This window comes from Ectothiorhodospira variabilis (genome assembly GCF_022227625.1).
GTDB classification, from domain to species: Bacteria; Pseudomonadota; Gammaproteobacteria; order Ectothiorhodospirales; family Ectothiorhodospiraceae; genus Ectothiorhodospira; species Ectothiorhodospira haloalkaliphila.
The window spans coordinates 55,956-171,298 of record NZ_JAJNAO010000005.1 but is presented as its reverse complement, the minus strand read 5'-3'; the positions used below and the strand labels follow the sequence as shown (position 1 = coordinate 171,298).

At 63.5% G+C, this 115,343-nt stretch carries 97 protein-coding genes and 3 pseudogenes (2 of these 100 cut by a window edge); 58 read left to right on the top strand and 42 right to left on the bottom strand.

Features of this window, described 5'->3' with window-relative positions; translation table 11 throughout:
* On the top strand, positions 1-234 hold the end of the coding sequence (locus tag LPW30_RS07955) for a transposase (RefSeq protein ID WP_239680554.1). 720 nt of this gene lie to the left of the window's left edge; 234 of the gene's 954 nt are visible here — the last part of the coding sequence; its start codon lies beyond the left edge, outside the window; it ends in the stop codon at positions 232-234.
* A gap of 239 nt (positions 235-473) precedes the next feature.
* Here the strand turns inward: LPW30_RS07955 and LPW30_RS07950 are convergent, their stop codons facing one another.
* From LPW30_RS07950 to LPW30_RS07935, 4 genes and pseudogenes are all read right to left on the bottom strand, one after another.
* Positions 474-1,730, bottom strand: coding sequence for a glycosyltransferase (locus LPW30_RS07950; protein ID WP_239680553.1), 1,257 nt, complete (start codon positions 1,728-1,730; stop codon positions 474-476).
* Positions 1,731-2,845: 1,115 nt separating this feature from the next.
* Positions 2,846-3,718 (bottom strand): annotated as a pseudogene (locus LPW30_RS16125) (ThiF family adenylyltransferase); the annotation flags it as partial.
* 24 nt (positions 3,719-3,742) lie between these two features.
* The gene (locus LPW30_RS07940; protein ID WP_239680551.1) at positions 3,743-4,576 is read right to left on the bottom strand and encodes a PEP-CTERM/exosortase system-associated acyltransferase; all 834 of its coding nucleotides are present in this window, start codon (positions 4,574-4,576) and stop codon (positions 3,743-3,745) included.
* 326 nt (positions 4,577-4,902) lie between these two features.
* The gene (locus tag LPW30_RS07935; RefSeq protein WP_239680565.1) at positions 4,903-5,082 is read right to left on the bottom strand and encodes a hypothetical protein; all 180 of its coding nucleotides are present in this window, start codon (positions 5,080-5,082) and stop codon (positions 4,903-4,905) included.
* Here LPW30_RS07935 and LPW30_RS07930 point away from each other — a divergent pair.
* From LPW30_RS07930 to LPW30_RS07915, 4 genes and pseudogenes are all read left to right on the top strand, one after another.
* Positions 5,014-5,808, top strand: coding sequence for a GNAT family N-acyltransferase (locus tag LPW30_RS07930; RefSeq protein ID WP_239680564.1), 795 nt, complete (start codon positions 5,014-5,016; stop codon positions 5,806-5,808). The two genes, LPW30_RS07935 and LPW30_RS07930, sit on opposite strands and share 69 nt — an antisense overlap.
* A 160-nt stretch (positions 5,809-5,968) precedes the next feature.
* Positions 5,969-6,211 (top strand): annotated as a pseudogene (locus LPW30_RS16205) (transposase); the annotation flags it as partial.
* Between the two features lie 176 nt (positions 6,212-6,387).
* Positions 6,388-6,579 (top strand): hypothetical protein, encoded by a 192-nt coding sequence (locus LPW30_RS07920; protein WP_239680550.1) that lies wholly within the window; start codon positions 6,388-6,390, stop codon positions 6,577-6,579.
* Between the two features lie 81 nt (positions 6,580-6,660).
* A complete protein-coding gene (locus LPW30_RS07915) occupies positions 6,661-6,837 on the top strand; it encodes an RNA-dependent RNA polymerase family protein (RefSeq protein ID WP_239680549.1) in 177 nt (58 codons plus the stop codon).
* A 266-nt stretch (positions 6,838-7,103) separates the two neighbouring features.
* Here the strand turns inward: LPW30_RS07915 and LPW30_RS07910 are convergent, their stop codons facing one another.
* Genes LPW30_RS07910 through LPW30_RS07895 form a run of 4 tightly spaced genes read right to left on the bottom strand, consistent with a single transcriptional unit; the run spans position 7,104 to position 9,462 of the window.
* Positions 7,104-7,316 carry a hypothetical protein gene (locus tag LPW30_RS07910; protein ID WP_239680548.1) on the bottom strand — a complete coding sequence of 71 codons (213 nt, stop codon included), beginning with the start codon at positions 7,314-7,316 and terminating at the stop codon, positions 7,104-7,106.
* Positions 7,313-8,107, bottom strand: a complete 795-nt coding sequence (locus LPW30_RS07905; protein ID WP_239680547.1) for an ExeA family protein — start codon at positions 8,105-8,107, stop codon at positions 7,313-7,315. The genes LPW30_RS07910 and LPW30_RS07905 overlap by 4 nt, the downstream gene beginning before the upstream one ends.
* A 5-nt stretch (positions 8,108-8,112) precedes the next feature.
* Positions 8,113-8,310, bottom strand: a complete 198-nt coding sequence (locus LPW30_RS07900; protein ID WP_239680546.1) for a hypothetical protein — start codon at positions 8,308-8,310, stop codon at positions 8,113-8,115.
* The gene (locus LPW30_RS07895; protein ID WP_239680545.1) at positions 8,311-9,462 is read right to left on the bottom strand and encodes a DDE-type integrase/transposase/recombinase; all 1,152 of its coding nucleotides are present in this window, start codon (positions 9,460-9,462) and stop codon (positions 8,311-8,313) included.
* 110 nt (positions 9,463-9,572) lie between these two features.
* Here LPW30_RS07895 and LPW30_RS07890 point away from each other — a divergent pair.
* The 4 genes and pseudogenes from LPW30_RS07890 to LPW30_RS07875 form a co-directional block, all read left to right on the top strand.
* Positions 9,573-9,704: pseudogene (locus LPW30_RS07890) on the top strand (IS3 family transposase); the annotation flags it as partial.
* A 236-nt stretch (positions 9,705-9,940) separates the two neighbouring features.
* Positions 9,941-12,742 carry an XrtA/PEP-CTERM system TPR-repeat protein PrsT gene (gene prsT, locus LPW30_RS07885; RefSeq protein WP_239680544.1) on the top strand — a complete coding sequence of 934 codons (2,802 nt, stop codon included), beginning with the start codon at positions 9,941-9,943 and terminating at the stop codon, positions 12,740-12,742.
* Positions 12,743-12,787: 45 nt separating this feature from the next.
* Complete coding sequence (locus tag LPW30_RS07880) at positions 12,788-14,068, top strand: sulfotransferase family protein (protein ID WP_239680543.1); 1,281 nt, start codon at positions 12,788-12,790, stop codon at positions 14,066-14,068.
* A 3-nt stretch (positions 14,069-14,071) separates the two neighbouring features.
* The gene (locus tag LPW30_RS07875) at positions 14,072-14,680 is read left to right on the top strand and encodes a hypothetical protein (protein ID WP_239680542.1); all 609 of its coding nucleotides are present in this window, start codon (positions 14,072-14,074) and stop codon (positions 14,678-14,680) included.
* Between the two features lie 76 nt (positions 14,681-14,756).
* On the opposite strand, the gene LPW30_RS07870 is transcribed toward LPW30_RS07875, so the two are convergent.
* The 3 genes from LPW30_RS07870 to LPW30_RS07860 all read right to left on the bottom strand — a co-directional run bounded on the left by LPW30_RS07870 (position 14,757) and on the right by LPW30_RS07860 (position 20,782).
* Complete coding sequence (locus LPW30_RS07870; protein WP_239680541.1) at positions 14,757-15,755, bottom strand: EDSAP-1 family PEP-CTERM protein; 999 nt, start codon at positions 15,753-15,755, stop codon at positions 14,757-14,759.
* Between the two features lie 437 nt (positions 15,756-16,192).
* A complete protein-coding gene (locus LPW30_RS07865; protein WP_239680540.1) occupies positions 16,193-19,723 on the bottom strand; it encodes an efflux RND transporter permease subunit in 3,531 nt (1,176 codons plus the stop codon).
* Between the two features lie 12 nt (positions 19,724-19,735).
* Positions 19,736-20,782 (bottom strand): efflux RND transporter periplasmic adaptor subunit, encoded by a 1,047-nt coding sequence (locus LPW30_RS07860; protein ID WP_239680539.1) that lies wholly within the window; start codon positions 20,780-20,782, stop codon positions 19,736-19,738.
* A 217-nt stretch (positions 20,783-20,999) separates the two neighbouring features.
* On the opposite strand from LPW30_RS07860, the gene rfbB reads away from it, so the two are divergent.
* The 6 genes from rfbB (at position 21,000) to parS (ending at position 27,959) form a co-directional block, all read left to right on the top strand.
* Entirely contained in the window at positions 21,000-22,052 is a 1,053-nt protein-coding gene (rfbB, locus tag LPW30_RS07855) for a dTDP-glucose 4,6-dehydratase (protein ID WP_239680538.1), read from the top strand.
* A gap of 56 nt (positions 22,053-22,108) precedes the next feature.
* Entirely contained in the window at positions 22,109-23,023 is a 915-nt protein-coding gene (gene rfbA / locus LPW30_RS07850) for a glucose-1-phosphate thymidylyltransferase RfbA (protein WP_239680537.1), read from the top strand.
* On the top strand, positions 23,023-23,568 hold the full coding sequence (gene rfbC / locus LPW30_RS07845; protein WP_239680536.1) for a dTDP-4-dehydrorhamnose 3,5-epimerase: 546 nt from the start codon (positions 23,023-23,025) through the stop codon (positions 23,566-23,568). Before rfbA ends, rfbC begins: the two co-directional genes overlap by 1 nt.
* Positions 23,565-24,443: a dTDP-4-dehydrorhamnose reductase gene (rfbD, locus tag LPW30_RS07840; RefSeq protein WP_239680535.1), complete on the top strand. Its 879-nt coding sequence runs from the start codon at positions 23,565-23,567 to the stop codon at positions 24,441-24,443. The genes rfbC and rfbD overlap by 4 nt, the downstream gene beginning before the upstream one ends.
* A 265-nt stretch (positions 24,444-24,708) precedes the next feature.
* Positions 24,709-27,507, top strand: coding sequence for an XrtA/PEP-CTERM system TPR-repeat protein PrsT (prsT, locus tag LPW30_RS07835; protein WP_239680534.1), 2,799 nt, complete (start codon positions 24,709-24,711; stop codon positions 27,505-27,507).
* 47 nt (positions 27,508-27,554) lie between these two features.
* Positions 27,555-27,959, top strand: a complete 405-nt coding sequence (gene parS, locus LPW30_RS07830; RefSeq protein ID WP_238624395.1) for a type II RES/Xre toxin-antitoxin system antitoxin — start codon at positions 27,555-27,557, stop codon at positions 27,957-27,959.
* Positions 27,960-28,001: 42 nt separating this feature from the next.
* Here parS and fis read toward each other — a convergent pair whose 3' ends face one another.
* The 14 genes from fis to LPW30_RS07760 all read right to left on the bottom strand — a co-directional run bounded on the left by fis (position 28,002) and on the right by LPW30_RS07760 (position 40,039).
* A complete protein-coding gene (gene fis / locus LPW30_RS07825) occupies positions 28,002-28,262 on the bottom strand; it encodes a DNA-binding transcriptional regulator Fis (protein ID WP_239680533.1) in 261 nt (86 codons plus the stop codon).
* Positions 28,259-29,245 carry a tRNA dihydrouridine synthase DusB gene (gene dusB, locus LPW30_RS07820; RefSeq protein WP_239680532.1) on the bottom strand — a complete coding sequence of 329 codons (987 nt, stop codon included), beginning with the start codon at positions 29,243-29,245 and terminating at the stop codon, positions 28,259-28,261. Before dusB ends, fis begins: the two co-directional genes overlap by 4 nt.
* Before the next feature lie 81 nt (positions 29,246-29,326).
* Positions 29,327-30,049: a DUF3426 domain-containing protein gene (locus LPW30_RS07815; RefSeq protein WP_239680531.1), complete on the bottom strand. Its 723-nt coding sequence runs from the start codon at positions 30,047-30,049 to the stop codon at positions 29,327-29,329.
* A 104-nt stretch (positions 30,050-30,153) separates the two neighbouring features.
* On the bottom strand, positions 30,154-31,032 hold the full coding sequence (gene prmA, locus LPW30_RS07810; protein WP_239680530.1) for a 50S ribosomal protein L11 methyltransferase: 879 nt from the start codon (positions 31,030-31,032) through the stop codon (positions 30,154-30,156).
* Positions 31,033-31,063: 31 nt separating this feature from the next.
* Entirely contained in the window at positions 31,064-32,404 is a 1,341-nt protein-coding gene (gene accC / locus LPW30_RS07805) for an acetyl-CoA carboxylase biotin carboxylase subunit (RefSeq protein ID WP_025281485.1), read from the bottom strand.
* 13 nt (positions 32,405-32,417) lie between these two features.
* Positions 32,418-32,897, bottom strand: coding sequence for an acetyl-CoA carboxylase biotin carboxyl carrier protein (gene accB, locus LPW30_RS07800; RefSeq protein ID WP_239680529.1), 480 nt, complete (start codon positions 32,895-32,897; stop codon positions 32,418-32,420).
* Between the two features lie 5 nt (positions 32,898-32,902).
* Complete coding sequence (aroQ, locus tag LPW30_RS07795) at positions 32,903-33,346, bottom strand: type II 3-dehydroquinate dehydratase (protein ID WP_239680528.1); 444 nt, start codon at positions 33,344-33,346, stop codon at positions 32,903-32,905.
* A 267-nt stretch (positions 33,347-33,613) separates the two neighbouring features.
* A complete protein-coding gene (locus tag LPW30_RS07790) occupies positions 33,614-34,162 on the bottom strand; it encodes a TlpA family protein disulfide reductase (protein WP_239680527.1) in 549 nt (182 codons plus the stop codon).
* Positions 34,163-34,239: 77 nt separating this feature from the next.
* On the bottom strand, positions 34,240-36,054 hold the full coding sequence (locus tag LPW30_RS07785; protein ID WP_239680526.1) for a protein-disulfide reductase DsbD: 1,815 nt from the start codon (positions 36,052-36,054) through the stop codon (positions 34,240-34,242).
* Positions 36,051-36,371, bottom strand: coding sequence for a divalent-cation tolerance protein CutA (gene cutA, locus LPW30_RS07780; protein WP_025281480.1), 321 nt, complete (start codon positions 36,369-36,371; stop codon positions 36,051-36,053). The genes LPW30_RS07785 and cutA overlap by 4 nt, the downstream gene beginning before the upstream one ends.
* A gap of 51 nt (positions 36,372-36,422) precedes the next feature.
* Positions 36,423-37,289, bottom strand: a complete 867-nt coding sequence (locus LPW30_RS07775) for an efflux RND transporter periplasmic adaptor subunit (protein WP_239680525.1) — start codon at positions 37,287-37,289, stop codon at positions 36,423-36,425.
* A 111-nt stretch (positions 37,290-37,400) separates the two neighbouring features.
* Complete coding sequence (locus LPW30_RS07770) at positions 37,401-38,705, bottom strand: TolC family protein (RefSeq protein ID WP_239680524.1); 1,305 nt, start codon at positions 38,703-38,705, stop codon at positions 37,401-37,403.
* A gap of 20 nt (positions 38,706-38,725) precedes the next feature.
* A complete protein-coding gene (locus LPW30_RS07765) occupies positions 38,726-39,307 on the bottom strand; it encodes a thioredoxin family protein (protein ID WP_239680523.1) in 582 nt (193 codons plus the stop codon).
* A gap of 192 nt (positions 39,308-39,499) precedes the next feature.
* The gene (locus LPW30_RS07760) at positions 39,500-40,039 is read right to left on the bottom strand and encodes an FxsA family protein (protein ID WP_025281476.1); all 540 of its coding nucleotides are present in this window, start codon (positions 40,037-40,039) and stop codon (positions 39,500-39,502) included.
* Between the two features lie 250 nt (positions 40,040-40,289).
* Here LPW30_RS07760 and groES point away from each other — a divergent pair, with 250 nt between their 5' ends.
* The 4 genes from groES (at position 40,290) to LPW30_RS07740 (ending at position 45,770) form a co-directional block, all read left to right on the top strand.
* Positions 40,290-40,580, top strand: coding sequence for a co-chaperone GroES (groES, locus tag LPW30_RS07755; RefSeq protein ID WP_025281475.1), 291 nt, complete (start codon positions 40,290-40,292; stop codon positions 40,578-40,580).
* 52 nt (positions 40,581-40,632) lie between these two features.
* A complete protein-coding gene (groL, locus tag LPW30_RS07750) occupies positions 40,633-42,282 on the top strand; it encodes a chaperonin GroEL (protein WP_238624383.1) in 1,650 nt (549 codons plus the stop codon).
* Between the two features lie 160 nt (positions 42,283-42,442).
* The gene (locus tag LPW30_RS07745; RefSeq protein WP_239680522.1) at positions 42,443-43,072 is read left to right on the top strand and encodes an OmpA family protein; all 630 of its coding nucleotides are present in this window, start codon (positions 42,443-42,445) and stop codon (positions 43,070-43,072) included.
* A gap of 163 nt (positions 43,073-43,235) precedes the next feature.
* Positions 43,236-45,770, top strand: coding sequence for a heavy metal translocating P-type ATPase (locus LPW30_RS07740; RefSeq protein WP_274521652.1), 2,535 nt, complete (start codon positions 43,236-43,238; stop codon positions 45,768-45,770).
* A gap of 133 nt (positions 45,771-45,903) precedes the next feature.
* Here LPW30_RS07740 and LPW30_RS07735 read toward each other — a convergent pair whose 3' ends face one another.
* Together LPW30_RS07735 and rep are read right to left on the bottom strand one after the other, a co-directional pair.
* Complete coding sequence (locus tag LPW30_RS07735; RefSeq protein WP_025281471.1) at positions 45,904-47,628, bottom strand: potassium/proton antiporter; 1,725 nt, start codon at positions 47,626-47,628, stop codon at positions 45,904-45,906.
* 47 nt (positions 47,629-47,675) lie between these two features.
* Complete coding sequence (gene rep, locus LPW30_RS07730; protein WP_025281470.1) at positions 47,676-49,676, bottom strand: DNA helicase Rep; 2,001 nt, start codon at positions 49,674-49,676, stop codon at positions 47,676-47,678.
* A 133-nt stretch (positions 49,677-49,809) separates the two neighbouring features.
* On the opposite strand from rep, the gene ampD reads away from it, so the two are divergent.
* From ampD to LPW30_RS07710, 4 genes are all read left to right on the top strand, one after another.
* Positions 49,810-50,373 (top strand): 1,6-anhydro-N-acetylmuramyl-L-alanine amidase AmpD, encoded by a 564-nt coding sequence (gene ampD / locus LPW30_RS07725; protein WP_239680521.1) that lies wholly within the window; start codon positions 49,810-49,812, stop codon positions 50,371-50,373.
* A 158-nt stretch (positions 50,374-50,531) separates the two neighbouring features.
* On the top strand, positions 50,532-51,479 hold the full coding sequence (ampE, locus tag LPW30_RS07720) for a regulatory signaling modulator protein AmpE (protein WP_239680520.1): 948 nt from the start codon (positions 50,532-50,534) through the stop codon (positions 51,477-51,479).
* 10 nt (positions 51,480-51,489) lie between these two features.
* The gene (locus tag LPW30_RS07715) at positions 51,490-52,095 is read left to right on the top strand and encodes a histidine phosphatase family protein (protein WP_029762395.1); all 606 of its coding nucleotides are present in this window, start codon (positions 51,490-51,492) and stop codon (positions 52,093-52,095) included.
* Positions 52,096-52,155: 60 nt separating this feature from the next.
* Complete coding sequence (locus LPW30_RS07710) at positions 52,156-52,926, top strand: inositol monophosphatase family protein (RefSeq protein ID WP_239680519.1); 771 nt, start codon at positions 52,156-52,158, stop codon at positions 52,924-52,926.
* A gap of 36 nt (positions 52,927-52,962) precedes the next feature.
* Here LPW30_RS07710 and LPW30_RS07705 read toward each other — a convergent pair whose 3' ends face one another.
* Positions 52,963-53,670 (bottom strand): arginyltransferase, encoded by a 708-nt coding sequence (locus tag LPW30_RS07705; RefSeq protein ID WP_239680518.1) that lies wholly within the window; start codon positions 53,668-53,670, stop codon positions 52,963-52,965.
* 289 nt (positions 53,671-53,959) lie between these two features.
* On the opposite strand from LPW30_RS07705, the gene metH reads away from it, so the two are divergent.
* Positions 53,960-57,721 carry a methionine synthase gene (gene metH / locus LPW30_RS07700; protein ID WP_239680517.1) on the top strand — a complete coding sequence of 1,254 codons (3,762 nt, stop codon included), beginning with the start codon at positions 53,960-53,962 and terminating at the stop codon, positions 57,719-57,721.
* A 179-nt stretch (positions 57,722-57,900) separates the two neighbouring features.
* Positions 57,901-59,442: a bifunctional GNAT family N-acetyltransferase/carbon-nitrogen hydrolase family protein gene (locus LPW30_RS07695; protein WP_025281463.1), complete on the top strand. Its 1,542-nt coding sequence runs from the start codon at positions 57,901-57,903 to the stop codon at positions 59,440-59,442.
* A gap of 324 nt (positions 59,443-59,766) precedes the next feature.
* On the opposite strand, the gene LPW30_RS07690 is transcribed toward LPW30_RS07695, so the two are convergent.
* Together LPW30_RS07690 and LPW30_RS07685 are read right to left on the bottom strand one after the other, a co-directional pair.
* On the bottom strand, positions 59,767-60,354 hold the full coding sequence (locus LPW30_RS07690) for an FKBP-type peptidyl-prolyl cis-trans isomerase (RefSeq protein ID WP_239680516.1): 588 nt from the start codon (positions 60,352-60,354) through the stop codon (positions 59,767-59,769).
* Between the two features lie 17 nt (positions 60,355-60,371).
* The gene (locus LPW30_RS07685) at positions 60,372-61,067 is read right to left on the bottom strand and encodes an SDR family oxidoreductase (protein WP_025281461.1); all 696 of its coding nucleotides are present in this window, start codon (positions 61,065-61,067) and stop codon (positions 60,372-60,374) included.
* Between the two features lie 190 nt (positions 61,068-61,257).
* On the opposite strand from LPW30_RS07685, the gene LPW30_RS16015 reads away from it, so the two are divergent.
* The 4 genes from LPW30_RS16015 (at position 61,258) to LPW30_RS07665 (ending at position 65,287) form a co-directional block, all read left to right on the top strand.
* Positions 61,258-62,817: a response regulator gene (locus LPW30_RS16015; RefSeq protein ID WP_274521651.1), complete on the top strand. Its 1,560-nt coding sequence runs from the start codon at positions 61,258-61,260 to the stop codon at positions 62,815-62,817.
* Positions 62,818-62,959: 142 nt separating this feature from the next.
* Positions 62,960-63,817 carry an HDOD domain-containing protein gene (locus LPW30_RS07675; RefSeq protein WP_239680515.1) on the top strand — a complete coding sequence of 286 codons (858 nt, stop codon included), beginning with the start codon at positions 62,960-62,962 and terminating at the stop codon, positions 63,815-63,817.
* Positions 63,810-64,346 (top strand): Slp family lipoprotein, encoded by a 537-nt coding sequence (locus LPW30_RS07670; protein ID WP_239680514.1) that lies wholly within the window; start codon positions 63,810-63,812, stop codon positions 64,344-64,346. The genes LPW30_RS07675 and LPW30_RS07670 overlap by 8 nt, the downstream gene beginning before the upstream one ends.
* A 20-nt stretch (positions 64,347-64,366) precedes the next feature.
* The gene (locus LPW30_RS07665; RefSeq protein WP_239680513.1) at positions 64,367-65,287 is read left to right on the top strand and encodes a pentapeptide repeat-containing protein; all 921 of its coding nucleotides are present in this window, start codon (positions 64,367-64,369) and stop codon (positions 65,285-65,287) included.
* Here LPW30_RS07665 and LPW30_RS07660 read toward each other — a convergent pair.
* Positions 65,279-66,217 carry a hydrogen peroxide-inducible genes activator gene (locus LPW30_RS07660; protein ID WP_239680512.1) on the bottom strand — a complete coding sequence of 313 codons (939 nt, stop codon included), beginning with the start codon at positions 66,215-66,217 and terminating at the stop codon, positions 65,279-65,281. The genes LPW30_RS07665 and LPW30_RS07660 overlap by 9 nt on opposite strands.
* A gap of 176 nt (positions 66,218-66,393) precedes the next feature.
* Here LPW30_RS07660 and LPW30_RS07655 point away from each other — a divergent pair, with 176 nt between their 5' ends.
* The 3 genes from LPW30_RS07655 (at position 66,394) to LPW30_RS07645 (ending at position 70,318) form a co-directional block, all read left to right on the top strand.
* A complete protein-coding gene (locus tag LPW30_RS07655; RefSeq protein WP_239680511.1) occupies positions 66,394-67,869 on the top strand; it encodes an adenylate/guanylate cyclase domain-containing protein in 1,476 nt (491 codons plus the stop codon).
* On the top strand, positions 67,866-69,032 hold the full coding sequence (locus LPW30_RS07650; protein WP_239680510.1) for a coiled-coil domain-containing protein: 1,167 nt from the start codon (positions 67,866-67,868) through the stop codon (positions 69,030-69,032). The genes LPW30_RS07655 and LPW30_RS07650 overlap by 4 nt, the downstream gene beginning before the upstream one ends.
* A gap of 71 nt (positions 69,033-69,103) precedes the next feature.
* Positions 69,104-70,318 carry a TraB/GumN family protein gene (locus LPW30_RS07645; RefSeq protein ID WP_239680509.1) on the top strand — a complete coding sequence of 405 codons (1,215 nt, stop codon included), beginning with the start codon at positions 69,104-69,106 and terminating at the stop codon, positions 70,316-70,318.
* Between the two features lie 24 nt (positions 70,319-70,342).
* Here the strand turns inward: LPW30_RS07645 and LPW30_RS07640 are convergent, their stop codons facing one another.
* Positions 70,343-71,290, bottom strand: coding sequence for a GGDEF domain-containing protein (locus LPW30_RS07640; RefSeq protein ID WP_239680508.1), 948 nt, complete (start codon positions 71,288-71,290; stop codon positions 70,343-70,345).
* A gap of 195 nt (positions 71,291-71,485) precedes the next feature.
* Between LPW30_RS07640 and LPW30_RS07635 the strand changes: the two genes are divergently transcribed.
* Positions 71,486-73,384 (top strand): ATP-binding cassette domain-containing protein, encoded by a 1,899-nt coding sequence (locus tag LPW30_RS07635; protein WP_239680507.1) that lies wholly within the window; start codon positions 71,486-71,488, stop codon positions 73,382-73,384.
* 190 nt (positions 73,385-73,574) lie between these two features.
* Here the strand turns inward: LPW30_RS07635 and LPW30_RS07630 are convergent, their stop codons facing one another.
* From LPW30_RS07630 to LPW30_RS07620, 3 genes are read right to left on the bottom strand one after another with little or no spacing between them, the layout of a single operon-like run.
* Complete coding sequence (locus LPW30_RS07630) at positions 73,575-75,746, bottom strand: HAD-IIB family hydrolase (protein ID WP_239680506.1); 2,172 nt, start codon at positions 75,744-75,746, stop codon at positions 73,575-73,577.
* Entirely contained in the window at positions 75,743-77,116 is a 1,374-nt protein-coding gene (locus LPW30_RS07625) for a glycoside hydrolase 100 family protein (RefSeq protein WP_026623645.1), read from the bottom strand. Before LPW30_RS07625 ends, LPW30_RS07630 begins: the two co-directional genes overlap by 4 nt.
* Positions 77,117-77,155: 39 nt before the next feature.
* Positions 77,156-78,229, bottom strand: coding sequence for an EAL domain-containing protein (locus tag LPW30_RS07620; protein ID WP_239680505.1), 1,074 nt, complete (start codon positions 78,227-78,229; stop codon positions 77,156-77,158).
* A gap of 164 nt (positions 78,230-78,393) precedes the next feature.
* Here LPW30_RS07620 and msrB point away from each other — a divergent pair, with 164 nt between their 5' ends.
* Positions 78,394-78,822, top strand: a complete 429-nt coding sequence (gene msrB, locus LPW30_RS07615; protein WP_239680504.1) for a peptide-methionine (R)-S-oxide reductase MsrB — start codon at positions 78,394-78,396, stop codon at positions 78,820-78,822.
* On the opposite strand, the gene LPW30_RS07610 is transcribed toward msrB, so the two are convergent.
* On the bottom strand, positions 78,755-79,741 hold the full coding sequence (locus LPW30_RS07610; protein WP_025281447.1) for a glutathione S-transferase family protein: 987 nt from the start codon (positions 79,739-79,741) through the stop codon (positions 78,755-78,757). The genes msrB and LPW30_RS07610 overlap by 68 nt on opposite strands.
* Before the next feature lie 160 nt (positions 79,742-79,901).
* On the opposite strand from LPW30_RS07610, the gene LPW30_RS07605 reads away from it, so the two are divergent.
* Entirely contained in the window at positions 79,902-82,445 is a 2,544-nt protein-coding gene (locus LPW30_RS07605) for a protein kinase domain-containing protein (RefSeq protein WP_239680503.1), read from the top strand.
* Positions 82,446-82,447: 2 nt separating this feature from the next.
* Here the strand turns inward: LPW30_RS07605 and LPW30_RS07600 are convergent, their stop codons facing one another.
* From LPW30_RS07600 to LPW30_RS07590, 3 genes are read right to left on the bottom strand one after another with little or no spacing between them, the layout of a single operon-like run.
* Positions 82,448-83,638: an efflux RND transporter periplasmic adaptor subunit gene (locus LPW30_RS07600; protein ID WP_239680502.1), complete on the bottom strand. Its 1,191-nt coding sequence runs from the start codon at positions 83,636-83,638 to the stop codon at positions 82,448-82,450.
* 28 nt (positions 83,639-83,666) lie between these two features.
* Positions 83,667-86,030, bottom strand: coding sequence for an ABC transporter permease (locus LPW30_RS07595; RefSeq protein ID WP_239680501.1), 2,364 nt, complete (start codon positions 86,028-86,030; stop codon positions 83,667-83,669).
* Positions 86,030-86,689, bottom strand: coding sequence for an ABC transporter ATP-binding protein (locus tag LPW30_RS07590; RefSeq protein ID WP_128572013.1), 660 nt, complete (start codon positions 86,687-86,689; stop codon positions 86,030-86,032). The genes LPW30_RS07595 and LPW30_RS07590 overlap by 1 nt, the downstream gene beginning before the upstream one ends.
* Before the next feature lie 203 nt (positions 86,690-86,892).
* Between LPW30_RS07590 and kaiC the strand changes: the two genes are divergently transcribed.
* Positions 86,893-88,566, top strand: a complete 1,674-nt coding sequence (gene kaiC / locus LPW30_RS07585) for a circadian clock protein KaiC (RefSeq protein WP_051582678.1) — start codon at positions 86,893-86,895, stop codon at positions 88,564-88,566.
* Positions 88,563-88,844, top strand: a complete 282-nt coding sequence (locus tag LPW30_RS07580; protein WP_025281441.1) for a circadian clock KaiB family protein — start codon at positions 88,563-88,565, stop codon at positions 88,842-88,844. Before kaiC ends, LPW30_RS07580 begins: the two co-directional genes overlap by 4 nt.
* 55 nt (positions 88,845-88,899) lie before the next feature.
* On the opposite strand, the gene gshA is transcribed toward LPW30_RS07580, so the two are convergent.
* Complete coding sequence (gene gshA / locus LPW30_RS07575; RefSeq protein ID WP_239680500.1) at positions 88,900-90,471, bottom strand: glutamate--cysteine ligase; 1,572 nt, start codon at positions 90,469-90,471, stop codon at positions 88,900-88,902.
* Positions 90,472-90,622: 151 nt separating this feature from the next.
* On the opposite strand from gshA, the gene LPW30_RS07570 reads away from it, so the two are divergent.
* The 5 genes from LPW30_RS07570 (at position 90,623) to LPW30_RS07550 (ending at position 94,523) form a co-directional block, all read left to right on the top strand.
* A complete protein-coding gene (locus tag LPW30_RS07570) occupies positions 90,623-91,408 on the top strand; it encodes a M90 family metallopeptidase (RefSeq protein ID WP_239680499.1) in 786 nt (261 codons plus the stop codon).
* Positions 91,405-92,004, top strand: coding sequence for a DUF2058 family protein (locus LPW30_RS07565; RefSeq protein WP_025281438.1), 600 nt, complete (start codon positions 91,405-91,407; stop codon positions 92,002-92,004). Before LPW30_RS07570 ends, LPW30_RS07565 begins: the two co-directional genes overlap by 4 nt.
* A gap of 42 nt (positions 92,005-92,046) precedes the next feature.
* The gene (locus tag LPW30_RS07560) at positions 92,047-92,454 is read left to right on the top strand and encodes a flagellar basal body-associated FliL family protein (protein WP_239680498.1); all 408 of its coding nucleotides are present in this window, start codon (positions 92,047-92,049) and stop codon (positions 92,452-92,454) included.
* A gap of 117 nt (positions 92,455-92,571) precedes the next feature.
* A complete protein-coding gene (locus LPW30_RS07555) occupies positions 92,572-93,450 on the top strand; it encodes a DUF2914 domain-containing protein (RefSeq protein WP_239680562.1) in 879 nt (292 codons plus the stop codon).
* Complete coding sequence (locus LPW30_RS07550) at positions 93,447-94,523, top strand: CobW family GTP-binding protein (protein ID WP_239680497.1); 1,077 nt, start codon at positions 93,447-93,449, stop codon at positions 94,521-94,523. Before LPW30_RS07555 ends, LPW30_RS07550 begins: the two co-directional genes overlap by 4 nt.
* A 2-nt stretch (positions 94,524-94,525) precedes the next feature.
* Here the strand turns inward: LPW30_RS07550 and LPW30_RS07545 are convergent, their stop codons facing one another.
* Positions 94,526-94,828, bottom strand: coding sequence for a BolA family protein (locus LPW30_RS07545; protein ID WP_239680496.1), 303 nt, complete (start codon positions 94,826-94,828; stop codon positions 94,526-94,528).
* A gap of 213 nt (positions 94,829-95,041) precedes the next feature.
* On the opposite strand from LPW30_RS07545, the gene pepN reads away from it, so the two are divergent.
* Complete coding sequence (pepN, locus tag LPW30_RS07540; protein WP_239680495.1) at positions 95,042-97,672, top strand: aminopeptidase N; 2,631 nt, start codon at positions 95,042-95,044, stop codon at positions 97,670-97,672.
* 13 nt (positions 97,673-97,685) lie between these two features.
* Positions 97,686-99,518: a DNA helicase RecQ gene (gene recQ / locus LPW30_RS07535; RefSeq protein ID WP_239680494.1), complete on the top strand. Its 1,833-nt coding sequence runs from the start codon at positions 97,686-97,688 to the stop codon at positions 99,516-99,518.
* Between the two features lie 5 nt (positions 99,519-99,523).
* On the opposite strand, the gene crp is transcribed toward recQ, so the two are convergent.
* The gene (gene crp / locus LPW30_RS07530) at positions 99,524-100,162 is read right to left on the bottom strand and encodes a cAMP-activated global transcriptional regulator CRP (RefSeq protein ID WP_025281432.1); all 639 of its coding nucleotides are present in this window, start codon (positions 100,160-100,162) and stop codon (positions 99,524-99,526) included.
* 191 nt (positions 100,163-100,353) lie between these two features.
* On the opposite strand from crp, the gene LPW30_RS07525 reads away from it, so the two are divergent.
* The 14 genes from LPW30_RS07525 to LPW30_RS07460 all read left to right on the top strand — a co-directional run.
* Positions 100,354-100,770 carry an OsmC family protein gene (locus LPW30_RS07525; RefSeq protein ID WP_025281431.1) on the top strand — a complete coding sequence of 139 codons (417 nt, stop codon included), beginning with the start codon at positions 100,354-100,356 and terminating at the stop codon, positions 100,768-100,770.
* A 279-nt stretch (positions 100,771-101,049) separates the two neighbouring features.
* Complete coding sequence (locus tag LPW30_RS07520; RefSeq protein WP_025281430.1) at positions 101,050-101,673, top strand: XrtA/PEP-CTERM system exopolysaccharide export protein; 624 nt, start codon at positions 101,050-101,052, stop codon at positions 101,671-101,673.
* 84 nt (positions 101,674-101,757) lie between these two features.
* Positions 101,758-103,320, top strand: a complete 1,563-nt coding sequence (locus LPW30_RS07515; protein ID WP_239680493.1) for an XrtA system polysaccharide chain length determinant — start codon at positions 101,758-101,760, stop codon at positions 103,318-103,320.
* Positions 103,317-104,390 carry an XrtA-associated tyrosine autokinase gene (locus LPW30_RS07510; protein ID WP_239680492.1) on the top strand — a complete coding sequence of 358 codons (1,074 nt, stop codon included), beginning with the start codon at positions 103,317-103,319 and terminating at the stop codon, positions 104,388-104,390. Before LPW30_RS07515 ends, LPW30_RS07510 begins: the two co-directional genes overlap by 4 nt.
* The gene (locus tag LPW30_RS07505; RefSeq protein ID WP_239680491.1) at positions 104,387-105,751 is read left to right on the top strand and encodes a TIGR03016 family PEP-CTERM system-associated outer membrane protein; all 1,365 of its coding nucleotides are present in this window, start codon (positions 104,387-104,389) and stop codon (positions 105,749-105,751) included. The genes LPW30_RS07510 and LPW30_RS07505 overlap by 4 nt, the downstream gene beginning before the upstream one ends.
* Positions 105,752-105,759: 8 nt before the next feature.
* On the top strand, positions 105,760-106,794 hold the full coding sequence (locus LPW30_RS07500) for an XrtA/PEP-CTERM system-associated ATPase (protein WP_239680490.1): 1,035 nt from the start codon (positions 105,760-105,762) through the stop codon (positions 106,792-106,794).
* A 38-nt stretch (positions 106,795-106,832) separates the two neighbouring features.
* A complete protein-coding gene (locus tag LPW30_RS07495) occupies positions 106,833-107,660 on the top strand; it encodes an XrtA system polysaccharide deacetylase (RefSeq protein WP_239680561.1) in 828 nt (275 codons plus the stop codon).
* A complete protein-coding gene (locus LPW30_RS07490) occupies positions 107,657-108,721 on the top strand; it encodes a FemAB family XrtA/PEP-CTERM system-associated protein (protein ID WP_420797714.1) in 1,065 nt (354 codons plus the stop codon). The genes LPW30_RS07495 and LPW30_RS07490 overlap by 4 nt, the downstream gene beginning before the upstream one ends.
* A gap of 127 nt (positions 108,722-108,848) precedes the next feature.
* On the top strand, positions 108,849-110,072 hold the full coding sequence (locus LPW30_RS07485; protein WP_239680489.1) for a TIGR03087 family PEP-CTERM/XrtA system glycosyltransferase: 1,224 nt from the start codon (positions 108,849-108,851) through the stop codon (positions 110,070-110,072).
* Positions 110,069-111,682 (top strand): exosortase A, encoded by a 1,614-nt coding sequence (xrtA, locus tag LPW30_RS07480; RefSeq protein WP_239680488.1) that lies wholly within the window; start codon positions 110,069-110,071, stop codon positions 111,680-111,682. Before LPW30_RS07485 ends, xrtA begins: the two co-directional genes overlap by 4 nt.
* The gene (locus LPW30_RS07475) at positions 111,675-112,907 is read left to right on the top strand and encodes a TIGR03088 family PEP-CTERM/XrtA system glycosyltransferase (RefSeq protein WP_239680487.1); all 1,233 of its coding nucleotides are present in this window, start codon (positions 111,675-111,677) and stop codon (positions 112,905-112,907) included. The genes xrtA and LPW30_RS07475 overlap by 8 nt, the downstream gene beginning before the upstream one ends.
* A 16-nt stretch (positions 112,908-112,923) precedes the next feature.
* Positions 112,924-114,822, top strand: a complete 1,899-nt coding sequence (locus tag LPW30_RS07470) for an XrtA/PEP-CTERM system amidotransferase (protein WP_239680486.1) — start codon at positions 112,924-112,926, stop codon at positions 114,820-114,822.
* Positions 114,823-114,890: 68 nt separating this feature from the next.
* Entirely contained in the window at positions 114,891-115,169 is a 279-nt protein-coding gene (locus LPW30_RS07465) for a type II toxin-antitoxin system RelE/ParE family toxin (RefSeq protein WP_239680559.1), read from the top strand.
* Positions 115,079-115,343, top strand: partial view of a HigA family addiction module antitoxin gene (locus tag LPW30_RS07460; RefSeq protein ID WP_239680485.1) — the 5' portion only. The gene runs 119 nt beyond the window's last position; 265 of the gene's 384 nt are visible here — the first part of the coding sequence; it begins with the start codon at positions 115,079-115,081; its stop codon lies beyond the right edge, outside the window. Before LPW30_RS07465 ends, LPW30_RS07460 begins: the two co-directional genes overlap by 91 nt.

Below are 115,343 nucleotides of genomic sequence, written 5' to 3'. Positions count from 1 at the left end.
TTTGAAGGTGCATTCGCGGACCGCGAGCAGCCCGGCATCCCGTTCGCCCTCGAGGACTATCTGTCCCTGGTGGACTACACGGGGCGGGCCATCGACCCGAGAAAGAAGGGCGCCATTGCCGACACCCAGCCCCCGATACTGCAGCGGCTGGGACTCACGTCGGATCAATGGCTGGCCCAGAGTGCGCGGTTTGAGGCTATGTATCGGCCGAAGCGGCGACGATCAGCGGCCTGACGGCACCTCCTCCATTGATCTCTCCGTGCTGCGGTGATGCGCCGAGAATGGCTCTTGCCTGTTTTTCGTGTGCCGGAGCCAGATGTTGGGGGGAGTCAGCTGCTGACGGTGGTTTTCGGGCCCGGGGCCTTGAGGAAAAGTGGAAGAGGGCAGTCTGGCGGGGCGGTAGTCGGCGGGTAGCTGAATAAAAGGGTCGAGAGTGCCTGTCCCTTCCCGTCCTTCCTCCATCGGGGGCAAATCTACCGCAAGGATCCTGCTATCCCCCGCTTACCCAAGGAAAGCCACTCCGGTACCCGGGAAGCAAACCATGCCGCCGAATCCCGCGAATTCACCACCGGAGCCCAGTTGGCGGCCCTTTCGCGGTAACCGCCTTCCGTCAAGATGGTCGACACGGCCTCATGCACCCGGTCTGCCGTAGCCTGCCCGGCCCGTAACCTGATACCGACACCCTCGCGTTCCATGCACAACATGTTCAGGTGCTGGTCCATGTTGTCCGCGATGCCCAGCACAGGAACACCAGCGGCCAGCGCCTGCTGGGTCGATAGGCTGCCACCATTGCAGATGACCAGCGATGCCTTGGCCGCTGCCTCCGTGCCGGGCAGAAAGTCTGCCACGTATGCATTGTCGGGGACGTTAGCCAATCGAGAACCCGCCGTGGCCGCCATCACCGTGACCGGTAGCCTGGTCAGGGCCTCCAGCACGCGAGGAAGAATCTGCTGGTTCTGCCCGGAACTGCCAAGGGCGACATACACAATCGGCTGATGTTCCGGAAGCTGCTCCCACCAATCGGGCTTGGCACCCTCCGGTGACCAAAGAATGGGACCCAGCCACTGGTGGTTTTCAGGCAAAGGTGCCGTGGGGATGAACTCAGGAATGTCCGCGTACAGCGTGACATCGGCATCGCTGTAGGCGGTTCTCAGATCGTGCCCCAAGGACGGCAGGCCATATTCACGGCGCACGCGATTCATGGGGCGTGCGTGCATGGCAAAAATCATCGGTTGCAAGCGCTGGAAGAATAACTCTGCCGGCCGGACACCAATCACCCGTGTGAGCGGGTGCTCCGGCAAGGGAAATCCCAATCGGGAATAGGGGGACCAGTACGCGTTGGTAATGGTGGCGTAAGGTATCCCAGCAAGTCTCGCGCTCACCCCCAGGGAAATACGAAAGTCACCCACCACCAAATCGGGCTGAACCGTGTCAAGAAGTTCACGATCGGCCTCAACGTAGCGGCGCAGCGTGGGCGCATCGTAAACCGGCCGGCCCTTGGCCAGATTCTCAATGAAATCCTGGGAACTCACCGTTTCCAGCGGATGCAACTCCTGTGGGACGGCATCAAAGAGTCCCAGATAACGCTCGTCGCAGGCAAACGAGATCTGGTAGTCGTCGGGGGCCAATGATCGGCAAAGCACCATGGGGCGAACGATGTGGGCGAGGGTTACGGCCTCGCCCACAAAGAGGATACGTGGCCTGGGAGTGTCTGAAGTGCTGGCAGGCATCCGTGTCAACGCCCCTGGCCTGAAGGTTTCAGCAGACGTGCAAGCGGTAGTCGTATTGATCGCGCCGCCGGTGTCGGCCCATAGCCCACCCGACCCATGAACACACCCTGCTCCACGGTCTGTTCACCCAGCAGTCCTTGCAGATCCCGGGAGAGCCGAATGGCCCGCTGGATCGAGCGCTGTTCATCACTGAAATCCACCTGCTCACGGACATAGGACGCAAAGATCAGTGGCGTCATTTCCGGCTGGAATTGCAGGCCCAGCTTCGTGCTGGTGAGCCAGAAGCGCTGCATGGCCCGACCGCCCGCCACGTAGTCATCCAGCGTCTTCAAAGGCTTGTTGGCAACAATCACGAAATGCCCGGCGCAGTTCAGCGCGGGAAGCAGGTCCATCTGTAGCCGTGGCAGCAGCGTTCCGCCCAGGTATTTGTTCAGAAACTTCACCCGCTGCCAACTGCCCAATGCCCAGCGCATCATCTTGAGTCCGAGCGGATCCATGCCCAGGGCCTGGTCCGGGATGCGCTCCATACTGTATTGCGCATCCCAGTCGATGATACTGCTGTGCACCGGGTAGGCTTCCGGGGTCGTGAGCCTTATCTGCGCGTTGTCCCAGAGCAAACGCGCCATGCGCCGTCGTTGGGCCGGCTGCTCCACCCAGACCACGTGGTAGTCTGGGCCCACCGAAGCGTTGAGGGCATCGCGGTGCGTGTCGAGCAGTGGGCGACGTTTCATGGGACGTCGCTGGGTAGTGCGGGCAGGGATGAAGGGAGCCAGTGGATCCGGTTCCACCCTGGCTTTAATGACACGAACATCGAAGGTGGGGTGATTGTCCGGCATGCCCGAGCGGCGCTGAATATCGCATGCCATGCCCTGGGCGCTGGCCGCAATCTCCAGGGTTTCGAGAAGGCCGCCCAGGGCGATCTGGCTGGCGTGACCGCGCAGGTCATAGATGACATGGTCGCGAGTGTCGTGTCCATGAATGGTGAAATGCTTCTCGTCGTGGATCTCGAACCGCCATGGCTGAGTGTTGTCCCCGCTGGGAGCCCATCGGGCCTGGTCGATAATCTGATGGATCGGCGTGGACGGCACGGTTGTATCTGCTTCCGGGGGCGGCGTCTCCGCCAGCATGCGATCCACTTGGCGATAACCCAGCCGGCATTTGAGGGATTGCAGCGGCCCCCGATTGCCCCAGAACAGCCGCCCCCGCCGATAGCGCATCCCATAGGCGTCGAACAGATGGTAGTAAGGGGCCGGATACACAGGTCCACGCTGCAGGAGTATCTTGAGGGCCTCCGTGCCGGTTACCCCGGCGCAGAGTTGACAGGCCATCATGGTGGAAGGGCCGCGACGCTCGCCCAGGCTGAGGCGGGAAGGGTCTACCAGATAGCGCCGATGGGGCGCTGATGGGGTCAGGCCCACCAAAAAGTTCACGTACTGGTACTTTTCCGGCAGCCCCGACATCCGGAAGTAGTCCTCGAAGCTCATGCCGTCGGGCGTGAAGATCAGGTAGGCGGTTCCCATCCCGATGGGGCCGGCTGTGATGGCGGGGATGCCCAGGTCGTGGCAACGGGCGAAGACCCGGGCCCGAATCTCCGGCGCGAAGAAATCCAGGCCGTCCACGAAGAGATCCACATCCTTCAGGAAAGCATCCAGGTTGTCTGCATGGATGCCCTCGCCGAATACGGTTAGGTCAAGCGAGGGGTTGATATCCCGTGCCATTTCGGCGAGCACCTCCGCCTTGGGGCGTTCAACCGTACTCAGCATGGCGCCAGCCTGCCGGTTGAAGTTAGGCTGCTCGAATGTATCCAGGTCCGCTAGGTTGAAGGCGCCGACACCCAGCCTGGTCAGAGTGAGAAGATGCGTGCCGCCGACGCCGCCCATGCCGGCAATGGCGATGCGCTTGTTCCTGAGCAGGATTTGTTCGCCCTCGGTCACCCACCCCAGATTGCGCGAAAAGGCGTGCGTGTAATCGAAATCTTGTGTGCTCATCATCCTGCCAGTCCCAAGTCGCTCTTATGAGTTTTCCTTCATCTCCCGTCCCATGGGGTGATCTCCGGCGCGAATCATGGCGCCCAAGTCGTCGCGCGCCAGGTTATTCCGCAGCGTGGCCTCCACTCGATCGTATAACTGACGCATGTCCTGGTTGAATCCTTCCACAATGCCCTCCGCCCGGATGTAGTAGGCGGTGCGGGTGCCGTGATAATCGGTGGGCTCGCCGATCTGCTCAAGGGGGATGCCCATACGTTTGAGCAGCCGCGCGAGCCAGGTCTCCACCATGATGAACATGTTAGGTCGGCCCACCAGCAGTGCGACGGCAGGGGATGCGCATATCATGGCCATGCTCACCAGTGGGTAGGTGCGCATCTCCTCTTCAGAGGGCAGTTCGATCTTGTCCGGCAACGCACCGATCCGGGTTTCATCTTCCCTTGGCCGCCTGCGAAACTCGGGGTGTGCTGCCAGCCGGGAGATCTCGCAGAGGGAATCTCTGGCGGTGCGCTGAGGGTGTTTCGGGTTGTCCGGCTCAAGACTCTCCTGACAGTACGTTTCCAGGGGCATCAGGCCATCTGGATCCTTGAGGGTGGGCAGCACCACCCGTACACACCCGGCTACGGTGTCCCCATCCGCGTGTTGCTTTGCCCTGTTGTCCCCAAGGTATACCGCCATGCAATGCAGCGACTGGGGGTCGAAGCTGTCACGCTCCAGCCCATCGGGACAGTCGGCGGGGTTCTCGAAGCCGAATTCGCGTACGTAAACGTCGTACCGTGCCCTTTGCACCGCCCGGAGCTGGTCCGGGGTGCGGGCAAAGTCCAGCTTGAAGTACTTGAAGAAATGGTCGATGGCAAGCATGTGGCGGTTTCTTGGTTAGGCATGCAGGGAGCAGGGGTGCGATTCCTCCCCCATCGTCAGCCCTCGCGCGGCTTGCATGAGTATATACCCCGCACTGCTGATGCGTCTCCCCACAGCCCCTTTCCATCCGAATGGGGCCGGTTAGAGATTTGTTCGCGATCTGTGTCAAGTGGGTCGGTTTGTCGACGCTTACCGTCGCCCATGGTGATCTGCTGAGAAAAGTAAGGAAATACGTCACGGAACAGCGCAATTGCATGGGTGCAATTCCCATAATGTGACCTGCGTTCAGCGATCGGTGCTATCGAGTGATTAGACTCGACTGGCCTTCAAACCACGCTAAGTTGACCAAAATGATCGAGAATGACTACGAAGTTGTCGTGGCCGACACTAGGGAAACGCGTCGTATCCATCATCAAATCCGCTACCAGGTCTACTGCCTGGAGACTGGGTACGAAGATCCGCATGCCCATCCGGATGGGTTGGAGCGCGACGAGTGGGATGCCCATGCGATCCCTTTCCTGGTGCGTCATGGCCCTTCGGGGCAGTGGGTTGGTGCCATGCGGCTGGTTCCCTCCGTTGGGGGACGGCTGCCGTTGTACGATCTGGTGGGCGCAGATGGCGACCAGTTCAAGACTGAACGGGCCTGGGAGATCTCCCGGGTCTGCATTCCTTCAGCCTACCGACGCAGCAGCGCCCCTCGTCCTGGCGCTGACTCGAGGCCAGGCAACAAGAAGTCATCGGATGTCTGTGACGAGGGTTTTCGTTCGTTGTTGAGCAACGCGGGTGCAATTCGAGGCATGACAATGCGCCCCCATTATTCCTGGTCGGCAGGCATCGATAGTGGCGAGTGCATGGATGTCCGGGCTCGGCGGGCTCCGCAAGGTCAGCGATTCCGTCACTACTCGGAGCAACGCCAGATCCATAGCCAGATCGACTCGAGTGCCCCTATCAGGGTTGATGGCAATGCCGTGATTGCGACACTCTTTCGGGCGGCAGTCACCGCTGCCAGTCAGCGAGGAGGCGAGGCGTTGTATTTTCTCGTCCGGCCCTCCCTGGCGCGCTTATTACACCGTTTACGGTTTCCCGTTGAGCGCGCGGGTCAGGCGTGTGAGCATCGCGGGGTGCGGTTTCCGTATCGTGCTGAACTGGGTACCATTAACGCTTTGGGCGGATCGGCTAGACCTGTCCTGTACCCACAAGTGTCGCACACTAGGCATTTTTGCCGACCATGATCATTCGATTTTGTCCCGCAATGCATAGGCAAAGCTCATGCTGGCGAGTCTGGTGTAGCCTAGTACTACAGCCGTAAGTGAATAAGTTACACTGTATGTGATTGATTTCCCAGCGATCACAAGGTGAAGAATGCAAGCATAGGATCTTTCTGTCTCAGGATTGTTCGATAGTCTGGCGAAACGTTTAGGTCCGCTTTTCCCCCGCTCGGAAACGCGTGATCGCGCACTATGTTATGTTCAGGGCCTGCTCAGTCAATGCGAACGAAAGAATGGCTGGCACTTGGCCGAATGGCTCGGAGATAAATCCCCGGATGGGGTGCAGTACCTTTTGGATCGTGCCCGCTGGGATGCGGATGCGGCGCGTGATGTCCTCCGCCAGTGGGTCATCGATTCACCGGCCGGGTGGGCGCGAAGACCGCACAACGCAAACTACCACCAAGCGAAGGCAACGAAGCGCGGTGGGACGGCGGGTCAGCAATCGGAGTCGGCTGATAGTACTGATGACGGTGGGGAACTCACCCGAGAGGACCCATCCGAGGGAAGCGGCCGATCGGTCTAAATACACGTCTGGAGGGATAGGTGACGCGAGCATTGGATCGCGAGACCATCTCAACGCGACAACAGGCGATCGCGGAATTGGCGAGAAAGGCACCGGAGAGGGCACTGCTGACACTGGCACACCACATTGATCTGCGGTGGCTGGAAGAAGCTTATCGTCGCACGCGCAAGGATGGCGCGGTGGGTGTGGACGGCGTGACCGCCGAGGCGTAGGAACAGAGACTGCATGAGCACCTGAGCGATCTGCTCGAACGGTTCAAGAGCGGCCGCTACCGTGCGCCACCAGTGCGGCGCGTGCATATTCCCAAGGCGGGAACGAAGGACAAGACCCGGCCCATCGGCATCCCCACTCTGGAGGACAAAGTACTTCAGCGGGCGGTGCTCATGGTGCTGGAACCGGTGTACGAGCAGGATTTTCTGGGTTGCTCGAATGGCTTCCGACCGGGCCCGCAGTGCCCACCAAGCGGTTGAAGCGCTATGGCAGGGGCTGATGGGCATCGGCGGAGGCTGGGTGATTGACCTCGATATCCGGTCGTTCTTCGACACTATGGAACGTAGTCATCTCAACGCCTTTCTCGACCAAAGGGTACGTGACGGCGTGGTTCGCCGCGCCCTGGTGTTACGTCCCGCCCTCTCAGAGGTCTTCCATCCCACCCTCTCTGCGGCGAGACGAAGAGGCCGTCCCGGACTGAGCGCGGAAGGTAACGCCTCCGCGCGCAGCCTGGGACGGCTGTCAGTCAGAAGGGTGGCTCATCTCCCGGTAGCGGGCAAGCCCGGTGGTGGTTGACCGGGGCATGGTCGGGGGGTGTTTCATCCGTCTCATGCAGCTGCGCGAAGTACACGGACTCCAGGTGGTCCACCAGGTTGAGCAAGACGGTGTGCAGGGCGCGCACCGCGTCGGGATCCAGGTTCGCGGGCAGGATCGGGGGTTCGATGTCATGGATGTTCATCGCAAGGCCTCGATGGCTTCCTGAAGCAGATCGTCGGGGAGGTGGTTCAGTCCCTTGGGCACGGCGAGTTTCATGGCGGTACACAGGATCTGGCTGGTGGTTCGGGGGCGTCCGCGGCTGGCCATGAGCAGCAGGTGCAGGCCGGAGTCGGATATCAGTTGCTGCTGCACACCGGCCTGCTGGAGTCCATATCTGACCAGGGCGGCGAACTGCTCGGGGTCGTCGATGGGTGGCAGTTGGATGTGACACTGCAGTCGGCTGGCCAAGGCCTCATAGGGAGCACGTTGCAGAGTCTGGGCGAGGTTGGGGTGTCCCACCAGCCACAGGGTCATCAGATCCTGGGAGTCGAAGACGAAGTTGATGAAGGCCGGCAGGTCGCGGAAGAACTCGTTGGGCAGGTTCTGGGCTTCGTCGATGATCCATAGGGGCAGCAGGTGTTTTTGCTCGGCCATGTCCCGCAGTCGGGCCTTGATTTCCCGCCACAGGGCGGCGCGGCGATGCGGGGGTTCCAGGCCCAGTGCCAGAGCCAGGGACCGATACAGGTCCAGGCGCCCGAAGTCGGTCTCGGCCAGGTAGATGACCTCGTAGCGATGCGGGTTGAGGGGGTGCGTCAGTTGGCGTAAGGCGGCGGTCTTGCCGACCCCCGGGGGGCCGGTGAGCAGGCCCACGCCGGGGTGTTCGAGCAACCAGTCGAAGCGTTGTTTGAGTAAGCGCAGCGGCTCGGTATCGAACAGCGCGCGGCTTTGCTTGCCCAGGGGATCCTGGGTGAGACCGAAGTGTTCACGGTACATGGGGTTCAGGCCTCCGCGTCCGAGTCGGTCTCAAGCGCCCAGTCGACCTGCTGGCGTTGCAGGGCCAGCTCGATGGCGTTGGGTCCGGTTTGGGCCATGGGGGACGGACCGGGGATGATGGGCTGCTGACGTCGACGTTTGAGGTTGGCGCGGGCATCCAGGGGCGTGGCCTTGCCCACGGGCTGCTCCTGGTCGGACACCACCTAGCGTTGATGGGGATCCTCGACCAGGATGACGCTCTGGCCAACGAGTTCGAAGGGCACCTCCAGGCACTGCCCGTGCAGGGACACCGTGCCATCCTTGCGCACCTTGCGGGTGTGATAGTGATGGAACAGGGCGTCGAGTTCGGTGGCCAAGGGCCCCAGGGGGCGGATGTTGACCAGGTCCTGTTGATACCGGGCCAGCGGGGTGAGACCATTGAGGCCGGCATGGGGCGTGACATGGTAGTCTTGGTCCAGCCAGGCCCACAGACGCGCGTTGAGATCCTCCAGCCCCTGGATCCGCTGCAGATCCAGCTCGCCGAGGAAGTGTTCCCGTACTCGGCGGTGCCAGCGCTCGATCTTACCCTTCCCTTCAGGCTGGTAAGGCATACAGTAGGCGATCTGGATCTTCAGCCGCGCGCAGATGGCCTGCAAGTGGGCGCTGCGGTAGGCCGCCCCCTGATCCAGCATCAGCCGTGACGGCAGGCCGCGCTTGAGCAGGGCCTGCTTGAGGACCCCCTGGATGGCCAGGGCTCCCTCATCGGTACAGAAGGCGCTGTGGGTGATAAGTCGCGAGGCATCATCCATGAGCGAGACCAGATAGACCTTACGCAGCCGCCCCTTCACCGGGATCTTCGGGCCATGCATGACATCCCCTTGCCACAGATCCCCGGCGTGATGGGCCTCGAAGGGTCGCCGTTCCCGGGGTTGACTGGGGGATCCTGCGATGCGGGAGAGCCCATGGCGCCGCAGCAGACGGTGGACGCTGGAACGGGACAGGGTACCCCGGGCCACCCGACCCTCCTTTTCCAGCAGCCGGATCAGGGCGTTGAGGGAACGCTGTGGGTTGTCCTGCTTGGCCTGCAGCACGGCCTGTTGCAGCGCCGGGTCGATCTTTGAGGCGCCTTGGTCCGAGCGGGGGCGCGGTGCCAGGGCATCGATATCACCGCGCTTGTAGGCGTAATACCAGCGCTCGATGGTTTTCTCCGCCAGACGCACCGGCCGCCCGGTGGTGGGATCCACGTACTCCCGGGTGGCCAGAGTTTGCAGGTGTTGCTTGAGCTCACCCCGGTTCAATGATGGACAGGCCGCCAGAGGTCCAAGCACGCTCAGACGGAACAGGGCCATGGGATGGATGGGTTTGCTGAGTTTCATGGGCAGGCCTCTTGGGGCCGGACAGGGAGCACCCAGCAAAACCCAGCGCCCCGCCCAGCCCAAGGGGCAGACTGTGTGGAGTCGTGAGAACATGGCTGAACCCCTGTCCCGCCCGGCAGGACATCGTTCAGTACATCGAGATGGAGTACAACAGCGACCGGCTCCACTCGTCCCTGAGGTACATCACCCCACAGCAACATTTTCTAGCGCTTGCTGCTTATTACGTGTCCGCTGCGACTTGACCAGAACACTCGTGCCGGGGCCGCTACGCGGTAAAGCGGCCAGAAAATCTCGCTACCGCAGTCTCTGCTCACCTTGCATACCATGTTTGGACAGTGTAAGAATTCTGGAACGACTCTAGGTCATTGCCGTGATTACCTTGGCTTGTTCGGCGTGTGCTCTAAAAAGTCCAGCCTGAACTAATTACCGCAACCCTTTTGGGTGCGGCCCTTTTGTATTTATATACAGGTGCCTTGTTATGTTCAGACCTCTTTGGGCAAAAGTTGGCGTTTTGCCAGGTGTTTTGTTGATGATGACGATTCTTTCTACGGTGGCACTAAGTGGTTGTGGTCAGGGTGCTTACTCTGCCGAAGAGTACGTTGATCGAGGGCTAAAGCACGAGAACAGGGGCGATATTTTGGCAGCCTCTATTGAGTATCGTAACGCGCTTTTGCAGGATCCTTCTAATGCTAAGGCGCGATATTTGCTGGGTCTGACGTTCTTGGGTCTTGGAGATTTGAGGGGCGCCGAGTCTGAGTTGATTAGAGCCAGAAATCTTGAGTTTGACCCTGATGAAATTCGCGTTCCGCTTTTACAAGTGTGGATGCGCCAGGAGCGGTTCGGAAAGGTCTTGGATGAGATATCTTACATCGAAGAACTACCTGATGATCAGTTTGTGGAGGTAGAGGTGATCAGGGGGTTCGCCTTGCTAGGTATTGGAAACCCCAATGCTGCAGCGGAGGCGTTCGAGGCAGTGCTTGAAACTGATCGCGACTCGCCAAATGCTCATGTGGGCTTGGCCTATGTTTCGCTGTCTAAGGGGGTCGGTGCGGACGCGGCTTTAGCTCGTTTAGCCAAGGCCCTTGATGTTGATGAAACCGCATGGCGAGCTTGGAGCCTTAGGGGGGATTTGCTTCAAGGTTTGGAAAAGTGGAAAGAGGCTATCGCTTCTTATGATCGGGCTATCGAGCATGAGGAATATGTCACCCTGGATCGTGTAAAACGAGCACTTTTGAAGATTCGGCTTGGGGACTATGCTGCGGCACGCGACGATCTTCATGCGATGCGTGAAATTCGTCTCGGGGGGCATCCCTACGTCTCATATGCAATGGGAGTGTTGAGTTTTAGCGAAGAGAGTTATGCGCAAGCTGCCGATCTGTTCGAAACAACTTTTCAGTCTGCGCCGGATTTTGTGGCGAATCGAGTTTACTTGGCGACTACTAGGTTAGCACTAGGTCAGTTCGAGCGCGCGAGGCAGCACGCGGACTGGCTTTATTCTAATTTTCCGGATTCCGATGCGGTCGGAACCCTCTTTGGGGCCTCCCGCATCACTGGGAGCCACGTATCGGAAGCCTTGGAGCTGCTAGAAAAGTTGGTGGATGCTCATCCCAATAGCAGAGCGCTACTTGGAGCGCTTAGTGTGTCCTATTTGCTGGAGGGTAAGGTCGACTCAGGTGTAAAGACTGCTCAGAAGCTAGCCGATTTGGACAGAGATAACCCGGCGGTACAGAACTTTCTTGCACTGGCGAAACTAATGGCTGGCGACTCACTGGGTGAGCCTGATACCTTCACTGAAGGGGTGAGGACCTCTTACCAGCAGAAATTGCTTCACGCGCTTGAGGCGCTTCGCGATGGACGTTTCTTGGATGCACGCGGTATTGCTGAGGAGCTCAGGCAGGAGTCTCCACGCGACCCTCAACCAGTGAACATCCTAGCGGCTTCATATCTAGCAGCCGGTGACTGGCATACCGCGAAAAGTTTCCTGGAAGAAGTTATTGCGTTAAGGCCGTCCGATTTGACGGCCTTGCTGAACCTGGCAAAGGTGGAAATTGCGGTTGGTGATTCGAGGGGAGCTCTCGAGCTTCTCGAAGAAGTGGTTGCGGGCCGGCCTCACGATGAGGATGTCGTCTTGCTTCTAGCGGATTTACGTGGCCAAGTGCACGGTCGTGGCGCGATGCTGGAAACATTGCAGAAGAATGTGTCTGAGAACCCTTCTTCGTTGACAGTGATGAAACGGCTCTTGGTAGAGTACCTCCGAGATCGCAGACTAGATGATGTTTCGGCATGGGCTGAACGGCTGACTTCGAACGAGATTGCCAGGCAGCCAGGTTTGTTGGAACCGATAGGGCGTGCTCAGATGCTCGCTGGGAGGCCGGAAGCTGCGGAGGAGGCCTTCAGGAAATGGATAGAGTTAGAAAGTAAGGCTACGGAAGCATACGTTCTTTTGGCGGACAGTATGGCTCGTGTTGGCGAGAATCAGGCGGCCCTGCAAAAAATTGAGCAGGCCCTTGCGATAAACCCTGAGCATGTGATGGCGCGCTCCAGCCAGATTAAATTGCTCGTAAGAGTGGGGGAGGCTGATCTTGCGCACCAGAAGCTTGAAGTGCTAGTTGAGCAGTTCAGGGATCATTCCGAGGTTCTGGATGTGCAGGGATGGTTTGCCTTCGGTAATGCAAACTACGCTGAGGCGGAGCGTGCTTATCGTGCCCTCTTGGAGCGTGACCCTAATTCCGCGCGGGCAATCTTGCTTGTTCGTGCTCTGTGGGCTCACGGTAAACAAGATGAATCTCTCCGTCTGATGCATGAGTGGACCGAAAAAAATCCAGATGATATTCAAGTTTGGTTGCACCTTGCCGGCGCGTACCTGTCTCTTGATGACCAAGAAGCGGCATTGTCAGCGTACGAAAATGTGCTCTCCCTTAATCCAAATCACTTGGCCGCGTTGAATAATATTGCTTGGCTTAGTCGTGGGACGGATACAGAGTTAGCTTATTCCTACGCTCAACGCGCGCATGATCTCGCTCCAAACGATGCGTACGTGCTAAGCACACTCAGCGCGATCAAAGTCAAGCGAGGGAAAATAGAAGAGGCGCTGGAGTTGTCCCGTGAAGCTGCACGCAGGTCTCCAGACGTGGATATCCACTTTCAATTGGTAGAAGTTCTCTCCAAGGCTGGTCAGTATAGTGAGGCTAGGGATATTCTGGATAGAGTGATAAGTCAGATGCCCAATACGCCTGAGGCGGCTCGGGCAAGCGAGCTTCGCGACGAGCTGCTCGATTGAAATGGCCGGCTTGTACTGGGTGTTGAAGTTAATAGGAGCGAATTGATGGTTGAAAAGGTTCCTTTGAATTGGGAGCGGAGCGTCGATGTCCTCTCCTATCAATGCGGTTTTGTCAGAGCATGGAACATTGTCGCGCATCTGCGGAACTCTCGTGCTGATGGCGTGTACAGGGGGATAGCGCTAAACGAGGTGCTGGGTGATGGGTCAATTGGGATCGATCGCGGGGATGAGTTTAAGGAATCAGGCTATGGCCGCGGCCTAACTCAGCTGGTCCGCTCAATTAACGAATCTTCCAAGCTTCATCCGTTCGGCCGGTACTATGTGACCGCGATGTTAAAAGGGCTGTTGCAGCAGCGGGCGGAACTCGAGAGCCTTTGGATTCGAGAGCCGGGTATCTTGACTCAGGAGAAGGTCGCGCGGCCTATTGTTATTTTAGGGTTGCCCCGCTCAGGCACTTCATTTTTGTTTAACTTGCTAGCACAAGAACCCGCTCACCGGTTTTTACGGAATTGGGAAACGACGGTTTCGCAAGTTCCCAGAGAGCGTGCATTTTTCCATGGAGACCGCAGGAGACAGGCGGGGCGTTACTTGATGTGGTTCCAGAATCAAATCGCCCCCCGGTTGAAAGATATTCACGAGTTCAATCTTGATGGTCCAGAGGAATGCACTCCGTTACTTATGCAGGGGTTTTCAACGCAAGCCTTTGCAGGCTTCTTCGACGCGCCTTCGTATTCCACTTGGCTAGATACGGCTGATCACTTGGAAGTGTATGAGCACCACAAAAAGATTATTCAAACACTGCAGTGGCAGCTGAAGAGGGATCGTTGGGTCCTGAAATCTCCAGATCATATTGCAGGTGTTGAAGCGATCCTTAAAGTATATCCAGATGCCTGCTTGGTGCACCTGCACCGTGACCCTGTTCAATCTGTGGTCTCGTGGGCGAGTTTGAATTCAGTGTTTCGTGGGATACATTCCGCTGAGGTGGACCCAGAAAGACTTGGAGCTCAGGTGTTAGAGCGACTTGGCAACGATATGGATCGGTATATGAGCGCTCGCGCGAGGCTTGATGCTCGACGATTCCTGGATGTTTCGTACGATGCTCTGATAAATGACCCGCTCAACACCATTGGAGGTATCTATGATTACTTTGGTCTGGAATGGTCTGGTTCATCTAAGGCGGCGATGACTGACTTCGTTAGGAGGGATCGAAAAAAATCAAGGAGTCATCGTTATGCTGCGGGGGAGTACGGGTTGTCCGCTTGTCAGATTCGAGAGCGATTCAATCAATATATTGAACGTTTTGATGTTGTATCAGCCAGGACGTGAAAGATGAACGATTCAGGAGTAACAACTCCCCTTGATAAGGTCGGCTGGCTATGGTGGGGTTTGGCGTGTTCCATTCCTTTGGTTATTTTATTGTTTGTTCGTGCGGACGAATATGGGATGGTTTGGGGCGTTTCGTGTGCTTGGTGGATTGCGATTACGGTCCTGTTTCTTATTCATGCATACCGGCTTCTGCAGGTGCTTGAGATTAGATCGACCTCTGTGAAAGCCCGATATCTAGGCCTGCACCTGATCGCGCATGCGGTGCCGATCGTTTATCTAGGGTTTGGTGGAGAATCGCTCTTCAAGGAGGTGTCCCAGGTTTGGCTGGATTTAGCTTGGGTTATTGTGCTGTTGCCCTTCTTTTATAGTGGGCGCTTGATTTGGTCAGAGCTCTCTAGAAACTTTGGTGTCTTTCCGTACGGTCTATTTTTTCGTGGTAACACGTCGGTATTGTTTATGCTTCCTGCGCTCTATGCGGCGGGTCTTATATTAAATAACACTGGGCTCGTGCATCATCTTCTATTCGTTTACTTTGTCGTCCACTTCGCGTTGGTCGGGTTCACGGTCGTGAGATTAAGGAGGGATATTCAAAATCTAGTGACATGTGCTTAAAGAGCGAGCCGGACCATATGTCCGGCTCTGAATTACCCTAGCCATCTGGTTGCGCGCTTGTTGCGAGCTCAGGGGCTTACCACTTCGTACCTCTACGTCTAATGCCCGCAAGACCCAAGCCAAGGAGGCCTCCGCCCATGAGCAAAAGGGTTCCGGGAGCAGGGACCTCAGTTGCGTTTGTCAGTGTTACGCCCGCGAGAGTCAAGGAATAGCTGCCCGCATTAAGTCCGCTGGCATGTAATCGGAAGGCACTGGCGGGGCCACCGAAATTATGAAGCGCCTCTCCATCACCGGGACCCTGTCCCAAGGTTAAATTCAGATCGAGATCGTTTAGCACGTTGTCACAGCTAAGTCCTCCAGCGCAAATAGCATTATTTCCGCCACTGCCATCAGGGCTCCAAGTCAGGAACTCAGATCCTCCATCGGTCCGGCGCAGGTTGAAACTGAATTCAACGGAAGTCTGGGCAAAGCCTTGACCATCTGAGTCCACCAATGCTCTGAGTTGTGGCAGTGCGTCGAAGTTGAGTTCAAGGCGGGCTGGACCCTGCCCCACAAGCGTGAAGTCCATGGTGAAGGTGGAATTCGACTGAATGTTGGTGGAAGACTGTGCTGCACCATTTCCGTCCACGAACGATTCAGCCACTTGCCGTGAGCTGGTGGGGCCGGTCGGGTCTATCAGCTGGGCAGTGGTGATTTCGACGTTTGAGTTGGCGTAATCTCCGGTACCAGGGCCGAAGAGGCTGTAATTGTTGTTCGCGCGAGTCACTGCACTACCCGGAGCATTAGCTGCAGGCGCGCCAAGCACTGGCGATGTGGTGCTGCAGTTGCCAGCGATGCTGCTACAACTACGAGCCCAGGCCTGGGTCTCTCCGTTTAACGTCGCCGAATTTTCAACATTAAAAGTGTAGCCGGGATTCAGGTCGGTGATCTGCTGGCCGGTGTCTTGGTCGAAGAAGTCGATCAATAGATTACTGAATTCGAGCGACGACCCCGCGTACACGGCTGCGGCGGCTGGAGCCGAGACGCTCAGAGTGAGGGTGGCCGCAACGGCTCCCGCTAAAATCTTCCTACGCATTTCCATAAATTTATCCCCTCGACTGTTGATGAGATTTCACGCTCTGGTCTATTTGGGTATGGATGATCCCCCTCCCAAGCTCGCCAAGGCTGTGTAGATATTATAAGGCAAGATGAGGGCCAGAATTAAAAAGCGCCTTTAAAACAAGCATATAGAGATCCATAGGCGGTAAGGGTTGCTTTGCCGGGATTTGGACTGTAAAGACGGGCGACGTGTTGAGTCCGTTCATGGAGGGTAAAAGCGGCACGCGCAAGATTTGCATCCTCACCAGGCCGATACCACTGGAAACTGACGCACGAACGCAGGTTGGTCGCCACCCACAGTATCCCTTGCGGGAATTGCTCCCAGGGCGGATTTCATGCTGGGCATGTCGGCCAGGGATTCAAGTTTTCAAGTGTGTGATGGTGCTTCAAAAGGGGTGTACACGCCACCTTGGGTCATGTGTGCGTGGGGTCTTGCGCCACCGCTTCCAACTCGCTGGCCATCTGCTCCAGCAAGGGCAGTCGCGGATCATCAGGTGTAAGCCGCCGCGCGGCGCTCAGATAACGCCGCATCCTTGCCAGATAGCCCAGGTCCGCCCCGTAGGATTTTTGCATGAACAGGCCCAGGGCCTGAGCGGCACACAGGTGGAACACCGGACTCTGTGGGGCCTCACGGGCTCCGGTCTCGAATAGACGGATAGCCGATTCGTATTTTGCCTCCGCGAGAGCGCGCTGGCCCTCGTTGTATAGCTTGCGCAGGGCAGGATAGTTGACGATGGTGGCCAGTCGGTCATCCACACTCTGCGTGGGACGGCCACTCAGGGCACCCTGGCTGATCATCCTCAGCAGACCTCTAAAGGGCGAACCACCGTTGTCGTCAAGCGCTTGCGGAAGCGGCAGGGCGGTGGCCGCCTGAGGGGGGGCGGGTCGAACAATCAGGCTGTACATGATGGGGATTACGAACAAGGTCAGCACGGTGGAGACCAGCAGGCCCCAAACGATGGCGCTGGCCAGTGGCCCCCACATGAGGGATTGGCCGCCCAGCCCCACCGCCAGTGAGAACAGGCCCGCGATGGTGGTCACCGAGGTGATGATGATGGGGATGAAACGTCTCCGGGCGGCATAGAGGACTGCATGCATCAGGGGCATTCCGCCACGCAGTCGGTCATTGGCGGCAGAGATGAGGACAATGGCGTCGTTCACGGCGATGCCCGCCAGGGCGACGACTCCGTAGAGGGTGTACACGCTCAACGGTTGCTGGCTGATCAGCAATCCGATCAGTACCCCCGTAAGGGCCATGGGGACCACGGTCAGCACGATCAGAGGCTGCGTGTAACTGCGGAACTGGGTGCCCAGGATGAGATACACCAGCATCAGGCCCAACAGGAAGAGCCACATCAGTGCCTCGATGCTCTCAACGATGTCGTCAAAATCGCCGGTGAAATCCAGATCGATGTTGGGATGCAGGCTGGCGTAACGGGCATTCCATTCCCGCTGGATGGCGCGATGTACGCTGGCGGCATCTGTCAAGGATTCGTCCAGTTCGGATTCCACTGTGATGGCGCGTCTCAGGTTGAAGTGGCGGATGTTACCTTCGGCCCGGATGATTTCATGATCCACCAGTTGCCCCAATAGGATCGGGCGCCCGTCGGGCACGCTGATGGGTGTGTCCAGGAAACGGTCGATGTCTTCCACCGCCTCCACCTGGGCGCGCACGCGCACACCAATGCGTTCGCCACGATCCCGCATGGATGCGACCACTTCGCCATCCGTGAGGAGTCGCAGATCCCGTATGACATGGCCCGGATCCAGGCCAGCGCGCAGGATGGCATCCGGGTTGAGACGAACGGACAATTCCATGCCGCCGGCATAGGCGTCGTCCACCACATCATAGGTGCCGCGAATATCCCGGAGGATGCCCATGACACGGTCCGCTGCCACGCGAATGTCCTGCAGATCGTTGCCTCTTACCTTCACACTGACCGGGCGTCCCATAGGAGGGGCGCCGGCGATGCGGCGTTCCATCCAGATGGACTCCGGGCCTGGCACCCGCGCTGCGGCTTCGCGGACGGCTTCAATGATGTCGTCCACATCCCGGCCCGTCCGGGTTTGCGGATGCAGGCTCACCTGGATCTGACCCTTGGCGGCGCCGAACAGGCTCTCCGCGTTGGTGAACTGAATGCCTGCATAGCTGGCCTTGGAACGCAGTTCGCCCTCCCGGAATTCGTCGGCGATGGCTGATTCTACTGCCAGGGTGGTGGACAGACTTTTCTCCAGCGGTGTGCCCGCGGGCATTTCCACATTCACGAAGAACAGTCGGGCTGAATCTGTGGCGAAGAATTCGGTCCGGATTAGCCCCAGGGCCACGAACGCGAGCGCTAGGACCAGCAGGCCGGTGAACAGGCTCAACGTCGTCTTGGGGCGCCGTAGGGCCTTGGTCAGCACTCGTCCATAGCGCACCCGCGCCCTTCGGACCAGCCTGGATCGCAGGCGACCGGAGCGGGAGAATCGATCCGCTTGGGGGCGGGAGGCGGCAATATGGCTGGGCAGGATCCAGAAGGCTTCCACCAGGCTGAGCACCAAAGCCACAGCGACCACGATGGGGGCAACCTTCATGAACTCGCCCAGCACGCCGGGTACGAGCATCAGGGGCAGGAAGGCTGCGATGGTGGTGAGGACCGCGGCGGTGACCGGAGCGGCCACCTCGCGCAGTGCGTCCATGGCCGCGTCCATGGCGGACATGCCCTCTTGCAACCGCCGGTGAATCGCCTCGGCTACCACCACGGTGTCATCCACCAGCATGCCTAGCACGATCATCAGGCCGAGCAGGACGATCACATTGAGCGTCTGTCCGATCAGCCCGAGAAACAGGAAGGTGCCGGCAATGACGAACACCAGGCTGAAACAGGTGGCAAAGGCGATGCGTGAGCCCAGGAGCAGCCAAGTGGTGATGAGTACCAGTAGCAGGCCGATGGCCGCATTGCGCTGCATGGTGCCGATAGCTTGACGGGTGACCAAGGTCTGGTCGTCCAGTAACACCATCTGAACGCCGGTGATGGGGCTGGCGCGTTCATTGTAATCGGTCAGGTAATCGCGAATCCGGTCGAGGAATTCCAGTTCATTGGCATCGTCCTGCTTGAAGACCGGCAGCAGGACGGCGGGGCCGCCCAGGTAACGGGCCAGGTCATCGGCGTCTTCCCGTCCACGTACCACCTCGGCAACGCTGCGCAGGGGGATTTCCCCATGTGCCGAGAGCAGGGGTATGTCGGCCAGATATTCAGGGTCATTTTCCGTGCCTTGCAGACGCACCAGCCACTCCTGATCTCCCAGGCCCACCGTGCCCGCCGCCAGGTCACGGAAGTAGGTGCTGACGGTCTGCGCCAGCACAGATGGGGTCAGCCCCAGGCCCACCAGTTCGTCCGGATCAAACAGCACCTGAAGTTCAGGGTCCCTAAGTCCCACAGGTTCAACCCGATCAGTGCCGGGCAGTCTCTCCAGGTCCTGCTGGATGCGCTGCGCCTGAAAGCGCAGATTCTCATCATCATCCAGCCCAACCACTGCGATCATGGTGGTGGGGTAGGCATTGGCACTGCTGACGGTGGTGATCGTGGGTCGGCGTGCCTCGTCGGGCAGATCACCCTCCACATTCTGGATTTCACGATGAAGATCGTTGATGCGCTCATCCACCTCACGCTCGCTCATGTCTTCCAAGCGCAACATGATGAGCGACACGTCCCGCTGGCTGATGCTGGAAATGAAGCGGATATCGGGGACACGCTCTACCGCTTCCTCCAGAACATCAGTGACCTGCCGCTCCACATCCGCGGCGGAGGCTCCGGGCATGATGGTCTGAATGTTTACCCAGTTGAGGTTGACGGTCGGGTCCTGCTGTCTGGGCAACTGAAAATACGAGACGACGCCAATGATCAGGATGGCGAGAAATATTGCGTTGGCCAGAAAGTGGTTTTCCAGGAAGCGGCGATACATGCAGGCCCCCGGTCAGCGCTCGATGATGCGCACGGGGTCGCCATCGCGCAGGCCAAAGCGTCCATCGTAGATGAGTCTTGCTTCATCAGGGAGATCCAGGGGCGGCGGTTGCCCTTCTCGTACGCCGGGGGTCGAGATGAATCGCGCCCGGTCCTCCTCTTCCACGAACACGCCCAACATGTCATCCCGACGCACCAGCAGATCGGCCGGGGCATGGCGCCGATCCGACACCCATTCGATCCGCCCCACCTGGCCGGGGCGGGCGGCCTCTTCGGTGAACACGAAGCGCACATCCACGCTGCGCAATCGTTGATCAACCATGGGAGAGATGGCACGCAACTCCACCGGGTAATGCTTACTGGCTGCCACAAAACGGATGGATCCAGCGGCTTCAAGGGCGGGTAGGTCCCGTTGCTGAATGTCGCCGCTCACCTCCAGGTCCCGGGCGTCGAGAATCCGGGCGATGGGGGTGCCTGCCTGAACCAGTTCACCCGTGCTGGCCAGTCGTTCGGTAATAACCGCATCGAACGGGGCCCGGATCTGGCAATGATTGACGCGTCGCTGGGTAGCGCGACTCGCGGCCTCCAGACGTAAAACCTCGGCGCGGGTGCGCGAGGCCTGAGCCTGTCGTTCGTTGAGCACCTCGGCGGATACTGCCTGACGGCGAGCCAGTTCCTGAGCCCGCTCAAGCTGAAACTGAGCGAATTCAGCGTCGGCCCGCGCCGCCTGCGTCATGGCTCTGGCCTGTTGCAGATCCAGCGCATGCTCGTCGCAGTCCAGTCGCGCCAGTAACGTCCCGGACTCGACTTCGTCCCCGACGCGTACCGGCATCTCCTGCACGACTCCATGGATTTCGGCACTCACGCGGGTGTCGTTCAGGCTGATGGTGGTAGCTGGTGCGCTGCGCACTGGGTGAAAGCCCACCGCTTCCAGTGTTCGGATGGTCACCGGTCGTGGATCGGCCCCGAAGGCTGCTTGGGGCAGGGCCAGCAGGCACAGCAACAGCACCAGAGAGCCTGATATCCGCAGCCTGAACCCGGCGTATTGACCTGTCCGCATGGCGCCCCTCGCGATCTGGCGAGATCTTTGGAATTGCCCTGGATGATACACCATCATCCGGTTCGCGCACGGGTGTTGGTCTTGCATCCTTGCTGCGGGTGTTCAGTGGCATTATGTTCGTGGGAGTGGCGTGGCGCATCGTTCTGCCGCTGCTCAGCACATACTTCAGAGTGACCCGACATTGTCGAAAACAGATAGCCTTCACGCCGAGTCCCCCATGACCCTGCTGATCACAGGGGGCGCGGGTTTCATTGGTTCCGCCGTGGTGCGCCACTTGATCCAAAAAACACCGCATACCGTGGTCAATCTGGATTGCCTGACCTATGCGGGCAACCCGGATTCGGTGGTGGCGGTGGCCAAGGACCCACGATATTTCTTCGAACCCGTGGATATCTGCGATGTGGACCAGGTCCAGCGGGTCTTCTCTAAGCACCGACCGGATCGGGTGATGCACCTGGCGGCCGAGTCCCACGTGGACCGTTCCATCGAGGGTCCAGCGGCCTTCGTACAAACGAACGTGGTTGGGACGCAGGTTTTGCTGGAGGTGGCCCGCCGCTACTGGGGTGACCTGGACGCCCCGGCACGGTCTGCTTTCCGGTTCCATCATGTATCCACCGATGAGGTCTATGGCAGCCTGGGACCCGAGGGCTTTTTCACCGAGGACACGCCCTACCAGCCCAACTCTCCCTATTCCGCCAGCAAGGCGGCCTCCGATCATCTGGTAAGGGCCTGGCATCACACGTACGGGCTTCCTGTAGTGACTTCCAATTGCTCCAACAACTATGGCCCTTACCAGTTCCCGGAAAAGCTCATTCCGCACATGATCCTCAATGCCCTGGCGGGCCAGCCACTGCCGGTCTATGGCGACGGGGCCAATGTTCGGGATTGGCTATACGTGCAGGATCACGTGGAAGCGCTGCTGGTGGTTCTATTCAATGGAAGGGTGGGAGAGACCTACAATATCGGCGGGCACAATGAGCGCAGCAACCTGGAAGTGGTCACTGCGCTGTGCGACCTTCTGGACGATCGACTGCCCGATGCGCCGGCAAGGCCGCACCGGTCGTTGATCCAGTTTGTTCAGGATCGGCCGGGGCATGATCGCCGCTATGCCATTGATGCCGGCAAGATCCAGAGTGAACTGGGCTGGACGCCACGAGAAACCTTCGAAACGGGGCTGTCGCGAACAGTGGACTGGTATCTGGAAAACCGACCCTGGTGGGAACGGGTGCTGTCCGGAGCCTATCGCCTGGAGAGGCTGGGTGGACAGTAGGCCCGGCGTGGCAAGCGGGTATGCAGGAACACATTCATTGATGACGGAGGCAAGGCATGGCGGCGCAACATCACGAAGGAACCACCGGCGGGGCACGGCGGGGCATCATACTGGCCGGTGGTTCGGGCACCCGTCTGTATCCGGTCACTCAGGCTGTGTCGAAGCAGCTTCTGCCCATTTACGACAAGCCCATGATCTACTACCCGCTGAGTGTGCTGATGCTCTCGGGCATTCGGGAAATCCTGATCATTTCCACGCCGCAGGACACGCCCCGCTTCGAGCAGTTGCTGGGCGACGGCGGCCAATGGGGGCTGGAAATCTCCTATGCGGTGCAACCCAGGCCTGAGGGCATCGCTCAGGCCTTTCTCATCGGAGAAACCTTTCTGGCCGGGCGGCCATGTGCGCTTATTCTGGGTGACAACGTGTTCTATGGGCAGGATCTCAGTGCACAGTTGCGTCGTGCCGCGAGTCGGGAAACGGGTGCCACCGTCTTTGCCTATCCGGTGCGCGACCCGGAGCGCTACGGGGTACTGGAGTTTGACGAGGTCGGAAAGGTGCTCAGCATCGAGGAAAAGCCGGCCAGGCCCAAGAGCCGTTATGCGGTGACCGGCCTGTATTTTTATGATGAGCAGGTGGTGTCACATGCCCGGGCGCTGACACCCTCGGCGCGGGGGGAACTCGAGATCACCGATCTCAATTGTCGTTACATGGAGGCCGGTGCCCTGTCGGTGGAGATCTTCGGCCGCGGCCTGGCCTGGTTGGATACGGGCACTCACGAATCCCTGCTGGAGGCGTCCACCTTTGTGGAAACGCTGGAGAAGCGGCAAGGCCTCAAGGTGGCCTGTCCCGAGGAGATTGCCTTTCGCCGGGGATATATCGATCTGGACCAGCTGAAGGCCCAGGCCGAACGCTTGGGCAAGAGCAGCTACGCGGATTACCTGCATCGCATTGCCCACGAGAGGGTGTTTTGATGGAGGTCATACCCACGCCGATTTCGGATCTTTACGTGCTTGAACCGCGGGTGTTCGGCGATGATCGAGGGTTTTTCTTCGAGAGCTATAACGCGCGGGCTTTCGAGAGGGCCACGGGCCGCCGGCCAGAGTTTGTCCAGGACAACCATTCCCGGTCCCGCCGCGGCGTATTGCGTGGATTGCACTATCAGCTGGGTTGTCCGCAGGGCAAGCTGGTGAGGGTGGCCCATGGTGTCGTCTTCGATGTGGCCGTGGATCTGCGGCGATCCTCGTCCACCTTTGGCCAATGGTTCGGCGTTGAATTGTCGGGTGACAACAAGCGGCAGCTCTGGGTCCCGGAAGGCTTTGCCCACGGTTTTCTGGTGCTGTCGGAGAGCGCGGATTTCTTGTACAAGACCACCGACTTTTACGCCCCAGAGGAGGAGCGTTGCATCCGGTTTGACGATCCGGACCTCGGGATCGACTGGCCGGCCGTGGATGCCGTCAATCTGTCCGACAAGGATCGGGCCGGGGCGCTCTTTCGCGAGGCCGAGGTGTTCCCGTGAGTCAAAGTGTTCGTGTCCTTGTCACTGGTGCTGGCGGGCAACTGGGCCGTGAGTTGCTCCACCATGCCCCCGCGACGGTTGAGGTGGTGGCGTGCAGTCGGCAGGATCTGGATATCGCGGACCACCGAGCCGTGATGGACAGGGTGCAGGGAGAGTCGCCCGACTGGATCATCAATGCGGCCGCTTATACTGCGGTGGATCGTGCCGAATCGGAGCCTGATCTGGCCTGGACGATCAATGCTGAGGCGCCGGGGTGGCTTGCCGAGGCGGCAGGCAAGGTGGGGGCGCGATTGATCCAGGTGTCCACCGACTACGTGTTCAGCGGGGAAGATCCCCGGCATCATGCCGTGGGTGACCCTCCTTCTCCAATCAATGTCTACGGGCGCACCAAGCTGGAGGGGGAACGGCGTGTACTGGCTGTGCTTGAAGATGGCGTGATCGTTCGGACGGCCTGGGTGTATTCCCGTTACGGCTACAATTTCGTCAAGACCATGCTGCGGTTGATGGCCGAGAGAGATGAACTGAGGGTTGTCGTCGATCAGTTGGGTACCCCCACCTGGGCGCGCGGGCTGGCTCAGACGTTATGGTCTTTGGTCACGGATTCGGGTTCTCCGCCAGCCAGAGGAATCTATCATTGGACTGATGCAGGCGTTGCCAGTTGGTATGACTTTGCCGTGGCAATTCAGGAAGAGTCTTTGGGAATGGGGCTGCTTTCCCGGCGGATCCCCCTTATCCCCATTGCGACATCGGCGTATCCCACGCCCGCGCGAAGGCCCATGTGCTCGCTTCTGGAAAAATCCCGCATCCATAGGGAGCGTGGTCTGGTTCCAGAGCATTGGCGTGTGGGGCTTCGGGGCATGTTGCGTGATCATTGAATGTCTGGAATATGGTGTGTGTCCCCCGTGGTGTGCTTCCCCCCAGCCATTCCACGGTTCGGCCGCCTCCTCAACGGTGTTCCTCACACGCCCCTCAAGGCGTATGCTCACGTATCACAGGATGAGAACTTCCTCACACGATGCGGGGTGCGGCCTGTGTGGTTCTTTTGCCCATGCACCCTCTTCGGTCGAGGAATCCAACGAGAGCATGTCAGAGGGCCAGGAAGGCCCGTCGGTCGATTGAGCAACACTTGAGGGTGTCACCATGGAACAGAAGCATCTCACCAAATATGTAAGACTGGCGATCGCAGGGTTGCTGGTCTCGGGAACGGTCTTTTTGGCTGGTTGTGGGCAGACCAGCTACACGGAAGAGGAGCGCCTTGAGCGCGCCCGGGATTATCTGGCCACCGGCGAGGTGCGTGCCAGCATCATTGAATATCGCAATCTGCTGCAGGAAAACCCCGATCATATCGATGCCCGCTGGGAACTGGGGCGGGTTCACCTGGAAATCGGTGAGCCGGCAGCGGCGCTGTCGGAGTTTCGCCGGGCACACTCCCTGGGCTGGGATGACCCCGAATCGGTCATCTACATGGCCCGGGCGCGCCTGATGCAGGGGGAATTCCAGACCGTGCGGGCGCAATTGCAGGCCCATGAGGCCAACGAATTTGAAGATCCACTGGAATTTCACCTGCTGCTGGCCCGTGCCCATCTGGGGGTGAATGATCCGGAGGCGGCAGTCGCGGAACTGGAAGCGGGGCTGGAACTGGATCCGGCCCACGCACCTTCCCTGACGACCCTCGCCCAGGTGCGGGCCCTGCAGGGGGATATCGATCGGGCCAAGGCGCTGCTGGCCGAGGCCCTGGCGGAGGATCCGCGGCATGCGCCGGCCTGGTCGCTCTCCGGTGACATTCACCGCAGCGAGGGCAATCTGGACGAGGCCGCCGAGGCCTATACCCGGGTGATCGAGTCGGCGCCCAACCCCTACATGGGCCATTTCAATCGGGCCCTCACTCGTGTGGCCCAGCAATCCTTCGATGACGCCCGGGACGATTTGAAAGCCCTCCGGGAACTGGGCCCGGAACTGCCTGCCACCTCGTATATCAGCGGTCTGCTCAGCTTCCATGACCAGGATCACCGGGCGGCGGTGAGCTCCCTGGAGGAAACGCTGCGCCGCAATCCGGATTATCTGCCGGCCCGCTTCTTCGCCGGCGCCAGTCATTTTGCCCTGGGCAACACCCAGCAGGCCGATACCCACCTGTCCCGCTACGTGCGTGGCAACCCGGAATCGTCGGCAGGCAATCGCCTGCTGGCCGCCGTGCGCATGCAAAGTGGCCAGGTGGACGATGCCGAAGCCCTGCTCCAGCGTGTGCTGGCCGAGGATGAGGCGGACCGGGTGGCGCTGGAGTTGATGGCAGGCGTGCATGCTTCTCGGGGGGATACCCAGGCCAGTATCGATTTGATGCGTCAGCGGGTGGATCTGGATCCCGACTCCTTGCAGGCCCGGATGAATCTGGCCCGAGCCCTCATGCAGGGGGGTGATCGGGTGGGTGGCCTTCGGGAGTTGGAGGCCATCAGCGAAATGGCCCCCGAAGCTGAAGGCCTTGAACTGGCGGGTGTGGTGCGCATGCTCGAAGAGCGACAGTTCGATCAGGCGCTGAGCAAGGCCGACGACTTCGCTGAAAAAAATCCCGACGCGCCTTCCATTCAGAACCTGAGGGCCATAGCCCTGTTCGGCCTGGGCCGCACCGAAGATGGGGTGGCGGCCTTTGAGGAGGCCCGTCGGCTGGATCCGGGTAACGTGACGGCCACCCGTAACCTGGCCATGCTGAAACTGCGCATGGAGGGCGTGGATGAGGCCCGTGAGGTGCTGGAGTCCGGCCTTCAGGCCAACCCGGAGAATGTGCGCCTGCTGATGCTCATGGCCGAGTTCGAGGTGGAGCAGGGTGAAGCCGCCGAGGCCGGGCAGTACCTGCAGCGGGCCGTGGAGGCCGGGCCGGATACCCTTGAGCCGCGCATCGTGCTGGCCCGCTATCGTCTGCAAACGGGTGAGCCGGAGGCGGCGCTGACAGTGCTGGAAGGGGTTGGCGAGCTGCATGGGGACAACGCCGCCGTGCTGGAGGTGTTGTCCATGGCCCAGGTCTCGGCCGGCCGGCTTGACCAGGGCATCACGACCTTGCGTCGCTTGGCCGAGTTGCGGCCGGATTCGCCGGAGGTGCATTTCCGCCTGGCCGTGGCTCAGGGGCAGGCGGAGCGTCTGGGCGAAGCCCGTCGTTCCCTGGAGCGGGTGCTGGAGCGGGACGAGAACCATGCCGGTGGGCTGCTTACGCTGGCTCGTCTCGAGCGCCAGGAGGGGCGTGAGGATCAGGCCATGCGCCTGGCGCAGCGCATGCAGAACCTGGATGCCACCCGGGCCGTGGGGTATCTCATGGAAGGGGATATCCGGGCGGCACGGGGGGATTATGCCGAGGCGGCTCGCGCCTATGAGTCTTCCTACGAGGCGCAGGTGTCCAGCGAGGTGGCCATGAAGCGCTTCGAGGTCAAGCGTCGCGCCGGCGATGATGCCGGGGCCCGCCAGCAGATGCGGGCGCACCTGGAGGATTTCCCTCAGGATCACCAGTCACGCATGATGCTGGCGACCACGGTGCTGGGTGCCGGCGACCTCTCGGCGGCCCGGGAGGACTACGAGATCCTGGTGGAGCAGTTCCCCGAGAATCCCATCGTGCTCAACAACCTCTCCTATATCTATCAGCGCCAGGGGGACGAGCGTTCACTGGATCTGGCGCAGCGGGCGCACGAAATCTTGCCGGACAACCCGAGTATCAAGGACACCCTGGGCATGGCCATGCTGGATCACGGTGACCGGTCCCGTGCCCTGGAGTTGATCCGCGAGGCCCGCGAGGCCGCACCCGATGAGGCCGCCATCAGCTATCACTACGCCGTGGCTCTGGAGCGAAATGGCCGTTCGGACGAGGCTGCATCGGTCTTGCGCGAATTGCTGGCCGAGGCCGGGGAGTTCTCCGAGCGTCAGGAGGCAGAAGAGTTGTTGAGTCGACTGGAGTCATGAAGCAGCGAGGTGTAACGCGACCGATCGCCACTGGCAAAGGAAGGCTGGTGGAGATCGTCACCGGTGTCGGCGCGGAAGACCATGATGCGCTCTTGGCGGTCGTGCGCTATGGCCTTCCCGCTTCAGTGATCAGGCTTCTGGAAGCAGCCTATGGGGTGACCCAGGCAGAAATCTCAGTGGCGTTGCGTATTCCGCGGACCACGCTGAATCGACGGCTCAGACAGAATGAGAGACTTACGGCGGATGAGTCTGAAAGGGTGATACGGTTGGCACGAATCAAGGATCTGGCGTCGGGTATGATGCATGGCGACGATGAGGCTGCGACAGTTTGGCTGCGTATGCCTAGAGAGGTTCTGGGGGGCGAAGCCCCCATGGTGCGGGCTACTACCGAAATTGGCGCGCGAGATGTGGAGGACCTGATTGGGAGGATTCAAAACGGGGTGTTTGGCTGATTTTCGCACCGCGCTGGCGAGGTCCCAGGCTGGTTGGAGTTGTCACCCCAACTCATACTGCCGCAATTTCTTCCTCAAAGTCCCCCGGTTCAGCCCCAGATACTGAGCGGCGCGGCTCTGGTTGCCGTCGCAGTGGCGGAGTACGCATTCCAGCAGGGGGCGCTCCACTTCCTCGATCACCATCCGGTAGAGGTTGTCCGGTTCGTGGCCGTCGAGCTTGGCGAAGTATTCCGTCAGGGCCTGTTCCACGGCCACGGCCAGGGTTTCGCTTTCCTGGGTCCTGTCCACGATGGGCTGGTTCATGCCGCCATGTCCTCGCCTTGGCAAAGCGCCTGAAAATAGGCGTCCAGTAACTCACGCTGGGCAGCGCGGGTGGGGGCTCGCAGGATGTGGGGGCGCACCTGCGCCGCGCCGGGGCGGTCGGCCAGGTACCAGCCGATGTGCTTTCTTGCCACGCGCACGCCCACCGACTCCCCATAGAATTCGTACAGGGCATCCAGATGTTCGTTCATGATCGCCCGAACCTCCCGCAGCCCCGGTTCGGGCGGGATCTCCCCGGTGGCCAGGGTGTGGGCGATGCGCTGGAAGATCCAGGGCCGGCCCTGGGCGCCGCGGCCGATCATCAGGGCGTCGGCACCGGTGACTTCACGCGCGTGAAGTGCTTCTTCAGGGCTGCGGATGTTGCCATTGGCGATCACGGGGATCTGCACGGTCTGCTTTACCTGGGCAATCCCGGCGTAATCCACCGGGTCGCTGTAGCGGCAGGCGCCGGTGCGGCCGTGCACGGCCAGGGCCTGGATGCCGCTGTCCTCGGCGATGCGGGCGATCACTGGGGCGTTGAGATGATCCCGGTCGATGCCCAGACGGATCTTCAGGGTGACCGGCACGGACGAGGCGCCTACCACGGCTGCCAGGATTTGCCGCACCCGGTCCTCATCTCCCAGCAGGGCCGCTCCAGCGGCGCGGTTGACCACCTTCTTTGCAGGACAGCCCATGTTGATGTCGATGATCTGGGCGCCGCGCTCGATGGCACCCTCGGTGGCCCGGGCCATCATGGTGGGGTCGTAGCCAGCAATCTGCACACTGCGCGGGCCTTGCTCACCGCGTTGATCCAGACGCAGGCGGGACTTGTCGGTGGTCCACAGCCGGGTATCCGAATGCACCATCTCCGAGACGGCCAGGCCGGCGCCCAGGCGTCGGCAGAGTTGACGGAACGGTCGGTCGGTGATGCCGGCCATGGGGGCCAGGATCAGCGGGGTGTCCAGGGTGTGGGGTCCGATCTGCATGAGTCCAGGGGGCCTTGGGAAGCACGGGCGTGCGACGGACCGCCCATGATACCCACGGCGCTGCAGCGGTTAAAGCTTGACTCAGAGGAATCGGAACTCAAAGGCCACGGCGTCACCCCCCGGGTCTTTCAATTCAAGCCGGAGTTCGGCGCTCTGGCCTGCCGGAATGGGGGGAGTCGGGCCGGGCAGATAGTCCAGTGGCTGGAAGCGACGGGCGGCCAGGGGGCGGCCCATCACGTCCATGAAGGTGAGTTCCACCACCGGGTGGGGCTGGGCGAATCCGGCGCGATTCTCGATGAGGGCCGTCACCATGAGGGCGTCGGGCTGGCCCGGGTGGCTGGCCACCTGGCGCTGGGCGATGCGCAGGGCGGCCAGGTCGCGGCGGTCCGGTAGCTGGCAGTCGAGCGGGGTGCAGGCGGCGCGCACCCAGGGCTCCAGGGGTTCCATGGTCAGGAGTTGATAGCGCTCCTGATAGGCCACCTGGGCGCCCAGCAGCAGGATCAGCATCAGGCAGGCGCTGCCCCAGGCCAGGGTGCGGGCGGTGCTGCGTCTCCGGGTGCCCGAGCGTTCCAGATCCTCGCGCAGGGCATGAGGAATGCCAGGGTCCGTGGTCGAATCCAGCTCGTTGGATACGGGGGGGAAGACGTCTTCGAAAGGGCTGCTGGTCTGGCCGAGGGGCACCGCCGGGCGCGGTTGTCCGGGGCGGTGGGTGTCGTCGTAGCGTTGCACGCCAAAGGCGTTGGGGTTGAGGGCGCGACGCCGGGGGCGGGGCGGGTCTTCCGGAGTGTTGGTGTCGTCGGTCATGGTCCGGGGCGCCTTGTTCGCGGCCAGGGCCGCTCCCACGAGGGGCGGTTGTATTCCGGGGGGATTGTTTCGCGGGCCTGGGCCGCTCCTACAGATGGATCCTGTTATTGCCGACGGGTGCCCTCCAGGAGGGTCCAGCCGTCCTGCTGGTCGGCGATACGCATCTCGAACCAGCGTTCGTAGCATGACATCAGATCATTGGCCTGGCGGTCCAGCAGGCCGGCCAGGATGATCTGGCCGCCGGGGCGGGTGCGACCACCCAGGGCCGGGGCCAGGGTCATCAGCGGGCTGGCCAGGATGTTGGCCAGGGTCAGGTCAAAGCGGGCATCTTCGGGGAGGATGTCCGGCAGGCCGGTGATCAGTTTCTCGTCCGGGATCTCGTTGCGCTGGGCATTCTCCCGGGTGGCCGTCATGGCCTGGGGGTCGATGTCCACGGCCCAGGTGCTGGCCGCCCCCAGTTTCAGGGCGCCAATGGCCAGGATGCCGGAGCCGCAGCCATAGTCCAGCACCTCCCGGTCCTTGGGCGGGTGGGCATCCAGCCAGCGCAGGCACATGGCCGTGGTGGGGTGGGTGCCGGTGCCAAAGGCCAGGCCCGGGTCCAGGCGGATGTTCACGGCGTCGGCATCCGGGGTGTCGTGCCAGGTGGGCACGATCCACAGGCGCTGGCCAAAGCGGATGGGATGAAAGTCATCCATGCAGGCCCGCACCCAGTCACGATCCGGCAGCACCTCATGGTGGATGCGCGAGGCGTCCATGTTCAGTTCCGCCGCCAGGATGCGGGTGATTTCATTCAGATCGGTCTCGGGCTGAAACAGCCCGGTCACCAGCAGGTCCGGCCACAGGGGTTCCTCACCGGGCAGCGGCTCCAGCAGGGGCACATCCCCGGCGTCGCGGAGCATCACCGAGACCGCCCCATGGCCCAGCAGGGCATCCTCGACGGCTTCAGTCTGTTCCGCCGTGGCGGGGAGGGTGATCTGGATCATCGGTCGGTCTCGTGCACTGCGTGAATGGAGCTCAAAGCTTGAGCTTCTTCTCCAGGTAATGGATGTCCGTGCCGCCATTCTGGAAGGACACATCGGCCAGCAGATCCCGGTGCAAGGGGATGTTGGTCTTGATGCCCTCCACCACGATCTCCGACAAGGCCCCGCGCATGCGAGCGATGGCGATGTCACGGGTGGCGCCAAAGGTGACCAGCTTGCCGATCATGGAGTCGTAATACGGTGGCACCTTGTAGCCGTTGTAGATATGGGTGTCCACCCGCACCCCGGGGCCGCCGGGGGCATGATACTGGGTGATGGTGCCGGGGGAGGGCATGAAGGTGGCCGGATCCTCGGCGTTGATGCGGCATTCGATGGAATGGCCGCGGATCTGCACTTCCTCCTGGCTGATGCTCAGGGGGTGTCCCGCGGCCACCATGATCTGTTCGCGGACGATGTCCAGGCCGGTGACCATCTCCGTGACCGGGTGCTCCACCTGCACGCGGGTGTTCATCTCGATGAAGAAGAACTCGCCATCCTCGTACAGGAACTCGAAGGTGCCGGCGCCCCGGTAACCGATGGTCCGGCAGGCCTCGGCGCAGCGTTCGCCGATGCGCTGGCGCTCCTCGTCGGTGATGCCGGGGGCCGGGGCCTCCTCGATCACCTTCTGGTGGCGGCGCTGCATGGAACAGTCCCGCTCGCCCAGGCTGATGGCGTTGCCGTGTTCGTCGGCGATCACCTGGAACTCCACATGGCGAGGTTTTTCCAGGTATTTCTCCATGTACACCACGGGGTTGTTGAAGGCAGAAGCGGCCTCGCTGCGGGTCAGGGAGATGGCATTGATCAGGGCGCCGTCGGAATGTACCACGCGCATGCCGCGCCCACCGCCGCCGCCGGCCGCCTTGATGATCACCGGGTAGCCGATCTTGCGGGCCAGTTCCAGGTTGGCTTCGGCGTCGTCCCCCAGGGCGCCGCCGGAGCCCGGCACACAGGGCACACCCGCTTTGAGCATGGCGTCCTTGGCGGACACCTTGTCGCCCATCAGGCGGATGGTGTCGGCCCGGGGGCCGATGAAGACAAAGCCGCTGGACTCCACTCGCTCGGCAAAATCGGCGTTCTCCGAGAGAAAGCCGTAGCCGGGGTGGATGGCCTCGGCATCGGTCACCTCGGCGGCACTGATGATGGCCGGGATGTTCAGGTAGCTCTCCCCGGAGCGGGCCGGGCCGATGCACACGGACTCGTCCGCCAGGCGCACATGCTTGAGGTCACGATCGGCCTCGGAGTGCACCGCCACGGTCTTGATGCCCATCTCGCGACAGGCGCGCAGGATGCGCAGGGCGATCTCGCCCCGATTGGCAATCAGTATCTTGTCGAACATGCGTGGCTGCCCCTCAGTCGATGATGAACATGGGCTCGCCGTATTCCACCGGCTGGCCGTTTTCCACCAGCACGGCCTTGATGACGCCGGCCTTGTCCGCCTCGATCTGGTTGAGCATCTTCATGGCTTCGATGATGCAGAGGGTGTCGCCCTCCTCCACCTGCTGACCCACCTCGACGAAGGATTTGGCGCCTGGCGTGGGCGCCCGGTAGAAGGTGCCCACCATGGGGGCGAGCACCTGATGGCCGGAGGGCAGGCGGGGGCCGCTGTCACTCTCTGCGGTTGCCGCTGCCGGGGCGGGCGGGGCCGCGGGCGCCGCCGGTTGCTGGGCGCCGCCGGGAATCATGAAGTTCTGCGGCATCATGAACGCCTGGCCACTGTTCGGGGCGGCCCGGGTGATGCGCACGGATTCCTCTCCCTCCTGGATCTCGATCTCGTTGATGCCCGATTCTTCCAGTAGTTCGATGAGTTTCTTGATCTTTCTGATATCCATGGTGCTCAGCTTCGGGTTGTCTGTTGGATGGCCGCCTGCAGCGCCAGCGCGTATCCCTGCGGCCCCAGGCCGATGATCACGCCGGCCGCCACGTCCGACAGGTAGGAATGGTGGCGAAAGGCCTCGCGGGCGAAGGTGTTGGATAGATGCACTTCAATGAAAGGGATGGCCACGCCCAGCAGGGCGTCGCGCAGGGCGATGCTGGTGTGCGTGAAGGCCCCCGGGTTGATCAGGATGCAGTCCACGCCCTGGGTGCGCGCCTCATGGATGCGATCGATGAGGGCGTGCTCGGCGTTGGACTGGAAGGCCTCCAGGGTATGGCCCGACTGGTGTGCCTGTTGCTGCAGGGAGTGGACGATGTCGTCCAGCGTCTGCGCGCCATAAACGCCCGGCTCGCGAGTGCCCAGGAGGTTCAGGTTGGGACCGTTCAGCAGCAGGAACTTGGCCATGTGGATTCACGCACGCTTGAAAGTGGGAAATACCCGACCTTTGCGGGATGAAACCGCAGCGATGCGCAGAGAAAGGACACCCCCCAAAGGTGCCCAGGATTGTGCCTCAAGGGCGGGGGGGTGTCCAGCCGTTAAATAAGGGAACACTGATTTTGCCCGGAGTTTGGGGCAATTTCTGCGGAATTTGTGACGAGATTGGGGTGGGGCGTGAGCCCCTCTCCCGATTGCGGGAGAGGGGTTGGGGTGAGGGCAGTCACGGCACGGGGCTCACAACAGCGGCTTCATCTCCCGCTCCAGGGTATCCCGCTTCAACTCGCCCGCATGGATATACCGCACCTTGCCATCCCGGTCGAGCAGCACGCTGTAGGGCAGGCTGCCGAAGCGGTTGCCATACTCGCTGGCCACGTCCATGGCATCGTCCTCGCCGATGAGCACGGGGAAGTTGACGCCGTAGGTGTCCAGAAAGTCGCTCACCGCCTGATGTTCGTCGATGGCCACAGCGACGATGGTCAGGCCCTGTTCCTCATATTCCTCCTGCATGTCCACGAACAGGGGCATCTCCCTGACGCACGGTGGGCACCAGGTGGCCCAGAAGTTCAACAACACCACGCGCTCGTCCCATTCGCTGATGTGGCGCGGCTCACCTTCCAGGTCGTGCAGGGTGAAGTCCGGCCGCTGCTGACCCTGCATGCCGGCACCGGTGAGGTTGCTGTCGGCGTGCGCGGTGGTGGGGGCCAAGGAGGCGGCCGTGAAGGTGAGGCCGCCGGTCATCAGGGCGAGGGCAAGGAAGGGGGATAGAAGGTGTCTTGGGGTCATGATGTCTCAGGTTGTTTGTGATTCAGAAAGGGGCAAGAGGTTTATGGGAGGGGGTGAGGGCGCGCCCGTTGCCAGCGTTACCCCCGCCCAAACGCCCGGTTCACGTGCTCCAGAAACGGCCCGGCCGCCTTGTATCCCATCATCCGGAAATCCCGCCGCTCTTCCCCTTCGGCATCGAAGAAGATCATCGCCGGCGGCCCGAACAGCTCGAAGTGTCGCATCAACTCGCGATGATCCGAGGTGTTGGCGGTCACGTCCGCCTTGAGCAGGCGGGTGCCGGAGAGGGCGGCCACCACGTCCGGGTTGCGGAAGGTGGTGCGCTCCAGGCGAACGCAGTCCACGCACCAGTCGGCGTAGAAGTCCAGCATCACCGGCTGACCCGATTCGCGGGCCCGTTCCAGTTCGCGCTCAAGATCCGCCATGCTGTCCACCGGCTGGAACGAGAGGCTGGCCTGTTCGCTGGCGGCACCGCCCATGGCCAGGCCACTGAGGGGGCGGAACACATCCTTGCCCCCGGACGCGGCGCCGATCATCAGGATCACGCCGTAGACCAGGATCACCAGACCCAGGCCCTTCCACAGGGCCCGCCAGCCGCTGGCGGCGTCGGGCAGGGCGGTGAGGGCACCCATGTACACGGCGGAGACGATGAGCAGCGCCGACCACAACAACATGGTCACCTGGGCGGGCACCACCCGCTCCAGCAGCCAGATGCCCATGGCCAGCAGCAGCACGCCGAACACGGCCTTGACCGTGTCCATCCAGGCCCCGGCCCGGGGCAGGATCTTGCCGGCCGAGGTGCCCAGGATCAGCAGCGGCAGCCCCATGCCCATGCTCAGGCTGAACAGGGCCAAGCCACCCAGGAAGGCATCACCGGTCTGGCTGATATACAGCAGTGCCCCCACCAGCGGGGCGGTCACGCAGGGGCCGACGATCAGCGCCGAGAGAAAGCCCATGACCCCCGCCCCCATCAGGGTGCCCCCCTGCTGGCGGTTGGAGACGGCGGAGAGCTTCGTCTGGATGGAGGCCGGCACCTGCAGCTCATAAAATCCGAACATGGACATCGCCAGGGCGATGAACACCGCCACGAAGCCGCCGATGATCCAGGGGTTCTGGAAGGCCGCCTGCAGGTTCGCTCCGGCCAGTCCGGCCAGCACCCCCGCAACGGTATAGGTGAGGGCCATGGCCAGCACGAACACCAGAGAGATGAAGAAGGCCTTGCGGGTGGTGAGGTTCTTCTGCCCCAGGATGATGTTGGACAGGATGGGGATCATGGGGAACACGCAGGGCGTGAACGTGAGCAGCAGGCCGAAGCCGAAGAAGACCAGGGCCACCAGCCAGATGCGCCCGTCCGCCAGTTGCCCGGCGATGCGGTCCTGCTCCGAGATCGGCGCGGCAGGCGAGGTGTCGGTGGGCGCGGTGGCCTCGTCTTCAATCACGCCACGGATGTCGCTCAAGTCCAGGGAGGCGGTCTGAAACAGGGGTGGGTAGCACACGCCGATATCGGCGCAGCCCTGGGAGCGGGCTCTCAGATCCAATGAGCCGGGGGCGTCATCGGCGCGGGTGATGGGGATCTGGATGCGGATGCTGTCCCGGTAGGTTTCCACCTGGCCGAAGAACTCGTCTTCCTTGATGGTGCCCGCCGGGCGGCGGGGATCCCCCAGTTCGATACCGTCCGTCTGCGATTCGAAACGGAACTGCTCGCCGTACATGTAATAGCCATCGGCGATGGTCCACTGCGCCACCACCGTGTCCTCGTCGGCCATGTAGGCCTCGAAGGCAAAGGCCTCCTCCGGTGGCAGCAGGTCATCCCCCATCAGCGCCAGCGCCGTTCCCGAGGGCACCAGCAGGAGCAGGAAGAGGGCGAGCAATAGCCGTTTCAGCGAATCAGTCATGGGTCCGTGGTTTCCTCTATCCAGTCCAGGTAGCCTTCAAGTCCGTGGGTGATTGGAACCGCGATAATCTCGGGAAGTTCATAGGGGTGCTCATCCAGCAGGGCTTCCTCCAGGGCCTCGTAGCACTCCGCCCGGGATTTGATCAGGAGCACGTATTCCGAGTCTTCCTGAATCTCGCCTTCCCACTCGTAGATGGACGTGGAGCCGGGCAGTACGGTGACGCAGGCCGCCAGGCGCTTTTCCACCAGAAGTCCGCCGATCTCCCGGGCGCGGGCGTCGTCGTCCAGTGTGGTGATGATCAACAGGGGTTCGTGCATGGTCGCTCCAGGGGGTGCAACTGAGGATGAGGCTTGAGTGTAAGGGCTGCCTCAGGGCAGCACCACCCAGGCCGACATGCCGGCACGCAAGCGATGATCCTCGGGCGGATCAAAGGCCACCCATGCCTGAAAGCTCCCCGCATCACTCTCCAGGGCCTCGAGCCCCACCCGCTGCACGCGGCCCTGAAATTCCTGATCCTCCACCCGCACGCGCACCTGGGTGCCCGGTTCCAGTTCGGCGGCCCGGCGGCTGGAAACCTCCAGTATCGCCACCATGGGTTGCACGACGGCCAGGGTGAGCAGGGGCTGCACCTGCAGGGTGTTTTGCACCACCTGGCCCGGGTGCACATGCTGGGCCACCACCAGGGCCTCCATGGGAGCTTTCACCTGGCTGTATTCAAGGCCCAGCCGCGCCTGGGTGAGTTCTGCCCGGGCGCCCTGGTGGGCCGCTCGCGCCATGGATTGGTCGATCTCTGCCAGGGCCAGTTCACGGCTGGAGATGAGGGCGCGGTCGTACATTTCGCGCGTGCGCTCATATTCCCGCTCCGCCTCCTCGCGAGCCAGCTTGAGCCGCTGTTCCTGGGCCCGGGCACGCGCCAGTTCAGCCTTTGGGGCGCGGTCATCCAGGCTCACCAGCACATCCCCCTCGCCCACCCGATCACCGGGCTGAACCTTCACCCGCGTCACGACACCCGAGACCGGGCTGCCCACCTCCATCCGCATCGACCAGTCCAGCCGTGCCGGCGTCTCGTCGGCGAACCCTTCTTCGGCCAGGCTGGTCGCCGGCACCAGCAATACGGCGATCCAGATCAGCAAGAAGCGGGCGGACAGGTGTTCGCGAAGACGGTAAAGGCAAAGGCCGAGAGGGCGTCTGCCCGGTTGTGGCCTCGGAAAGGTGTCTGTCCCCTTTTTGCTCATCTTCAATGTCTCCGGTCCCGATAAAAGGTCGAAAAGAGGTGCCCGAAAAGAGGTGCCAAAAGAGGTGCCTGTCCTCTTCCCTTTTTCTTCCCTTCTCTCTTGTTGTTTCTGCTAGCCAAGGGGGCTGAAGTCGGGCTGGCCGGTGAGGAGGGCCAGGCGTTCCCAGGCCAGGGCCAGCAGGAATTCGGTTTCGGCGGTGAGCAGCAGGGCCTCGGATTGACGGGTCATGGCGTCGCCCAGGTCGGTGGCCACTTCCATCTCGTAGAGGCTGCGGCTGCGGTCCAGATACAGGTCCCGGTAGTCGGCATGTACCTGGGCCTGTTCGCGTCGGGTGGTCAGTTGCTGGATGCGTTGCCAGGTTTCCAGTATGTCCTGGCGCAGGGCGTATTCCGCTTCGGCCAGATGGGCCTGGGCCTCCAGGCGCCCGGCCTGTTCCCGGGCGGTGGCGGCGTCCACGCGGCCGCCTGAATACAGGGGGACGTCCAGCACCAGACCCAGGGCCAGTGGGTTGCGATCCCCACCGAATTCACGGTTCCACCAGCCGGCTTCCGCCTCGGCCTGCAGGGTGGGGCGGCCCTGGGCCCGCTGGGCGGCGATGCGCTGACCTGCGGCTTCCACCTCCAGGCGCAATGCGCGCAGCCGGGGATTATTCTGCTCGGCGGTTTGCCATAGGGCTTCGAGATCCGGCAGGTCCCGGTCATTGCCGGGCAGGCGTGGTGAGCGCAGGCGGTCGGGCACGTCGCCCGGGTGGCCCAGGATCAAGGCCAGTTGCTGGCGCATGGCACGGGTGCGTTGCAGGCTCTCAAGGCGCTGCATGCGGGCGGCCTGATAGCTGTTCTCCCGGGCCATCAGGTCAATTTCCGAGATCTGTTCCAGGCCATGGCGCTCACGCAGGCGATTGAGCTCCACGAACTCCACGGCCATGGCTTCGTTGTCCCGGGCATAGGTGAGATCGGCCAGCAACACCTGGAAATAGCCGCGCATGATCTCCAGGCGGCGCTGGGCCCGGGTGTGGGTGAGTGCCAGGGTCTGGCCCCTCAGGGTGGTTTCCGCCGCGGCCTGCTGATGATGGCTGCGACCGAAGTCGTAAAGCGTCTTGCGGGCCTGGAGCAGGGCGCGGGAGTCGTCGTGGCGGTCGATGGGGGCAAGATCGTTGGGTTCGATCCAGCGAGGATTCAGGCGTAGCCCGATTTCCAGGTCATTGCGACTCTCGGCCAGGTCCCGGTCCGCCTCGGCTAGACGTTGGCGGGCCTGGCTTCGGGTCAGGCTGGGATGGGTCGGGCTGGCGTGCGTCAGCGCGTCCTCCAGGGTGAGGGGGCGGGGCAGTTCATTGGCCCGGATGGGGGCCTGCGCGGGCAGCAACAGCCCGAGACAGACCAGCGGACCCAGGGCCCGTATCAGGCGTCGAGATGGCATGGGGCGAGTCCGGTTACGGCTCAGCCGCCCCGGGCCTCCTGCTGGCGTTCACGCCGATAGCTGCTGAAGGGCAGATCCTCATAGTGACCGCCCTCCACGTATTCGCCCAGCCAGATGAATTCCTCCACGCTGGAGGTGGGGCCGGTCAATCGGGCGATGGGTTCGCCGTCCAGGTTGAAGAACTGGAACACCGGGGTGGCCCGCACGCCGTGTTCCTCGAAGGCCCAGGCCTGTTCGGTGGTGGTGTTGCCCTCGAAGTCAGTGATCTCGATGGCGCCCTCCACATCCACGGAAAAGCTGGCGAAGTGGGCGTTGAAGTACTCCTGCACCTGGCGCTGGTTGAGGATGTTGTCCTTCATGCGATGACAGAAGGGGCAGGCGTCCATCTCGAAGAAGATGAGGATGGCCTTTTTGCCCTCGTCCCGGGCCAGTTCCAGTTCCTCCTGGAAGTCGCCGAAGGTGGTGCGGAAGAAGTGCTCGTAGGGATCGCGCTCATCGGCCACGGCCTGGCCGGCCAGGGGTGCCACGAGGGCCAGCGTCAGCAGCAGGCTGATGATCAGGGGCAGGCTGGGGCGGTCCGTTCTGGGGGGGCGGGTGCGCATGACATATCTCCTGCGGTTCGATCCGTGAATGTCAATTTAATATATCCATGGGAGATATGGAAAGAAGTTTTTGGCATCCCCCCCCCGTGGGAGCGGGCCTGCCCGCGAACGGGGGTGGCGCCTGGCTGGGGGCTGTGCACGCCGTTTTTCGCCGCCGAGGGCGGCTCCCACGGGAGCGGGTCAGGTTGGGGGCTATTTCTGATCCTTGCGTGGCGGTTCCACCTCCGGCCTGTTCTCCTCCTCGCGCTCCCACTCGCCTTCGATGGTCTGCCCGCCCCCCGGCCGGCGCGGGTCGCCACCCGGTCCGGCCCCGGGGCGCGGTCCCTGACCTCGGTACTCCGTATACACGTTTTGGGCATGAGTCTGGGCCATGAATACGCCCCGGTTGATCAGGTAATTCGCCATCACCCGGCGACTGCCCGGGAGCAGGCAGGCGAAGCCCACCACGTCGGTGACAAACCCCGGGGTGAGCAGCAGGGCGCCGCCGATGACGAGGAAGAAGCCTTCCACCAGTTCGGTGGCGGGGAGTTGCCCCCGGTCCATGCTCTGCTGCACCCGGGTGAGGGTAGCCAGGCCTTGGCGGCGGAGCAGGGCGGCGCCGACCACCGCGGTGAGCACCACCAGACCCACCGTGGGCCAGACGCCGATGATGCCGCCCACCTGGATCAGGACGTAGATCTCCACCAGCGGGATGGTGAAAAAGAGGACGAGGAGAATCGGAAAGACAGGCATGACGTGGGGTTTCCGTTGGGTTTGGATCGTTTATAACAGCGCCGCGACGGGCGCGTAAACTGCGGACTCCGGGCTCCCGGTCAACGAGGACCGGTTGAAATCCGTCCCCTGCAGCAGTTTGTCGATTGTTCCCCCCTTGACATCCCAAGGCGCGTTACTATCATTGGCACTCACCGAGGGGGAGTGCTAACAGGCCCCCGGGACAGACACAAAAACCCGTCCAATCGATTTATCTGAGGAGTCAAGGCCCATGAATATCCGTCCGTTGCATGACCGGGTGATTATCAAGCGCATGGAAGAAGAGCGCACCAGCCCCGGTGGGATCGTGATCCCCGACAGTGCTGCCGAGAAGCCGATCCGCGGCGAAGTGATGGCCGTTGGCAATGGCAAGATCCTCGAGAACGGCGACGTCCGTGCCCTGGACCTTAAAGTGGGTGACAAGGTCATCTTCGGCAAGTACTCCGGCACCGAGGTGAAGGTGGACGGTCAGGATCTCCTCGTCATGCGCGAGGAAGACGTGATGGCCGTCGTCGAAGGCTGATCCGGTCAGCCCGCACCCCGAACAGAAACGATTTAAAGAGGATCAAGCAAGCATGAGCGCAAAAGAAGTCCGTTTTGGTGATGATGCCCGCAATCGCATGGTCAGAGGCGTCAATGTCCTGGCCAATGCCGTCAAGGTGACCCTGGGCCCCAAGGGCCGTAACGTGGTCCTGGAGAAGTCCTTCGGTGCCCCCACCGTGACCAAGGACGGCGTGTCCGTGGCCAAGGAGATCGAACTGGAAGACAAGTTCGAGAACATGGGCGCCCAGATGGTGAAGGAAGTCTCCTCCCAGACCTCCGATGTGGCCGGCGACGGCACCACCACCGCCACCGTGCTGGCCCAGGCCATCGTTCGCGAAGGCATGAAGGCCGTCACCGCCGGCATGAACCCCATGGACCTCAAGCGCGGCATCGACAAGGCCGTGATCTCCGCCGTGGCAGAGCTGGCCAAGCTGTCCAAGCCCTGCACCGACAACAAGGCCATCGCTCAGGTGGGCACCATCTCCGCCAACTCCGATGAGTCCGTGGGCGAGATCATCGCCGAGGCCATGGAGAAGGTCGGCAAGGAAGGCGTCATCACCGTGGAAGAAGGCTCCTCCCTGGAAAACCACCTGGATGTGGTGGAAGGCATGCAGTTCGACCGTGGCTACCTGTCCCCCTACTTCGTCAACAATCAGCAGAACATGTCTGCGGAGCTGGATGACTGCTTCGTGCTGCTGTGCGACAAGAAGATCTCCAACATCCGCGAACTGCTGCCCCTGCTGGAAGGTGTGGCCAAGTCCGGCAAGCCCCTGCTGATCATCGCCGAGGACATCGAAGGTGAAGCCCTGGCCACGCTGGTGGTGAACTCCATCCGCGGTATCGTCAAGGTGGCTGCCGTCAAGGCCCCGGGCTTTGGTGATCGTCGCAAGGCCATGCTGCAGGACATCGCCGTGCTCACCGGCGGTCAGGTCATCTCCGAAGAGGTGGGTCTGTCCCTGGAGAAGGCGACCGTGGACGACCTGGGTCAGGCCAAGCGCATCGTGGTCACCAAGGAAAACAGCACCATCATCGACGGTGCCGGCCGCGAAGCCGATATCAAGGACCGCGTCGACCAGGTCCGTGCCCAGATCGAAGAAGCCACCTCCGATTATGACAAGGAGAAGCTGCAGGAGCGTGTCGCCAAGCTGGCTGGCGGTGTGGCCGTGATCAAGGTGGGTGCTGCCACCGAAGTGGAAATGAAGGAGAAGAAGGCCCGCGTTGAAGACGCCCTGCACGCGACCCGTGCGGCGGTGGAAGAAGGCGTGGTGCCTGGCGGCGGTGTCGCCCTGGTGCGTGCCCTGGAAGGCATGAAGGACCTCAAGGGTGCCAACCACGATCAGGACATGGGCATCAGCCTGGCCAAGCTGGCCATGGAAGAGCCCCTGCGCCAGATCGTTTACAACTGCGGCGAAGAGCCGGCAGTGGTCATGAACAAGGTGCGTGAGCTCAAGGGCAACCAGGGCTATAACGCCGCCACCGGCGAGTTCGGCGACATGATCGAGATGGGCATCCTGGATCCCACCAAGGTGACCCGTACTGCGCTGCAAAACGCTGGCTCCGTGGCGGGTCTGATCATCACCACCGAAGCCATGGTGGCCGAACTGCCCAAGAAGGACGAGCCTGCCATGGGCGGCGGCGACATGGGTGGCATGGGCGGTATGGGTGGCATGGGCATGATGTAATCGCCCGCGCCATCAGCGCCTGAATCTGCCCTTGGCAGTCTGCAAAGCCCCGCCTTGTGCGGGGCTTTGTTGTTTTTTGGCGCGATCCGGGGCACTACGCATCCGGCCCCGATATCTTGTATGGTGTTACAGACGTGAAGCGAGATAAGGAGAAAAGAATATGCAAAAAATGACCCTGACCTGTGGCGTTGGGCTGGCCACTGTTCTGATGTTTGCCAGCATTCCGGCGGCATCCGCCTCGAGTGGCTACACTGTGGATCCCCGCGGCAATGTGGTGCGCGATGGCTCCGGTGATTGCGTGCACACGCCGCGTTGGGAACAGGATCTGGCTATCGAGGGCTGCCAGGGATACGTGGCGCCAGAGCCAGAGCCGGAACCGCGCGCCGAGCCGACCCCCGAGCCGACTCCCGAGCCGGAGCCGCGCTACGAGACCATCACCCTGGGTTCTGAAGTGCTGTTCGCCATCGGCAAGCACGAACTGACCCCGGCTGCCACCACCGAACTGGATGCCGTGGCCCGCCGCATCATGGCCGCAGGTGCGGAACTGGACCGTGTGATGATCTCCGGTCACACCGACAGCACCGGCCCGCGTTCCCTCAACGAGCGCCTGTCCCAGGATCGCGCCGATGCCGTGAAGAACTACCTGGCTGAGCAAGGTGTGCCCGCAGACGTGATGACGACCGTGGGTTATGGTCCTGACCGTCCCGTGGCCTATAACGACACCCGGGAAGGCCGTCAGCAGAACCGCCGTGTCGAGATCCGTATCGAGAAGACGGAACGGGTGAACTAAGGCCGGCTGGCTCTCGCCTTCGCCCTTACCCCAGGCCCCTCTCCCGCAAGCGGGGGAGGGGTTCTCTGTTTCCCGCACCGACCCCGTCATTGAATACCGGGGGATTTACCCCGGGCGCCGATCCGTCATAACCTGACCGAACTACTCAGTCACCGGTCGGCCCATGTCCACATCCACCCCCGCATCCACTTCTTCACCCGACGCCGTCTCCCGTTCCGGGGGCGCTTCACTGACCCTGTCCATCGGCGGCATGGGTTGCGCTTCCTGTGTCGGTCGCGTGGAGGATGCCCTGCGCGCGTTACCCGGCGTGGATCGGGTGAGCGTGAACCTGGCCACCGAGAAGGCCACCATCGAAAGCGATCAGGGCCTCCCAGATGCCAACACCCTGCGCCAGGCAGTCGCCGACGCTGGCTATCAGGTGGAAACCGATGACCTGGTGCTGGATGTGCAAGGCATGAACTGCGGCGCCTGCTCCAGTCGTGTGCAGCGGGTACTGGATCAGACACCTGGGGTGACGGACGCAGTCGTGAATCTAGCCAATGGCCAGGCCCGCGTGACGGTGCTGACCGGTGCCATCACCGCCGCGGACCTGGCGCGCCGCGTCACCGACGCCGGCTATGAGAGCAAACCCCTGGAAGCCGGACCCGACCGGGAGGACCGGGAACGGGCCAGGCGCGCGGCGGAACTCACCGGCCTGCGCCGCGCCGTCATGCTGGCCGCTGCCCTGACCCTGCCCGTGGTGGTGCTGGACATGGGCGGGCACTTCATTCCGGCCTTTCACGAAGCGGTGCACGGAGCCGTGGGCACCCAGGCCGTGTATCTGTTGTTCTTCGTGCTGGCCACTGCCGTGCAGTTCGGCCCGGGGCTGCGGTTCTATCGCAAGGGCTGGCCCGCGCTGGTGCGCGGTGCCCCGGACATGAATTCCCTGGTGATGCTGGGCACCTCGGCGGCCTATGGCTACTCGGTGGTGGCCACCTTTCTGCCCGGGGTGCTGCCGGCGGAGTCGGTGCATGTGTATTACGAGGCCTCCATGGTGATCATCACCCTGGTGCTGGTGGGTCGCTTCCTGGAAGCCCGGGCCAAGGGCGCCACCTCCGAGGCCATCCGCAAGCTCATGGGGCTCAAGCCCCGCGGTGCCCGGGTCTGGCGCGATGGGGCCTGGCAGGATGTGGACGTGGATCAGGTCCAGGTGGATGAGCGGGTGCAGGTGCGGCCCGGGGAGCGCATCCCCGTGGATGGCCAGGTGGTCGAGGGGCAATCCTGGGTGGATGAATCCATGATCACTGGCGAGCCCATTCCGGTGGACAAGCAGGCCGGTGGCGAGGTGGTCGGTGGCACCATCAACGGGCAGGGATCCCTGACCGTCCAGGCCACGCGCGTGGGGGCCGACACGGTGCTGGCGCAGATCATCCGCATGGTGGAATCCGCCCAGGCCTCGCGATTGCCCATCCAGGCCCTGGTGGACCAGGTCACCCGCTACTTTGTGCCCATGGTCATCGGCGTGGCCGTGCTCACCTTCGTTGTCTGGATGATCTTCGGCCCGGCGCCGGCGCTCACCCTGGCCCTGGTCAATGCCGTGGCGGTGCTGATCATCGCCTGCCCCTGTGCCATGGGGCTGGCCACGCCCACGTCCATCATGGTGGGCACCGGCAAGGGCGCGGACATGGGGGTGCTGTTCCGTGGCGGCGATGCCCTGCAGGCCCTGCGGGATGTGGAGGTGGTGGCCATGGACAAGACCGGCACCCTCACCCGGGGGCGCCCGGAACTCACCGATGTGGTCACTCACGGGAACGTGTCCCGGGAGCGGGTGCTGGCCCTGGCCGGGGCCCTGGAGTCCCGTTCCGAGCATCCGGTGGCCCAGGCCATTGTGCGCGCCGCCCAGGGGGCGGATGCCAACGCGGGGGAGCCGGACGTACAGGATTTCGAAGCCATCCCCGGCAAGGGGGTGAGGGGTACGGTGGATGGCCAGGAAGTGCGCATCGGCTCCTGGCGTTATCTGGACGAGGCCGGCGTGGATGTCGAAGCAGCCCGGGAGGCCGCCGAGTCTCTTGCGGAGCAGGGCCGTACGCCGCTGCTGATGGCCGTGAGCGGAGAACTGACGGCCTTGCTGGGTGTGGCCGATCCACCCAAGGAATCGGCCCGGCAAACGGTGCAGCGCCTGCACGATCTGGGCCTGAAGGTGGTGATGATCACGGGGGACAACCGCCGCACAGCCGAGGCCGTGGCCCGGGATCTGGGTATCGATCAGGTACTGGCGGAGGTGCTGCCCGATGGCAAGGCCGATGAGGTGGCCCGCCTGCGGGGTGAGGGCGGCACCCGGGTCGCCTTCGTGGGGGATGGCATCAACGATGCCCCGGCCCTGGCGGGGGCGGATGTGGGCATTGCCATCGGCTCGGGCACGGACGTGGCCATGGAGTCGGCGGATGTGGTGCTCATGTCCGACGATCTGGGCAATGTGGTCAACGCCATTGCGCTGTCCCGGGCCACCTTGCGCAACATCAAGCAGAACCTGTTCTGGGCCTTTGCCTACAACGTCACCCTGCTGCCGGTGGCCGCCGGGGTGCTGTATCCGGTGTTCGGGCTGCTGCTCTCACCGGTGTTCGCGGCGGCCGCCATGTCCCTGTCGTCGGTGTCGGTGCTCAGCAATGCCCTGCGGCTCAAGCGCTTCCAGCCGGAAAAAATGTCATCGAACGCTTGACATGAAAATGAGAACGAGTATTATTTTACTCGTGTGTCGCTTTTCTCTTCTCTTCTCGCATGTTTAGGGGTCCGCTTGGGCCCCTTTTTTTTTCGGGCTGCTGTCAGTGGCGTTGGCTTTCCAGGGCGACTCCCTATCGGGACTTGTTCAGCTTGAGGCCCACCTTGATGATGCGATCGCCCGAGACTTCCCGCACCACCAGTTCCACGCCCGTCAGCTGCAAGCGGTCACCCACCACCGGCTGGGTGTTCAGGGAGCGGCGCAGGAACTCATCCAGGGTAAGGCCACGGGCCTCCTCCGGCACGGCGATCCCGTAGGCCAGGGAGAGATCATCCAGTCGGGCCACCCCGTTGAGCACGAACTCCCCGAAGAATTGACGCTCCGACAGGCGCTCGGGGGCCTCGCTGGCCACGAACAGGCGGTCCAGGGCCTTCAGGTCATGGGGCGAGGCCATCAGGTACAGATAATCCCCCGGTCTCAGATCCAGCATGTTCAGGGCATCCAGCAACACCTTGTCCCTGAGGTGGGCCACTATCCGCACGCTGCGGGGCAGGGTGAAGCTGGTCCACTTCTCCCGCACCACCGGCGTGGTCTCCATCAAGCGGTAACCCACCAGTTCCAGTTCCTGCTGCCCGGGAATATCCAGTTCCACCCGCTGCACCAGATGGTTGGTGGGGGGGACTTCCAGCTTCAACAGACGGGCGAAGGTGGACACTGTCCAGCCCTGAACCAGCAGCGAGATCAGCACCACGAAGAAGACGATGTTGAACAGCATCTCCGCTTCGTCGATCCCGGCCAGGAAGGGGAACAGGGCCAGGATGATGGGCACGGCCCCGCGCAGCCCCACCCAGCCCACAAAGGCCTGTTCCCGCCAGGGGAAGCGAAAAGGCAGTAGACACAGCCATACGGCAATGGGGCGGGCCACCAGAATCAGTACGGCGGCGATGAGCAGGGCATCCACAGCCACCGGCACCAACTCGGAGGGGGTGACCAGCAGCCCCAGCATCAGGAACATGCCGATCTGGGCGAGCTGGGCGATGCCATCATGAAAACGGTTGATGTACTGGGCTGCCTGCAGCGGCCGATTGCCCAGCAGCAGGCCCGCCAGGTAGATGGCCAGAAAGCCGCTGCCATCCATCACCGCCGCCACGCCGAAGATGCTCAGGCCCCCGGCCATGGCCGCCAGCGGATACAGCCCCTGGGGGATCTCCAGGCGGTTGATGAGCCACGCAAGGCCCAACCCGCCGGCCAGCCCCACCACGGCCCCCAGCCCCATCTGCTTGACGAACTCCCAGAGCACCGTCAGGCCCATGTTGCCGTGATCACCCACGATGACTTCGATGAAGGCAATGGTCAGGAAGATGGCCATGGGATCGTTACTGCCGGACTCGATCTCCAGGGTGGCGCCCACGCGCTGCTTGAGTTCCAGCCCCCGGGAGTGGAGCAGGGAGAACACCGCCGCCGCGTCGGTGGAGCCGACGATGGCCCCCAGCAGCAGGCCCACCATCCAGTTCAGCTCCAGCCACCAGGCGGCGAAGGCCCCGGTGAGGCCGGCGGTGATCATCACACCGATGGTGGCCAGCCCCAGGGCCGGCCTGAGCCCCACACGGAAGCTGGAGATGGGCGTGCGCATGCCGCCATCGAAGAGGATGATGGCCAGGGCCAGGCTGCCGAACAGGTGCGCGATCTGCACATCCTTGAACTCGATGCCGCCGGGGCCTTCCTCGCCCATGAGCATGCCGATGAGCAAAAACACCAGCAGCAAGGGCACGCCCAGCCGCCGCGTGACGACGCCGGCCAGCACGCTGGCCAGCAGCACCAGGCTGCCCATGAGAATGATCTGATTGGTGAGGTCCATGGTTAAACTCTATCAGGCTGATGTTCCATTACCTAACAGGGCAGAGCCTAACCCAGCAGGCTTTTCAGGTTGCTCAGGTGAGCCTTGCCGGTCAGCTTGACCTCCTCCGGGTCCGGCGGTTTCGCGTCGGGCCATTCCAGGAATTCCTCGGGCAGCTCCTGCAGGAAACGACTGGGTTCGCAGTCCACGATCTCGCCATAACGGGTGCGGCGACAGGCATAGGTGAGGGTGAGGCCCTTCTGGGCGCGGGTGATCCCCACGTAGGCCAGGCGGCGCTCCTCCTCCAGGGTGTCCTCTTCCAGGCTCACCCGGTGAGGCAGCAGCTCCTCTTCCATGCCCACCAGGAACACATGGGGGAACTCCAGGCCCTTGGCCGCGTGCAGGGTCATCAGGTGCACCCCGTCTGCTTCGGCCTCGCCCCCGGCCCGGTCGAGGATGTCCATCAGCGTCATGTGTGCCACGATCTCGCCGATGTTCTTGCCTCCGGCGGCCCCCTCCCGGGAGAGTCTTCCCATCCAGTCCAGCACCTCGTTCACGTTTTCCATGCGTCGGCTGGCCGCCTTGGGGTTGGCGCTCTGTTCCAGCAGCCAGTCCTCGTAGCGCATGTCCTCCACGAGGGTGCGGGCCACCTGGGCCGGATCTTCCTGGCCGGCCTTCATGCTGTGCTCCCGCAGCCAGTCGGCGAAACCCTGCACGCGGCCCACGGCGCGACTCGAGAGCACCTCCGTCAGGCCCATCTCCTGGCTGGCGGTGAACAGGCTCACGTGGCGTGACGAGGCATATTCCCCCAGCTTCTCCAGGGTGCCGGCGCCGATCTCCCGGCGGGGCACGTTGACGATGCGCAAGAAGGCACTGTCATCATCCGGGTTGGCCAGCAGGCGCAGATAGGCCAGCACATCCTTCACCTCGGCACGCTCGAAAAAGGACTGCCCGCCACTGACCTTGTAGGGGATGCTGTTCTCCCGCAGCAGTTTTTCGAACACCCTCGCCTGGTGATTGCCCCGGTAGAGGATGGCGTAGTCCTTGTACTCGGTGCGGTGCTTGAAGCGGTGCTTCATGATCTCCGAGACCACCCGGGTGGCCTCGTGCTCACCGTCCTTGCAGGGCAGGATGCGAATGGGCTCGCCCTTTCCCAGGCCACTCCACAGGCGCTTTTCGAACACGTGCGGGTTGTTGGCAATGAGCCGGTTGGCCGTTTGCAGGATCACGTTGGTGGAGCGGTAGTTTTGCTCCAGCTTGACGATCTTCAGGCGCGGGAAGTCCTGTTGCAGGGTGACCAGGTTTTCCGGGCGGGCGCCACGCCAGGCGTAGATGGACTGGTCATCATCGCCCACCGCGGTGAGGCCGCCTTCCACGTCCACCAGGAGCTTCACCAACCGGTACTGGCAGGCATTGGTGTCCTGGTACTCGTCCACCAGCAGGTGCCGCAGACGGTGGCGCCAGCGATCGCGCACCTCCAGGTTCTCCTCCATCAGGTGCACCGGCAGGATGATCAGATCATCGAAATCCACGGCGTTATAGGCCTTCAGGGCCCGCTGGTAGGCGGCATACAGGCGGGCCTGGCCGGCCTCCACCTCGTCGGCAGCATGGGAGAGGGCGGCTTCGGCGCTGATCAGATCGTTTTTCCAGCGACTGATGCGATGCCGCGCCGACTCCACCTCCACGCCCTCATCATGGCGATGGGTGAGTTGCTTGAGCAGTGACAGGGCATCGGCGGCATCAAAGATGGTGAAACCGGGCCGATAGCCCAGCTGACGAATTTCGCGGCGGATGAAGTCCAGCCCCAGGGTGTGAAAGGTGGAAACGGTCAGTCCACGGCTCTCCTCCCGGGAGAGCAGCTTGCCGGCCCGCTCCTTCATCTCCCGGGCGGCCTTGTTCGTGAAGGTGATGGCGGCGATATGCCGCGGCGCCATGCCCTTGTCCCGGATGAGGTGAGCGATCTTCTGGGTGATCACGCGGGTCTTGCCGCTGCCGGCACCGGCCAGCACCAGCAGGGGGCCGTCCACATACTCGACGGCGGCACGTTGTTGCGGGTTGAGTGTGTCCATGGGGCGCCGGGGGCGAAGGGCAGGGGGCGTCGTATTGTACCTGCGAGGCCGGTCGGCTGACAGGCGTGGGTTGTCGTCGTTGCGCCGGTATCATCGATGATCCATGAATCCGATGATGCCCAAGGATCACTGCATGCACATCACCCCCCAGGGCTGGCTCCATCCCGCCACCCACACGCCCTCACCCAACCATGACCCCCGCCCGCCGGGTGTGGTCCCCGAACTGATCGTGATCCATGCCATCAGCCTGCCCCCCGGGCAGTTCGGTGGGCCCTGGATCGACCAGCTGTTCACCAATGCGCTGGACCCCGCCGAGCACCCCTATTTTGAACAGATCCACACCCTCAGGGTGTCGGCCCATTTACTGGTGCGTCGGGACGGTTCGCTGGTGCAGTATGTACCTTTTGGTGAGCGGGCCTGGCACGCCGGGGTTTCACGGTTTGCAGGGCGCGAACGCTGCAATGATTTTTCCATTGGCATCGAACTGGAGGGTGCGGATGATTCTCCTTTTGCCGCGGTGCAGTATGAGCGCGCATCCCAGGTGATCGGGGTACTCGAACAGGCTTATGAATCCTTGCGAGGCAGGCCCGTTGTCGGCCACTCGGACATTGCGCCCGGGCGCAAGACGGACCCCGGCCCATGCTTTGATTGGCAACGGTTTGAGGTGTGTCTGGGCAGGCCCTGCCGGAGGGGGTAAATCCAAGTTATTTTCTTGGTTTTGTTGAGTTTCCCGGAACTGGATCAAGTGATCGGTATTTAGTAAACCCCCAAGGGTGATTTTGGTATTGTTTGACCTTGCATGCGGGAATTCGAACAACGAAACTTTGCGTACCATCTTAACCTTGGAAATCCACCATGTCTCTGATCACCATTCTCATCGCTGTCGTTTTAGAACGTCTGACCAATGCCATTGAGAACCTGCGAAGCTTCACATGGTTGACTCGCGTGACCGGCATGATCCGGGCGCGCGCCGAGGGATTTGGCCTGGGAGGCACCGCGGCCCTCGTGGTCACCCTGGCCGTGCCCCTGGTCATCGTGGCCGTGATCTTCCACCTGGTGGGTGGCATGCTGGCCGGTATCGTGGGGCTGCTGCTGGGGCTGATCGTGCTGCTGTTCTGCCTGGGGCCGAGGGACCTGAACCGGCAGGTGGATTCCTATCTGGAAGCCGGGGCCATGAAGGATGAGGACCGGGAGATGAAGCACGCCCGCGAACTCCTGGGTGAGGACAACGTGCCCGGCGATGCCGCGGAACGTTCCAGCGCCGTGCTGCAAAAGGCCCTGTCCGAGAGCAACCCGCGACTGTTTGCCGTGCTGTTCTGGTTCGTGATTCTTGGCCCTCTGGGCGCCGTGCTCTATCGTCTCTCCCACCTGCTGCAGGCCCCCGCGACGGAGGAGAAGCCGGCAGCGGCCGCCGCCGAAGGCGAGCAGGGCAAGGAAGGTGAGGACAAGCCCCAGGCCGAGCCCACTGAGGACGGTTTCCGGCAGGCAGCAGTGCGCCTGGTGGCCCTGCTGGACTGGATTCCGGCCCGCCTGGTGGCCCTGGGTTATGCCCTCACCGGCACCTTTGACCGGGCCTTCCCCGTGCTGCGCAGCAACTTCACCGGGCCGCTGGCCGGCATGGCCGAGCAGAACGAACGTCTGCTGCGCGACGCCGGTTCCGAGGCGGTGCAGTTGGACGATGTGGACATGAAGGACCCCCTGGAAGCCCGCTCTGCGGTGGAACGCGCCTCCAATCTGGTGTTCCGCACCCTGATCGCCTTCGTGGCCGTGCTGGCACTGCTGACCATCGTGGGTCTGGCCTGATGGGTGTTGAATGATCTGCATGGATCTGCTGCGTCATGGCGAACCCACCGGCGGCCTGCGTTACCGGGGCAGCGGGGTGGACGACCCCCTCAGCCAGGAGGGCTGGCGACAAATGTGGGACGCGGTGGGCGGCAAGGCCAACCCCGGCGGCCCCTGGGATCGCCTGGTCAGCTCGCCCATGGCCCGCTGCCAGGGCTTTGCCGAGCAACTGGCGCAGCGCCTGGGCCTGCCCATGGCCATCGAACCCGCCCTTCGGGAGGTGGGGTTCGGGGCCTGGGAGGGGCGCAGTCATGAGGACCTCAAGCTCAACAGCCTGGATGAGTACCTGGCCTTCTTCCAGGACCCGTTGAAATCCCGGCCCCAGGGGGCTGAGCCCCTTGGGGAGTTCCGGGGGCGCGTGTCCGACGCCCTGGCGCGGGTGGAAACCCGTTACCGCGGTCAGCACGTGCTTCTGGTGACCCACGCCGGCGTGATCCGTGCCGGCATCTGTGCAGCCCTGGACGTGCCCCTGGAGGCCATGTACCGCATCAAGGTGCCCTATGCGGGCCTTACCCGCCTGCGCCGGGATGAGCGGGGATTGATGCTGGAATTCGTGAATCGTACCCGGGTGTCGTGAAGGGCCGGCCCCTCCTGGCCATGTTAACCTTCTGGGCTTTCACACTTTCAGGGGATCTTCATGAGTCCATTTCTCAAGACTGCCATTGATGCCGCCCTCAAGGCCCAGGGCGTGATCCAGCGCCATTATCGTCAGGGCGTGGAGGTGGAGCTCAAGCCGGACCAGACGCCGGTGACCATTGCCGACCTGGAGTCGGAGCAGGCCATCAAATCCGTCCTCTTCGGTGCCTTCCCTGATCATGGCACCTATGGAGAGGAGACCGGCCAGGAACGCATGGATTCGGAATATCTCTGGTTGATCGACCCCATCGACGGCACCAAGAGCTTCGTGCGTCGTTATCCCTTCTTCTCCACCCAGATTGCCCTGCGCCACGGCGATGAGCTGGTGCTTGGGGTGTCGAATGCCCCGGAGTTCGAGGAACTGGCCTACGCGGCCCGTGGGGAGGGCGCCTTTCTGGGGGAGAAGCCCATCCATGTGAGCGATGTCACCCATCTGGAAGATGCCACCCTGTCGCTGGGCAATATCAAGACGCTGGCGGGTGGGCCTGGGTGGCAGGGGTTGTCCGAGATGGTGCAGCGGGTGAATCGCACCCGGGGCTATGGGGATTTCTACCACTATCACCTGCTGGCCTCGGGGCGCATCGACCTGGTGGTGGAGTCGGACGTGAACATCCTGGACATCGCCGCCCTGGCGGTGGTGGTGCGCGAGGCCGGTGGTGTGTTCACCGATCTCCAGGGCCAGCCGCTGACCCTGGAGACCACCAGCGTCCTGGCCGCGGCCACGCCGGAACTCCATGCCATCGCCCTGGAAATGCTGAACCGCCAGGCCTGACTTGCGGGGCCGGGCCGGCGGCGGGTCCCAAGGCCGCTAAGGCACCGGCTTCCAGATCCCGTCCACCAGGCCCTCGGCCGGTTGAAAGCGGATCTTGTAGGCCATTTTGGGTGTCTGCGCGTTCCAGAAACCCAGGTAGACATAGGGCAGCCCCATGCGCCGGGCTGCCTGCACCTGCCATAGGATGGCCAGGGTGCCCAGGCTGCGGCTGGCAAGCTCCGGGTCGAAATAGGTGTATACCGCTGACAACCCGACGGGCACCTGATCCGTGACCGCCACACCCACCAGTTGCTCGCCCAGGCGAAATTCCACCAGCCAGGTCGAGCACCAGTGGCTGGCCACGAAACCCCAGTAGCTCTCCGGTGAGGGCTCATCCATGCCGCCCCCGTGATGACGGGCATTCACATAGCGCTCGTAGAGTCGGAAATGTTCCAGGTCGAAGGCCGGTGAGCGGATCTGCGCAGTGATGTCCTGATTGCGTGAGGCCACCCGGCGCTGATTGCGATCCGGGCGGAATCGGTCCACGGGCAGACGCACCGGAACACAGGCATGACAGCCCCGGCACTGATGGCGATACACGTGATTGCCACTGCGACGAAAACCCAGTTCGATCAATCCCCCGTACAGGCCCGGGTCCATGGGCTGATGAGGATCGGCAAACACACTCACCATGTCCCGATCCCCCAGATAGGGGCACACATCGGGGACGGTGGCGTAAAAGATCAGGGATTCCTTCCGGCGCACATGCACTTTCCGGTGTTTCCTTTGGCGTCAAAAAAAGGGCCGCAAAGGTGTGCGGCCCGCAAGAGTGAGGATGGAGAACCCGCAAATCAATCAGGTATATGGCCCGGAGGCAGGAGACCCAGAACATGCCTCGCGAACCATGCTATAAGCGTAGGACAGCGCCCTTTTGAAATCTCTGATCTGGATCAGGTGAAAGCCCCGCGTGGCGCGGGTTTGCGGGGTGTAAAAATCCGTTTATTCAAACATGTTATGATATGCGGCTATCTGTGAAGCAACGGGACTGATTTTTATGAATTCCGACCGACTTAGAAAGCTTGAGCAAGAGATCGAACGCCGCATCATGATCCTGGATGGGGGTATGGGCACCACCATTCAGAACTACGGCCTGCAAGAGGCCGACTACCGCGGAGAGCGTTTCGCTGACTGGTCCTGCGACGTCAAGGGCAACAACGATCTGCTGGTTCTGACTCAGCCCAAGATCATTCGGGAAGTTCATGAAAAATTCCTCGAAGCCGGCGCCGACATCATTGAGGCCAACACCTTCAATGCCACCCGCATTGCCATGGCCGACTACGAGATGGAAGACCTGGTACCGGAGATCAACCGCGAAGCGGTGCGCCTGGCACGCGAAGCGGCTGATGTCTGGACGGAAAAGACCCCGGATCGCCCCCGCTTCGTGGCCGGCATCCTCGGCCCCACCAACCGCACCGCCAGCATCTCCCCGGATGTGAACGACCCGGGCAAGCGCAACACCCACTTTGATGCCCTGGTGGAAGCCTACAAGGAAGCCGCCGACAACATGATCGACGGCGGCGTGGACATCCTGCTGATCGAGACCGTCTTCGACACCCTGAACGCCAAGGCAGCGGTGTTCGCCGTGGAAACCGTCTTCGACGAGCGCGGCGAGCGTTGGCCGGTGATGATTTCCGGCACCATCACCGATGCCTCCGGCCGTACCCTCACCGGTCAGACCACCGAGGCCTTCTGGAACTCCCTGCGCCACGCCCAGCCCTTCTCCGTGGGCCTGAACTGCGCCCTGGGGCCCAAGGACATGCGCCCCTATGTGGAAGAGCTCTCCCGCATCGCCGACACCCGCGTCTCGGCCCACCCCAACGCCGGTCTGCCCAACGAGTTCGGTGGCTACGACGAGACCCCCGAGCAGGTGGCCGAAGAGGTGGCACGCTGGGCCAAGGAAGGGCATCTGAACATCGTCGGCGGCTGCTGTGGTACCCAGCCGGATCACATCCGCGCCATCCGCGAAGCGGTCAAGGAATACGAACCGCGCCAGATTCCCGACATCCCGCCGGCGTGTCGCCTGTCGGGCCTTGAGCCCTTCAACATCGACCCCGACACCCTGTTCGTCAACGTGGGTGAGCGTACCAACGTCACCGGCAGTGCCCGCTTCAAGCGCCTGATCAAGGATGGCGACTTCGAAACCGCCCTGGAAGTGGCTGCCGAGCAGGTGCAGAACGGCGCCCAGATCATCGACGTGAACATGGACGAAGGCATGCTGGATGCCATGGAAGTGATGCCGCGCTTCCTGAACCTGGCCGCCGCCGAGCCGGACATCTCCCGGGTGCCGGTGATGATCGACTCCTCCAAGTGGGAAGTGATCGAGGCCGGCCTCAAGTGCATCCAGGGCAAGGGCATCGTCAACTCCATCTCGCTCAAGGAAGGCGAGGAAAACTTCATCTACCAGGCGAAGATGCTGCGTCGCTACGGCGCCGCCGTGGTCATCATGGCCTTCGACGAGGAAGGTCAGGCCGACACCCAGGCACGCAAGGTGGAGATCTGCCAGCGGGCCTACAAGATCCTCACCGAACAAGTGGGCTTCCCGGCCGAGGACATCATCTTCGACCCCAACATCTTCGCCATCGCCACCGGCATCGAGGAGCACAACAACTACGGCGTGGACTTCATCGAGGCCACCCGCGAGATCAAGAACACCCTGCCGCACGCCCTGGTGTCCGGCGGCGTGTCCAATGTCTCTTTCTCCTTCCGGGGCAACAACCCGGTGCGCGAGGCCATTCACGCCGTGTTCCTGTATCACGCCATCAAGGCGGGCATGGACATGGGCATCGTCAACGCCGGCCAGTTGGCGGTGTATGACGAGATCCCCGAGAAGCTGCGCGAGGCCGTGGAAGACGTGGTCCTCAACCGCCGCGATGATGCCACCGAGCGCCTGCTGGACATGGCCGAGGAATTCCGTGGCAGCGGCGCCGAGGCCAAGAAGGAAGACCTGTCCTGGCGCGAACTGCCCGTGGCCGAGCGCCTCCGGCACGCCCTGGTCAAGGGCATCGACGCCTACGTGGTGGAAGACGTGGAAGAGGCCCGCCAGGCCTTTGAGCGTCCGATCCAGGTGATCGAAGGGCCGCTGATGGACGGCATGAACGTGGTCGGCGACCTGTTCGGCGCCGGCAAGATGTTCCTGCCCCAGGTGGTCAAATCCGCCCGCGTCATGAAAAAGGGCGTGGCCCATCTGATCCCCTACATCGAGGCCGAGAAGACCGACGACTCGCAGAACAACGGGCGCATCCTCATGGCCACCGTGAAGGGCGACGTCCACGACATCGGCAAGAACATCGTCGGCGTGGTGCTCCAGTGCAACAACTTCGAGGTCATCGACATCGGCGTGATGGTGCCGGGCCAGAAGATCCTCGAGGCGGCTCAGGAACACAAAGTGGACGTCATCGGCCTGTCCGGCCTGATCACCCCCTCCCTGGAAGAGATGTCCAACTTCGCTGCCGAACTGCAGCGCGTGGGCCTGAAGACACCGCTGATGATCGGCGGCGCCACCACCTCCCGTGCCCACACCGCGGTGAAGATCTCGCCCCAGTACGAAGGCCCCACCGTCTGGGTGAAGGACGCCTCCCGCGCCGTGGGCGTGGCCCAGAGCCTGGTCAGCCCGGAACTGCGCGGCCCCTACGCCGAGAAGATCTCCAAGGAATACGCCGAGGTGCGCGAGCAGCACGGCGCCCGTCAAAAGAAGCAGGACTGGCTCAAGCTGGACGAGGCCCGGACCAACAAGACCCCCATCGACTGGTCCGGCTACACCCCGCCGCGCCCGGCGGTGCTGGATGGCGACACCGGCATGGACAAGGGCGGCCCGGCCCCGAAGATCCTGCGCACCGAGGGCCAGGACAGCGTGTTGCTGCGCTTCGAGGACTACCCGCTGGACAGGCTGGTGGACTACATCGACTGGACCCCGTTCTTCCGTGCCTGGGACCTGCACGCCGCCTATCCGCGCATCCTGGATGACGAAGTCGTGGGCGAAGAGGCCCGCAAGCTGTTCGAGGACGCCAAGCCGATGCTGCAGCAGATCATCGACGAGGGCTGGCTCAAGGCCAGTGGCGTCGTGGGCTTCTTCCGCGCCAACACCGTGAACGACGACGACATCCAGTTGTTCAAGGACGAGGCTGGCAACCAGGAACTGATGCGCCTGCACAACGTGCGTCAGCAGACCCGCAAGCCGCGCCAGGCCCCCAACATGTGCCTGGCCGACTTCCTGGCCCCCAGGGACACGGGCCTGAACGACTACCTGGGTGCCTTCGCGGTGACCACCGGCGGCGACATCGACAAGCACGTGGAGCGCTTCGAAAAGGCCCACGACGACTACTCCGCCATCATGCTCAAGGCCCTGGCCGACCGCCTGGCGGAAGCCTTTGCCGAGCACATGCACGAGCGGGTGCGTCGCGAGTTCTGGGGCTATGCCCCCGATGAAGGCCTCAGCAACGAGGAACTCATCAAGGAGAAGTACCAGGGCATCCGCCCGGCCCCGGGCTACCCGGCCTGCCCCGAGCACACCGAGAAGGGCCTGCTGTGGGAGTTGATCGATCCCATCGAGAACGCCGGCATGACCCTGACCGACAGCTACGCCATGGACCCCGCCTCGTCGGTCTCCGGGTTCTACTTCTCGCACCCCGAGTCGCGCTACTTCGGCGTGGGCAAGCTCAACCGCGATCAGGTGGAAGACTATGCCAAGCGCAAGGGCATGGACCTGGACGACGCCCAGCGCTGGCTGGCGCCGAACCTGGGTTACGATCCGGACTGATCCGGGGCAGGGGGCTGCATTGTGTGGCCCCCTGGGCTCCCGCGCCCTCACCCCCCCGGCCCCTCTCCCCGAGGGGAGAGGGCCGTCCCGCAAGCCCCTGGCCAGAGCCCCCTGCCAACCGCATTTTCCGCTATCCTAATCGGCCACCCAAACCCCATCCTGTGCCGGAGCAACACCCCATGTCGGACGCCCCCGAATCGGAACACGACGAACACCGCCTTACCCTGCGCAACACGCGCCTCGATGACTACAAGGACATCGAAGAGATCATGGAGGCGGTATACCAGGGCCTTGACGGCGCCTGGACGCGGGAACAGTTCGAATCCCAGATACAACGCTTCCCCGAAGGCCAGATCTGCATCGAGGACAACGGCAAGGTCGTGGCCGCCGCCATCAGCCTCATCGTCGACTACCGCCGCTGGGGCGACCGGCACCGCTACTGGGAAATCACCGGCAAAGGCTACCTCACCACCCACGACCCCGACGGCGACACCCTCTACGGCGTCGACGTCTTCGTGCACCCCGAATACCGGGGCCTGCGCCTGGGTCGCCGCCTCTACGACGCCCGCAAGGAAGTGTGCGAAAAGCTCAACCTGCGCGCCATCGTCGCCGGCGGCCGCATCCCCGGCTACTACAAGCACCGTGACGAGATGAGCCCGCAGCAATACGTGGAACTGGTCAAATCCAAGGAAATCATCGACCCGGTACTCACCTTCCAGCTCTCCAACGACTTCCATGTACGCCGGATCATCAACGACTACCTGCCCGACGACAAGGAATCCCAGGCCTACGCCACCCTGCTCGAGTGGATCAACATCTACTACGACGAAAAGGAAAAACTCATCGGCGGCACCAAACAGGTGGTCCGGGTGGGTGCCGTGCAATGGCAGATGCGGCCGCTGCACTCCCTGGATGACCTGCTCCAGCAGGTGGAATACTTCGTCGACGCCGTCTCCGGCTACCAGTCCGACATCATCCTGTTTCCCGAATTCTTCAACGGCCCGCTGATGGCCCAGTTCAACCAGGAAAACACCGCCGAAGCCGTACGCCACCTGGCCGAATACACCGAGCCCCTGCGCCAGGAAATGGTCAAGCTCGCGCTGTCCTACAACATCAACATCATCGCCGGCAGCATGCCCGAGTACGAAGACCAGGAACTGCGCAACGTCTCCTACCTGTGCCGTCGCGACGGCAGCTGGGACAAACAATACAAACTGCACATCACCCCCGACGAACGCGCCTACTGGGGCCTGCGCGGCGGCAACGACGTGCGCATCTTCGACACCGACTTCGGCAAGATCGGCATCCTCATCTGCTACGACGTGGAATTCCCCGAACTGCCCCGCATCCTCGCCGAACAAGGCCTGCAAGTCCTGTTCGTCCCCTTCTGGACCGACACCAAGAACGCCTACCTGCGCGTACGCCGCTGCGCCCAGGCCCGCGCCATCGAAAACGAATGCTACGTGGTCATCTCCGGCAGCGTCGGCAACCTGCCACGGGTGGAAAACATGGACATGCAATACTCCCAGGCCGCCGTGTTCACCCCCTCCGACTTCGCCTTCCCCCACGACGCCGTGGCGGCCGAAGCCACCCCCAACACCGAAATGACCCTCATCGCCGACCTGGACCTGGACAACCTCAAGGAACTGCGCACCCACGGCAGCGTCCGCAACCTGGTCGACCGCCGCCTGGACCTCTACAGCGTCCGCTGGAAACGCTGAGAATTTCAGGTCAACCCCCCCCAGTAGGGCCCCAATGCATCCGGGTCAGTTGGGGTGGGGTATTCCTTGGAGCGGGTGTCAGCCGCAGGAAGCGGCTGCCCAAGCCTACAGGGACGTATTCACGGCGACCCGCGGAAAGGAATACCCCACACCGACTGACCCATCCCCGAAACCAACCACGATGCGTCCAGCCTGTTGGTGCGGGGTATCCCTTGGAGCGGGTGTCAGCCGCGGGAAGCGGCTGCTCAAGCCTACAGGGACGTATTCACGGCGACCCGCGGAGAGGGATACCCCGCACCAACAGGCCTGCCACCCATCCCCAACTCAACGCCCCAGCCCAGGCACCGTCTCCTGCATCGGGTCCAGCACCTCCTCAACTTCCTCCACCGGCCCCAACACCTCCAGCAACGCCAACTCAAAGATCAACGTCTCCGCCGGACCGATCACATCCCCCGCTCGCCCGGGCCCATAAGCCAGATTGTAAGGCACCACCAACCGCACCTCACTCCCGGCCGGAAGACTCACCAACACCTCCCGCCAGCCCGGAATCGTATCCTCCACCGCCACCACCGCCGGCAACTCCCGACGATACGAACTATCAAAGACACGCCCATCCAGATGCATCCCCCGATAATGCACCAACACCCGATCATCCGGCCCCGGCACCGGCCCCTCACCCCACTCAAGCACCTCCACCTGCAACCCACTGGGCAACGTCACCACCCCCGGCCGGGCCGCATTGGCCGACCGATACGCCTCCCCCTCCTCGATATTCAACTCCGCCAACAACAACTCATCCGCCTGCTGCTCCGGCGTCAAGCCACAACTGCGGGCGCCCACAAAAATGAGCACCAGCGAAAACAGACTCACCACCGCCAGAAACAACACATTACGCAACAGCGAAACAAACATCGTCAGCGCCCTGATCCCTACCAGGGGATATCCGCCCCATTGATATCGATGAACCGCCCCGCATCCGCCGGCGTGATGTCATCCATCAACCCCCGCAACGCCGTCGCACTCTCCGTCACCGTCATCTCCGCACTGGGACCCCCCATATCCGTCAGCACCCAACCCGGATGCATCGCCACCACCGTGATCCCCCTCGGCTGCAGATCCAGCGCCGCACTGGCCACCACCGCATTCAAGGCCGCCTTCGTGGAGCGATACACATACAACCCACCCGAACCATTGTCCGCGATGCTGCCCATCTTGCTGGTAATGTTCACCATCAAGCGCCGATCACTCGCAGCCACCCGATCCACCAGCGCCTCCATCATCTTCAGCGGCGCCACCGTATTCACACGCAAGGTGTCCAGCCAGGCCTCCACATCCGTATCGCCAAAGGGCGTCGTCGGACCAAAGGCCCCCGCATTATTGATCAGGATATCCAGCGGCGTATCCCCCAGCATGTCCGCCATGGCCTGGATCTGCGCCGGATTGGTCACGTCCAGCGGATGCAGGCTCACCTGCCCCTGCTTGCTGGCGGCCAGCCGGCTCAGATCCCGCGCACCCTCCGGATTGCGGCAACAGGCAAACACCCGAAAACCTGCATCCGCAAACTGACGGGTCATTTCCAGGCCGATACCACGGTTGGCCCCAGTGATGAGTACGGTTTCAGACATGTCAGACAATCCTCCCGGATGGAATATGATGGCGGTGATGATGAACCGCCCCGGTGCCGCTATCAAGGCGCCGACGAAAGGAAGCGCCGACCAGACTGGTAGGTCACGCCCCCGCAGGGGTTACGGCTAAACTTGCACCGGGGCATACTTGATACCAGAACAACCACCGTGAAACAGGGGGTACGCGCCAATGACCTCACCAGCCGACACCAGCGGCCCGCAGGACGACGCACCACTGATTCTCGTGGTGGACGACTCCCGCGTGATGCGCCAGGCGCTCAACAAGATCCTGCGGCGGCGCTACCAGGTGGTGGATGCCCCCGATGGCATGGAGGCCTGGACCCTGCTGGAGCAGAATCCCGGTATCGCCTGCGTGTTCACCGACCTCTCCATGCCCCAGCTGGACGGCTACGGCCTGCTGCAGCGCATCCGCGAGAGTGACGACGCCCGCCTCAAGTCCCTCCCCGTGGTCATCGTCACCGGCAACGAGGACGACCAAGGTACCCGGCGCAAGGCCGCCGAGCGCGGCGCCAACGATGTGGTGATGAAACCCTTTCGCGCCGACCACGTGCTGAACACCACCGAGCAACTGCTGGCAGGAGGAGAAACACCCCCCGCAGCGACGGCTCCCACCCCCATGGCAGAAGCCACGCCCCGGCCCGCTGCCGAACCCCATCCGGACACAGCCGCACTGGCTGCCGCCCAGACCGAAATCAACACCCTGCGCGAACAACTGCAACATGCCCAGAGCCAGGCTCGGGCCGCCGTCAAGGAGCGGGAACGGCTGCAGGGCGACATGCGCCAACTGCGTACCGAACTCATGCTGCGTCAGCAGACCTCGGACGAACGCGACGCCAAGGACCGCATCGCCGCCCTGGAGGCCGACCTGGCCAAGGAGCGCGAGGCCCTGGAAGAGGCCCAGCGGGCCAACGGGCAGCTACGCACCCGCCTGCACGAACAGCAGGAGCAGGCCGAACGCAGCCAGGAACGCCTGGAGGGGCTGCAAGGGGAATTGCAGGAAGCCTCCGCCCAACTACTGCAGCGGGATGCCCAGATCCAGGAGGCCTCTGCGGCCCGGGATCAGGCCCAGGGAGAACTCCACGCCCTGCGTCAGGAGCTTGAGCAGCTGCGTCGGGAGCCTGCCGAGGGGGATGCCGACGAGGTGCGCCGGCTCAAGGCCGAACTGGAATCCGCCCGGGAACGCACCGGTGCCGCCGAGCGCGCCCTGGCCAGCTCCAACGGCAGAGCCTCCGGAGAATCCCAGGGCAATCTCCAGGCCCGGGCAGAGGCCGCGGAACTGGCCAGGCTGCAGGTGGAGGATGAACTGGTCCAGGCGATCTCGCGGGTGGAACGCATGGAACAGGAGCGCGAGGCCTCCCAGGGGGAGTTGCGCACCCTGCGCGGCGAACTGAATCTCATGGAGAAAAGGCAACAGCAACTGGAACGCCAGGAAGCGGAAAAGCGCAAACACCTGGAGGCCCAGCTCGCCGAGGCCCTGGATGCCCTGGAAAGCTCCGTTTCCCGAGGAGACGAGAAGGCCACGCCCCAGCAGCCTGCCCAGCCCGTTGCCGCCCCCGCGCCTGCGCCCACACCGACACCGTCCTCCACCCCAAGTGCCCGAGACACCTCCGTGCATCGCTGGGAGGAAAACCAGCAACGCCGCCGGTTCCAGCGCAACCTGGCCCTGGCTGGCGTGGGTGTCGTCGCCCTGATGCTGCTGGCCTTTTTCCTGGGCGGGGCGCTGCTGTAGTTCTTCCGGTTGGGTGCCCCGGTGCTATTGGGTAAACCTGAGGGTGTATGATGGCGACAGGTGCCTGCGGGCGGTGTGATCTGGTCTATCATCCAGAGAAGCCTGCCCGCTCACGCTTGGCAGTGGAGAACCGGGAGATGGCATGTCACTGAGTATTGAACAACTGGTGGAACAAGGGGCCGGCCTGGTCTCCCTGCCTGCGGTGGCCAGCCGTTTGAACGCCATGGTGGACGATGACGAGTCCACCGCAGCGGACATCGGCCGGGTGATCAGCCAGGATCCAGCGCTCACCATTCGCCTGCTGCAACTGGCCAACAGCCCCTTCTACGGCCTATCCAACCGGATCGACACCATCACCCGGGCCGTACAGGTGATCGGCACCCGCCAGATCCGCGACCTGGTGCTGGCCACCACTGTCACCAAGGTCTTCGACGGCATCCCCAACGACCTGATGTCCATGGAGGACTTCTGGCGCCACAGCATCTATTGCGGTCTGGTGGCCCGACTTCTCAGCGAGGACCTGAAGATGCGCGATGGCGAAACCATGTTCATCGCCGGCCTGCTGCACGACATCGGTCGCTTGCTGATCTTCAATCGCGAACCCGATGCAGCCCACGAGGCCTTCCTCCTGGGCCTGCAGAACGCCGGACACACGCCGCCCCAGAAGGCGGAGCGGGACGTGCTGGGCTACGACCACGCCCAGGTGGGTGGTGAACTGGCTGCCCGCTGGCATCTGCCTGAAAAGCTGCTGGCCTGCATCCGCTATCATCATGAACCCGCCGCGGCCCAGGAACACCAGGCCGCCGTGGCCCTGGTGCACATTGCCAACACCGTCGCCCACATGGCCGAGGTGGACACCCGCGATCCCCGGGATGCGCCGCCCATTCAGGCCGAGGCCTGGGAACGCTCCGGCCTCGACCCCTCCGTGCTGCCCTCCATCATCGACCGGGCCCAGCACCAGGTGGTGGAAGTGGAGGCCCTGATCCTTGACCATGGGTGACATGATCCATCGCCTGCAACAGCCCGGGCGTCGCCGGTGGTGGCTGCCAGCGGCGCTGGTCGGGGTGTTGGGGTTGGTCGGCTGCGCCACCGGGCCGCAGTTTGATACCCAGGACACCCTTTCCATGCTGACCCCATCACGGGTGGCCATGTCTGACGAGGGGGCAGCAGGAGAGCAGGTGGTCTGGGGCGGCATGATCGTCAACACCCGCAATCTGGAAGAGGCCACCCAGTTGGAGATCCTGGCCTACCCCCTGGACCGTCGGCAGCGCCCCCGGACCGAACGCACGCCCCAGGGCCGTTTCATGGTCCGCGTGCCCGGTTACCTGGAAAGCGTGGATTACAGCCCCGGTCGCCTGCTCACGGTCACCGGCACGCTGGAAAGAACGGTGACCGGCCAGGTGGGTGAAACCCCCTATCGCTATCCTGTGCTGGGGGCGGAAGATCATTACCTTTGGCCTCGGGAGGACGAGCCGGCCACCACGCGGCCGCGCTTCAACATCGGTATTGGTGTGATACTGAGCAACTAAAGACCCTCGCGACCGAGTGCATGGAGCTTATGGAAAATGAGCATCAACTCTGGTTCACCCGCCGCAGTGGAGAGGTGAGGGGACCTTATCCGGAGAGGCTGATTCGCAGCTATCTGCTGCTGGGCCGTCTGCGCATGGAGGACGAGGTCAGTCTGGACCGGCAACGCTGGTATGCCGTGCGCTCCCAGCCTCACCTGATCCCGGTGGAGTTCTATGATACCGACACCCCGGAGGGCCGCGAGCGTCTGCTGCAGGCCAGGCGCCGTGAGGACGAGCGCTCCCCCGAGCGTCGTGCCCGACCCTATCCGGATGAATTGCCCTCCGACGCGGATCAGCGGGCGGAAGATCGCCGTCGGCCCGAACCTCCGGAACTGGTCAGTCACCGCTACCAGCGCGTGCAGTTGCTGCAGTCGCCAGAGTCTGTCAGCCCTCTCCCACAGGGGCCGCGGCTCTGGATCGGCGTGGCCGCCGGACTGCTGATCCTGTTGTTGTCGCTGTTGCTGGTGATGGAACGACCTGAGCCGGATGTGCTGGCGGACTGTCTGGCACCGGCCGAGCCGGGGGTCAACTGGAGCTATTGCCGCATGGTGGGGATGGATCTGCGCGACGCGGACCTGACCGGCGCGAACCTGAGTAACACGGACCTGCTGGGCGCCCGCCTGGAGGGTGCACAACTTGCCAATGCCGACCTGAGCTACGCGGATGTGCGGCGTGCCCGTCTGGACCAGGCCGATCTGCAGGGGGCGCGACTCACCGGCGCGGTACTTCAGGAGGCGGTGCTCATCGGCGCCAACCTCACCGATGCCGACCTGAGCCATGCCGACCTGCGGGGTGCCCGCCTGGACAATGCCGATCTCACGGATACCCTGCTCGGTCGCGCCATCTGGACCGATGGTCGCGTCTGCGCTCCCGGCTCGACCGGCACCTGCGATTCACCCTGAGGGTTCGCTGACCATCTCCAGGCACGGCACGTGGGTCTCGAGGATCGCCTGGCGGATCACCTCGATGGCCTTGGGGCGCGGGAAGCTGGTGCGCCAGGCCAGGGCCACCTGGCGGGTGGGCACCGGCTCCTGAAAGCGACGGATGGACAGCAGGTGCTGGGCATAACGATCTGCCCCCGCCGCCGAGCAGGGCAGGATGGTGACCCCCATGCCCGTCACCACCATATGGCGGATGGTCTCCAGGGAACTGCCCTCCACCGTGTGCTGGATGCTGTTGCCGGAGGATACGGTGGCGTGGCAGTCCGGGCAGAAGTGCAGCACCTGCTCCCGGAAACAATGCCCCGAGCCCAGCAGCAGCAGGGTTTCCCGGGCGAGTTCGTTGATGTCCAGTTTCTGCCGCCGGCTCAAGGGGTGGTCCGCCGGTAGCACGGCCACGAAGGGCTCCGAGTAAAGGGGCAGGGTGACCACGCCGGGCTGCTCGAAGGGGGTGGCCACGATGATGGCATCCAGTTCACCCCGCTTGAGGCTCTCCGCCAGCCGGGCGGTGTAGTTCTCCTCGATGATCAGGGGCAGCCCGGGGGCGCGCCGGTGCACCTCGGGTACCAGATGGGGTAGCAGATAGGGGCCGATGGTGTGAATGGCCCCCAGGCGCAAGGGACCACAGAGCTGATCCCGTCCCTGATGGGCAATGGTGGTCAGGCTGTCCACCTCTTCCAGCACCCGCTGGGCCTGACGCACCACCTGATCCCCCACCGGCGTGATGCTCACCTCCGTCTTGCTGCGCTCGAAGAGCGCCACCCCAAGCTCCTCCTCCAGCTTTTTCACCGCCACACTCAGGGTGGGCTGGCTCACATTGCAGCCCTCGGCGGCCCGTCCGAAATGTCGCTCGCGTGCCACCGCGACAATGTAGCGAAGTTCGGTCAGGGTCATGTCGCATCTCATCCAGAGGTGAGGGGGTGTTTCGAGTGTACTGAAGGATGCAGGGGGAGGCCATCGCGGTGGATGGGTCGCATGGGGCGTTCGGGGGCCGGGCGGCGTGTTATGATCCCGGGACTTGCGCCCCCCTCCGGATGGCGGGGCCCACATTCAATCCAGCGAGACCACACATGGCATCCCTGCTCGACAGGCTGCGGAGCGGATGGGCCGCATTCCTGCCCGATCATGTGCCTGTCGCCTTCAAGCTTGGTCTGACCATCTGCGTGCTGATCGTCACCTGCATGGCCCTGGTGGGCGTGGTGATCCTCAATCAGCAAAGTGCCCTGCTGCGCAGTCAGATGGACGATTTCGGTCAGGCCATGGTGATGCAGCTGGCAGAGTCATCCAAGGAACTGGTGCTCGCCGACGACAGCCTGGCCCTCAATGCCCTCATCACCAACCTGGCCGGCAGCGAGGCCGTGCTGGGCGCGGCCGTCTTTGACCGCGACGGCGAACGTCTGGCCCATTCCGGCATGATTCCCGAGCATGGGCAGGACAGCCTGGGGGCTGACAAGGCGCCCGCCCCCTTCCCGCACACCTTTCTGTACTTTGCCGATACCGAGAAGACCGCCTACCGGGAAGAGATCCGCTTTCAGGACATCACCCTGGGCTCGGCCATGGTCACCTTGAGCCGTTCGGCTCAGCAGACCGGCACCCGGGCCGCGGCCAACGCCATCATCCTCACCACGGTATTCATGAGCGTACTGGGCGGCGCCGCCGCGTTTCTCATGGGACAGCGCCTGTCCCGCCCGGTGCATCGCCTGGTGGAGGCCACCCGCGCCATCGGCGAAGGTGAGTACCGGTATCGTCTGCCGGAAGGCCGCCGGGACGAAATCGGTCACCTCATGTCGGCCTTCAACCGCATGGCCCAGGGTTTGCTGGAAAAGTCCCAGGTGGAGGGGGCCCTGAGCCGCTACGTGTCGGCGGGTGTGGCCCGGGAGATCATGAGCAATCTGGACAGGGTGAAACTGGGGGGGCGTCAGGTGGAGGCCTCGGTGATGTTCGCGGATATTGCCGGCTTCACGCGGATGTCCGAAACCATGGACCCGGACAAGGTGGCGGGGCTGCTCAATGAATATTTCACCCATGTCAGCCATATCGCCCGGCTGCACCAGGGCAGCATCGACAAGTTCATGGGAGACGGGGTGATGGTGGTGTTCGGCGTCACCGATGAGGATCCGGACCATCGCTTTCACGCCATCGCCAGCGGCGTCATGCTGCAGCACCTGGTGGCACGGCTCAACCAGCTGCGGGACATGGAGGGGCAGGAGCCCATCCGCTTTAGGGTGGGGATCAACAGCGGCCCCATGATGGCGGGCAACATGGGGGCCGAGGATCGCATGCAATATACGGTGGTGGGGGATGCGGTGAACCTGGCCTCGCGCCTGATGACCGCCGCCGAGCCCGGTCAGGTGCTGATCTGCGAGGCATTGTTCGAGGACCCGGACATCCGCTGGCGGGTGCGGGGGCAGCCCCACCGCTCCATTGCCATCCGCGGCAAGACGCAGCCCGTGGCCACCTGCCAGGTGCATGACCTGAGTGACCTGTATCGGGGAGCGATGGAGCGACAGATCGAGCGGCTGCTGTGCAAGGAGCGGATCACATGAGGCGTCTGGTGCGACCCTGGGCTGCCCTGCTGCCGTTGGGCCTGCTGGTACTGGGCGGTTGTGCCCCCCTGGAGGTGGAGATCACAACCCTGTCCCAGAAGGTGGATGAGGCCTTCAAGGCCCATGAATACCAGCGCGCCCAGGCCCTTCTGGCGGAGCTGCCCACGGGTGAGCGCACGCAGCAGATGGAGGCCCGGGAGGCTTGGCTGGAACGGATGACCGGGCATCTGGAGCAGGCCATCTTGATGCAGGCGGCGGCCCTGCTGCGGCGCGAGCAGTGGCTGGACGCCCTGGAGGTCTATGATCGGGGGCTGGTCATGCTGCCGGACAGCGCCCCCCTGCAGGCGGCCCGGGAGACGGCCCGGGTGCAGTATGAAGGGCGCCTCACCGACCTGCAGGTGCGCCTGATGCTGGCCCGCGGACGTTCCCTGGCCGCCTTGCGGCCCATCTACGCGGAACTGGCGAGGGTGGATCCCGAGGATGCGGAGGCGGCACGTGAGCTGGGGCGCATCCGCCAGGACTCCCTGGAAGTGGCCCAGGATCTGCAGAAACTGGGTGGCCTGGCCCTGGAGGCGAAGGAGCTGCGCCTGGCCGTGGACGCCCTGAGTCTCTCGCAGGCCCTGAGGCCGACGAATGACACCCTGGAGATGCTCGACTCGGCCCAACAGGCAAAGGCACAGGTCCAGGCCGCCCAGCGCCAGGCCGACCATGCCCGACGCCAGGCGGCCTGGGAGGCCCGCTCGAGGGAATTGTTCGATCACTATCACGAGGCCATGCAGTCAGGCGATCTGAATGCCGCCAGCCGACACCTCAAGGGGCTGGAGCGCACGCGCCCCCGGGATGAATCTCTGCCGCGCCTGCAGCGGGAGCTGGATCAGGCCATCGATACCCGCATCACCCTGGGCTTGGAGGAGGGGCGCCGCCAGTACCTGGACGGAGAGATCGAACAGGCGGTGGAAACCTGGCGTGAACTGCTGGAACTGCGCCCCAATCATGCCGAGCTTCAGGCCCACGTGCAGCGCGCGGAGCGGGTGCTGGAGTCCCTGCGTGGTCTGGAGGGGGAGCCCATGGTGATACCCGAGCCGATCCCGGACGACGCGGACGACGCGGACGACGCGGACGAGGCGGACGAGGCGGGTGGGGCCGAGGCTGAAGAGCAATAGCAGACAGGGACCCCCGCGCCTGCTAAGGTTGCGATCTTCAATCAGAACCGCCGTACCCCTCTGGACACCCCATGGACTCTCAGCAGACCCCTCATTCGGAAGACCCCCGTTTTCATACTGAGCTGGATGGCACCCGCATCACCGTACTGGGCACGGCCCATGTCTCCCAGGTGTCGGCCGATACGGTGAGCGAATTGCTGCGCAGCGGCGATTACGACGCCGTGGCGGTGGAGCTTTGTCCCAGCCGGCACAATGCCATCGTCCGTCCCGATGACCTGTCCCGCATGAACCTGTTCCAGGTGCTGCGCCAGGGCAAGGTGCCCATGGTCACGGCCAGCCTGGCCCTGGGGGCCTACCAGCAGCGCCTGGCGGAGCAGTTTGGTATCGAGCCCGGGGCCGAGATGCGCGCCGCCATCAACGAGGCCCGCGATGCCCACCTGCCGGTACTGCTCATCGACCGGGAGGTGGGCACCACCCTCAAACGCTGCTATCGCAACGTGCCCTGGTGGCGACGCATGAACCTGTTCGGTGGTTTGATGGCCAGCGTCATGAGTCGCGAACAGGTCACCGAGGCGGAGATCGAACGCCTCAAGAGCGGCGACATGCTCGAATCCACCTTCACCCAGTTTGCCGAGGAATCCCGGGCCCTGTATGAGCCGCTGATTCAGGAGCGGGATCATTACATGGCCGCCCGCCTGCGTCAGGAGGCCGCCAACAAGGACTATCGGCATATCCTGGCGGTGGTGGGCGCCGGGCACCTGGCCGGCATCCGCGAGGCCCTCAAGGAGCAGGGAGGGGAGCCGCCGGCCCAGGTGGTGGAGCGTCTGGACCAGGAGCCGCCGCCGGCCCGCTGGCCCAAGTTGATCCCCTGGCTGATCGTGGCCCTGATCCTGACCGGCTTCGCCATCGGTTTCAGCCGCAACCCGGATCTGGGCTGGCAACTGGTGACCGACTGGGTGTTGATCAATGGGGGCCTGGCCGGACTGGGGGCCATCATTGCCTCGGCCCATCCGGTGACGGTGGTGACAGCAGCGCTGGCGGCCCCCCTGACGTCACTCAATCCCACCATCGGGGTGGGCTTCGTGGCCGCCGCCATGGAAACCTGGCTGCGCAAGCCCACGGTGGGCGACTTCTCACGCCTGCGTCGGGATACGGCACGTCTGCGGGGGTGGTGGCAGAACCGGGTGTCCCGGGTCTTGCTGGTGTTCATCCTGACCACCCTGGGTTCGGCCATCGGCACCTATGCGGCAGGGTTCAGGATCGCTGAGCGCCTGCTGGGCAGCTAAGCCCGGCGAGGTCCGGCGAGGGCCTCAGTCTTCCCACTCGATCCGGTCGCGGCCGGTATTCTTGGCCCGGTACATGGCCTGATCGGCCCGCTTGAACAGACTGGCCGGGCTATCGTCGGGGCGCTGCATGGCCACGCCGATGCTCGCGGTGATCCGGATCTGCTGGCCCGCATCCAGTGTATGGGGGGCGCTGCGGATGACTTCCTGAACGCGCTCTGCCGCCGTGGCAGCCGACTCGGCATCGGTTTCGCTGATCACGATCACGAACTCCTCGCCGCCGTAGCGGAACACCATGTCACTCTTGCGGGTGAGGGCCCTGAGCCGCTCCGCCACGGCCACCAGCACGTGATCACCGGCCTGATGGCCATGGGTGTCGTTCACCTGTTTGAAAAAGTCCACGTCCACCACGAGCATGCACACCTGTCGCCCCGACCGGGTGGCCACGGCCAGTTCCCGGTCCAGCATGCGGGTCATGGAGGTCCGGTTCAGGAGTCCGGTGAGCGGATCGGTCTGGGCCGAGGTGAGGGCCTGGCGGTAGAGCAGGGCGTTTCGCAGAGGGTAGGTGAGCATGCTCAGGGCCTCCTCCAGGGCAATGAGCTCCTGCTCCTTGAACTTGCGCCCGCGCAGCAGCCGAAGCTGGCCAATCTCCGTGCGTTCCACCATGAGGTTGTAGCTGCACACATGACGGGAGAGCCGACCCTGGCTGATGTGGATGCCCATGTCCGGGTGGTCGAAGGTCAGACCGTCATGGGGCACCATGCCGGCCAGTGCGTTGGAGAAGATCTCCAGCAGTTCTTCCAGCTCCAGGGTGGTCTGCAGCCGATGCAATATCATCGCCGGGGTGAGGGTCGGCACACTCGGTGTGTGGCGTTCGGACCGGGCCAGGCCGCCCTGCAGCAGCTGCGGGCTGGCCATCAGGGTGTTGTCGCCATTATTGGCCTGTTCCAGCATCGGGCGGATCACGTGTCGCATGACAGGGTCTCGGCTGAGTTTGTCCCGTTTGATGCGATTTTTGTGCCATGAAAATAACTTCATTTGAAACAATGAAGTGCATGTTTCTTCTTTGGTGGTGCCGGAAATCTGGCACCACGGACTGCAGGGGTTTGCCGCCGGGCGTCAGAATCCCGTGATGCCGGCAGGAGACCCGGACTGATAAACTCCACCCCCATGCTCCGATTCGATCATCTCACCCTGCGCCGTGGCACCAAGGTCCTTTTCGAGGATGCGGATCTCACCATCCACCCCGGCTGGCGGGTGGGCCTCACGGGCGCCAATGGCACCGGTAAGTCCAGCCTGTTCGCCTTGCTGCAGGGGGAACTGGGGGCCGACCAGGGTGAGTGCTCCCTGCCGTCGGATTGGGTGATCGCCCACGTGGCCCAGGAGGTGGAGGCCAGCGACCGCTCCGCCCTGGACTATGTGATGGACGGAGACGAAGAACTGCGCCGCCTGCAGGCCGCCGTGGCCGAGGCGGAAGCGGCCCAGGACGGCAGTCGTCTGGGTGAACTGCATGCCCGGCTGGATGCCATTGATGCCTGGACTGCCGAGAGCCGTGCAGGGCGCTTGCTGCACGGCCTGGGGTTCAAGCCGGGGCAGGAGGTGGCGCCCATGGCGTCGTTCTCCGGTGGCTGGCGCATGCGCCTGAACCTGGCCAAGGCCCTGATGTGCCGCTCCGACCTGCTGCTGCTGGACGAACCCACCAACCACCTGGACCTGGAAGCGGTGATCTGGCTGGAGCAGTGGCTGGGGGGGTATCCCGGCACCCTGCTGCTGATCTCCCATGACCGGGACTTCCTGGACCGGGTGGTGACCCATGTGGCCCATATCGAGCGGGGCGGCATGACCCTGTACACCGGCAATTACTCTACCTTTGAGCAGGCCCGCGCCGAGGCCCTGGCCCAGCAGCAATCGCAGCACGAGCGTCAGCAGCGGGAGATCGCCCACATGGAGCGCTTCGTGGAGCGTTTCCGGGCCAAGGCCACCAAGGCCCGCCAGGCCCAGAGCCGTCTCAAGGCCCTGGAGCGCATGACCCGGGTGGCCCCGGCCCACGCGGATTCCCCGTTTCGTTTCAGCTTTCGCGCCCCCCATCGGCTTCCTGATCCGCTGCTCAAGCTGGATGATGTGAACGCCGGTTACGGCGAGCCGGCGGTGCTTCAGGGGGTGGAGCTGTCCCTGCACCCGGGTGAACGTCTGGGCCTGCTCGGCCCCAACGGTGCCGGCAAGTCCACCCTGATCCGGCTCATGGCCGGGACCCTGATGCCACTGGCCGGCGACCGTGAGCCGGCACCAGACCTGAAGGTGGGCTATTTCGCGCAGCACCAGCTGGAGCAACTGGACAGCCAGGCGAGCCCGCTGCTGCATCTGCAGCGCCTGGACGAGAAGGCCCGGGAGCAGGAGTTGCGGGACTTTCTGGGCGGCTTTGGTTTCCATGGGGATCAGGCCCTGGACCCGGTGGGCCCCTTCTCCGGTGGGGAGAAGGCCCGGCTGGTGCTGGGCCTGCTGGTGTATCAGCGCCCGAATCTGTTGTTGCTGGACGAACCCACCAACCATCTGGACATGGACATGCGTCATGCCCTGGAGCAGGCCCTGCAGGGGTTCGAGGGGGCGCTGGTGCTGGTGTCCCACGATCGCTACATGCTGCGCAGTGTCTGCGATGAGCTGCTGCTGGTGGCGGATGGTCAGGCGGTGGAATTCGATGGCGATCTGGAGGATTACCGGGCCTGGCTGGCGGCCCGTGAGAAGGCCTCTGAGGCCGCCCGGGACGCGACCCGGGAGGTGGGAGAGCAAAGCGCCGCTTCTCGCAAGGCCAGGCGCCGGGACGAGGCCGAGCAGCGGCGCCGGCAAAAGCCGCTGAGGGACAAGGTGGCCAGGCTGGAAAAGGCCCATGCCCGCCTGGAGGAGGAGCGTGCCTCACTGGAAGCTGACCTGGCCGATCCAGGCCTGTACGAGGCGGATGGGAAGGCCCGACTCCAGGAACTCCTGGGTCGCCAGGCCCAGGTCAACCGGGAACTGGAGGATGTGGAGGCTCAGTGGATGGAGGCGTGTGAGGCCCTGGAGCAGGCTGACTGATCTCCCCGAAAGCGGGCTTCCGGGAGGGCCCCCCTTGTGGGAGCGGGCCTTGCCCGCGAAAGCGGCGGGCACCTGGTCTGGTCCGGGCGCTGCTGTCGCAGCGCATCGCCGGCAGGCCGGCTCCCACAGGAGAGGAGGAGTGGTTCCCACAGGGGGGCTCTCACAGTGGGGGCTCCCACAGGGGGCCGGCTTACGGTTCTTCGGGCACCCCGCAGCGGCCGAAGAACTGATAGTGGTCAAAGGCCTCGGCGATCCCGCCTGCGTGGGTGGCATCGGCGAAGTACACCCGCTTGAAACCGTACAGCTTCTCCAACTCCTGCTGGTGATTGCCCACCACCACCCCCAGGGTGCTGCCGCGCAGCATGTCCTCATCGTTGCCCGAATCACCGGCCACCAGCACCCGCTCCAGGGGGATGCCCCATTTGTCGGCGAAATAACGCACCGCGAAACCCTTGGAAGCACGCACCGGCAGCAGGTCCAGGTAATGGTCGTGAGAGTAGATGATATTGGCGTGCAGATCCTTCTGGTGCAGCAGACGCTCGATTTCCTTCATGGAGGGGGACAAGCTCGGATCCACGAAGAAACTGATCTTGTGGCGGCGCTGATCCACCTTGGGCTGTAACTGGATGCCCGGCAGTTCCAGCAGGGCCTCGCGCAGTGCCTCCGGTTGCCAGCGGTAATCAATGTGCCGGGCCCAGCCTTCATCCTTGGTCATCTCCGGGCCGTAGTGGATCTCCGAGCCCACCGAGGTGATCATCACGTCCGGCGTGGGTACGCCCCATTCCTTGAGGATGTCGATGGCGGAATCCAGGCGTCGACCGGTGGCGATGCCGAAGGCCACCTCGCGCCCCTCTTCCTTCAGGCGTTGCAGCATGGATCGCAGGCCACCCTTGTCTCCCAGCAGGGTGTTGTCGATATCGGAAATCAGGGCCCGATCAGCCTTGGCCAGCTTGCCGGAGAGGCGCTGCTGACCCCGACGACTGCGGCTGGCCTCGCGGCGCAGGCTCTTGATGCGCTTGACGTAGTTTTGCGCATGCCCCTCCCAGGCATAGTGCTTGCGCACCCCCTTGAGGCCCCGGTCCGATAGCTTTTTCCAGCGATCCGAATCGCCCAGGATGTCGAAGATGGCCTGGCCCATGCCTTCCGAGTCCAGGGGGTCCACCAGCACCCCGTTCTGGCAGTAGCGCAGGATGTCCCTGGGCCCGCCATCATCGGTGGCCACGAAGGGCGCGCCGCTGGCGGAGGCCTCGATCAGGGTGAGCCCGAAGGGCTCGGTCAACGCCGGATTGACGAAGACTCCCCGGGTGCGGGTGACCAGGCGGTACAGGTCCGGCACGTCATCGGCACTGTGGTGCTTGGGATAGGCCACCGAGCCGTACAGGTCGTAGTCATCGATGAGCATCAGCACCTCGGTGAGCACGTCCCGTGCGCCCTTGTCCAGTTCACGAATGGCATCCCGGTTGCCGGCGACGATCACCAGGTTGGCCATCTCCCTGAGTTCGGCATGCTCGGCAAAGGCCTTCACCAATGTGGGAATGTTCTTGCGCTCGTCGGGGCGCGACAGGGCCAGGACCATGGGCTTGTCCGGTTTTTTCAGGAACCGGGCCAGGGTCTTGTAGATGGGCGGTCGTGGCGAGCGTGCCTTGGGGGGATGAAAACGGCGCAGATCGGTGCCCGGCGGGATCACCACCATGCGCTCGGGCTGATAGTGATCGTAGGAGGCGTACTGCTCCTCCACCTCCTGCTGGGTGCTGGCGATCACCATGTAGGCGTTGCCCAGCGCCTCTTCCTCGGCGTCGATGCGCCGGCTGATGCTGTAGCGGGATTCAATCTCCTTCTCGGAGGCCCCCTTGGCCAGCAGTCGCTCGCGCTTGACCCGGCCCAGGGAGTGCCCGGTCTGCACCAGAGGCACGCCCATCAGGTTGGCCACCCGCACCGCCACATGGCCGGCATCGGCATAGTGCCCATGCACCACATCCGGCATCAGACCCACGCCGCGGATGTACTTGATGGCGTTGTCGGCAAAGCAGTCCAGATAGGGCCAGAGTTTTTCCTTGCGCAGGTAGCGCCGCGGGCCGCAATCCAGGCGGACGATGCGCACGCCTTCGCCCAGATCCTCCTCCGGTTGGGCGTAATCATCCGACACCCGGCTGTCCTCCACCCGGCGGGTGAGCAGGTCCACCCGCCCCACCTCCGGGTGGCCGCCCAGGGCCCGGGCCAGTTCCACCACGTACTTGATCTGGCCGCCGGTATCCGCGTCCCGGCCCAGTTCCAGATTCTCCCCGCGCACCAGGCCATGGATGCTCACCAGAACGATGTACAACCCCTCACCGCGGGTTGCCTTGCTTTGGGTTTTTTTCATGCCTTATCAGATCCCTTCAGACTCAAAACGTCCAGGGTGGACGGATCTTCGATGAACTTGTGGGTGAGGATCAGGGCGGTGGCGGACCAGGTCTGGTTGTAATTGGCACGACGACCAATCAGGCGCCCATTGCGACCATCGTAATATTCAGGCCAGCCGTTGGCCGCCAGGCGCTCGGTGGCCACCTCCCGGGCCCGCAGGGCCAGATCGCCGCGCCCGGCATGCAGCGCCGCCGCCGTGAAGGCCCAGAGCAGGGCCGGCCAGTTGCCGCCGTTGTGGTATGACCAGGGGATGTTCTTGGGGTCCGAGCCGGTCTTCAGGCGCCATTCCTCGCCTTGCATGGCGGGAAAGCACAGCTTCACCGGCATCATGCCCATGAGGTCGTCCCAGCGTTGGTCATACAGGTGCATCAACCGCTTCGACTGCGATTCGTCGGCCAGCCCGAACAGCACCGCCAGCAGGTTGCCCAGGGCAAAGAAGCGAAAATCCATGCGCCCCGGGCCCAGGTTGCCCACCAGGTAGCCCGCGTCCAGGGGCAGCCAGTCGCTCACCCAGTCGGGGATGCTCTCCGGATGGATGTTCAGGGCGTTTTCCGAGTCGTAGCCGAATATCTCGGTCCGAAAGCGGTGGATGCGGTTGAGCCGATCATCATCCAGCCAGTAATAATGACGCACATAATCCACCAATTGTTCCAGGCGCTTGGCGGATTGTTCGCGCACGCCCTGGTTGTCCGGATCGGCGTCATCCAGCATGGCCAGCGCGGCCTTGAGGGCGCCGAAGAACAGCGACTGGATCTCCAGGGGATGGCCATACACCCCCATGCGCCGATCCACCATGAACGAGCCATCGGGCACCAGCAGGGTGGGGAAGATCTCGAAGCGGTCCTGCAGGCAGATGTTGAGGATCATGCGGATGCCCCGCTGGCACTCCCGGGAGCGGGTGAAGTCGGTATCCCCGGAGATGCGCTCGTAGGCCACCAGCAGGATCAGCCACCACATCATGGAGTCCACCGGGGCCACCCGGCCAATGGCTCGGTCGCCGAAGTCGGTGTGGATCTCCTCTTCTCCCTCCTCGTTGCACAGCACCCGGAAGCTGGCGGGCATCACCTTGGCCACAGCCCGATGACCCTCCACCTCTTCCTGCTGGTCCCTGAGCTTGAGCACCAGGGAGAGAAAGTTGCGCACGACGTCGCTGCGGCCATCCAGCAGAAACACGAGCCCGGAGGGGACGAAGTCGCGCACGAAGCAGTCGGAGTAATTGTCTGCCGGGGCGTGGGAGTCGAGACTGGCGATGGTGCCCACGACATCACCCCGGTGATACACCAGGGAGGCCTCGAGCAGCCGGTAGGCGGAGCTGATGGGGTCGGTCAAGCGCGATGATCCTCGGTGGTGTGGGGCATGGAGTGAGGTTTACGTGGGCACCACCGGTCGGGGCGGAGGGGAGCCCGGCCGGGCAAACAGATACCCCTGAACATAGTCCACGGCATGGGCCTTGAGCCACTGCCACTCGGCCTTTTCCTCCACGCCCTCGGCAATGGTCAGGATGCCCAGATCGTGGGCCATTTCGATGAGCTTGGCGAGCACCTTCTGCTTGAAGACGTCCTGATCCACGTGGCTCACCAGGGCCCGGTCGAACTTCACGAAATCCGGCCGCAGTTCCGAGAGCAGGTTCAGCGAGGCATAGCCTGCCCCCAGATCGTCCAGGGCCACCTGGAAACCGGCGTTCCGATAGAAATCCACGATACGCCGCAGATGCCCCGAGTCGGAAACCTCTTCGGATTCCACCACCTCGAACACCAGCCGATGGGCGTCGGCGCCCAGACGCTCCACCTCGTCCAGGGTGGTCTTCAGGCAATAAGTGGGATCGTAGATGGTGGTGGGATTGAAGTTGATGAACACCCGCCCATCAAAACCGTGCCCCACGGCCTGGCGGATGGCGTTGATGCGAGCCGCCCGATCCAGTTGAAACATCATTTGCGAAGCTCGGGCCTGGCCAAAGAGTCGGTCCGGGAAGACCAGCGTCCGATCCTCGTCCGACAGATAGCCGCGCACCAGGGATTCGTGGGCGAAGATCTGTCCTGGATTCTGGCAGTGGACGATGGGCTGGAAGTGAAAGATGAAACGCTCGGCCTCGATCATGTCGGCCAGCCAGCCGCTGCCGGCCCGGGCCAGCAGGGTCATCAGACTTTGCGTGTGGGGCAGGGTGGCCAGGGTGAAGGCCTCGCCCTCGGGCAGGAACACGGCGCGGCAGTCGGTGATCTCCGCCTCGCTCAGGTGTTTGCGCAGGGTGGCGTCCACGGCGCCGGGGCCGCCCGTGGGCACGGGCACTTGCAGCACCCCGGCATCCACCTCCTGGGCCTGGATGCCCTGGTTGCTCAGCTGCTGCTTGAGGGCCTTGAGGGTGTGGGAAAGGAAAGGTGCCAGGAACAGGCTGCCCGGTCCTTGGGGACTGCGTTCAATCACCTGGCAATCTTTGCATGTCATGCTCTTCCCCTCCCCATTATCCCCTTGGGCGGTGTTCTCCCGGAGCCTTTGTCAGCCAGAATGGTCCAAGGGACCATCGGCGTGCGCAGCGGTGCCGCAAGCCGCTGCCACTCCGGGGGGATCATACCCGATCCATTGTCAGCGTTGAAAACATGAGGTGATTCATGACGCAAAAGACCAGCAAAACCGATGCCCAGTGGCGGGAGCAACTCAGCCCGGAGGCCTACCGGGTGACCCGCGAGGCGGGCACCGAGCCGCCCTTCACCGGGGAGTATTACGACCACAAGGCGTCAGGCCTGTACCGCTGCATTTGCTGCGGTGCGCCGCTGTTCTCCAGTGATCATAAATACGATTCCGGCAGCGGTTGGCCCAGTTACTGGCAACCGGTGGATGAGCAGGCCGTGACCGAGCATACCGACCGCAGTTTGTGGATGAAGCGGGTGGAAGTACGCTGCGCATCCTGCGACGCCCACCTGGGGCATGTGTTCAATGACGGCCCCCATCCCACCGGGCTGCGCTATTGCATCAACTCCGCTGCCCTGGATTTCGAGCCGTCGGGCGCGAAAAGTCCAGATCCGGACCACGGGGGATGATGCCGCTGGGGTTCAGGTGCTCGTGACTGCCGTAGTAGTGGGTCTTGATGTGGTCCATGTTCACCGTCTGGGCCACCCCTGGCACCTGGTAGAGCTCGCGGGTGTATTCCCACAGATTGGGGTAGTCGATAATGCGGCGGCGGTTGCACTTGAAGTGGCTGTAATAAACGGCATCGAACCGCACCAGAGTGGTGAACAGCCGCCAGTCTGCCTCGGTGATCCGATCCCCGGCCAGATAGGGCTGGCGTGACAGGTGCTCCTCCACCCAGTCCAGGGTGTCGAACAGTCTGTCGTAGTTCCGCTCGTAGGCCGCCTGCTCGGTGGCAAAGCCGCAGCGGTAAACGCCGTTGTTCAGGTTCTCGTAGATGCGCTCGTTGACCTGGTCGATTTCCCCGCGCAGGTCCTTGGGGTAATAATCCGTGCGCCGGTCGATGAAGGCGTCGAAGGCGCTGTTGAACATGCGGATGATCTCCGCCGATTCGTTGTTGACGATGGTGCGGCGCTTCTTGTCCCAGAGGGTGGGCACGGTGATGATGCCGGTGTATTCCGGCTCGGCCAGGGTGTAGGCCTGATGGAGGAATTCGAAGCCGTTCACATGGTCCGGGGTGCTGCCCGGATAGGGGTGAAAGTTCCACCCCTCATCCAGCATGTAAGGGTTCACCACGGACACGCTGATCAGGTTCTCCAGCCCCTTCAGGGCCCGGAAGATCAGGGTGCGATGGGCCCAGGGGCAGGCCAGGCAGACATACAGATGATAGCGGTCCGGTTCGGCGGCAAAGCCCCCCTCGCCGCTGGGGCCAGGGGTCCCATCCGGAGTGATCCAGTGGCGGAACTGGGAGTCCTGGCGGATGAACTCGCCATCCTCGGTCTCCGCGGCCAGCCAGTCGCTGCGCAACTGGCCCTTGATGAGCAGACTCATGATGCCTCCCTGAGGAATGTCGGGCCATTGTGGGCCCTTGGTCATTATTCCATGGGACCGGGATGCAGGAACAATCGTTCACCGTTCGTCACTGCTTGGCGGGCGGGCTTTGCCGCTGATTTTCTGGTAAAACGTGAGCGACTGCACAGGAGACCCGGTATTGTCACTTCCGACGCTGCGCAAGGCGGTTCTTGGCCCCGCTGGCCTGATTGGCCTGGTGCTGCTGGTCGTGCTGGCGGGCAGCTTCAGCGACGCCCTGCGCCCTCTGGATGAAGGCCTGCGCAGCCTGGCCACCCGGCTGGTGCCGGACATGCGCCCCGGTGTGCCGGTCACCCTGATCGAGATTCACGACTCCGCTCAGGCCCTGGATCGGGCCCGGCTGGCCCGTGCCGTGGAACGTCTGGATGCCATGGGCGCGGCGGCCATCGGACTGCATCTGCCCCTGGACCACCCCCATACGCCGCCCCGCCTGGAGCCCTGGCTGGGGCAGGCCCGGAATGCTCTGGGGCCTGAGATGGCCGAGTCCTGGCGCCATGAACTGGATACCGATGATCGCCTTGCCCAAGCACTGACCGGCCACGGCCGGAGCGTGCTGGCGGCGCCGCTGGCCATGGGGGCCGGGACAGCGTCGGTGCCTCACCCCGATGCCTTGTTGAATGTGGATCGCTCGGCGAGAGCCTGGTACGACTGGGGCGTGTTTCGCCCCCTGTTTCGGCCCGCCGAGCCACCCGGTCGCGATCTGGCCGTGCACTGGCCCACCCGGGCGCTGGCCACTGCCGGCCTGCCTGCCGCCACCGCCACGCCGGATCGTCCCCGTCCCCTGGCCCCTGGGATCGTGCCGGTGGAGGAGGGCTATCTGGCGGGTTTTGCGGTGCCGCTGGCCGCTGCTGTCCGGGGTGTTGCTGTTGATGACATCATCGTGGAACCGGGCCGCGGCCTGCGCCTGGGAGAGACCCGGATCACCCTGGGGCCGGATCGCTCACTGGGGGTGATTCCGCCCCGACACGATCCGCGTGGTCGTCAGGTGGAGGTTCATCGCCTGGACACTCTCATGGCCGGGGATCTGGGCAACAGCCAGATCCAGGGGCGCGCGGTGATTCTTGGCATGGCGGAGGGCGCCGGTCAGCCGCTCATGTCCCACGCGGGCCTGACACTGCCCCAGGCCACCTGGAGTGCCTGGGCCACGGCCGCCCTGGTGGAGGGGCACCGGGTGGCTACGGGTGGTTGGTTCCATGGGGCCGAGCGGTTGCTGATCCTCCTGGCGGCCTTGTACCTGCTGTGGCTGCCCGCGCGGCTGCACCTGTCCACCACGGGACTATTGATCAGCGGCGTGACGGTCTTCGTGCTGCTCAACCTGTCCATCGGGCTGGTGCTGCTTCTGCAATGGTGGCTGCCCGTGGTGCTGCCGGCCCTGGTGATTGCCCTGGGGCATCCTTTGCTGGCGTTGCGCTGCTGGCTGCTGGATCGTCTGGAGGGGGATCGACGCGAGGCCTCCGAGGCCTGGTTGCAACTGGGTATCGGCCAGCAGGGGCAGGGGCATCTGGAGCCGGCCTTCGACGCCTATCGTCACTGCCGTCTGGACAGCGACACCCTGTTCGCCCAGCTCTACCAGCTGGGGCGCGACTTCGAGCGTCGGCGCCAGTACGGGCGCGCCGTGGAGGTGTTCCGGTTCCTGCAATCCCGGCATTCGGATTTTCGCGACACCACCCAGCGCCTGGAGCGGCTCAAGCCCTTCGTAGGCAGCCGCCAGCCCCGGCTGGGGGAGATGCAGCGCATGGGCGGCGGCCGGGAACTGGCCGTGGACGATGACAGCCTGGAAAAGCCCATGATCGGGCGTTACAACGTGGAGCGTCAGCTGGGCCGGGGCTCCATGGGCATTGTCTACCTGGGGGTGGACCCGCATATCCAGCGCAAGGTGGCCATCAAGACCCTGGCCCTGAACCGGGAGTTCGAGCCGGAACTGCTGGAGCAGGCCAAATGGCGGTTCTTCCGGGAAGCCGAGGCCTCCGGGCGGCTGAATCACCGCAATATCGTCACTGTCTATGATGTGGGTGAGGAGCATGATCTGGCGTTCATCGCCATGGACTACCTGCAGGGGGTGCCCCTGGATCAGTTCACCCAGCCCCTGACCTTGCTGCCCATCACCGAGGTCCTGGAGGTCTGCGCCCAGGTGGCCGATGCCCTGGACTATGCCCATCAGCAGGAGGTGATTCACCGGGACATCAAGCCGGCCAACGTCATCTACGATCAGGGCAAGGGCCTGGTGAAGATCACGGACTTTGGCATCGCCAGCGTGACCGATCACAACAAGACCCGCACCGGCACCATCCTGGGCACACCGGCGTTCATGTCGCCGGAGCAGGTGGCCGGCAAGCCGGTGGACAGTCGTACCGACCTGTTTTCCCTGGGGGTGATGCTCTACCAGATGCTCAGCGGTCAGTTACCCTTCACCGCCGACACCATGGCCGGTCTGGTCTACCAGATCACCCAGACCCATCCGGCGGAGATCACCGACCTGCGTCCGGAACTGGGCCCGCTGGTGGGAGTGATCGTCACCAAGAGCCTGCAGAAGGACCCGGCCAAGCGCTATCAGACCGGCGGCGAGATGGCCCGCGCCCTGCGTGGCTGCATCGAAGCCTTCCGGCGCATGCCCCGGCCGGGGCAGTTCAGTGGGTCGGCATCGGATTATTATCATGATCATTAACCTCACTCTGTCACCTTCACACCATCCTGCACCCGTTCACCCGGATGGGTGATGACCCGCTCCCCCGGCTCCAGCCCCGACTCGACCTGCGTGCGCAGGCCACTGCGGCGGCCCGTTTCCACCGAACGCAAACGGGCCCGGCCATCCTCCGCCACAAACACCGCCCAACGGTCCTGATCCCGGAACAGGGCACTGGTGGGAATGTGCACCACATCTTCCCCCTCCCAGATCACGAACCGGGCCTCCACCCGGTAACCATCCCCCAGGTGTGCCCACGCCTCCCGGGGTGAGATGATCCGCGACCAGACCCAGACGCGCTGCTCCTCCACCCCCAATGCCGAGATCTTCTCGAATCCCGCCGGCTCCACGCGTCGCACCCGGGCCTCCAGTGGGTCGCCGCCACCCCAGCGCTCCAGGATCACCCGCATCCCGGGACGCACCCGCACGGCCTCCAGGGAGAGCAGGTCCACCTGCACCTCCAGATCATCCAGGTTGCCCAGCTCCAGGATCGCCTCGCCGGCCTGAACCGGCCCCTCGTCGCGCCGATGCCGCCGGGTGATGACACCGTCGATGGGGGCCTCCAGGGCAAGGGCCGGGATTGTCTCGTCGGCCCGCTGGCCATCGGCGATCTCCAGTTGCAGCCGGGCCGATGCCAGGTCGAAGCGGGCCACATCCACCGCATGTCGGGCGGCCTGTTCCGCGGCCCGGGTGGCGTCCCGCTGGGCGCGGCGGCGGTCCCGTTCCTCGGAGGAGATCAGAGCCCGCTGGTGCAGGCGTTCGGCCCGTTCGTATTCCACCTGTGCCAACTCATGCTCAGTGGCGCGGGCCTCCCGGTTGGCCTGGGCAGCCTCCAGGCGCGCCCGGGCCGCCGCCATGGCTTCCTGGGCCTGCTCCCGGGCGCGGGGGTCCAGGGCCGGGGCCGGGGCGGGTTCGATCCGGAACAGGGGCATGCCCGCCTGCACGGCATCGCCTGGTTCCAGGGTGACGCGGCGCAAATAGCCGTGGATGGGGGCGGTCACGGTAAAGGGTTCGCGCAGGCGGGTGCGGCCCTCGTCCTCGATCACCTCGGCAAAATGGCCTTGCTGAACCTGGCTGGTGCTGACCGGGATCGGCGATGGCATCAGGGCCAGGGTCAGCAGGAGCAGGAGGGTGGCGGCTGCGAGGATGGTGAGGAGCTTTTTCTTCCAGGTCATGCTGGCTTACCTCTGTTCATCTAACCCCTCACTCCGCCGTCTTCAACGCCGACACCATGTCCAGCCGCCTCAACCGCCGCGCGATCATCAATAGCGACAGCGCCGAGGCCAGCAGCACGCCGCCGGCGGAGAAGGCATAGCTGCGGGGCGTGATGATCATCGGCACCCGATACATGTCCATGGTCATGGCCTCGTTGAGCAGAAAGGCGAAGCCCGTGCCCACCAGCCAGCCCAGGGGGATGGCGGCCAGGGTGATGACGCTGATCTCGCCGATCAGGATCCAGCTCACCTCGCCCCGACTGAAACCCAGCACCCTCAGGGTGGCCAGTTCACGGGCCCGCTCGGCAAAGGCGATGCGTGCATTGTTGTAGACCACCGCAAAGGTGATGGATCCGGCCATGAGCAGCAGGATGCCCATCATCACCAGTACCGTATCACCGATGTACTCCCGGAACTGACGCTCCACGTCATCGATCTGGCCGATGCCGGCGACCCTGGGGGCCTCCCACAGCCGATCGAACAGGTCGGTCTCATGGGCCGTGTCCGTGAGCAGCCACACGCCGCTGATGGCCGGGCCCTCGCCCATGAGCCGGTTCAGGGCCCGGCGCTCCATGTAGGCGCTCACGCCGATGGGTTCGTCCACGGTGCCGGCCACCTCCACGCGCAGGGTGCGCCGGTGGCCTTCCAGGATCTCCACCTCCAGGGTATCCCCCGGGCGCACGCCCAGGTGATCGGCCAGATAATGGGTGAGCAGCAGGCCCTCAGGCGGCAGGCGGGTGGGGCGATGGTCCCGGTCCAGCAGGCCCCGCAGGGCGGGCTCTGCCTCCATGCCCATGATGCTGGTGCGATAGTCACGTCGACCATGGGTGAGGTGCACGGGCACGCCGCGATAGCCCTCGGCGAAGCTCACCCCGGGCATCGCCCGCAGTTCCGCCAGGGCCCGCTCCGGGGTGGGGTCGGTGAAGGTGACATGCACATCCATCTTCATCACCAGCCGGTACTGCAGGTCCAGCAGATGATCCACGGCATTGAACTGATAGCTGCCCAACAGCAGCAGGCTGCCGGACAGGCCGATGCCCACCATGGACATCAGCCCCTTGAGCCGGTGGCGGGACAGGTTGCGGACGATGATGCGCGTGGGCTGATCCAGACGCTGCCCCAGGGCGGAGCGCTCCAGCCAGGAGGCCCGGAAGCGTTCCGGGGCCGGTGGCTGCATGGCCTGGGCCGGGGGCAATCGCACCGCCGCGCTCACCGCATGCCAGGTGCCCAGCAGCGCCGCACCGGCCGAGATCACGAAGGCCAGGGCCAGGATGCGCGGCTGCAGCCGGAAACTCAGCTCGGGAAAGCGGAAATACTCCGCGTAGATCTCCGCCATGGCCTCGGCGGCCCAGGCCCCCAGGGCCACCCCCAGCGCCCCGCCTGCGGCCACGATGACCCCGGTGAACAGGCCGTAATGCAGGGCCAGATCCCGGTTGTCGTAGCCAAAGGCCTTGAGCAGGGCCACCTGCTGGCGCTGGGTGCGGATGATGCGGCCCATCAGCACGTTGAGCAGGAAGGCGGCCACCCCCAGGAAGATGGTGGGCAGCACCCAGGCCATCACCCGCAGCTGGTTCAGTTCTTCCGACAGGAAGCGGTGCGAGATCTGATCATCACGCCCCGTGGCGCCGATGCCCCCGTACAGGGCCAGGATGCGGTCCACGGCGTCGATCACCTCCGCTTCCCGGGCCCCGGCCTGCAGGCTCAGCACCACGTTGTTGAAAGCCCCGTCCATGTCCATGGCGTGGCCCAGGGCACGACGGTTCATCCACAGCACGCCGAAGCGGGCATAGTCGGGCAGCAGGTCCGCCGGCCCCAGTTGATAGATGAATTCGGGGGAGAGGCCCACGCCGCTGATGGTCAGCCGCTGCAGGCGGCCATCAATGATCGCGGTGATGTGATCGCCGGGCGCCAGGTCTTGAGCCTGGGCAAAGGGCTCGCTGATCACCACCTGATCGTTGCGACCGGATTCGGGCAGTGTGCCCTGACGCAGATACAGCCGGTTGAGCCGCGGCTGTTCGCCATCGGGCACCGACACCAGCAGACCGCGCACCGGGTCGTCGAAGCCGGGCACCTCCAGGCGCACCGGTGCCTTCACCCGGGTCTGCACCTGGTTCACGCCCGGGATGTCGGCAAGGCGTCCGGCCACGCCTTCGGGGGCCCGTTTCAGGTCGGCGAACACCTGGGCAAAGTGATGGCTGTCGTAAAAGCGGGCCTTGGACAGGGAGATGGCATCCAGGGTGGTGACTGCCAGGATGAGTACCATCACCCCGGCGGCAATGACCACGCCGATGGCCGCCGCCTGGCCCTTGAGGCGGGCCAGGTCCCGGATCAGCTTGCGGTGCAGGGGAGCCATCACCAGGAGAGCTGGGCGGGGGGCTTGCGTTGCGGGTTATCGGTGACCTCCTGCACCCGTCCATCGGCCAGACGAATCACCCGGTCGGCCATCTCGCCAATGACGGCATTATGGGTGATCACGGCCGTGGTGGTGCCCAGCTCATCATTGATATCCTGCAATACCTGCAGCACGCGGATGCCGGTGGTGGAATCCAGGGCGCCGGTGGGCTCGTCACAGAGCAGCACGTCGGGGCGCTTGGCCACCGCCCGGGCAATGGCAACGCGCTGCTGTTCGCCGCCGGAGAGTTGTGACGGGAAGTGATCCAGTCGCGACGACAGCCCCACCAGTTCCAGGGCCGCCTCGGGTGTCATGGGGTTGCGGGCGATCTCGGTGACGATGGCCACGTTCTCACGGGCGGTGAGGCTGGAGATCAGGTTGTAGAACTGGAACACGAAGCCCACGTGATGGCGGCGAAACCGGGTGAGGTCCCTCTCGGTGGCGTTCACCAGATCCTGGTCCCGGTAGCGGACTTCACCAGCGGAGGCAGTGTCCAGACCGCCCAGGATGTTCAGCAGGGTGGACTTGCCAGAGCCGGAGGCCCCGAGCATCACCACCAGCTCGCCTGCGTACAGGGACAGGTCCACCCCGCGCAGGGCGTGGATCTCCACCTCTCCCATCACGTAGGTCTTGGTCAGGTGCCGGGTGAAAAAGACCGTTTCTTTGTTATGGGCATGATCGGGCACACGCTATTCCCTTGAAAACAAAGGGCCATGGACGCAGTATGCGATGCACGCATCAGGCCTACAAGCAATCGGCCAGTGTCCCGGACCCCTGGCAGCAGCTTCCGGCGGCGCTAGCCCATTCTCAATCGGAGATCACCTTGAATCCATCAAAACCGGAAACCGTCGATACCGGCATCCAGGGACTGGACTTCGTGTTGCAGGGCGGCTTGCCGCGCGGTCGCCCCTCCCTGATCCGCGGTGGTCCGGGCACCGGCAAGACGGTGATCTCCCTGACGTACCTCTGCCATGGCATCACTCAGGGCGAGCCCGGCGTGCTGGTCACCTTCGATGAGGACCCCGATGCCCTGCTTCACCATGCCCGGGGATTCGGCTTCCCCGCTGACACCTACTTGAAGGAAGGCAGCCTGCGCATCCTCGACATGCGCCCCGATCAGAGCGAGACGGCCGGGGAGGGGATCGAGCTCACCGCCGTCCTCACCCGCATCGAATATGCCCTGAAGCAGACCGGCGCCCACCGCCTGGTGCTGGACGCCATCGACGGCATGGAGGGAGCCTTCCCGGGGCAGTCCGGTCTGCGCAAGGAACTCAATCGTGTCTTTGACTGGGTGCGCGATCAGCGAGTCACCACCCTGATCACCACCGGAGAGGTGGAGAATTTCAGCACCCGCTTTGGCCTGGAGGACTACATTGCCGACTGCGTGATTGCCCTCAAGCAGGAGGTGCAGCACCGGGTGATGACCCGCCTGTTGCGGGTGGTGAAGCGCCGCGGTGGCCCCCATGGCGCCGGCGAGTTTCCCTTCCTGCTGGACTCCCAGGGCATATTCATGGTGCCGGTGAGCGGCGCCGCCCTGGATGCCCGGGTTTCCAGCGAACGTATCTCCAGCGGTGTGCCCGGTCTGGATCAGATGCTCGGCGGGAAGGGGCCCTACAAGGGGTCCACCATCCTGCTGTCCGGGCAGGCCGGTACCGGCAAGACCAGCCTGGCCTCGGCCTTTGCCCAGGCGGCGTGCCGGCGCGGCGAGAAGGTGCTGTATATCAGTTTCGAGGAGAGCATCGACGAACTGGTGCGCAACCAGAGCAGCATCGGCGGCGATCTGGCCCATCATGCCGGCCCGGAGGGCGGGCACCGCCTGATCATGGAGCCGGTGCGGGCCATCGAGATGGGACTTGAAGAGCACCTGATGCGGATCATGCGCTCCGTGAGTCGTCACCAGCCTGATCTGGTGGTGCTTGACCCCATCAGCAGCTTCACCAACCGGCATGAAGGCGACTGCGCCAAGGAGATGCTGCTCAGGCTCATGTATCTGATCAAGGAGCAGGGTATCACCACGGTGGCCACGGAACTGCTGAGCGATTCCAGCGGCGGTGTGAGTCATCTGGACGTGTCGTCCATGATCGATGTCTGGATCAAGCTGCGCCGCCACGAAGGCAATGGCGAGTTGAACCGACTGATCACGGTGATCAAGGCCCGTGGTCTGGCCATCTCCAATCAGGTCAAGGAATTCCGCATGACTGATTCGGGGATGACCATCGAGGATCCGTATGTGGGCGAGAGCGGCATCGTCTACGGCACGGCCCGGCATGCGCGTCAGGCGGAGGATGAGCAGGTCATTGCGCAGTTGCATCGGGAACTGGAGCAGGCCCGGCGTTTGCGTGAGGAGACGGAAGAGATCAATGCGGCCCGTGAACGCCTGGCTCGGGCAGAGCGCGAGGCCCGTGCGGTGGACCTGGATCGCCAGGTGATGGAACTGGAGCGGCGTCTGGCGTCCATCGAGGGTGCCCGCTCGGCCATCCGCAGGAGCCGCCAATGACGCAGTACCTGCTCAGACTCTATATCGCCGGCATGACCCCTGCCGCCCGCCGTGCCATCAAGAATCTTGAGGCCCTGACGGCAGATATGGCGGGGCAGGAAATGGACATGCAGGTGGAAGTGGTGGATATCCTGGAGCGTCCGCAGTTGGCGGAGGATGAGCGCATCCTGGCCACTCCGGTGGTGGTGCGCAGGCTCCCACCCCCGGTGCGGCGGGTGGTGGGGGATCTGTCCGAGCGTGAGCGGGTGCTGGTGGGGTTGGATATTCTGGAGCGGTAAAGGGCCGCCCCCTCACCCCAACCCCTCTCCCCAAAGGGGAGAGGGGCTCTTTTTTTTACTGGGCAAAATATCGCCGCAGATATTCCCCGAACTCCAGCTCGTCCTCCGCCTCCATGGCCCGCTGTTGACGCAGCGATGAACGGGCCTGTTCCTCCAGTTCCGCCTCCCTCGCGCCGTCCAGCCGCGCATCCCGGAAGCAGGCCGCGTGTTCCCGGGAAACCCGCTTGGCGAAATGATGAAAGCCTTCCTCGTTGGCCGCCATGCTGGCCAGCATCTGAGCCGATGGTGTCAGCTCCGCGTTGTCCACCTTGGCCTTCTGCTGTGCCAGGGAGGCTGTATAGGGTTTGAGCGGATCCCTGCCATCCAGGATCCTGCACAGCGGCTCCATGGCCTGCAGGACCTCCTCGGCCCAGTAACGCAGCGAAATCTGCTCACCACCACGCATCAGCTTGAGGGAAGGGTCCCGGCCCCGGTGGGCAGTGGCGCCCTGATTGTGGTCGATGGCAAACCGCTCCAGTTCACTGATGGGCGGGCTGTCGTTGAGCAGGGCAAAGATCATCAGGGCTTCCAGGAAATACAGCTGGGACTCACCCACCCCCAGAGGTTCGAAGGCGTTGATGTCCACCGAGCGCAGTTCCACATAGGCCACCCCGCCCCGGCGCAGGGCCGCGGTGGGCTTCTCATTGCCCTGGGGGCTGGGCTTGGGACGCACGGTACTGTAGTACTCGTTCTCGATCTGCAGGATGTTGGCGTTGAGCTGGCGATACTCCCCGTCCACCACCACGCCCAGGCGCTCGTACTCGGGCGAGGGTGTGGCAATGGCTCGGCTCAGGCTCTGCACATAGCCTTCCAGATTGTCGTAGTTGGCCTTGATGCCGCTCTCTTCCTCCTTGCGGTTCTGATAGCCGATGTCCCCCAGGCGCAGGCTGGTGGCATAGGGCTCGTAGTAGGTGCCCTCATCAAAATCGGCCAGGGTGGTGGGCTTGCCCGCCAGGAAGGACTTGCATACCGCCGGCGAGGCCCCGAACAGGTAGGGCACCAGCCAGCCCAGGCGCTGCAGGTTACGCAGCATGCCGAAATAGATATCGTCCCTGAACGTGCGCTCATCGCCGCCGGCCCCCAGGATCTCCTGATACGCCGGCCAGAAAGCCTCCCCCATGGAGAAATTGAAGTGCACCCCGGCGATCACCTGCATCAGTCGCCCGTAGCGCAGCCCCAGTCCCAGGCGGTAGACGGTTTTCATGCGCCCGGCGTTGGAGTGTCCGTAACGGGCCACCGGGATGCCCCGCTCGCCCTCCAGCACGCAAGGCATGCTGGTGGCCCAGAGCAGTTCCTCGCCGATGCGCGGATAGGTGAACCGATGCAGATCCCGCATGAAGTCAAGGGCCTGCCGGGCGCTGGCGCAGGGCGGGGTGATGAACTCCAGCAGGGCCTCGGAATAATCCGTGGTGATCCAGGGGTGGGTGAGGGCAGAACCCAGGGCCGCCGGATGCGGCGTCTGGGCGATGCCGCCGTCCGTGCGCACGCGCAGGCTCTCCTTCTCCAGACCAATCAGGCCGCTGCGCAGTGTGTGGGCCTGTTCGCGGGACAGCAGACGCTCCAGGCGGGCTTGGTAGGATGCGTACAACGTGGCGGATCCTTCGTCTTTTGAATGGCTTCTGTGGATGGTTGCATTCCCAAGAATACTGCATGGCGGCGCGCCTGTGGGCCGTGCCCCATGACATGCCGCCGCATCTGACTGATAATGCGGGCAGACCCAAGCCCGCGCCGACCCATCCATGGCCTCCCTGCTTCGCGCCTGGCAACGCCGCCGAGCGCTCTCCCGTGATCCGATTCCGCCCGCCCTGTGGCAGCAGGGGGTGGACTCCCTGGTGCTGCTGGATGGCATGGACGACGCCTCCCTGGAGCGGTTGCGGCGCCTGGTGGTGCCCTTTCTGGCAGAAAAACGTCTCTACGGGGCCCACGGCCTGGAGGTGGGGCCGGACATGGCGCTGAACATCGCCCTGCAGGCATGCCTGCCCATCCTTGAGCTTGGCCTGGACTGGTATGACGAGTGGGCCACGATCATCGTCTACGAAGATGATTTTCTCCCCCGTCACGAAGTGATGGACGAGACGGGCGTCCTGCATGTGGAAGACATGCCCTACAGCGGCGAGGCCTGGGAACGTGGCCCGGTGCTGTTATCCTGGGGGGCCATGGCCCGGGGCGAGACCCTGGCCATTCATGAGTTCACCCACACCCTGGACATGCGCAATGGCGCCGCCAACGGCATGCCCCCCCTGCACCGGGAGATGCGGGTGTCGGACTGGACCCGCATCATGACCGCGGCCTACGATGACCTGAACCGGCGCCTGGATCTGGAACAACCCAGCGACTTTGATCCCTATGCCGCCACCGATCCCGGAGAGTTCTTTGCCGTGATGAGTGAGTATTTCTTCGCCCGGCCCCGGTTGCTTCAGCGGGAGTATCCGGATGTCCATGCACAGTTCCGCCAGTTCTACCGCCAGGATCCGGCAGAGCGTCGGATGTTGAGGGCGTCCATGCCCATCAGGAGTGACAGATGAGCCAGCTTCGCGACCAACTCCTCAAGGCCGGCCTGGTCACCGAGGAACAGGCCCAGAAGGCCGAGGAGGTTCAGAGTCGTCCGCCCCGCGCCCGGGATGGGCGCCCGGCGCGGGGCGGCGGCGGGCAGGGCCGGTCGGACAACCGCAAGGGCGGGGCGGCTCGCACCAAGAAGGCCCGACCTCCGGGCCGTCCGGACAAGCCCCGGCGGGCGCCGGAGCGCGAGGCGCGCGCGCCTGCATCGGCACCCGACAGGCCTGCCAGGTCCTCCAGGGGCCATCAGGGCCAGCCCAGTCCCCAGGCCCGCGCCCTCAAGCAGGAGCTCAGGGAATTGATTGCCGCGCATCGGGTCAATCAGGAGCAGGCCGAGCAGCCCTATCACTTTCAGGTGGGGCAGACCATCAAGCATCTGTATGTGACCGAGCAACAGCAGACGCAGCTGGCCGAAGGGCAGCTATGCATCGCCTTTCTGGACGGACGCCGGCATCTGCTGCCTGCAGTCATCGGTCGTCAGATCCTGGAGCGGGACCCGAATCGAACCGTGGTCTTCCCCGGAGAGCCTGATGAAGAGGCCGATCCCTTGCCCACCTCGGGATGAGACCATGGTGCATACCCAACCCCAAGAGGAAAAACATCGCCCATGAAGACACGGACCTACATCCTGCCGCCCCTGCTGGCCATGTTGCTGCTCTTCGTCACTGCCCAGTTTGCATCGGCCGGCGACGGCGACTACCCCGGCTACATCGCTCTGGAACCCGCCCTGGTGGTGAACCTGGATAACCCGCGCCGTGCCCAGTTCCTGCAGATCCAGGCCCAGTTCTATGTGGAGACCGCAGCCGACGCCGAACGGGTGCAGCAGCACATGCCCGTGATTCGCGATCGCATGATCACCTACTTTGGGGGGCGCGACCCGGACAAGGTGCGCGGCGCTCAGGAACGCGAACGGATGCGGGCCGAGGTACTGGATCACTTGCGCGAGGCCATGGAGGAGACGTCTGGTGCTCCATCCATCAGCAACCTCTATTTCACCGGCTTCATCGTCCAGTGAACCCGCCCCAAACCGGGCTGTGACGGGTTCCGCGGAGTTGAGCCCGGTCAGTGGTAATGGGTGCCGATTCCCCCTATCCTCCCCTAAAAACCACAGCTGCAGGGAGTCCATACCGTGATGAGAAGCAATCCACGTTCCTCCAGTATTGTCGGCTCGGTGCTCATGCCCGGCATCCTGGCCCTGGCCTGCGCCTCGGGCACGGCCCTGGCTCACAACCACACCGGACACGAGCAAACCGCCAGCGCCAATGGTGCGGCACCCGAGACGGACGCGGCCCGTAATTTCGAAGAGCCCTCCGAGACCATGCCGCGGGAAGCGCCTGCCATGGGTGAGCCGCCCGTCAGCCCTGCGGAGGCCGACGCCCCCGAGATGCCACCCGTGCAGGATGGCGGCGCCGACATGAATGAGCCGCCCCTGGACGAGGCCCCCGAGGCTGCGCCTTCTGTTGATGCCCCGGAGGTTGATCCGGCCGGTGCCCCGGCAGTGGACGAGCCCCACGATGCCATGCCTGAAGACGCCCCGGCCATGGACGCCGAGCCGGACGTGACCGAACCCGACATGACCGCGCCGGACACCACCGACGAACCCATGGACGCGCCTGCCGAAGAACCAACGGAGCCCGCCCAGCCGGAGTCCACCGCCGAGGAGCCGGAGATGGCCCCTGAACCGGGCCCGCGTGGCCAGGTGTCCCGCGGCCAGTTCACCTCGGGTATCGATAACCGCGAACCGGTGGATAATCTGACCCGGGTGGATGCCGATACGGAGCAGGTGTATTTCTTCAGCGAGATCATGGACCACGAAGGCGGTGAGATCATCCATCGCTGGCGTTACCGGGATGATCAGGAGATGGGCGACATCCACTTCGACGTGGGCGGCCCCCGTTGGCGCATCTGGTCCATCAAGACCCTGGATCCGGCCTGGACCGGCCCCTGGCACGTGGAAGTGGTCACCCAGGACGGCGAGGTGCTGGACACCTATCGGTTCGAGTTGCGGTGAGTGGAGCCGTTCTCAACCTGATCACCGGCTTTCTGGGAGCAGGCAAGACCACCGCCATCCTGCACCTGCTGGCCCACCGCCCGGCCCATGAGCGCTGGGCGGTGCTGGTCAATGAGTTCGGCGAGGTGGGCATCGACGGGGAAATCCTCGCCGATGCCGCTGGTGACGAGATCCGCGTGCGGGAGGTGGCCGGTGGCTGTATCTGCTGCACCGGGGCCATGAACCTGCGGGTGGCTCTCACCAAAATATTGCGGGAGATCCGTCCGGATCGCCTGCTGGTGGAGCCCACCGGGCTGGGGCATCCCACCGGCATCGTGGATACCCTGCGCGACCCCTGGCTGGCCTCTGCTGCCCGGCTGGGCAACATCACCTGCATCGTGGATCCGGCCGGTTTCAGTGAGGAGCGTCTGGAGAAGTCCCTGATCTACAAGGATCAGCTCACCCTGGCCGATGTGGTGGTCATCAACAAGACGGATGTGGCCCCGGTGGGCCAGTTGGAAGCCCTCGAGGCCTTCGTGGCAGGGCTGTATCCACCGAAGCAGGCCGTGGTGCGCACCACCCACGGGCAGATCGATCCGGCCTTGCTGGATCTGGAGGCTTCGGAGGTGGGCGGCATGAGTGGCGCCGGGGAGCAGGGTGTCTTCACGCGGGTGACGCCAGCAGTCACCCCTCAGTCCGGTCTATCCACCGGATACAGTGCCTCCAATGCATCCGTCGTATCACCTGTATCCCTTGGTCCCGCGGATCCGGCCACCCAGGCCCCTGCCGCCGATACCGCCCGCGGCTGGCGATTTGCGCCGGAGGATCGTTTTGATCTGAAGGTGCTGGAGGGGTTGTTCAGCAAGCCACCGTTCAGTGAGCTGGTGCGTGCCAAGGGTGTGGTGCGTACCGGTCGGGAGTGGTATCGCGTCGACTGGGCCGAGGGCCGATTCTCCACCGCCCCCATCGCCTGGCGGCGGGACAGTCGGTTGGAGTTGATTGCCGATAAGGTGCTGGATTGGGCGGCGGTGGAGTCGTTGTTGCTGCAGGCCCTCACCCCAACCCCTCTCCCGCAAGCGGGAGAGGGGCTTTGACTTCACCCCATACAAGGTGGTGATTCCTTCACCCGGCCACCCCGCGCCGACCACTCCGCAGGCGTGAAGGTATGCAGCGCCAGCGCATGTACCGTGCTTTGCAACTCATCCATCAACAGGGCATTCACCTTGCGGTGCCTGGCCAGCAGTCGCTGACCCTCGAACGCATCCGCGGCCACCGTGACCTTGAAATGAGACTCTGAGCCCGCCGGCACATTGTGCCCATCGCTCTCGTTCTCCACCTCAAGATAGGCCGGGCTGAGCCCCTGGGACAGCTTGCGTTCGATCTCGGACTGCACACTCATAATTCCGACCGTTTTGCTATGGATTGGTGACCGCATCATCCAATATCCGCACCAAGCAGGCAAGTCTCTGTCGTGCCTCCGGGTTTCCGATCACGCCTGACCCCGAGGCGGCTCATTCACCTGCGCCCCCTTGGCCGCCTCCTATCCCAAACGTTATAGTAAGGAATAGCCTGCCACCCCGCCTGAACGCCCGGCCAGAATGGACATCGCCCCATGAAAGAATCCACCCCCGCTGCCATCCACCTCACGGACTATGCACCGCCCCAGTGGCGCATTGAGCACGTGGACCTGTGCTTCCAGTTGGACCCGACCGATACCCGTGTGCGATCCCGGCTGCAACTGCGCCGTGCGGTGAGCCAGGAGGCGCCGCTGGTGCTCCAGGGGGAGGAACTCAAGCTGATCAACCTCACCGTGGACGGCGAGCCCGTGGCACCGGGCAATCTCCAGCAGGATGAGGGCAGCCTCACCCTCCACGAACTCCCCGCCCAGTGCACCCTGGAGATGGAAACGGCCATCAGCCCCGAGGCCAACACGGCCCTGTCGGGGCTGTACGTTTCTGGCGGCAACTTCTGCACCCAGTGCGAGGCGGAAGGGTTTCGGCGCATCACCTGGTTCCTGGATCGGCCCGATGTCATGACCCTGTTCACCGTGCGCCTGGAGGCGGACAAGGACCGCTTCCCGGTGCTGTTGTCCAACGGCAATCTCGCCGACGCCGGCGACCTGCCCGAGGGGCGCCATTATGCGGTGTGGCACGACCCCTTCCCCAAGCCCAGCTACCTGTTCGCCTTGGTGGCCGGGGATCTGGTCTGCCAGCAGGACAGCTTCACTACCTGTTCCGGCCGGGAGGTGGACCTGCGCATCTATGTGCAGCGCCACAACCTGGACAAGTGCGATCACGCCATGCGTTCGCTGAAAAAATCCATGCGCTGGGACGAGGACACCTACGGGCGTGAATACGATCTGGACATCTACATGATCGTGGCCGTGGACGACTTCAACATGGGGGCCATGGAGAACAAGGGCCTGAACGTCTTCAACTCCAAATACGTGCTGGCCCGGCCCGACACGGCCACCGACGATGACTTCGTGGCCATCGAGAGCGTGATCGCCCACGAGTATTTCCACAACTGGTCGGGCAATCGGGTCACCTGCCGCGACTGGTTCCAGCTCTCCCTCAAGGAAGGGCTCACCGTCTTCCGCGACCAGGAGTTCACCGCCGACCAGAGCCTGCGGGCGGTCAAGCGCATCGGCGATGTGCAGCGCCTGCGCTCGCTGCAGTTCCCCGAGGATGCCGGCCCCATGGCCCATCCGGTGCGGCCCCAGTCCTATATCGAGATCAACAACTTCTACACCATGACGGTGTACGAGAAGGGCGCCGAGGTGGTGCGCATGATCCAGACCCTGGTGGGCCGCGAGGGCTTTCGCCGTGGGCTGGACCTGTATTTCGAGCGCCATGACGGCCAGGCGGTCACCACCGATGATTTCGTCAAGGCCATGGAAGACGCCAATGCCCGGGACCTGCGTCGCTTCCGCCGCTGGTATGACCAGGCCGGTACCCCGGTGCTGGACGTGGCCGGTGAATACGACGAGACCAACCAAAGCTATCGCCTGACCGTGCGCCAGTCCTGCCCGCCCAGTCAGGGGCAGTCGGAAAAGCTGCCATTCCATATCCCCCTCACCCTGGCCCTGCTGGACGGCCAGGGCCGGGAGATCCCCCTGCGCCTGGAAGGCGAGAGCCAGGCCACCCCGGGCGAACGGGTGATCGAACTCACCGCCCCGGATCACGTGCTGGTGTTCCGCGACGTGCCCGAGGCCCCGGTGCCCTCCTTGCTGCGCGGGTTCTCGGCGCCGGTGAAGCTGAAATTCCCCTACACCTCCGAGGAACTGGCCTTCCTCATGGGCCACGACACCGACGACTTCAACCGCTGGGAGGCGGGCCAGCAGTTCGCCGTGCAAATGCTGCAGGGGCAGATTGCCCACATTCAGGCCGGTCGTGAACCCACGCTGGACCCGCTGTTCCAGGAGGCCTTCGCCCGGGTGCTGGACAACGACACCCTGGATCCCGCTCTGGTGGCCGAGGCCCTCACCCTGCCCGGCGAGACCTACCTGGCCGAGCAGATGGAGGTGGTGGATGTGGATGCCATCCATCAGGCGCGCCAGTTCACCCGCCGCGCATTGGGGCAGGCCCTGGCCGCGCGCTTCCGGGCCGTGTATGACGCGCTGCAGGACACCCAGGGGATGGATGCCGCGGCCATGGGCCGTCGGCGCCTGCGCAACCTGTGCCTCGCTTATCTGTGCGCCGCCGAGGATGCCAACGCCCAGGCCCTGGCCGAGGCCCAGTATCAGTCCGCCGACAACATGACCGATGCCATGGGTGCCCTGCGTGCCCTGATGGACTGCCCCGGGGAGATCCAGGAGCGCAGTCTGGCCCACTTCGAGGCCCGCTGGCGGGAAGAGCCGCTGGTGCTGGACAAGTGGTTCGGCCTGCAGGCCACCGCCAGTGCGCCCGGGGCCCTGGATCGGATCCGGCGACTCATGCAGCACCCGGGCTTTTCCATCCGCAATCCCAACCGGGTGCGTGCCGTATTGGGGGCCTTCGCCATGGCCAACCCGGTGCATTTCCATGCCGCCGATGGCAGCGGCTACGAACTGATCACCGATCAGGTGCTGGAACTGGATGCCCTGAACCCCCAGATCGCCGCCCGGCTGGTCACCAGTCTGAGCCGCTGGAAGCGATTCGATGAACAGCGCCAGGGGATGATGCGGGCGTGCCTGGAGCGCATCGTCGCCCACCCGGGGCTGTCCCGGGATGTGTACGAGATTGCCTCGCGGAGTCTGGGGTGAAAAGATAGGCGGCATGCACACACACAGCGCGACGATCATGGACGATCAACCCCTGGATATCCTCCGATCCACCTTCGGCTACGAGCAGTTCCGCCCGCCCCAGGACCAGGTGATCGACACCCTCATGCAGGGCGGCGATGCCCTGGTGCTGATGCCCACGGGGGGCGGCAAGTCCCTGTGTTATCAGATCCCCGCCATGGCCCTGCCGGGCACGGGGGTCGTCGTCTCCCCCCTGATTGCCCTCATGCAGGATCAGGTGGCTGCCCTGCGCCAGGCGGGGGTGCGCGCGGCCTATTTGAACTCCACCCTGCATTGGGAAGAAGTCCAGGAAGTGGAACGGGATCTGCTGCGTGGCGAGCTGGATCTGCTCTACGTGGCCCCCGAACGCCTGCTCAATGAGCGCACCCTGGCCCTGCTCAAGCGGGCGCGCATCAGCCTGTTCGCCATCGACGAGGCCCATTGCGTGTCCCAGTGGGGCCATGACTTCCGGCCCGAATACATCAAGCTCTCCCTGCTGGCCGAGCACTGGCCCGACATCCCCCGCATCGCCCTCACTGCCACTGCCGACGAGCGCACCCGTCAGGAGATCCGTCAGCGCCTGGGGCTGGATCAGGCCCGGGTGTTCATCAGCGGCTTCGACCGCCCCAACATCCGTTACCGCATCACCCAGAGCAGCAGCAATGCCCGCCGGGACCTGCTGCGCTTCATCGAACAGACTCACCCGGACGAGGCGGGCATCGTCTATTGCCTGTCCCGCAAGCGGGTGGAGGAGATCGCCGACTGGCTCTGTGACCAGGGGCTGACCGCGCTGCCCTACCACGCGGGTCTGAGCGCCCAGGTGCGCGAGGCCCATCAACGGCGCTTTCTCAACGAGGAAGGGGTGATCGTGGTGGCCACCATCGCCTTCGGCATGGGCATCGACAAGCCCAATGTGCGCTTCGTGGCCCACCTGAACCTGCCCAAGAGCATCGAGGCCTATTACCAGGAGACGGGGCGCGCGGGCCGCGATGGCCTGCCGGCGGATGCCTGGATGAGTTACGGCCTGCAGGATGTGATCACCCTGCGGCAGATGGTGGACAGCTCCGAGGCGGACGAGAGCCACAAGCGGGTGGAGCGCCACAAGCTGGACGCCATGCTGGGCCTGTGCGAGATGACCACCTGCCGGCGCCAGGCCCTGTTGTCCTATTTTGGCGAAACGGAATCCGAGCCCTGCGGCAACTGCGACACCTGCCTGGAACCCCCCGAGACCTGGGATGCCACCGTGCCCGCCCAGAAGGCGCTCTCATGCGTGCATCGCACCGGGCAGCGTTTCGGGGTGAACTACCTGGTGGATGTGCTGCGCGGCAAGGACGATGCCCGTATCAAGCAGTTCGGCCATGATCGCGTGAGCGTGTTCGGCATCGGCAGCGACCTGGGTGTGAACGAGTGGAAGGGGATTTTTCGGCAGATGATCGCCCGGGGCCTGCTCACGGTGGACCTGGAAGGCCACGGCGGCCTGCATCTCAACGAGGCCTGCCGGCCGGTGCTGCGGGGGGAGATGCAGCTGATGTTGCGCAAGGAGGTACGCCCTTCTCGTGCACCCAGGGAGCCCCGACGCACGGCGGCGGCCGGTCTGGACAGCCCCGAGGACCAGCGCCTATTCGAGGCCCTGCGCACCTGCCGTCGTCGGCTGGCGGACGATCAGGGGGTGCCACCGTATGTTGTGTTTCATGATGCCACGTTGATGGAGATGGCGGAGATGCGACCGGAGAGCCTCAGGGCCATGGCGGCCATCTCCGGCGTGGGGGAGAGGAAGCTGGAGGCTTATGGAGAGGAATTCCTGGAGGTGATCTTGAGGTTTGAGTAACCTGATCACCGTGCATTGAATACGACTACTGTCTTCCCCTTGGCCGTGATCAGCTCCCGCTCTTCCAGGTCCTTGAGTACCCGTCCGGCCATCTCCCGGGAGCAGCCCACGATCTTGGCCAGTTCCTGGCGGGTGATGCGGATCTGCATGCCCTTGGGATGGGTCATGGCGTCCGGTTGCTGGGCCAGTTCCATCAGGGTGCGGGCGATGCGCCCGGTCACGTCCAGGAAGGCCAGGTCGATCACCTTGCGGCTGGTCTCGCGCAGGCGCACGGCCATCTGGGTGGCCAGGAGAAACAGGATGGTCGGGTCCTGCATGGCCAGTTCGATGAACTTGGGGTAGTGGATCTCCGCCGTCTCGGTGGGGGTGCGGGTCACGATGCCGGCACTGCGCGCCTGGGAGGAGAACACCCCCATCTCCCCGAAGAACTGCCCCGGGTTCAGGTAAGCCAGCACCATCTCGTGCCCCAGCTCATCCTCGATCATCACGCTGACCGAACCCTGGATGATATAGTAGAGCGTGTCCGGGCGATCCCCCGCGTGGATGATGGTGGCGCGGGCGGGATATTGGCGACGATGGCAATGGGCAAGCAATTTATCCAGTGCCTCTTCAGGCGCCTGTTGTTGCTTGAGTAGACTACTCATTGTCCACCTCGTAGGGGCAGGACGACAAACCGCCAACGCGAACAAGGGGGAAGGCGGGGCCTGTAGCCGCTGATGCGTCGGATGAGCTGAGGGCGCTTATCTTATTATTTTCCCTGAGCCGAGTTTATGGTAGCCCGGGTGGATTGTCGAATATTTGCATCGGCCGAGCGTGCCGAGAGGAAGAAAGGGCCGTGAAAACCCGGATCAAGTGGCTGGATAACGCAACCTTTGTGGGCGAGTCGGGCAGCGGACATGCCGTGGTGATGGACGGCCCGCCGGAGCACGGTGGGCGCAACCTGGGCCCGCGCCCCATGGAAATGCTGCTGCTGGGCATGGGCGGCTGCACGGCCTTCGATGTGATGCAGATCCTCAGGAAATCCCGGCAGTCGGTGACCGACTGCGAGCTGGAAGTGTCCGCCGAGCGCGCGGAGACCGACCCCAAGGTGTTCACCCGTATCCATGTGCACTACATCGTCACCGGTCACGAGTTGTCGGAAAAGCACGTGGCCAGGGCCGTCAGCCTGTCGGCAGAAAAGTACTGCTCGGCCTCCATCATGCTGGGCAAGGTGGCCGAGATCACCCATGATTTCGAGATCCGGTCGCCCTGAGCAGGGCGGTGCAGCGGTGTGATCTGTCGTTGCCGCGAAGACGGGTGATACACTCAATCGCCCTGAGGAAATCCGCCAATCACCGATTTCTTCGGTGCGGTATTGAAATGTGAACTGGTTCACATTAATCTCTCAAGCAGTGACCGTCGCCCTTCGGCTTCGGGTCCCGCCTGCGTTTCAGGCGTCAGCCCGTTGGGATGAGGGGTTTCACGCGAATATTCCGTCCACCCGGGCATTCGGGTCCGCGGAGCAGGGTAGGCGCCAGAAAAGGAGAAGCACGTGAGCAAGCCAAGTGTCCAGGGGTTCATCCGATACCTTCTCGTCCTCCTCGCGGCATTGGCGCTGGGCGCCTGTGCCACCAAGCACCCCCCGCTGGAAGATGTCTCGCTGGACGGCAGTCCCGACTACATCATCGGCCCCGGCGATAACGTGAACATCTTCGTCTGGCGCCAACCCGAGCTCTCCATGTCGGTGCCGGTGCGCCCCGATGGCAAGATCACCACCCCGTTGATCGAAGACGTACCCGCCGCCAACAAGACCCCCACCGAACTGGCCCGGGACATGGAAGAGGTCCTGTCCGTGTATGTGCGGGACCCGGTGGTCACGGTCATCGTCACCGGTTTCCGCGGCCCTTATGATCAGCAGATTCGTGTGGTGGGCCAGGCCGCCAATCCTCAGGCCATTCCCTTTAATGAAAACATGACCGTCCTGGATGTGATGATCGCCGTTGGCGGGCTCACCGAGTTCGCGGCGGGCAATCGGGCCTCCATCGTGCGCCATGCCAACGGCGAGACCCGTCAGTTCAACGTGCGGCTGAACGATCTGCTCAACCGGGGTGACATCGAGGCCAATGCCCATGTGCTCCCCGGGGACATCCTGATCATTCCGGAATCCTGGTTCTAATGCCCGTGTCGGGTGGCCAGGGATGGCTCCCCCTTAGTTGATGTGCAGTAAGCAGCAGTTCGCGTAGGCGAGGAGGTCGCCGCCATGCAGGAAATCCTCAATCAGGTCCTGGGTTACGTCAGGTCCACCTGGCGCTACCGGTGGATCGTGCTCATTGTGGCCTGGATCATCAGTCTGGCCGGGTGGGCTCACGTCACCCAGTTGCCTGACCAATACCGCGCCTCCGCCCAGGTCCACGTGGATACGCAATCCATGTTGAGGCCTCTGTTGCGGGGCTTGGCTGTGGATACCAATATCTCCCAGCGAGTGGAATTCATGACCCGCACCATGCTCACCGGCCCCAACCTGGAAGAGGTGGCCCGGGAAGTGGATCTGCATCTGCAGGCGCGTGATGACAGCGACATGCAGCGGATCGTGAATCGGCTGCGCAGTGGGATCAATATCTCCTCCACTCGCCAGAATGATGTGTACACCATCTCCTACACCCACGGGAATCCACAGCATTCCTACGATGTGGTGCAGGCGCTCATCAACCGATTTGTGGAAGGGGCCCTGGGCGACACCCGCGCCGGGACGGATCATGCTCAACGTTTCCTGCAACAGCAGATCGAAGAGTACGAACAGCGCCTCACGGCTGCTGAGCGTCGGCTGGCAGATTTTCGTAGGGACAATGCGGGCTTGCTGCCGGGCGAAGGGGGGACCTATTACTCCCGGCTCCAGCAGGCCAGAAACCAGATGGAAGAGACCCAGCAGCGCCTGCGGGAGGCAGAAAATCGCCGTAACGAGATTCGCCGGCAGATTGCGGGCGAGGAACCCACCTTCGGCATCATGGGGGGCACTCGGACCTCGCAGGCCACGGCCGCCATCGACAGTCGTATCCAGAATCTGCAAAGCCGCCTCGATGAATTGCTGCTGACCTACACCGAACGGCACCCGGATGTACAAAGCATCCGCCGCACCATTGAGGATCTGGAGGAACAGCGGGAAGAGGAGATCATGCTGGCCCGCCAGAGTGGCCCCACGCCCGAGCAGTTGGATACCAACCCCGTGTATCAGCAGATGCGCATGAGCCTGTCCAATGTGGAGGTGGAGATCGCCAGTCTCAGCTCCCGGCTGCAGCGTCAGCAGGAAACGGTGGAAAACCTCCAGGGGATGGTGAATGTCATTCCTGACATCGAGGCCGAACTCAAGCGCCTGGACCGGGACTACAACATCAATCAGCAACAGTACAACCAGTTGCTTCAGCGCCGTGAATCGGCCGCCATCAGTCGTAGGGTGGAAGAGGGTGGCGATCAGGTGCAGTTCCGGGTGATCGAGCCGGCACGCGTGCCGTCCTCGCCGTCTGCCCCGAACCGACCGGCCATGTTCAGTGCCTCCCTGGTGGGTGGGTTGGCCGTGGGTGCTGGCCTGGCCTTCCTGATCGGTCTGCTGCGCCCCGTGTTCGACAACCGTCGCACGCTCAACTCGGTCACCGGCTTCCCGGTGCTGGGTGTGGTCTCCCAGGTGAGCAATGCCCGCATCAAGCGGCGTGAGCGAATCGAACTGGCCGCGTTTGCGTCCTTCGGTGGCCTGCTGATCCTCACCTACTTCGTGGTGGTGGCAGCGGGCGGAATTCATCTACCCATCGTGGAGCGGCTGCTGGGATGAGCGATAACGATCGAGAACTGAGCCTGATCGAAAAGGCAGAGCGCCGCCTGCGAGAGCAGGAGAGCGGCAAGGCAAGCGCCCCGTCGGCCTCGTCTGGTTTTGAGCGGACACAGGTCGATGCCCGGGTGGCCGACCAGCCCGAGTCAGCTCCGAAACCGGATTCGGAAGCAATACAAGTGGCTGCCCACGACGCGAAAGGCGTTGAGGCCGACCCGTCAGAGCAGGCCCCCCTGCATCCGCTGCCGGATGTGCCACCGCCCCCGCCGGATCTGAAGCCGGACAGTGATCGTTATGTGGAACTCAATCTGGCCCATTTGCGCGAGCAGGGCTTTGTCACCGCCGGCTCTGAGCGCACCCAGGTGGCCGAAGAGTTCCGCATGATCAAGCGCCCGCTGCTGGCCAATGCCTTCGGTCGCGGGGCCGACCTGGTGGATCAGGGCAATCTGGTGATGGTGACCAGCGCCAAATCCGGCGAGGGCAAGACCTTCACGGCGGTCAACCTGGCCATCAGCATCGCCATGGAAATGGACAAGACGGTGCTGCTGGTGGATGCGGACGTGGGCCGCTCGCGGGTACACGAGATTCTGGGCACCCCCCTGGGGCCGGGGCTCATCGACCTGCTGCTGGACGACAAGCTGGACGTGGGCGATGTGATGATCAAGACCAACATCCCCAAGCTGCGGGTCGTGCCCATGGGCAAGTATCATCCTCATGCCAACGAGTTGCTGGCCAGTGAAGACATGCTGCGCCTCACCAAGGAACTGGCGGAACGCTACCCGGACCGTATGGTGATCTTCGACTCCCCACCGCTGTTGCTCACCAGCGAGGCCTCGGTGCTGGGCGGCTTGCTCGGCCAGGTCGTCTTCGTGGTGGAGTCGGAAAAGACCCTCCATGGGGCGGTGAACGATGCTCTGGCCCTGCTGGATCATTCCAAACCCATCGGGCTGGTGCTCAACAAGATGCGCTCGTCCCTGATCAGTCGCTACGCCGGCTATGGATATGGTTACGGCTATGGCTACAGCTACGCGAAACAGGGCAACGATCAACCCGCACAGGGATCCGCCGCATGAACCCTCCATGGAGTGGAGCACTGCTGGGAGGCGCGGCCGTTCTGTTCCTGAGCGCCGACGCCTCGGCCAACCGGTGGGACTTTACGCCGCGGGTGAGTGTCTCGCAGACCTACACGGATAACGTGAATCTGGCCTCATCCTCCGATGACAAGGAATCGGAATCGGTCAGTCAACTCAATACCGGCTTTTCCCTGAGTCGGGATGGTGGACGTACCGACCTGAGTCTGGGGTACAACCTGCAAAGCCTGGCCTATTGGGGAGATGACAGCCGTAACACGGTGAACCACACCTTCTCGGGCAACAGCACCACGGAGCTCCTGCGGGAGACCTTTTTCGTGGATGCTTCCGCTAGCTACCGGGAGCGATTGGTGGATGGTCGCGATGGTTTTGCGGATGACACTCTCACCGATGGCAACCGGACGGGGGTCGCTAACTACCGGATCAGCCCCTTTTGGCGCCAGCAGTTCGGGCGGTTTGCCGGTGGCGAAGTGCGCTACACATGGGACAAGACGGATTATCAGGATGCCAGCATTGGGGGTTCCGGGAGTGAGTCCAATCGGGTGCAGGCCAGCCTGAACAGTGGTCCCCAGTTCACCACCATTGGTTGGGGCCTGACCTACAGCTGGGACCAGGTCGACTTCGAGGACGGTTCCCAGACCACCTTCGAATCCATCGAGGGGCTGGTGCGGTTGAATCTCACGCCGCAGTTCAGCGTGTTTGCTGCCGGCGGGGAGGAGCGCAACGACTTCCAGCGCGATGCCGGGACCGATGACCCCGATGACAGTTTCTGGCGCGCAGGTGCCACCTGGCTGCCCACTCCCCGAACATCACTTGATGCGTTCTATGGCGAGCGTTTTTTTGGGGACACCTATGGTTTGACTTTAAATCATCGATTTCGCCATGCGACGTGGTCTGTTGCTTACTCCGAGACCGTAGACACCCAACGAGGTGAGTTGGACGATGTTTTTGACCCATCCACAGACACATTCATCTCCCGACAACTCAGCGTCAGTGCTTCCGGTCAGCGATCTAGAGTGTCGTGGACGGTAAGCGGCTCCCGCGTGGAGCGCGAATACCAGACGGACCGAGGTGACGAAGAGGTCAACACCCTCACCACCTCCGCCAGCTACCAACTGGCCCCCCGCACCAGCGCCCAGGCCAGCCTGCAATGGCAGGGCACCGATTACGACGTGGACAACCGCAAGGACGACCTCTACGCCCTCAGCCTTGGCCTGAGCCGTACCCTGGGCCCTCGCACCTCCGCCTCACTGACCTACCGCCATCAGCAGCGCGACTCGGACCTGCCGGGTGGCGATTACGAAGAAAACCGGGTGACCGCCACACTCAGCGCCACGTTCTAGGGAGCGTCATGTACGAAGCCTACTTCAAGCTGGATCGCAAACCCTTCCAGCTCAGCCCTGACCCGCGCTACTTCTTTGGCAGCCGCATCCACCGGCGGGCGCTGGCCTATCTTCGTTATGGACTGAGCCAGGGTGAAGGCTTCATTGCCATCACGGGGGATGTGGGCACAGGCAAGACCACCCTGGTGCGCATGCTCTTCAACGAGCTCAATGATGACAACCTCATCGCCGCCCAGATCGTCACCACCCAACTCCAGGCCGACGACCTGCTGCGCATGGTGGCCATGGCCTTCGGACTAGAAGTGGAGAAGGACAGCAAGGCGACCATCCTATCCCGCCTGGAACGTTTCCTCACCGAGAGGGCCCGGGAAGGCAAGCGCATGCTGCTGGTGGTGGACGAGGCCCAGAACCTGCCCCCCCATGCCCTGGAAGAGCTGCGCATGCTCTCCAACTTTCAGGTGTCCGGTCGTCCCCTTTTGCAAAGCTTCCTGCTCGGTCAGAACCAGTTCCGCCGCACCCTGCAGATGGCCGAACTGGAACAGTTCCGCCAGCGCTTCCTGGCCGCCTGTCACCTCACGCCCCTGTCGGAAGACGAAACCCGGGAATACATCGAGTATCGCCTGGAGAACTCCGGCTGGCAGCGAGACCCGGACTTCACCCCTGAATCCTTCGCCGAGATCCACCGCCAGACCGAGGGCATCCCGCGACGCATCAACAGCCTGGCCGACCGCCTGCTGCTGTTCGCCTTCCTGGAGGAGCGGCACGAGATCGACGATGCCGTGGTGCGTGCCGTGGCCCAGGAACTGGGCGAGGAGATGAACGCCCTCGCGGAAGAAACCGGTTCCGGGCCACTGGAAGGGAGCCTGGATCGCGGCGGTGTGTACGACGCCGAGGGCCTGCCGGCCCACTACTCCTGGAGCAACCTGGAACTGCGGGTCTCGGCACTGGAAAGCCGCATCCAGACCATGGAAAAGACCTTCTACCGGGAAATCTCCCAGGTCCGCCGCTTCATCAAGCATTTCCTGAAGGAGAAGCCCCAGTGACCCAGGTTCCCAACGCCCCCCAGGGCATCCGCAATGCCATGACCGTGGATGTGGAAGACTACTTCCAGGTCTCCGCCTTTGAGGAACACATCTCCCGGGGGAGTTGGGATGATCTGCCCTGCCGGGTGGAACAGAACGTGGATCGCATCCTGGCGCTGTTCGCGGAGCAGGGCGTGAAGGCCACGTTTTTCTATCTGGGGTGGGTGGCTCGCCGCTATCCGGAACTGGTGCGGCGCACCCGTGACGAGGGCCACGAGATCGCCAGTCACGGCTGGTCCCATATTCGTGCCACGGAACAGACCCAGGAGGCCTTCCGTCAGGATGTCTCCCGCACCAAGGCGCTGCTGGAAGACGTGACCGGCGACCCGGTGCAGGGCTATCGGGCCGCCAGTTACTCCATTGGCCGCAACAACCTCTGGGCCCTGGATGTCCTTCAGGAAACGGGGTATCGCTACAGTTCCAGCATCTACCCCATCCGCCACGACCTCTACGGCATGCCCGAGGCCCCCCGGTTCGCCTTTTACCCGGTGGAAGGCGACCTGCTGGAGGTGCCGGTGACCACCCTGGAACTGGCGGGCCAGAAGTTCCCCTGCGGCGGTGGCGGCTATTTCCGCCTGTTCCCCTATCACCTGTCCCGCTGGGCCATACAGCGTATCAATCAGGCCGAGGGGCAGTCGGCGGTGTTCTATTTCCACCCCTGGGAGATCGACCCGGACCAGCCCCGCCAGCAGAACATCGGCCTCAAGACCCGGGTTCGCCATTACCTCAACCTGAAGCGCACGGAATCGCGCCTCAAGCTACTGCTCAAGGACTTTCACTGGGACCGCATGGACCGCGTGTTCCTGGAGCCTGCCCCCAGCCCATGACCGCACAGCCACAGACCTCAAACCCGCCCACGAACCTGACCGTCCAGCGCCTGGAGCCGGCGATGGAGCCTGGTTGGGAAGCCTTCGTGGATGCCTGCCCCGACGCCACCTTTTTCCACCGTGCCGGGTGGAAACGGGTGCTGGAGCAGGCCCTGGGGCATAAGGGATATTACCTTTACGCCGAATCCGGGGGCCGCATCCGCGGTGTGCTGCCCCTGGGGCATGTGAAGACCCTGCTGTTTGGCAATGCCCTGATCTCCGTGCCCTTCTGCGTGTACGGTGGCGTGGCCGCCGAGGATGCCGAGGCCGAGCAGGCGCTGATCCAGGCCGCCCAGGACCTGGCCGAGGAACTCCAGGTGGATTATCTGGAACTGCGCCACCGGGAGCGGCGCCTGCCCGAATGGCCCTGCAAGGACGACCTGTACGTGACCTTCCGCAAGCCCATCGATCCCGACCCGGACGTGAACATGAAGGCCATCCCCCGCAAGCAGCGGGCCATGGTGCGCAAAGGCATCAAGCGGGAACTGGCCTCGGAGCGGGATACGGGCATCGACCGATTCTTCCCCATTTATGCCGACAGCGTGCGCCGCCATGGCACGCCGGTGTTCGCCCGTCGGTTCTTTCAGGCCCTGATGGATGAGTTTGGCGAGGCGGCCCAGGTGACCACGGTCAGCCATGACGGGCAGCCCGTGAGCAGCGTGCTGAGTTTCCTGTTCCGGGATGAGGTGCTGCCTTACTACGGAGGGGGCACCCCCGAGGCCCGTGACCTGGCCGCTTTTGATTTTCTTTACTGGGAGGTGATGCGCTGGGCCAGCCAGGAGGGCTACCGCCTGTTCGATTATGGTCGCAGCAAACGGGGCACAGGCTCCTTCAGCTTCAAGAAGAACTGGGGTTTCGAGCCGGAGCCGCTGTATTACGAATACCACCTGGTGCGGGCGAAGGATGTTCCGGACATCAATCCGCTCAACCCCAAGTATCGGTTGTTCATTGCTGGCTGGAAGCGGTTGCCGTTGCCGGTGGCCAATCGATTGGGACCGGTGATCTCAAGGGGGTTGGGCTGATGGTGTGGAGTCCGTGTCTTCGACTTTCGCGACCAAGGGTCGCTCCCACAGGGAGCGGGGCCAGCACCACTCTATGTAGCACCACCCCGTGGGAGCGGCCCTCGGCCGCGAAGGCCGGAGCCCGGTAATGACAAAACCCCACCTTCTGTTCCTGGCCCACCGGATCCCCTATCCTCCCAACAAGGGGGACAAGATCCGCTCCTTCAACCTGCTCAAGCACCTGGCGGCCCACTACCGGATCCACCTGGGCTGCTTCGTGGACGACCCGGCAGATTGGCGCTACCAGGACGACATCACCGCCTATTGCGAAGAAGCCCACCTTCAGGCCCTGCGCCCCCGCCTGGCCAAGCTCAAGAGCCTGCGTGGCCTGCTGACCGGCCAGGCCCTCACAGTGCCCTATTATGCCGACGGCCGGATGCATGAGTGGGTGCACAAAAAGCTGGATGCCGGCATCGACCGGGTGTTGGTGTTTTCCTCGGCCATGGCTCAGTACCTGCGGCCCGAGGACCATGCAAAGTGTCATGTGGTGGTGGACTTCGTGGATGTGGATTCCGATAAATGGCGTCAGTACGCCCCATCGCATCGGTTTCCCATGAAGCAGCTCTACCTGCGCGAGTCACGCGAACTGCTGGCCTTCGAACGCCAGACTTCTGCGCGGGCCACGGCCGGGGTCTTCGTCAGCCACGAAGAGGCGGAACTGTTCCGCCAGTTGTCCCCCGAGACCGCCCGGGTCACCCATGCCATCGACAACGGCGTGGATGTGGACTACTTCTCACCGGAGCACGCCTATCCCTCGCCCTTCCATATGGGGGAGCATCATCTGGTCTTCACGGGCGCCATGGACTACTGGGCCAATGTGGATGCGGTGCGTTGGTTTGCCGAGTCGATCTTTCCGGGGATCCACAAACAATGCCCCAAGGCCCGTTTCACCATCGTGGGCGCCCGCCCCAGTCCGGAGGTGAAACGATTGGAAGAGATCGAGGGCGTGCAGGTGACCGGGGCGGTCAAGGACGTGCGCCCGTACCTGGCTTATGCCGCAGCCGCCGTCGCCCCCTTGCGCATTGCGCGCGGGGTGCAAAACAAGGTGCTGGAGGCCATGGCCATGGCCCGCCCGGTGATCGCCACCTCCCAGGCCATGGATGGCCTGCGGGTATGTGAGGATGTGGATCCCATGGTGGGTGACACGCCCGAGACCCTGAAGGCACTGGCGGTCGCGGTATTGACGGGGGAGATCCCGGCTGACACCGGGGCCCGGAATCGAGCGTGCGTGTGCAGGCATTACAGTTGGGCGGAGCACATGGGGCGATTTGTGGATCTGCTGGAGAGTGATCGGGGGCAGGAAAGTCGATGAACACCAGTCCATCCAGCACACAAGCTCAACCCGCTGCCCCGGCCCCCATCAAGGCCAGCAAGAGCGGCCTCCCATGGTCTCTGGCCCTGGGCCTGCTCACCGCCGCCTTCCTGGCCATGCTGGCCCTCTATTGGCCCAGCGTGGAACAACTCATCTACATCTGGACTACCTCCGATACCTATGCCCACGGCATGGTCATCCTCCCACTGAGCCTCTTCCTGGCCTGGACACAGCGCCATCGCCTGGCACAGGTCAGCCCCACGCCCAGCCTCTTCGGCGCCCTGGTGATCCTGGCCCTCGGCGTTGGCTGGTTCCTGGCTCGAGCCGCCGATGTCACCGTGGTGCAGACTTTCGTGGTGGTGGCCATGGTGCCCGCGCTGGTGCTGGCCATCATGGGCTGGCAGGTATCCCGGGTGATTTTATTCCCGCTGGCCTACCTGTTCTTCGCCTGGCCTGTGGGCAGTTTCCTGGTGCCCATCCTGCAGGACTACACCGCCTGGTTCACGGTATGGATGCTGCGCTTCAGTGGCATTCCCACCTTCGCTGAGGGTTACTACATCAGCATTCCGGCCGGTGACTTCGTGGTGGCCGAGGTGTGCAGCGGCATCCGCTACCTGATCGCCTCCGTGGCCCTGGGGCTGGTGTATGCCTATCTGGTCTATCGCAGCATCTGGCGACGTCTGGCCTTCGTGGCCCTGTCCATCCTCGTACCCATCGTTGCCAATGGCCTGCGCGCCTACGGCATCATCATGATCGCCCACTGGACCAATATGGAACACGCCGTGGGGGTGGATCACCTGATCTATGGTTGGTTGTTCTTTGGCCTGGTGATGTTCCTGTTGTTCTGGATCGGCACCTTCTTTCGGGACGACCATGAGCCGCTCAGTGCCAAGGTGGCTGGGGAGAAGACCGCTGCGTCCACCGGCACAGTGGTGCCTGCTACCCGCCGCCTGGCCTCTCATGCCACCCCCATCGTGGCCGTGATCCTGGCCCTCGCCCTGGCGCCGGCCAGCGAGCTCGGGCTGGACCAGCGCATGGCCAGGCTGGCCGGTGATCTGCAGCCCCTGGCCCCTGCAGTGACCCAATGGCGGGGTCCCGAGCACCTGAGGGAGCCCGCCTGGAGCCCTCGCTGGGCAGAGCCCGACGCGCTGTCCCAAGTGGTGTACACGGGTTCCACGAAAGAAGTGGAACTGCACCTTTTCCACTACCACCACAACCAGCCGGGTACTGACCTGATTCGCTACGACAACCGCATCTTCGATGGCGATCAATGGCGAAGGATCGCTCAGGGCAGCGCAACCGTCACCTTGCCCGATGGAGGGCAGCGCCCGGTGCGGGAGACCATCCTGCGTGGCAGAGGTGGGCAGGACCGTGTGGTGTGGCACTGGTATCAGGTGGCGGGCCACACGACGGTGCGCCCCATCGAGGTGAAACTTCTGGAGGCCTGGGCTCGTCTTTCCGGCCATCGGGAGGGCTCAATGCTCGTGGCCGTGAGTGCCGAGTTCCAGGTCTCACCCGACGAGGCCCGTAATGTGCTGGCCAATTTCCTGGAACAGGCGCCTCGTCATGTAGACGTGGGCGAAACGCCGTCGGACGCCGCCCATGAATGATCAGCCTCCCAGGGTATACCGACCCCCGCTTGTCGCCCACATCATCCACCGACTGGATGTGGGCGGCATGGAAAACGGCCTGGTGAACCTGATCAACCACATGCCGCCTCAGCGTTATCGGCATGCCATCATCTGCATGACCGATTACACCGACTTCGCCGAGCGCATCCAGCGTGACGACGTCAGCCTGCACGCCCTGAACAAGCGCGAGGGCAAGGACCTGGCCGTACATGGCCGGCTCTGGCGCCTGCTGCGGGAACTGCGGCCCGATATCGTTCACACCCGCAACATGGCCACCCTGGAATCCCAGGTGACGGCGGCCCTGGCCGGCGTGCGACATCGGGTGCACGGTGAGCATGGTTGGGACATGGGGGATCTGGATGGCTCGCGTATCAAGACCCAGCGACTGCGCCGCCTGGTGAGGCCGCTGGTGGGGCAGTACATTGCACTGTCGCGGCACCAGTTGGGGTATCTGCAGGACGCAATCGGGGTGCCGGCCTCCCGGTTGAATCATGTGTGCAATGGGGTGAACACGGGGCGGTTTCGGCCAGTGGCTTTACCGTATGATTCCGGGGTCAGGGAGGCTGATGGAGGCTTCGATATTCGCGGCCGAGGGCCGCTCCCACGGGGGGGCAGGGACGCAGCATTGCCAGAGGGATTTGCCCCGGAGGGGGCCACCGTGATCGGTGCAGTGATGCGCATGCAGGCGGTGAAGGCGCCCGAGGTGCTGGTGGAGGCCTTCATCCAGTTGTGTCAGCGCCCGGGGCACGAGGGCGCCCGCCTGGTCATGATCGGTGATGGCCCGAAATTGGCCGGTTTACGTGAGCGCCTGGAGCAGGCTGGCTTGACCGATCGCGCCTGGCTGCCCGGCGCCCGGGATGACGTGCCCGATTTGATGCGGGCCATGGATCTGTTCGTCGTGCCCTCGCTGGCCGAAGGCATCTGCAACACCATCCTGGAGGCCATGGCCACGGGGCTGCCGGTCACTGCCACCCATGTGGGGGGCAACCCGGACCTGGTGGAGGAGGGCCACACCGGCCGGTTGATCCCCGCCGGGGACGTGGGCGCCCTGACGGACGCTCTGGCCGGGTATCTGGCCTCGCCGGAGACTGCGGCAGCCCATGGGACCAATGCACGCGCCCGTGCCGAGGCATCGTTCAGCATGGATGCCATGGTTCGGGGGTATCTGGATATTTACGATGGGCTGGTTGGGTCCGCCCGATAATCAGAGAACAAGGCTTATGTGCGGCATCACAGGGATCTTCGACACCCGCGAACAGCGCCCCATCGACAGGGCACTGCTGGAACGCATGAACCAGACCCAGTTCCACCGGGGCCCGGACGAGGGCGGCATCCACGTGGAACCGGGGCTGGGCTTCGCCCACCGGCGCCTGTCCATCATCGACCTGTCCAGCGGCCAGCAACCCCTGTTCAACGAGAACGGGTCCGTGGTCGTCACCTACAACGGCGAGATCTACAACTTCCCCGAACTCACCGAAGAGCTCAAGGCCGCCGGCCACCAGTTCCGCACCCACTGCGACACCGAGGTGATCGTCCACGCCTGGGAACAATGGGGCGAGGCCTGCGTGAAACGCTTCCGGGGCATGTTTGCCTTTGCCGTATGGGACCGGAACGTGGACACCCTGTTCATCGCCCGGGATCGCCTGGGCATCAAGCCTGTCTACTACGCCATCAGGCCTGACGGCATGCTCACCTTCGCCTCCGAGCTCAAGGCCCTGATGGCCGACCCGGACCTGCCCCGGGCCCTGGACCCGCAGGCGGTGGACGACTACTTCGCCTATGGCTACGTCCCCGAGCCGCGCACCATCTACGATGCCGTTCACAAGCTCCCCCCGGGGCACACCCTGTCCATCCACCGCGGCCTGCGAGTGCCCGAACCCCGCATCTACTGGGACGTGCCATTCCGGGATACGGGCCCCATGAGCGAGGCGGACGCCATGGAGGGGCTGGAGGAACGCCTGCGCGAGGCCGTGCGTGTGCGATTGGTGGCCGAGGTGCCGCTCGGCGCCTTCCTCTCCGGTGGTGTGGACTCCAGTGCCGTGGTGGCCATGATGGCCGGTCTGTCATCCGATCCGGTCAAGACCTGCTCCATCGCCTTCAGCGACCCGGCCTTTGATGAATCCGCCCACGCCGCCCAGGTGGCGCAGCGTTTTGGCACCAGTCACCAGGTGCGCCAGGTGGACCCGGACGACTTCGGGCTGCTCGACCGACTGGCCGAGTTATACGACGAACCCTATGCCGACAGCTCAGCCCTGCCCACCTACCGGGTGTGCGAGCTGGCGCGGGAGCAGGTGACGGTCGCCCTGTCTGGCGATGGGGGGGATGAAAACCTGGCTGGTTACCGGCGCTATCGCTTCCATGTGCAGGAAGAGCGCTTGCGCTCCATCATGCCGCTGGGCCTGCGCCGCCCCCTGTTTGGCGCCATGGCGCACCTCTACCCCAAGGCCGATTGGGCACCTCGCATGTTCCGGGCCAAGGCCACCTTCCAGGCCCTGGCCCGGGATGCCGTGGAGGGGTATTTCAACAACAACGCCATCATCCGCGACGAACAGCGCCAGCGCCTTTACAGCGAATCCTTCCGCCGCAGCCTGCAGGGTTATCATCCCGTGGAGGTCCTGCGCTACCACGCCCAGCGCTCCCCGACGGATCATCCCCTGTCGTTGGTGCAGTACCTGGACATGAAGACCTACCTCCCCGGCGATATCCTCACCAAGGTGGACCGCGCCAGCATGGCCCACGCCCTGGAAGTACGCGTGCCCATCCTGGATCACCCGTTGGTGGAATGGATCTCCGGCCTCTCACCGGACATGAAGCTCAAGGGCGGCGAGGGCAAGTACATCTTCAAGAAGGCCATGGAGCCGCACCTGCCCCACGACATCCTCTACCGCCGCAAACAGGGCTTCGCCGTCCCCCTGGCCCAGTGGTTCCGCGGGCCATTGAAACAACGCCTGCAGGAAACCATCCTGGGCGACCGCCTCAGGGACTCCGGCATCTTCGACATGAACACCCTCCAGCACCTGGTGGATGCCCACGTGAGCGGCCAGCGGGACTACAGCGCCCCACTGTGGAGTCTGTTCATGTTTGAGGCGTTTTTGCGGAGGAATGAAGGTTTGGGGTGAGGATCGCGCTGACTCGCATTACGTGGCGGCATTGTTGCGCGGTGCGCAATGCGCTACACTGGTCTGTCATGATCAAATCAATCAGGCACAAGGGACTGAAGCGATACTACGAGACAGGGAGTACTCGGGGTATCCAGGCAAAGCATGCCAAGCGCCTGCGAATGCAACTCGCCGCTCTGGATTCCGCTCTGGAAATTGCAGATCTCGAAATACCTGGGTATGGGCTCCACCAACTGAAGGGGGATAGAAGAGATACATGGGCCATTTCCGTCAGTGGGAATTGGCGGCTGACCTTCGAGTTTTACGATGGCAATGTGTATCTGCTCGATTACGAGGATTATCACTGATGGCTATGCACAATCCCCCTCATCCTGGCGAGTTCATCCTTGCAACCTATATGGAGCCCTATGGGCTCAGTTGCCGTTACCTGGCAGAGCAGTTGGATGTCTCTCCCTCCACTCTGAGCCGGATCCTTAAGCAGCAAAGCGGCGTCAGCCCTGAAATGGCATTGCGTTTATCGA

Excerpts from the sequence above, each read along its gene's own strand:
- LPW30_RS07685 (WP_025281461.1), bottom strand. The coding sequence starts at position 61,067 with ATGTCTGAAACCGTACTCATCACTGGGGCCAACCGTGGTATCGGCCTG.
- LPW30_RS07565 (WP_025281438.1), top strand. The coding sequence starts at position 91,405 with ATGAGCCAGCTTCGCGACCAACTCCTCAAGGCCGGCCTGGTCACCGAG.
- LPW30_RS07630 (WP_239680506.1), bottom strand. The coding sequence starts at position 75,746 with ATGAAAAAAACCCAAAGCAAGGCAACCCGCGGTGAGGGGTTGTACATC.
- LPW30_RS07635 (WP_239680507.1), top strand. The coding sequence starts at position 71,486 with ATGCTCCGATTCGATCATCTCACCCTGCGCCGTGGCACCAAGGTCCTT.
- LPW30_RS07735 (WP_025281471.1), bottom strand. The coding sequence starts at position 47,628 with ATGGACCTCACCAATCAGATCATTCTCATGGGCAGCCTGGTGCTGCTG.
- LPW30_RS07870 (WP_239680541.1), bottom strand. The coding sequence starts at position 15,755 with ATGCGTAGGAAGATTTTAGCGGGAGCCGTTGCGGCCACCCTCACTCTG.
- LPW30_RS07660 (WP_239680512.1), bottom strand. The coding sequence starts at position 66,217 with ATGACCCTGACCGAACTTCGCTACATTGTCGCGGTGGCACGCGAGCGA.
- LPW30_RS07935 (WP_239680565.1), bottom strand. The coding sequence starts at position 5,082 with ATGGGCATCCCACTCGTCGCGCTCCAACCCATCCGGATGGGCATGCGG.
- LPW30_RS16015 (WP_274521651.1), top strand. The coding sequence starts at position 61,258 with ATGACCTCACCAGCCGACACCAGCGGCCCGCAGGACGACGCACCACTG.
- LPW30_RS07905 (WP_239680547.1), bottom strand. The coding sequence starts at position 8,107 with ATGTACCGTGAACACTTCGGTCTCACCCAGGATCCCCTGGGCAAGCAA.
- metH (WP_239680517.1), top strand. The coding sequence starts at position 53,960 with ATGAATTCCGACCGACTTAGAAAGCTTGAGCAAGAGATCGAACGCCGC.
- groL (WP_238624383.1), top strand. The coding sequence starts at position 40,633 with ATGAGCGCAAAAGAAGTCCGTTTTGGTGATGATGCCCGCAATCGCATG.
- LPW30_RS07610 (WP_025281447.1), bottom strand. The coding sequence starts at position 79,741 with ATGAGTCTGCTCATCAAGGGCCAGTTGCGCAGCGACTGGCTGGCCGCG.
- LPW30_RS07775 (WP_239680525.1), bottom strand. The coding sequence starts at position 37,289 with ATGAGCAAAAAGGGGACAGACACCTTTCCGAGGCCACAACCGGGCAGA.
- crp (WP_025281432.1), bottom strand. The coding sequence starts at position 100,162 with ATGAGTAGTCTACTCAAGCAACAACAGGCGCCTGAAGAGGCACTGGAT.
- LPW30_RS07880 (WP_239680543.1), top strand. The coding sequence starts at position 12,788 with ATGGTTGAAAAGGTTCCTTTGAATTGGGAGCGGAGCGTCGATGTCCTC.
- LPW30_RS07695 (WP_025281463.1), top strand. The coding sequence starts at position 57,901 with ATGTCGGACGCCCCCGAATCGGAACACGACGAACACCGCCTTACCCTG.
- LPW30_RS07715 (WP_029762395.1), top strand. The coding sequence starts at position 51,490 with ATGATCTGCATGGATCTGCTGCGTCATGGCGAACCCACCGGCGGCCTG.
- LPW30_RS07620 (WP_239680505.1), bottom strand. The coding sequence starts at position 78,229 with ATGACATGCAAAGATTGCCAGGTGATTGAACGCAGTCCCCAAGGACCG.
- LPW30_RS07710 (WP_239680519.1), top strand. The coding sequence starts at position 52,156 with ATGAGTCCATTTCTCAAGACTGCCATTGATGCCGCCCTCAAGGCCCAG.
- LPW30_RS07875 (WP_239680542.1), top strand. The coding sequence starts at position 14,072 with ATGAACGATTCAGGAGTAACAACTCCCCTTGATAAGGTCGGCTGGCTA.
- groES (WP_025281475.1), top strand. The coding sequence starts at position 40,290 with ATGAATATCCGTCCGTTGCATGACCGGGTGATTATCAAGCGCATGGAA.
- LPW30_RS07785 (WP_239680526.1), bottom strand. The coding sequence starts at position 36,054 with ATGACTGATTCGCTGAAACGGCTATTGCTCGCCCTCTTCCTGCTCCTG.
- LPW30_RS07505 (WP_239680491.1), top strand. The coding sequence starts at position 104,387 with ATGAACCCTCCATGGAGTGGAGCACTGCTGGGAGGCGCGGCCGTTCTG.
- ampE (WP_239680520.1), top strand. The coding sequence starts at position 50,532 with ATGTCTCTGATCACCATTCTCATCGCTGTCGTTTTAGAACGTCTGACC.
- LPW30_RS07475 (WP_239680487.1), top strand. The coding sequence starts at position 111,675 with ATGAATGATCAGCCTCCCAGGGTATACCGACCCCCGCTTGTCGCCCAC.
- LPW30_RS07600 (WP_239680502.1), bottom strand. The coding sequence starts at position 83,638 with ATGACCTGGAAGAAAAAGCTCCTCACCATCCTCGCAGCCGCCACCCTC.
- LPW30_RS07640 (WP_239680508.1), bottom strand. The coding sequence starts at position 71,290 with ATGCGACACGTGATCCGCCCGATGCTGGAACAGGCCAATAATGGCGAC.
- LPW30_RS07865 (WP_239680540.1), bottom strand. The coding sequence starts at position 19,723 with ATGTATCGCCGCTTCCTGGAAAACCACTTTCTGGCCAACGCAATATTT.
- LPW30_RS07500 (WP_239680490.1), top strand. The coding sequence starts at position 105,760 with ATGTACGAAGCCTACTTCAAGCTGGATCGCAAACCCTTCCAGCTCAGC.
- LPW30_RS07690 (WP_239680516.1), bottom strand. The coding sequence starts at position 60,354 with ATGTTTGTTTCGCTGTTGCGTAATGTGTTGTTTCTGGCGGTGGTGAGT.
- LPW30_RS07595 (WP_239680501.1), bottom strand. The coding sequence starts at position 86,030 with ATGGCTCCCCTGCACCGCAAGCTGATCCGGGACCTGGCCCGCCTCAAG.
- LPW30_RS07515 (WP_239680493.1), top strand. The coding sequence starts at position 101,758 with ATGCAGGAAATCCTCAATCAGGTCCTGGGTTACGTCAGGTCCACCTGG.
- rfbC (WP_239680536.1), top strand. The coding sequence starts at position 23,023 with ATGGAGGTCATACCCACGCCGATTTCGGATCTTTACGTGCTTGAACCG.
- LPW30_RS07940 (WP_239680551.1), bottom strand. The coding sequence starts at position 4,576 with ATGCTTGCCATCGACCATTTCTTCAAGTACTTCAAGCTGGACTTTGCC.
- LPW30_RS07490 (WP_420797714.1), top strand. The coding sequence starts at position 107,657 with ATGACCGCACAGCCACAGACCTCAAACCCGCCCACGAACCTGACCGTC.
- LPW30_RS07740 (WP_274521652.1), top strand. The coding sequence starts at position 43,236 with ATGTCCACATCCACCCCCGCATCCACTTCTTCACCCGACGCCGTCTCC.
- prmA (WP_239680530.1), bottom strand. The coding sequence starts at position 31,032 with ATGATCCAGATCACCCTCCCCGCCACGGCGGAACAGACTGAAGCCGTC.
- LPW30_RS07950 (WP_239680553.1), bottom strand. The coding sequence starts at position 1,730 with ATGCCTGCCAGCACTTCAGACACTCCCAGGCCACGTATCCTCTTTGTG.
- LPW30_RS07485 (WP_239680489.1), top strand. The coding sequence starts at position 108,849 with ATGACAAAACCCCACCTTCTGTTCCTGGCCCACCGGATCCCCTATCCT.
- rfbA (WP_239680537.1), top strand. The coding sequence starts at position 22,109 with ATGGCGGCGCAACATCACGAAGGAACCACCGGCGGGGCACGGCGGGGC.
- aroQ (WP_239680528.1), bottom strand. The coding sequence starts at position 33,346 with ATGGCCAAGTTCCTGCTGCTGAACGGTCCCAACCTGAACCTCCTGGGC.
- msrB (WP_239680504.1), top strand. The coding sequence starts at position 78,394 with ATGACGCAAAAGACCAGCAAAACCGATGCCCAGTGGCGGGAGCAACTC.
- LPW30_RS07580 (WP_025281441.1), top strand. The coding sequence starts at position 88,563 with ATGACGCAGTACCTGCTCAGACTCTATATCGCCGGCATGACCCCTGCC.
- fis (WP_239680533.1), bottom strand. The coding sequence starts at position 28,262 with ATGAACCAGCCCATCGTGGACAGGACCCAGGAAAGCGAAACCCTGGCC.
- LPW30_RS07510 (WP_239680492.1), top strand. The coding sequence starts at position 103,317 with ATGAGCGATAACGATCGAGAACTGAGCCTGATCGAAAAGGCAGAGCGC.
- ampD (WP_239680521.1), top strand. The coding sequence starts at position 49,810 with ATGCACATCACCCCCCAGGGCTGGCTCCATCCCGCCACCCACACGCCC.
- LPW30_RS07545 (WP_239680496.1), bottom strand. The coding sequence starts at position 94,828 with ATGAGTGTGCAGTCCGAGATCGAACGCAAGCTGTCCCAGGGGCTCAGC.
- prsT (WP_239680534.1), top strand. The coding sequence starts at position 24,709 with ATGGAACAGAAGCATCTCACCAAATATGTAAGACTGGCGATCGCAGGG.
- LPW30_RS07495 (WP_239680561.1), top strand. The coding sequence starts at position 106,833 with ATGACCGTGGATGTGGAAGACTACTTCCAGGTCTCCGCCTTTGAGGAA.
- LPW30_RS07665 (WP_239680513.1), top strand. The coding sequence starts at position 64,367 with ATGGAGCTTATGGAAAATGAGCATCAACTCTGGTTCACCCGCCGCAGT.
- pepN (WP_239680495.1), top strand. The coding sequence starts at position 95,042 with ATGAAAGAATCCACCCCCGCTGCCATCCACCTCACGGACTATGCACCG.
- LPW30_RS07655 (WP_239680511.1), top strand. The coding sequence starts at position 66,394 with ATGGCATCCCTGCTCGACAGGCTGCGGAGCGGATGGGCCGCATTCCTG.
- LPW30_RS07815 (WP_239680531.1), bottom strand. The coding sequence starts at position 30,049 with ATGACCGACGACACCAACACTCCGGAAGACCCGCCCCGCCCCCGGCGT.
- LPW30_RS07465 (WP_239680559.1), top strand. The coding sequence starts at position 114,891 with ATGATCAAATCAATCAGGCACAAGGGACTGAAGCGATACTACGAGACA.
- LPW30_RS07745 (WP_239680522.1), top strand. The coding sequence starts at position 42,443 with ATGCAAAAAATGACCCTGACCTGTGGCGTTGGGCTGGCCACTGTTCTG.
- cutA (WP_025281480.1), bottom strand. The coding sequence starts at position 36,371 with ATGCACGAACCCCTGTTGATCATCACCACACTGGACGACGACGCCCGC.
- recQ (WP_239680494.1), top strand. The coding sequence starts at position 97,686 with ATGCACACACACAGCGCGACGATCATGGACGATCAACCCCTGGATATC.
- LPW30_RS07765 (WP_239680523.1), bottom strand. The coding sequence starts at position 39,307 with ATGCGCACCCGCCCCCCCAGAACGGACCGCCCCAGCCTGCCCCTGATC.
- LPW30_RS07470 (WP_239680486.1), top strand. The coding sequence starts at position 112,924 with ATGTGCGGCATCACAGGGATCTTCGACACCCGCGAACAGCGCCCCATC.
- LPW30_RS07670 (WP_239680514.1), top strand. The coding sequence starts at position 63,810 with ATGGGTGACATGATCCATCGCCTGCAACAGCCCGGGCGTCGCCGGTGG.
- LPW30_RS07860 (WP_239680539.1), bottom strand. The coding sequence starts at position 20,782 with ATGCGGACAGGTCAATACGCCGGGTTCAGGCTGCGGATATCAGGCTCT.
- accC (WP_025281485.1), bottom strand. The coding sequence starts at position 32,404 with ATGTTCGACAAGATACTGATTGCCAATCGGGGCGAGATCGCCCTGCGC.
- LPW30_RS07560 (WP_239680498.1), top strand. The coding sequence starts at position 92,047 with ATGAAGACACGGACCTACATCCTGCCGCCCCTGCTGGCCATGTTGCTG.
- LPW30_RS07645 (WP_239680509.1), top strand. The coding sequence starts at position 69,104 with ATGGACTCTCAGCAGACCCCTCATTCGGAAGACCCCCGTTTTCATACT.
- dusB (WP_239680532.1), bottom strand. The coding sequence starts at position 29,245 with ATGCAGATCGGACCCCACACCCTGGACACCCCGCTGATCCTGGCCCCC.
- LPW30_RS07675 (WP_239680515.1), top strand. The coding sequence starts at position 62,960 with ATGTCACTGAGTATTGAACAACTGGTGGAACAAGGGGCCGGCCTGGTC.
- prsT (WP_239680544.1), top strand. The coding sequence starts at position 9,941 with ATGTTCAGACCTCTTTGGGCAAAAGTTGGCGTTTTGCCAGGTGTTTTG.
- LPW30_RS07555 (WP_239680562.1), top strand. The coding sequence starts at position 92,572 with ATGAGAAGCAATCCACGTTCCTCCAGTATTGTCGGCTCGGTGCTCATG.
- xrtA (WP_239680488.1), top strand. The coding sequence starts at position 110,069 with ATGAACACCAGTCCATCCAGCACACAAGCTCAACCCGCTGCCCCGGCC.
- LPW30_RS07650 (WP_239680510.1), top strand. The coding sequence starts at position 67,866 with ATGAGGCGTCTGGTGCGACCCTGGGCTGCCCTGCTGCCGTTGGGCCTG.
- LPW30_RS07760 (WP_025281476.1), bottom strand. The coding sequence starts at position 40,039 with ATGCCTGTCTTTCCGATTCTCCTCGTCCTCTTTTTCACCATCCCGCTG.
- rep (WP_025281470.1), bottom strand. The coding sequence starts at position 49,676 with ATGGACACACTCAACCCGCAACAACGTGCCGCCGTCGAGTATGTGGAC.
- accB (WP_239680529.1), bottom strand. The coding sequence starts at position 32,897 with ATGGATATCAGAAAGATCAAGAAACTCATCGAACTACTGGAAGAATCG.
- LPW30_RS07790 (WP_239680527.1), bottom strand. The coding sequence starts at position 34,162 with ATGACCCCAAGACACCTTCTATCCCCCTTCCTTGCCCTCGCCCTGATG.
- rfbB (WP_239680538.1), top strand. The coding sequence starts at position 21,000 with ATGACCCTGCTGATCACAGGGGGCGCGGGTTTCATTGGTTCCGCCGTG.
- LPW30_RS07770 (WP_239680524.1), bottom strand. The coding sequence starts at position 38,705 with ATGCCATCTCGACGCCTGATACGGGCCCTGGGTCCGCTGGTCTGTCTC.
- LPW30_RS07590 (WP_128572013.1), bottom strand. The coding sequence starts at position 86,689 with ATGGGAGAGGTGGAGATCCACGCCCTGCGCGGGGTGGACCTGTCCCTG.
- LPW30_RS07910 (WP_239680548.1), bottom strand. The coding sequence starts at position 7,316 with ATGAACATCCATGACATCGAACCCCCGATCCTGCCCGCGAACCTGGAT.
- LPW30_RS07895 (WP_239680545.1), bottom strand. The coding sequence starts at position 9,462 with ATGAAACTCAGCAAACCCATCCATCCCATGGCCCTGTTCCGTCTGAGC.
- LPW30_RS07570 (WP_239680499.1), top strand. The coding sequence starts at position 90,623 with ATGGCCTCCCTGCTTCGCGCCTGGCAACGCCGCCGAGCGCTCTCCCGT.